Genomic DNA, 115,343 nt, shown 5'->3' with positions numbered 1-115,343 from the left:
TAGTGCTGGATACACAACTAAATCCGGGGCCAGATTCCTTCTGCATCCCAACCAGATGGCTGCTCTTGAAGCCATTGCGCAGGGCGGTAACATGCTCCTTAATATCGGGTGCGGTCAGGGAAAAACTGAGATAGGCATCCTTGCTGCCATGGAAAGGGCCGCGAGAGGGCAAAAGGTCCATGTTATAACCGCTAATGATGCGTTGGTCGAGGAATGGGTTGAAAGAGCCAAGAGATTTGGTCTGAGCATAGGGGTCATAAGGAGTGGGATGGGAATTGAAGAAAAAAGCGCGGCATACAGATGCAATATCGTTGTCGGAGCCGACCAGTTAGTGTTTGATACGATCTCAGGGGAATTTGCTCCGGGAGAAATAGAAAGACAAGTCCTGATCATTGATGAAGCAGACCAGAAACTCATAGAAATGGCGCTCACAAGCTACTACATATCAGGCGGTCTCAACGGCGCCGGCAACCCGATAGCCGCAAGGGCGGCGGATGCGCGCGCCCAGAAACAATGGCAGGATTCCCTTCTAAGACTGGGCCGGATGCAAAGCGGGACGCATTTTGACCCTGATACGCTGAGGCTGCTTCCGCAAGGCGAAGAGTTCATAAGGGGAGAAGTAGGCTCGGACGAGTACCCCGCGGAGCAGAGGAGAATAGAGCGGCTTATCCTGGCTGTTCAAATGCGGGCCGAAAGAGAGGCAATAACAGCAGATCCGAACCATCCAAGGAACCTCACGCTTCAGTACAATTTTGATATTGTAAACGGTGAGATAGTCATAATCAATTCCGAGGGCTTTTATATGAGAGGCCACAGATGGGAGGGAGGAATAGATGAAGCTATAAGGACCGTGTTCGGATTAAAAGTTCCCTCTTGCTCCGGGACGCTTGGCACGATCACCTTTTCCCAGTTCATGAGGTTGTATTCAAAGGCTGATCAAGGGCAGGTCATAGGATATTCCGGGACGATGCGCGAGGATTGGCAGCTTATTGCAAATCAGTATCTGGACTTTGGTTTTGGTCTCGTGATCGTGCCGAATCATATCCCCCAGGTTAACATTACTTACGACAATGTATCCCAAAGATTTGCTCTTGAAGCGGCAGGAAGACCCCAGTTGACGGTTGATCTTAATGATCCTGCTGGCATGAGGCAGGCGCTGGATTATGTTAGAGATTCTGCGCTTACAGAACCGGCGGAAAGAACAAAGATCAAACTGGTAGATCATGCCTGCGAAAGCCAGGAAGTCAGGGCGCTTGTCGAAGACCTGCTGGTTCAAATCACCGGCGAATTTGCGCCTTTTGGAGCGGAAGCCGTAGCTCTTGTAAGAAGACAGCCGCAGCTGCTCTATGCGAACAGGGACCAAAAGCTTGCGAGAATAGCTGTTGATGCGGTAGAAGAAGCTCTGGCCCTGCGCGGCGGAGGTGCGGGGCGTCCGGTTTTGGTACACGCGGCTTCAATTGAGGAGGTTGAGCTGCTTAGGGGGATGATCGAGGCGGAAGCCAGACGCAGACTGGCTTCCGCAACGGATCCGGGTGAGCGTATAAAACTTAACGATTTGCTTTCCAGAATAAGGACCCTTACTGCCGAAAATGTAGGGAAAGAAGGCCCGATGCTCGTCAGGGCAGCGGGAGAAGGGCTGTCCATCCTGCTTGCAACTACTGCTGGCAGAGGCACGGATATCCCCATACATGACAGGGCAAAAGTAGCTCTTCTTCTTGACAATATAGTGCTGACCGAAGAGGCGGTAAGAAGCGGCGGTTTGCATGTCATGGTCAGCGAACAGGACACGACAGAAAGGCTTACCACCCAGAAAGTTGAAAGAGCAGCAAGACAGGCAGATCCGGGTTCTTCACGGGTATATGCAAGCCTTGACGATCCTGTTTTCAGGCATCTGGACCCGGAGTACAGGGAAAATCTTAGAGCAGAGATCTCTAGGTTAGGCGGTGTTGTTGACGTCTCTGATGTGGAATTGAACTTTAGGCAGGCTATAAACGATGCTCTGGAAATTGCCCGTCGGGAAGCCCAGACAGAGATAGAGCGGACGAACTTTTTTGCTGATGCCGCAAGGCAGATCGAAACAGTATATCATCAGATGTTCGGGGAAATAACAAAAGGCAATGTGATGATAAACATCTTGCTTGAGAATACTTGCTCGGCCCTGCTTGATTCCGCCGGGATATTGAAAGGCCAGCAATTGGAGGAAGCACAGAGGAGATCCTTAGAAACTGCTCTTAAAAGACTTACCGGGGCGGATATTGTTGACCTTTCCGGCCTGGACGGCCTGACAAGGTCCCAGGCTCTGGAGCGGCTTTCTGAGCGGCTTTGCGATGTCTTTTCGGCAAGAAAAGGAAATGATGCCGGATTTTACGATGCCGCGGTAAAGGTTGGAGGAATGGGACTATGGAGCGCCAGGATGACGGAACTCTTTATGCGCAATTATTCTGCTCACAGAGAAAGGGTCTCTAGGATCCAAGCGGAGTTGGAAAATACCGCAATGCCGGAAGGCGCGGATGGAAGAGATATCTTCCGCGCCAGAGTGGCAGAATCCTTTGAACTGATGATGCAAAACCTTCGAATAGAAATATTTAACGCGGTCTTTCCGCAAGGGGCCTTTTCTAAGCCCTGGGAACGATTTTACAATCTTTCAAGGCTCAGAATAGAGATCCGTTCTGCAGCGGCAGATTCGCCTGCTTTACGGGCAGGAGGTAGCGAGAATGAGGCAGCTCTGGCCGCTTCGGAAAGAGCTGGAATAGATATCGATCCTGACAGAGGAGGTGCAGGACAGGCTGGTCCCGTGGCTCCGGAGCAAATGGCTGTCATATCGGACCATTCCAGGGATATGAACGCTGCAGAAAGAACGGCAGTAGAAAGGACCGTAGAAAATCTGCGCGACCGAGGCCTTGTTGATGCAGTTACTGCAAAAAAAATACTGGATGGCGAGATAACAATAAGGGTGGTAGAGCATCCCGTGTGGTGGAGAGCAGGAGGAGATGCTGTGTATCACCCGGAAAGCAATGTTATTTATGTCAGGCCGGGAACTGTGCCGGAAGGCCGGATGACGAGAACGCAGGCTGCATGGCAAAGTTTCATTTCACTATTCATTTCTTTCAAACCGGTTGAGGCCGCTCTTACTCACGAAGGGATCGAGATCGCGCTCAGGGCTGGTGCTGACGCGGCAAAACTGAGCGAAGCTGACATGCATGCTCTTGCGGCTCAGGTAGAAGAAGCGCAAAAAGTGTTGTCAAACAGGGGGATAATGCCAAGGACTCCCGTGCCGGCGGCGCCTTCTGTTGTGGCATCGGCCCCAGAAGCCGCTGCGGCAAGACCGGGGGAAGCCTCCGCTGCTTCTGCAGGCAGAGGATATCTTACTTCTCCTGACGGGGTGGTGTCTTTATTGTTCCTGCCAAACGGAATGCTTGGAAGAGTGGTGGAGTCTTCGGGAGAGTTGCCGGAGGTCGGATTTGAAGCTGTCAGGACCGAACTAAGGGCAAGTGAACTCGGGATAAAAATAGCCCAGGACGGGACCCAGAGAGAAGTATCCAACAACGATAATGTCAGTTTGTTCGAGAGCGGAGGCAGGATATACAAGCGCAACAGCCAGGGCCTTTTTGTTTACGATAGCATATCCAGGTCCTGGTCCAATGCTACCGGTGCTCCGGAACAGCTGGCCAGAATGTCGGCGGAATTTGCGGGGACTGCGATCACCTTTGTGGCTGTGGCAGGAGCCATTGACCTGCTCACCAGGCTGGTTACGGGCAATGTCGAACGGGAAGGTGTCTGGTCTTCAATTAAAATGGATGCCAAGCATAACATAACCGGAGTTTCGATCTTTACATTCCAGCAGAAAACGGCAGAGTTATTCGGATTGGGGCACCTTTCAGGAGATTTTGTTTTTGGAATGGGGGCTTTCAGGGGAATAACAGACGAAAGATCGGCCAACCAGTTCATTGCAGAGTTCGGGTTATTTAAGGCAGGTACGGGGGCATTGTCTACTGCGGCTGCCGCAAGGATGATACCGATCCCCTGGCTGCGCTCCGCGATAGGCTTGGGTTTGGGACTTGCCGCGGCCAAGGCGGGAAAAGAAGGCGCGGGATGGCTTTATGATTCCTTTGAGTTTTTGAGCCATATGCCCCAGGGCGAAATCCTTCTTACCCTTGCAGAAATGAAACGCGCCTGGGACCCGAGCGAGATAGCGGGAAGGGCTGTCGCAGACTTTCTTTTCCCTCTGGCTAACGTGGACCTTTCTGTTTATGAAGATGATCCCATACTTCTTGAGAGGGTACAGGCTGCAAACCTGTTCGTGGAAAGCACGGTTGCCCTGTCCGGTAATGCTGCCGCCATCTGGGCAGTAAGACAGGGGGCGTCGCTGCTGGGGCTTAAAGGATTGTTCGGGGCATCGGCCGGCGCTTCAACGGCGGCCGCCGCGGGGGCTTTGGCAGTTGGCACCCTTGCATGGGGAGTGGTAACGGCAGAACTGGCTTTAATATACCTGGGCGTTCAGCAGAACAGGATGCTTGACGGGTTTGCCAGGGAGGCAGCGGAAGAGCAAAATAACGCAAAAAGAAGGGCCGCCGGCCTTGTTTTTTCCGGGTGGATTACAGGGGGAAGTTATGGCCAAAAGGTTACTGCCGGATTGGATCAATTCTTTAATACCAGAAATGTGCCTGCAAGGCAGATCCAGATAGCCAACAGGCTTATGTTCTCCACGGCCCAGGACAGTTTTGCGGTGGACATTGACATGTCGGATGACGGACGCCTTCTGCCAATGTACGGTTCCAAGGGGTACATAAGGTTCCCAAGCGATCTGAGCATAATTGATGAGGCTTTTGAAAGGGCGAGGCTGAGCGGCAAATTCCCAAACCAGGCGGCTGTGGAAAAATGGCTGAACGAGCGCCTGCCGAACTGGCTGTATCTTTTAAAGAAACAGCACAGCGACCCCAGGAGGGACAATGGCCGGGGGGTTTTTAGGCGCTGTCTACCGCACATATATAAAACACAGACCATCCAGAGTTATACAGGGAAGATCGACCGTGGAGAGATCATCCCCATCAATCTTGCGGCTATTTACTTTAACGATCCCTCGCTTTTGAAGATAGAGAATGGCAAAGTTGCGGGCTTTACCATACCGCCGGAACGGTATTTTGCGCAAAAGGGCATGAGAAATTATACTACTCCCCAAGAGCAAAAAAGACGGGCCGAACAGAGAAGAATTATTAACGAGTTCATTTCTAAAAATCTTTCCACAAAGGACGAGCCCGAGTACTCATCCTGGGCGGCTTATCTGCAGACACCGGACGATGTCAAGTGGGCGGATGCGAAGCATCAGGCTTTGTTAAAGAGTATCCAAATAAAGGCTTGTGATAATGCGCTTGCTGTTACGGCTAAGAACATAACGGCTGCCGAACAAAACCTGGCAGCGATAGACCGCAATATCGAAGGGGTCAGAAGTTCGATGTCGTCCGTCAGTTCACTGCTCTTTAACGTTTCGCAATTAATGGCGGGAGCCAAATTGAACATAGTCAGGGAAAAGAAAAAAGGTCCGGACGGGAAAATTCATAGTGAAATAGTAGTTACCATGGGCGAAAAGGGAGAAGAGATCTTTAGGGGAGGAAAAGCCGCAGAAGGCTTTGGAGAAGAGATCTTTCTGCTGTACCGCAATGTCCTTGTCCCAATATTCCGCGTTCTTGAAGGCGCCGGGCTTGCCAAAAACCTTTCCCTGGGATGTGCAGAGGCAAAAACATACGAGGAATTTGTCAGGCTTGGAGGATTGGCGGAGGGTTCAAATGCCGGCAGGTTTGTTAGGGATGCGGGAGTTATTATGGACCTTCTTTCAAAACAGCTTTCTTCCTCATACCGCGGCACCTGGCCTGTCAACAGCATTAATGCCGTTTCTTTGACCGGATCTTTGATACCGCAGGTCCAGAGAGCGGCAGAGATGCTCAGGTCAGTCCCAGTTCCTTTGCCTTTGGCCCAGGTTTCCGTCAAATCTCTTGACGGCAGGCCGGCCTTGTTCATAGACGGGATTGAGATAAAACCTTCTGATCCCAACTATAATAGGAATGCCGCGCTTTTTTACGAAAAGACGCTTAAACCTTTTATGGTTAGGCTGATAAGCGAAGGTAAATTGCAGGGGCCGGTTCCGGGCTCTTTTTTGGAGGCGGCGGACCAGGTTTTGAGTGTTCTGGAAGAACATGAAATGACTTCCCCAATGTTTATTGATTGCGGTGTTCTGAGCGACGCCCCCGTGACCAGGGGCAGGGTGAACATAGTACGGGTAAAAACCCAGGCTGGGACAACTAAGTCGGTGGAATGGTGGATAAAGACGGATAATGGGCAAAGACTCCTTGACCCTACAAACCTTGCGGACAAAGACCTGATCGATTATATTCATGAAAATGTTATCTCGGTCCTTAAGCGTATTCTGGGAGCGGGGGGCAAAGGGTTGGATCCCTCCAGTGATGCAGGGATTTTGATGAATCATTTGTCAAAGATAAACGGGTTTGGGACATGTAATTCCCTTAATTCTGAAGTGGCCGAAAAAGCAGCTGCAACTATGGATATCCCACCAAGGGTCATTATGCATGCCAGCAGGGTTCTTGCGGAAAGGCAGCTTGAAACCATGTATGCCCAAAGAAAGCGCCTGTCCGGGCAGAGAGACGGTGCGCTGGCCGACAGACGCAATATCCAAGCGCTGCGGGCGCAATTTGGGCGCATGTAAAGCGCCAGCCGATCTTTTCCCGCTCAGACACAACCTGAAATTTCTTTTGCTTCCTGCCGATATAAAGCCAAACAATGCACGGTGTAAGACTGAAGTCCTTACTTGGGAGCAGGCGAGGCAAATTGGAAAAATTTTTACCTCGCTTTATGAGAACACCGATGGGCAGATTTGCAATGGAATTTGCCGTGTCCGGCTCTGGCGACAGAGAGTTGCGCTATATTCCTGGATTGAAAGATCTGACCACTCCGGAACTCATTGTGCAGAGGCTCATTACCAAATCGTTCCCAAGGTTTTTTGTGGGTTCAGTTGTTCACAATTCCATGTTCCCGGTTCTTAAAGAGGAAGACAGGGTGTGGTGCCTCGAGAGGATGTATCTGGGAGGCAGATTTGACCCGGAATATCCGCGCAGAGGCGATATTATTGCTTTTTGGAACCCCAACAGCCATTTAGCGGAGATAAAACGAGTTTGCGGCATAGCCGGAGATGAAACAGAACAAGGGATAGTTCCTTTTGGCAGCTATTTTGTGATGGGAGACAATCGGCACACTTCCAGCGACAGCCGCCACTGGGGGTTTCTGCCTGTCCAGAATATTTTTGGCATAGTGCTCGGTCTATGTGCAAAAGGATCTCGTGATGAATTTGTGGTGCCTTTTGGCCGGCCCGGACAAAGGGTCCCTCTCAGGGACGCTGTTAGATTTGGGCATACTATGCAGTGATCTTTATCTCTAATCTTTGTCTTATCCAATAAGAAATACAGGCCAATTTTTGTCGATATATGTATAGAGGGGGGTTGTATGGGGGAATACATCACCATAGTGTACGGGGGGCGCGAACTCAGGTTCAGGGACCCCAATCAGGACGGGAAGGTATCGGCGCGGGAACTTCCTCAAAGCCAACTAAGGGAAAGACTGCTGGCAGGGAAAGCGCCCAACTTTGATGTTGCAATAAGTGCGCAGGTGCTGGGGTCAATGTTGAACGAGGTTCCCTCAATAGATGTAGTTACTTCGGACGGAAATAGCCACACATTGTACAGGATAAACCTTAGCGATCACGAAAGCTCCTGCAAATATATGATAAGCCTGGAAGACGCGGCATTTGTGAGGCTGGTGGAAGAAGAGTTCAAGGGTTCTGGTAAAGGATGGGAGGAGTACGAGAAGCTGCTTGGGGAAAAAGACAGGGCAAGGCTGGAAAGGTTTTATGATATCCGGAAGCAGATAAGCAGGAACATGGCGATGACCCAGGAAAGAGAATTCTTTTTATTTGATGGAGTTCTGGAACTATTGACGCAGGGTAGGACAAGACTGGGGGAGAACAACGGTGAGTACATATATCAGGAAGGAGCGAATCAGAAGATGGCCGAGAGGCTGAGAGGGCTCAGCAGAGATGTGGATGGATATCTAAAGATCAATCTGGACAAAGCCCTGGAGGAGAAGATGAGAATGATGAGGACGGAGGACAGAAAGATCATAGGGCTTATCCGTTCTATGCTTCCGGAGGGGATAAGGGAAAAGATGCACACTAAGGAGCTGCTGGGCATCATAAATGATGAAGCATTTTTTGAGCGGGTGCAAAGGGGTCTTGTTGCGGCATTTCCTGGGAAGACGCCGGCGGCAAGGGATGCTATATATGCATTTTTGGACATAGTAATGGAGGCTAGGGCAAACGCGCTGGAGAGGAGCGAAAGCTACTGGGTTATCAATATAGAGTTAAGCAAGACGCCGCAATACCAGGTGTTTAGAGAAGAGTATTTAAAAGTAGTGCTGGCGGGATACCTTGAGGTGGAAGGGGTTGGAGGGGAAGATGCAAAGAGGATATGGGGATGGTTGAGGGACAGCGGGTACATAGATGACAGGGGCGTGCTCAGGCCAAAGTTTTATGATGAGATAAAAGAAGATAAAGAAGGATTTCTTCAAAAGCTTGCGGGGATACCGGGTTTGAACCTTACTGAGGCTCAAAAGAGCTTAATACTAGAAATACTATTGGATCCTACAGGACAAAGAACCCTTATTGATTCCCAAAACAGGTATCGTGCCGCCCTTGCCGCCTACAAGAAGGAGCATGTGGGGCCTATGGTGCAGAGGGCCGAGCAGGTGCTTAGGACGCACGGGCTTATCGGAAGCATGAACAGGGACACTTCCACCGTTGTTTCTTCTCTTAACGATCTCCTTGTCATGGCGAATGATAAACAGCGCGAAGGCAAAATACCGGGGATCCGGAGATTTTGTTTCTTGATAAAAGACAGGGCCGAGTTAAACCCAAAGCCGGACGGTTCAAAATCGGACATTGTCCAGATCGCCGAGGCATCCGCCTCGGCGCTGGGAGTTCCCGTTGATAGCGTGGAATATATAGTGGCGCCCGGTGTTATAGAGAGCAGTTGCGGCAGCTGCCACACGGCAGATGAGAAGGCCTCCGGGCATTATGTGGCGGTCGAGCTTGCCTGCGATGCCTCCGACCCGGATGATATTGTTGTGAATGCTGTCTGGAAAAATGTCGGCTTATCGCTGTATTCGGCCATGTTCCCGTGGAAAAACACAGAGGATCTTGACCCGTTAGAGCTCATGCTCGGAGGCGATTTTTCCAAGCTTATACTGGGGCAGAACGCTTCTGAAGGCCGCCCTCCCATGGCAGGTTATATTGACAGGGCCCCTGCCGAATTAGGCAGTCGGGTCACTCACCTGGTTGAGCACAAACTGTATTCCTTGACCAAACCGGAGTTCTCGTATATATTGGGACTCATATTTAACAGGACAAAAGGAAAGGTTGATCTGAGGGCAGAAACGGAACTGCTATGGGAATTGGCGGTAAAAGCCAGGGACAAGGCGGGGTCGGAAGAAATGCTTGGAGAGAGTCTTGCGGCCGTGCTTGCCGAAGCAGGGGCATCCGGCCATGTAAAGAGGGCTTTTGATGTGATCCTAGCCAATCTCAGCGAAGAACTTCCCTTATACGAGCAAACAAGGATCGGTATCCTGCCTTCAGTAATGGGGACCGAAAGATATAGAAGGTCCACACTTGATACCATTGTAGAAAGGGTCAGACAGCATAATTCAGTGGTCGTTAACGGAAGGCGCCTTACCGACCAGGATTTTGACAGGTTTGATAAACTAAAAGAAGAAGCCGAAAAGAGGTCATACCTTTCTGTTCTTTCGAGCGCAGAGCCGATAAGAACGGTCAAGATATCGGTGGGCCGCGACGGGAAGCCACTCCAGGAGGTAAGACAGTTTAGGGCTGCCGATGTCATGCGAAGGGCCTTTTATTCTTACTGGAGGGACAGGGTGTCTTCCCCAAGGTTCTTTTCCGGTGATCTGTGCAGGGTGATGAATGAATTGGACAAGGCGGGGCTTGAGCCAAGCGAGAAAGAAGTGTTTGATCTCAGCGAACAGGATTGGATCGGCAGGATAGAACAAATGCTTTTGAGATCGGCCCAGGAAGGCGGGCAAAGTCCTGATGAAGAAAGCCTTAAATTGATAAAAAGCAAGGCGGAAAGTATCGGCGGTTCCATATATAAAGCCATATTGGAGTCAAAGATCAACGCTCTTTTGAGATATGTGCCTCAGGATTCATTCGAAGAGCAGGCGCTTCAAAAGATCAGAGCGCTGGTGATAAGAGAAAAGACCGCTTGACGAAATTCTGCTCCGGGTTTTGCGATAATCGTATAAGAGGGGGATGGTAAAGGTTATGGCCGGCGAAACTTCAAATATACAAGGAAGCCAGGGAGCCGGGCTGCAAAGACTGCAGCGCACTCCCGGCGCTGATGCGCCGGCGGCCCCTGCCGATGCTGAGCGGCCTCTTGCCCCCGGTGGAAATACGGACCAATGTCCTGCCGAACCGTGCCAGGCGCCTTTAGGCATAGGTGGATCGCTTCAGGCCAAATATGAGGAAGTCTTAAAGGCAAGAGGCATCATCAGGCTGATAAATGAGAGGATAGCGTCCGGCGACAGGGAAAAAGCCTTTGAGCTTATGACGGAAGAGAACCTTGCCGCCCTGATCAATGCCGATTACAGCGAGGACGCCGTAAGAGACTGTATAAGAAGCTTAAGGCCCATCTCATATTCTTTGAACCTGAGGAACGATGCGCTTAGGATAACCCACGAAGGAAGGAAGTATCTTACCGCAAAAGGCATAGATCTTTTTTACGCTGCGCGATATCTTGATCTGTACAACGCCAGCAAAGAACAGGCCTCGATCGCGTACCTGCTGGGTGGAAGACAATACAAATACAGCGGCGAAACCGTTCCCCATGTCAGGAAGAGTTTTGCGGAAATGTGGAAGGACAGAGCGGAGGGGAGCCTTTCGCAGCAGGAGGCAAGAGACCTTTTTAAGGACTTTATTGACTCGGGCACCCTTTTTGATGACGCGGTGATCGATGTGTTTTTTGCCCTTCCTCTTGATGAGGACGCGGCGGTGGAGATGCTTGTCGGCATGGCGGCAAAGAGGCTGGGGCCGGAGGCTTCGCTGTCTTTGGCTTCGAGCGTCAGGCGGTCTGCCGCGGCTGTTTGGGGGCTTATGACCAAGATGAGGTATGAGGCTGCAAGGCAGGGGCTTGCAAGGATAAAAGAGCTCGACATCGAAGCCTACAAAGGAATGCTGACGGAAATACAGGGACTGGCTTCCGGCATCTGGGAGGCAAGGCTTAAAGCAATGGACGATCCCCAATTAAATTCCATTGCCGGCCGCATGAAGGCAGTGACCGATCAGGCGGAAAAGTTTGTAATGGGCCTGCAGGCGTACGGGACCAGCGACGCTGAAAAGGCAAAAGCCATCCAGGAAATAGAAGCAAATGCCGGCCTTCTGGAAGCTGCCGGCTACGATGTGGAATCACTAAAGTTCAACATCCGCAAGGGCAAGATCCTGGCCATCGACAGTCAGAGAGCGGCTGGCGTTATCATGAGCGAACAAGCCGAAGGCCTCTTTTCCCTGGACATAGATCCTTCGGAAAGCAGAACTATTCCGCCGCATGACTTTTTCAGGTACCGGACTTTTGATGATCCGCTTATTGCCGCCGCAATAAAAGAGACAAGAACAGAGCTGCTTTCGGGATTTACCCCCTTAAGCAGGGCCGAAGCGGAGCATGCGATATCAATGGTAGAAAAAGGCTTTTGGGCCTTTATCATCGATGTCTCGGAAGAAAAGGATGACAGCGGTAGAAGGAGCAGGCTGACAATAAGCTTATACCTTTCGAAAGGCAACAGAGAGATCGAGCAGCTGTGCTCAAGCGTTCACACCTTAAAGGATGGCAGTGAAGCGCAGTCGGCTTCGGAGCCAAACCCGTTCCTGATGTTCGTTCAAAAACTGATAAGCAGGATCAACCCCGCTTTTTCGGCCGTTACCGGAAGGATAGACAATTATACCTATGAAGCGTTAAGGAACCTGAGAAGCAATCCTTCTTATGAGGGATATTTCCCCGATTCTCAAGCACTGCAGGAGAGGCGTTCTTTGAAGCCTGACGATATGACGGGCGATTCTCTCACAAGGATCTCCGAAGGCGTAAAACCTCAGACCCCCAGGGACATAAGCGAACAGGCGGAAGCGGCGAGACTGGCATATCTTATTTCCACAGGTTCAGTGTTCGGCCAGGGATCGGCTTTACTGACCGGGCCCAACCGCAGAAGGATACTTGAGCTGGCGATGTCTTTCTTGAACACATCCCCGGCCAATCTTACCAGATCGACCCAGGACCTTAGCCAGGACCAGAAAGTGCAGTGGCGGAAAAGACTTGTTGCTCTCAGGGACAAACTTCTGGACGAAAAGGGTTTTGACCAGGATACGGCCAGCGGGAGGGCTCTGGCAAAGATCCAGCGGAAACTCATATTTTTCTGCGTTATAGCGGAAGGAGTGGCACGGGGCAGCATCACCAGGGAAGACGCGGTCGCAGAGGTAGAAAAATACCTGGAACAGGCAAGGCTTAACGAAGAAAATACCAGGATAACGGATGAAAGCGACCCTTCGAGGATACTTGAGCAGGCCGGATTCAGGGGGCCGGACGAGATCCTAAAGCTGGCGGCGCTGGGGATCGAGTTCAGAAGGTTCATTTCACAGGAAGAATTAACTCTTTTGAGAGAATATAACCTTTCTGTTGCCGATCCTTTGAATAGGACCACCGAGGACCTGTTCCGAAGCGCCGGGCTCAAGGACGGGGACATATATGACCTTAAGACCCTGGACCTTGATCCGGAATATTCCAGAAGGCTTAACGAAACCGCTTCTATTGTGGGCAGGATCGCCGGCACAGGATTGACGGTTGACGAAGTTATCCTGGCGCAAAACCTTGCCGTTATGGTCCCCGATGGGGTGCAGCAGGATTCTGCTCAGAGGGTCGTGGTGCAGGCCCTGGGAATGGCCTTTGCGGGAATAGACGCAGATGAAACCCGCAAGGGTCGGTATGTTGAAGCCCGGACTGCCGCTGCCGAAACGGCGGAAAGGTATACCTCTCTTATAAGAAGGCAGCATGACGACTTTGTTTTTGGCAGCGACTTTTCCAACCGCCTGGTCGACAGGATCATAATTGACGGCGAGGCTCTGCGGGCTTATGAAAAAATGGAATTTTTCAAGAACTCCCCCGTTGCTTACGAAATGGTGGCAGGACCGTCGGGACAGGGCGTCCGGATAAAACCGGGGAATCTGCCTGATCCGTCCGCGGATGGGTACCGTCCGGATGAGCGGACCCACACTGTAGAACGGTACGCTAAAGAAGCTCCATTGTCCGCGATCGTGTCGGCGATCTCCGGAACAGGATATCCGCTTGCGGGGCTGCCCGGGGTCCAGAGCGCCGGGGTCTCTTCTTACGGCAGGGAAGAGGTCGATCCTCCCGTCAATGAAATGTGCGGCGCCCACATAAGAGCGGCGGCAAGGGTGTTCGGCGGGTCTAATTATCTGATAAACGGAGTGCTTGCCGACGACGAAGAGATAAACCTGATAAGAAGATTGACCGAAAAAGACTTGACCGCGATCTTAAGCCGCGGGACCGGTACCGGGGCTTTAACTGCGGAAGAGAGATCCCTGTTAATAAAGGTCAGACAGTGGTGCGCCGGTTATCAAACCCTGCTTAGCGAAGAGGATGTCAAGGCTTTATCGTCCCTTAGCGGGGGGTCAAAGATAAACGACCTCGGCAGGATGATCCTTGCCAGGGTCAGCGGTTTTTTGAAGCCGTTCAAACAGGGGCTTTCCGAAAAGGAGATAAATGATCTCAACAAATTTGCCGACCTCCTGGAGAAGAAGGGTTCTTACATCCTGTCGCTTGGCCCCGAAGAAAGGGTCGAAGCTCTTTTTTCCGGGGATCCCGAGCTCTCCAAGCTCTATTACAGTGTTCTAAACATACTTAAAAAGATCGCCTACGGGCTTCAGACAAGCCTTGTCATGAGGGACCTTGTCAAGAAAAGGGACGCAAGCCAGGGGTTTGGAGCGACACTGCTCTATGCCATTTCCTCCGGCAACCGCGAGGCGGGAATAGATGCCTCGAACCTGGTCCAGCAGATGGGGGCTCAGTCCTGGCTCATCTCTTTGCTGAAGATGCATTTCTTTACGGATGAGACCGTTTCGAGGTTAAAAGAGATCCAGACGGCCATAGATTCCTTAAGGGGCGGGATAAAACAGCTGGAAGGGCAGATAATCGCTCTTATACGCAAACAGATCAGGGAAGGACGGATAAAGCCGAAAAATGAAGAAGAGATAAAGAGGCTGTTGTCCCATCTTTTGTATGACACAAAAGAAGAGATCTTTTTGAGCGAGGATTTTTCGGCCCTTAAGGAAGAGATAAAAAACCTTAAACAGCGCCTTGTGGACGCCAAAAAAGAGATGGTCCGCCTAGAAATAGAGGCCAATAAGGTCTACACATATATATTTGACGGAAGCATAGACAAAAAGCTCTGGGACAGGCTGAGGACTCTGCCGGGGATCTATAACTACAGCAGCTATTTTAGAGAACTGTTCAGGGTCAGCGACAGAACAAGGCTTGTCGATATTGACGGTCATATTATATGGGACGATCTTGTTCAGGTAGTTGAAGAAGGCATGGAAGCATCGGGCGGGTTCAACTCTTTCGAGGTTTGTGTCGGAGAAGAGCATGAAGTGACCCGCGCAAAACTTGCCTTTCAGATACTGTTGAACGGGCTTGACCAGGACTGGAAGAACATTAACTGGCTAAGGACCATTGCCGCGGCTCCGGGCGCCCTGTCGGGCGGGATCTGGACAGCCGTTCAATTCCTTGTGGGAGGAGCCCTTACCGGCGTAAGGCCGGAAGCCGGCAGGCGCGAAACAGGGCCTTCTTCGTATCCCCAGGTGATAGATTCCCTTTTTGCCGAAAGAGGCTTTTGGTCTCAGGCGGGAAGCGCTTTTACCAGGAGGCTTTCGCAAAGAGGAGGTTATTCCCAGCCTGTGGGGTCTTATCTTAAACAGGTGGTCGGCTACCACGACCCGGCAAGATATTTTATCGGCCAGCTCAGCGGATCGGCAGGGGATTATTTTAAGGCTCAGAATTCCGTAAGCGGGGACGACATACTCGCTTTTATAGGATTAGCAGAAAATGAGCTTATACAGATAGATAGATACGGGCTTGGCGGAAAAGCCGATGAACTGACAAAACCCACGGAGCCGGGATTAAGATACAGGCAGTGGCATCAATATTTTGAACAACTGAGAAGGTTTGCCGGAGAACTGAAGGAAAAGGGCCAGAGCCTTGTACTGTTCAATCCCGAACACTACGAGGGCGTGTCCAAAATGTCGGGAGGAGGTTTTGACAGCAGGTATGTCCTTTCGGTAATGCTTCTGGACTATCTGGCAATAAGGGGAACGCTGCCTCAGCCCGCCCCACCGATAGAGTTATTTGACTGCCCGTACCAGGGCTTTGACCCTCAGACCTTTGTCAAGGATGACGGCAACAGCAGCTTCAGGGTAACTCATTTTGTAAAAGGCTCCATACCGGGAGCCGCGCTGGCCGCCAAAACCTGGGACGATGTGACAAACCTTTTCCGAAGCGGATTTTTGAAGGACGGGCTGCAGTTAAGCGATCTGGACGACATAGGGAAAAGCCTGGGCAGAGGCTATTTAGATACGCTTGTTGATTGGTATTATCTTATTCCTTTGGACATAGCGGCAATGTTCGCGGATTATTCTTCCAAGGCCGTCAACTGCCTTTTGAACGGGGATTACGATGGTTTCAAGAAATTTTCCATAGAGGCACTAAAAACGGTATGGCATTTCCTAAGATGGGAATCAGGTCTTGAACTGTTCAGATTGATAAAAGATACCGCAAGAGAATCCCAGGACCCCGCGGAAGCTTTTGCCAGACTTTTTACGATGCTTCCCATCCTTATCGGCTCAGCCCAGATCTCAAGGGCCACTTTTGGCGTTGGGCTGACAAGCGTCATAGATCTGATAAGAGTATCCGCAAGGGCCTCAAGGGCGGGAGTGGAGTTGTTAAGGAACGGCCAGTTGAACAGAGCGGGGCTGCGGGGGCTTCCCGAAGGAACGCTGCGCTATATATTTGAACCTCTCACCGAGCCTTTTCTTAACAGTTATCTTTGGAGAAAGATAACCGGACAGAACCCGGAAAGGGCGAGCCTTGTAGGCTCGAGGGTCGTAGATATTGCCGATCTTACGCTTGGGAATTTATTTAGAGGCGTTAGGCGTCTTTTTGGCGGCAGTACCGGACCTCAGTTGACCGTTACGGACATCTATGGAGCAGAGGCTTCACTCGGGGAAGTTTTGATAGAAGGAGGCTTAAGGGACCTTTCTCCGCTTGAAAGACTGGGCCAGGGAATGAGGAGCGCCGCAAGAAGACTTTTCCATGAGCCTCTGGGGTCCCCGCGCCAGCTTGGTTTGGACGCTTTTTTTGATAGTGTCGATACTTTTGCAAGAGAGGGTTTAAGCCGGATCTCGGGAGGGCGCGTGCTCAGGGCAAATCATGTTACCTTGGCCGGACCCCAGGGCGCCCCCTCAGATGTGTTAAGAACGGTAACAAGAGGTTTAAGGACAAATACTTTTGACTTTGTGGTTCAAATGAGCGATCCCTGGCCAAGACAATTTTCGGGCAATGACCTTGTGGTTTTTGACCCTGCCGCTGATAATCTCGGCGGCCAATATACGGCGGAGCGCAATTACAGGATAAGGTTTAGTGACGGCAAGTCGGTGGAAATAAGAGGAGAGTATCTTACCAGGCTGATGTTGGCTGATACCCCCGAGGGATTGAGAGCGGTAAGAGAGGCTATCAGGACGGGCCAGCACGGAGGCGTGCTTCCTTCTCTTGCACAGCTCGAACTGATCAGGCAGGGGATGGGCGTGCATTTGTCAGATCTTAGATTTTCCCTGACGGAATACGGGGTAGTATCCATGTTCAACGTCAGGAATGCGGGAGGCTTTGTTGACAGAACACCCATGTATCAACTTGATCTTGCGCTAAGAAGAGCCGTTGATCTTGCCGGGGACCAGTTCATGACAATGGATGAGGCGGTAAGAATACTGAGGGAAAGTTCCCCTGCGCTGGACCTTGACATGATCGAAAGGTTAAGAAATCTTCCCGATGTTGTAAGACAAAATATAGTCAACGAGTTCCTCGGGGTTTTTCAGAGGATGAGGGAGCACATTTCAAATCATACTGATCAAAGGATGATGCAAAGATTTGTCATGTTTGAATGTCCGAGGCTTGAAGCGCTTGCCAGAGCGCAGAGGCCCGCGGCAGCTGCCGCGGGAGCCGGGGAAGCGGCGGCTCCTGTTGCCGGCGGGCAGCCTGCCTTAAGACAGCCTTTGCTTGGCCTGCCGGACGCTCCTTTTGCCGCTGCAGAGGAACTGCCTCTTGCGGCTGATGTTCCTCCGGAGGAAGGAGGCGCAAGGTCCGGAAAGCTTTCGAGAGGCCAGGCGGCAACCATTAGCCTGCACGGGGCTGCTGTTGACGCCGCCGCCAATGCAAAGATACAAACGGCGCTGGACAATCTTGCGCAGGAACAGTGGTTTTCTGAAGAAACAAGAGCAAAAGCGGCCGCTTCGGGAGAGCGGGCGATAAGGTTCAAAACGGTTCCGGATGCTAAATGGCCTTCATCACTGGAAGGCGGCATGGTCTGGAAAGCGGACGGCAAGGGCGGATATGATGTATACATAAGGGCTTCGGAATTCGGTTCCCGGAATTTTGAGAGCGATCTTCTTCATGAAATGGTTGAGATACACCTGAGAGAAAGAGGGAATGCTGAAGGCATTCACGATGTTGCCAGTGAAGCCGGCGACCTGTTCGAGAGGAACGGCAGGCCCGACGCTCGCAGACCTGTTAGTGGTGTTCCGTCAGAAGAGCCCTTAAGAGTTACGAATATAGAGGAAGTTGGCAGAGGCGGAGCTGCCGTCCAGGGGTCTGCTGAACCGGCAAGACCTGCGTCTGAACCCGCGGCAAGGCCGGCGCCTGGGACTGCAACAGCGCCAGAACCCGCTCCAAGGCCAACTGCTGAAGCTGGGACGGGTGCGCCCGCAAGGCCTGCCGAATCCGCGCCTGCCACAGCTGAAGCCGCAAGACCAGCTGGCCAGGTGTCTGCTGAACCGGCAAGGCCTGCGTCTGAACCTGCGGCAAGGCCGTCTCCCGAAGCTCCAAGGACGGCGGCGCCTGCAAGTTCTGCCGAATCCGGGAATGCGGCAGCTGAAGTTAGAGCTGAAAGGGCTTTGCCAGGAGTCCCAGAAGCTCCAAACTATAGAGTGAGAGTTCTTGGAGAATTGAACACTTGGGGGCATATCGGTAGAGATGTGGCTCTTTTGGAATTGCTTAATGTGATCGGGGAAGGACATTTGCCTGTTATTAACGAGGAATTCTGGGTTAGACAGAGGAACAATCTGTTATTCGTTGCAGGACTGCACTATGGGCCAAAACTTTCTATGTCTCTGATCAAGTTTTTGTTCCCGGGTCTGGCGGCAAGGCTTGGGGCCAATCCTGCCATGTCTGCGGCATGGAGCAGAGGGCTAGGCTTAGGAATGGGGGTCCTGTTTTCCGCCCTGCATGGATTTAACGCTGGGCTGGAACCCGGTAACAACATGGGAGATTCCCTAAGGAAAGTACTTGCAGCAGAAGCCGCGGGCTTTATCCTTGGAGGCGGCGGACATCTGTTGCTTGCCGCTATTACGGGAGGCGCAGAAGGAGCATCTGCTGCTGCGGGTCTTGGAGCAGGAGGTGTAATAACCGGGGGGTCAATAATAGCAACCGGAGGTATATGTGCCATCGTTGCCGGAGCGGCTTTTGTAGGAGGAGAGATCGCCGGGACAATACACTATTACAATGTGAACAAGGACAACATACAAGTGCTGACTCAACTGGAGATTGAGAGACTTAATGGGGTCGGGATAAAAGCCGCGGCCAACGGCTGGATAGCCCCTACCTTGAGAAGAGGGCTTGATGAGTCCAACATTCAGGCAACATTAAGATTGCAGGCCTCGACCGTGGTGCTGAGAAGGCTCGAGAACAGACTAAGACAAGAGGAGGCCGGTCTAGGACTAGAAGAATTTGTCGCCGGGTTCAAGGCCAATCACCTTACAGGCAGCTGGTTTTTTGGTGTTGGAGGCAATAGAGGAAAAGCAGCAAGGCTTCTCGAACTTGCATCGCCAAGGACAGAACAGGAAAAGGAGGAAAAGGCCCGATTGGAAACCGAATTGAGAGAGGTCATACTTAAAGTGCTTGAGGAGCACCCCGAAAAGGTCTATGGCATACTATCGCCTCAGGTAATACAGGAAACAATTAATTTTTCCAACGACCAGTCAAGACTTCAGCAAATTAGCTATGGCTGTTTTCAAAGAAGGTATCGGTATTATGACCCAGGTTTTTGGAACTCAACGGGGGCCGATTCAAAAATTGCCAATTATGGTTTTATGGCCCAGTTGAATTCTCTTTTCGCTTTTAAAGCTGCGACGCCCGATAAACGGCAGGGTTTAAGAGTTCAGGTAAGCAAAATGTTCGGCAATGAAGAAAACAGCAGCTCCCCCCGGTTTAGAGGGGACCAGGACATAATCGCTTTCCTCGATCATAACCTTCCAAACTGGAGATGGCTGCTTCTGCCAAAGTCCCAGGGAGGAGACAGGGAAGCTTTTGCCAAACTGCTCCCGGACATATACAGGAGCGAATTTGTCACGCGCTATATGAACAGAATAGACAGGCATGAGGTTATTCCCAGGAATCTTGCGCAGATCTATATAGACAATCCAGGCATTACCTGCCACCCGAGAGATTACTGGAAAACATATCAAGTGTCGCCTTCTTTATCATGGGAAGAAACGGCAAGGGCCGGCGGTCAGGCCGGAGAAGTGCTGCTTGGAGCGGTCGAGTACTGTGATGCTTTTTTGCGGAGAAATCTAAGTGCGGAGGACTATACTGCTTATCAGAACGCTGATCCGTATAAAAAACCGGCGTATGTAGAAAGGGCCAAAAAGAAATACGCGGCAGATTGTTCCGCGGAGATCAAAAAGATCAAAGACATCTATTATGGGGACGGAGGCTATTTTGCAAAATTGGGACTTATGAAAGATACTTTTTTAAACAGAGGGTTAGAAGTTTCACCGCAGGGAAAGATCTCTATGTTGAGGACGATAAACAGATCTGCTTTCAGACAAAGGCTGGGCGACATTAGCGATGATAATTTTGAGAAACTGTTAAGCCACCTTTTCCTGAACGCGGGGGAAGATTATTTGATGCCCAATGTTTCCCTCATAGGAGCTCTTGATGCTAAATTGAACGGGCTTAAAGGACAGAGTGTTATTACAGAAGCTCAAAGGGCAACGCTTGCAGTGCTTATGAGGGACCTCTTACTTAATAAAACAGAGATCAGTTGGGAAGAACTAAAAACCACAAATAATGAGTTCGCTCTCTATATTTCCGGATGTGTCAAATATCTGCTTTCTCTTTATGTGGCAAGGGGAACCCAGGTTAATATTTCCGACGACTTTGTGGCAAATATGAAGGCGCTCAACGGCCTGACAAGTAATGCGGTTCTCAATGGCGGATTTATTTCCGGTCTCCTTGATGAAAGCACAAAACAGGTCAATGCCGAACTGGCCCAACTTAGGAAAGGCGGAGGCAGTTAAAAAAGAATTGCGAAAATAACTGCCCGCTGTGAAATCCCCGCTTTTTGAACTCGATATAACTTTCAGCAATGCCAAGCGTCAGATTCGCTTCCATACTGGATTCCAAAAGAGGCAGGATAGAAAGACATCTTCCCCAGTGTCTAAGGACGCCGGTGTTCAGATTTGCTGAGCAGCTGGAAAGGGACAGCGTTTATCCCGGCGAAAAGGTCCACCTTAAAGTCTTTCAGGACCTTTCTCCCGTAGAGCTCTTTGTCCAGCGTTTGGCGGTCAACCTTTTTCCCAGGGTTTTTGTCGGGTCCATCATAAGAAATTCCATGTCCCCGGCATTAACGATCAGCGACAGGGTTGTTTGCCTGGAAAAGATGTATCTGGGGGGAGTTCTTGATCCGGACCTGCCGTGGACAGAAGACATCGTGGCTTTTTGGTCCCCAAGGGATCTGGGAGCAAGTATCAAGCGCATCGCCGGGATATCCGGGGATAAAACCGAGATGGGAACAATACCGAGAGACCACTGTTTTGTGGTCGGGGATAACAGGGAAAACTCCTTTGACAGCAGAAGCTGGGGTTTTCTGGCTCTGCAAAACATTTTTGCTGTAGTACTTGGCAAATGTCCGGATGATAATTCTTATGGACAGGTAGTCCCTTTTAACGATCCCGGCCAAAAAATCCCTATTCGCAATGCCATAAGATTTGGGCACACACTGCAATAAGAATCTTATGGTTTTTTGATTTTACCCCCCTTATTATGCTATATTTACCTCTATAATGAACCTGCTTTCAATTAATGAGCTGTCTTCTTCCTTTATAGAAGAAATATATAACCTTACGGCAGAGCTAAAGAAAGAGCCGCTAAAGCCTCTGCTTAAAGGCAAGACCGCGGCGATGATCTTTGAAAAGCCCTCCAACAGGACGCGGGTCTCTTTTGAAGTGGGGATGTTCCAGCTTGGCGGGCATGCAGTTTCACTTTCCGAGTCGATGCTCCAGATAGGCAGCCGGGAGTCCGAGGCCGATGTGGCCCGCACGCTTTCCCGGTATGTGGACTGCATAATCTACCGCACCTTTGAACATTCCAAAGTTGAAGAAATGGCAAAATATGCCACAGTCCCTGTTATCAATGCCCTGTCGGACAAGGCGCATCCGTGCCAGGCGCTGGCGGATGTATATACGATACGGGAAAGGGTCAAGGGTCAAGGGGCAAGGGGCAAGGAGAATGATCTTAGGGTTGTATTTGTCGGGGACGGGAATAATGTGGCGCGCTCGCTCAATGAATTGTGCAAGAAAACAGGGATAAAGTTCCTTCTTTGCTGTCCCAAGGGGTATGAGATGGAGGGTTGCGAGATCTCGCATGATCCAAAAGAAGCCGTCAAAGACGCGGATGTTATCTACACCGATGTCTGGGCGTCGATGGGGCAGGAAAAGGAAACAAAAAAGAGAAAAAAGGATTTTGCAAAATTTCAGGTAAATATGGATTTGATAAGGGCAAACGGCCGTTCGCCCCAACGCAATTTACCGTTGGTCATGCATTGCCTTCCGGCCCATCGCGGGGATGAGATCACAAATGAGGTCATCGAAAGCCCAAATTCCATCGTATTTGACCAGGCCGAGAACAGGCTGCATGTGCAAAAAGCTGTGCTCGTGAAATTATTGGCGGACAGACGCCCCGGCGGGGCGTCTGTACAAGATTAGGAGATCTATTATGGGAGATAAAATAAATAAAGTAGTCCTTGCCTATTCAGGCGGCCTGGATACCTCGATAATGATAAAGTGGCTCAAGGATAATTACGGCTGCGAGGTGGTCTGCTTTGCGGCGGATGTGGGTCAGGCGGAAGAACTAAAAGGATTGAAGCAAAAAGCTCTGAAGACAGGGGCTTCGAAGATCTATATAGAGGACCTGCGCTCCGAATTTGCAAGTGAATACATCTTTAAGATGCTCAAGGCCGGAGCGGTTTATGAAGGCGAGTACCTGATGGGCACCTCTATAGCGCGTCCTTTGATAGCCAAAAAGCAGGTGGAGATAGCCAAAAAGGAAAAGGCCGAGGCAGTTGTACACGGGGCTACCGGCAAAGGCAACGACCAGGTAAGGTTTGAACTCACATTCATGGCGCTGGCCCCGGAACTAAGGATAATAGCCCCCTGGAGGGAGTGGGAACTAAAGTCCCGGGAAGAAGAGCTGCAGTATGCCAAAGACAACGGCATTCCGCTCAAATTTGCCAAGGGAAAACCTTATTCCATGGACAGGAACCTGTGGCACATAAGCTACGAGGGCGGGATACTGGAAGATCCCTACAATGAACCGGACGAGGGCATGTTCATTCTTACGGCTTCTCCGGAAAAAGCCCCCAACAGGCCGTCATATGTTGAGATAGGCTTTAGCAAAGGAGAGCCTGTCAGCGTTAACGGCAAAAAGATGGCTCCCGCGGCGCTGATAGAACACCTTAATAGGATCGGCGGATGCAACGGTATAGGCAGGGTCGATATTGTCGAGAACCGACTTGTGGGCATAAAGTCGCGCGGGGTTTATGAAACTCCCGGAGGAACCATCCTGTATGCCGCGCACAGGGCGCTGGAATCCATAACCCTTGACAAAGAAACCTCTCACTATAAGGAAATAGTGTCCAAGAAATACGCGGAACTGGTCTACAACGGCCAGTGGTTCTGCCCGCTCAAAAAGGCCCTTGATGCCTTTGTCGAAAAGACCCAGCAGCGCGTGACCGGGACAGTCAGGCTCAAGCTGTATAAGGGCAGCTGTTCTGTTGCGGGACGAAAATCGCCTTATTCGCTTTACAAAAAAGACCTGGCAACCTTTGAAGAAGACAAGATATACGACCAGAAGGACGCGGAGGGCTTTATCAAGCTCTTTGGGCTTCAGATGAGGGGGCAAAGCAAATGAAGGACAAGCAATGGGCCGGGAGGTTTTCGGGGCAGATGGACCTGGCGATGGAGGATTTTAATTCGTCCGTTCACTTTGACAAAAGGCTGTTCAAGCACGACATAGATGTGAATATAGCCTGGGCAGGCGCCCTTTTGTCGGCAAAGGTCCTGACAAAGACCGAGCACTCGCAAATAACCTCGGCCCTTAAAAAGATAAAAGAGGATATAGCCTCCGGGAAAGCGGCGATAAAAAAAGAACACGAAGACATCCACATGAACATCGAAGTGCTCCTGACCCAGAAGACAGGCGAGGCAGGGAAAAAGATACATACCGGAAAGAGCAGGAACGACCAGGTGGTGACGGACATTCGCCTGTACATGAAAGAGGAGATCTCTTTTATCCTTGAACTCGTCAAGTCCTTCCAGAAAACGCTTTTACATCTTGCGGACAAGAACCTCGATGTCATAATGCCGGGCTACACCCACACCCAGAGAGCGCAGCCGGTATTGTTTTCCCACTACCTGATGGCGCACTTTGAGATGCTTGGCAGGGACAGGCAAAGATTAAAGCAATGTCTTGAGAGATCGGACATCATGTCCCTTGGATCTGCAGCGCTTGGAGGCTCCTCTTACCCAATAGACAGGTGGGCGCTGGCTAAAGAGCTGGGCTTCAAGGACATTTCCAGAAACAGTATTGACGCTGTTTCTGACAGGGACTTTGTTGCTGAATTTTTGGCGGATGCCGCAATACTTATGATGCATATTTCGCGGCTTGCCGAAGAGATGGTCCTGTGGTCCTCAAGCGAGTTCAAGTTCATCGAACTGGCAGATGCTTATTCTACCGGCTCATCCATAATGCCTCAAAAAAAGAACCCGGATGTGGCGGAGCTGTCGCGCGGCAAGACCGGGCGCGTCTACGGGGATCTTTTTTCCGTGCTTACCATGCTGAAAGGCCTTCCGCTTTCCTATAACCGGGACATGCAGGAGGACAAAGAGCCTCTGTTCGATTCGATAGATACGGTAAAAACAGTGCTGTTGATAATGCAGAAAATGGTCTCGACCATGAAGATAAACGAGGACAACATGAAAGCCGCGGTGGAGACCGGCTGGCTTACCGCAACCGACCTTGCCGACTATATAGTGGAAAAAGGCGTCCCTTTTAGAAAAGCGCACGAGATCGTCGGAAAGATAGTGCGCTACTGCGTGGACAACAACAAGGAGCTTTACGCGCTTTCCAAAAAGGAATTTGCTCTCTACTGCGACAGAATAGGGCAGGATGTGTATGATTTTATCACTCCCGAGTCCAGCATAAACGACAAGGACATCGAGGGCGGGACAGCGCGGTCGCGGGTCAGGTCTGCCATCCGTCTTGCCAAGAAAGAACTAAAATAGTCAATGTGTAGCAATGACCCGAACCTAAAGGTTCGGCTCCGGTTTTGTTCAAACAGGAGCCGGCACTTCAGTGTCGGGATTTTTCTTTTTCTTGTTCTATTTACCGGAACATGTCTTTCCGCAGAGATTAAATTTCCTTCCCCTGTTGGTCATGTTAACGACTTTGCGGGGATAATAGATCCCGCCTCTAAAGAAAAGCTCTCTTCCATGGCCGCCCTGCTCAAAAAGAAAACCGGCTGCGAACTGGCCGTGGCCACGGTAAAGAGCACTGAGCCTCTTGACCCCAAAACTTATGCGGTAAAACTCTTCGAAAAATGGAAACTTGGTGAAAAAGGCAAGGATAACGGCTATCTTATACTTGTGGCGGAAAAAGAAAGAAGGACGGAGATAGAGGTTGGCTACGGACTTGAATACCTCTTGACCGACTCTTTTTGCGGAAGGGTGCTTGACGAGGAAGTTGTTCCCCACTTCAAGAAGGGACATTATGGAGAAGGGCTGGTCTCAGGTGTTGCTGCTCTCAACAAAAGGATATCCGGCAATATCAAGGATATTGGAAAGCCTCCGGCAAAGAAGGGCTCTTTGATAGGCCTCCTGCTTTTGGCGGCGTTGTTCGTTGTGTTTGCCGCCCTGATGGGGCTTTTTGACAGGACCAAAAAAGTCTCCAAAGCTGTCTTTTCTGCTCTTACAGGAGCCTTTATCGGGTATTTTATTGCTGCCGCGGTTGGCGCTGCCATCGGTGCTATAATTGGTCTGGCCGCTTCTTTTGGAGGAGGCGGAGGCGCCATCGGAAGGGGCATGTGGATGGGCGGCGGGTTTGGCGGAGGCTCCTTTGGAGGAGGTTTTGGCGGCGGAGGCGGGTTCGGAGGCTTTGGAGGCGGATCATCGGGCGGGGGCGGGGCCGGAAGATCTTGGTAGGAAAGGAGATTCTGATGTCGAAAAAATGGATCTGGATAATAGGGATAATAGCCGCGGCAGTCATAATAGGGGGCTGGGTGATAGGTGTATATAATAATCTTGTCGGAATGGATGTGTCGGTAAAGGCCTCCTGGGCCCAGGTAGAGAACCAGTACCAGAGAAGGCTGGACCTTATCCCAAACCTGGTGGAAACGGTCAAAGGGTACAAAATACACGAGACAGAAGCCATCAAGAATGTGTCTGACGCAAGGGCAAGGCTGGCAGGGGCTGCTTCTACAAGCGACAAAGTTAGCGCTGCCAACGGGCTCGAAGGAGCTCTTTCGAGGCTTTTGATGATCGTGGAAAATTATCCAAATCTTAAAGCGGATGCCAACTTCAGGCAGCTGAGCGATTCACTAGAAGGGACCGAGAACAGGATAGCCGTTGAGAGGATGAGGTATAACGAGACCGTTAAGAACTACAACATCGCAGTAAGAAGGTTCCCTACAAGCATTTTTGCGGGCATGTTCGGGTTTGACAGAGAAAAAACCCTGTTCAAGGCCGCGGAAGGTGCAAATGAAGTCCCAAAGGTAAAATTCTAATACATAACAATGAAGATCTTGTTTGACAGCGGGGAGATCACAAAAATAAAATGCGGCGCTCTGGCCGTGGGCGTTTTTGAGGGCGCAGTTAAGCCGTCGGCAGCGGCGGCGGGCCTGGATAAGGCGATCGGGGGCTTGATAGAGAGCCTTATCGCAAAGAAAGAGATCTCCGGCAAAGAAAAAACGCTTACCGTAATACATACCCATGACAGGATCGCTCCAGAAAGGGTGATCGTCGCAGGGCTTGGCAAAAGGGACGGCTTTGACGCTGACAAGGCAAGGGCGGCTGCGGCTCAGCTAGTTCAAGAGGCGAAAAAATTAAAGGTTGAAGAGCTTGCAGTGTCGCTGGCAGGCTTTTGCCCTTCCTCTCCTTCCGAGGCGGTTCTGAAGGCCCTTGTAGAAGGGTTTTACATAGGACAGTACGAATTTGAAGGGTATAAGAGCAGCAGGGAAGAGGAGAAGACCGAACTTGGTCAAGTTACGATAGCCGTTGCCGACGCAAAAGATATCAAAAAATATGCCGCGGCAGCTCAAACAACCGCAGTAATATGTGAGGCAGTTAACAAGGCCCGCGAACTGGCAGATCATCCCTCCAACAAGCTCACCCCTTCTATTTTTGAAAAGACAGCAAAAAAAGCGGCTGAGTCCGCCGGTCTGGAAATAGAAGTCCTGGGCAAAAAAGAGATGCAGCAGCTTAAAATGGGCGGCCTCCTTGCCGTGGCCAGGGGCAGTACAGAAGAGCCCAAAATGATAACTCTTAAATACTTTGGGAACAAGAATTCAAAAGAGGTCATTGCTCTAATAGGCAAGGGGATCACTTTTGATTCGGGAGGCATTTCCCTTAAGCCTTCGAACAAGATGGAAGAGATGAAGCACGATATGGCCGGGGCGGCGGCGGTATTGTATGCAATAGAGGCGGCAGCTTTGCTCAGGCTCAAGAAGAATGTGATAGCGGTAATGCCTTTGACGGAGAACATGCCGGACGGAGGGGCGCTAAAGCCCGGGGATGTAATAAATACGATGGACGGCAAGACCCTTGAGATAATCTCTACCGATGCCGAAGGCAGGATGATACTGGCGGACGGCATAACCTATGCAAAAAAACTGGGCGCGACAAAACTTATAGACATTGCCACTTTAACGGGAGCCTGTGTCTCTGCCCTGGGGGATGTGGCGACCGGGGTCCTTGGGAACGATCAGAGATTTGTTGATGAAGTGATCGAAGCAGGAAAGGCATCCGGCGAAAAACTCTGGCAGCTGCCTCTTTATCCGGAGTACAAGGAATACCTCAAAAGTTCTGTTGCAGACATAAAGAACTGCTCAAATATGGGCAAAGCCGGGACCAGCACCGCTGCGGTCTTTCTTAAAGAATTTGTGGGGGAGACCCCATGGGTCCATATGGATATTGCAGGTACCGTGGTCCTTGACAGGCAGATAGGGCCATATTCGAAGGGGGCTACCGGAGCCGGAGTCTTTTCTATGGTAAACTACCTCGCAAAGTCATAAAAATAGCATAAATTAGCCAAATATCTTTATTAATTTTCACAAGTTATCCTTTTCTGGAAACGATATATAGTTGTCATGCACATAAAGCGCTATACAATAGTAATTCTTGCTCTCATTTTGTGTCTTCAGGCGGGTTTTTATGCTGCGGAAGAACCCGTTCAGTACAAAAGAGCACAGATAAGAGGAAAACCGGTTGATGTTGTAAGCGCTGACCTGAAGGATCCAAAGGTCTTTATCACCCCCGTGGTCGCAGGCGATTTTCCTAACCGGCCGGAAAACTTTCAGAGCATGGTAGAAAGATCACAGGCTGTTGCGGCCATCAACGGTAATTTTTTCTGTAAAGCAACCTATAAGCCTATAGGGGACATTGTGATAGACGGGCAGCTGGTCTACTTTGGCGGGATGGGAACTGCCATGGCCATCACAAAGGACAACAAGGTCAAATTTATCCAGGTGCCTAAGTGGCGCCACATGAACTGGGACAATTACCGGGCGGTCATTTCCTGCGGGCCTTTGCTTTTGTCAAACGGCAGAGTGGTCCTGGATGCAAAAGGGGAGGGCTTTAGGGACCCCAATCTGTTCATCCCCCGGAACAGGAGCGCTGTGGGCATTACCTATGACGAAAAAGTGCTCTTTGTTTCGATAAGCAAGCCCATCCTTTTTGAAGAACTGGCCGTGGTGATGAAAGACCTTGGCTGCCGCGATGCCATGAACCTGGACGGGGGCTCTTCCAGCGGGCTTTACTATAAGGGACAGATGATAGCAAATCCCAGGACCCCGCTCCCCGACATATTGATCGTGCAGGAGCGAGAGCTTGCGCCTAGTTTTCTGGTGGATCTGCGGGAAAAAATGACAAAAGGACAGACCAGGATAGAGGTCCTTTCCTCAATAGCGATGATAATAAACAAAGATCAGTTTATCGTAAAGGGGGTAAAGGACGACAAGGTATTTCTGATAATGAGGTTTGAGAACCCGGAGATCTTTGAAGCCCCGCAACTGGGAGCAAAGATCACTACCTCGCATAATAAACTGACGATAAAGATACCCGTGGACAAACTCTTTGGCCTGGACAAACAATAGAGCAGAAAAGACACACCCTCCCAAAAAGATATTGAGCCAGACACATACTTTTCCATGAAATCGTGCCCGATTACATCCGATAAGACCGTAAGAAAGACCGTCAACTCTTATCAAAATAGGAAAGGGAGCAAAATGATAGAACCAGTAAGGTCGGCAGCCCAAAATCAAAAGAGAGAGATGCCCCAGGTAAGAAGTTGCGAGCCGGTCGATGCTTCAAGGATAAGCAGGCCTTTTTTGGAAGAGGCCGGTGATAACGGAGCACATCTTAGGATGGCTCAGCTGCCGGCGGCATCAGTTCCTGCTTCAGCAAAAAACGCGGCAGAGGCCAGGGAAGCCGAATTTCTTGGATGGGCAAAGGCGCTGGAAGGGGGCACAGAGGCAGAAAAAACCAGGGCAATATGGCTGCTTTCTAACTCACAAGACAAAAGGGCCCCCGGTATCCTGCTGGCTTTTCTGGAGCGCAACATGAAGGACCCTCACTATGCCGCCAACTCCGAAGAAGCGATCCTGGCCTATGAAAAAGTTGCGGGCAAAGAACAGTTTTTGGATTTTATTCTTAGAGCGCTTGAGTGCAAAAATTCTACTATTCTGCATGTTGTCTTTGAAAAACTTGACAAATATAAAGATATGCGCGCTATACCACCGCTGAAATTGATACTTCAAAACTGCGATCAATATTTTTATATTCATGCCGATCAAACGGGTTGGGACTGGCGCAAAGAAGAGAACGGTTTGGGCTACTCTCCTTTAGAGGCTGCTATGGCCCTTTATAAGCTTGGAGACATCTCAGGAATGGATTTTCTTATAGAAAACATACACTTTGTTTCAAAGAAAGAAGGAGGCCCAATTGCGACGAGCGAGTGGATTCGAAGGTATTCGATCCAGTTGCTTTCCGAGATCAAAGAGAAGAAAGCTTTGTTTGCCATAGTATCAGCTTTTGACGACAAAGAGCTTGTTAAGGGCCTTGGTGATTTTAGCGCAGAATTATTTAGAGGATTTGTCATAGAGTGTTTGGGAAGGACAGGGGATGAGGATGCGGTCGATACAATAATCAATGCATACAGGCAGGGCAACTATAGGATGAGGGCGACCGCGATCGGAGCCCTTGGGAAAATCCATTCGGAAAAAGCCGGGAATTTTATACTGGAGGAATTTGGAACGGCGCAGCAGCTTTTTTCATGCAAAGACTCTGAGTATTACGGATGGGATAAGGGGGACACGCTTCCGGCGGCTGTTGCAACAGGCAATTTCAGGGACAAAAAAGGCGCTTCTGTACTGATGGAGGCGTTCAATTCTTACAATGAAAAAGAGCTGCGCGGATATCTGGATATCGCCGAAGCACTGGCTAAAATAGGTGCGAAGGAATGCATAGACTTTTTGAAAGAGAGACTGACAGATGAAAACCTCACAAGAAGGTTTGCAGCGGCATACGCCCTTGTAAAAGAAAGCGGCGATATGGAGGCTTTTAAGGCTGTCTCTTCGGTATTTAGAGAGATGGAAGAGGATCTCAGGGTTGGGTTTGTGGCCGCTGTTATAAGCATCAAAAACCCGCCGCAAGAGGTGATCTCTTTCCTGATCTCGATCATGAACAGCGACACATCTTATGCCGTCTCACTGTCGTCGGCTAAGCGTTTATTGGAGATAATGAATGAAGACGGGCAGAGAGCATTTGATAAAAATACAAAGGACGCTGTCAACGCCTATTTGCTGATCGAACATAAATGCTGGGATAAAGCGCTAGCGCTGGGGGATGCGGGCGCGGAGGCGTTGATCAAGTACTGGTATAAAGAACAACTTTACGGCCCAGGGTACAGACAGAACAGTTTTGACTTTATTAGCCTTTCTAAAACAGATGAGGAATTCCAAAAGCTTTTGGCAGATTCAGGAATAAGCAAAGCGAATTCGGACATAATGATGTTGATATATAAAACACGTCAGGGAGTTCCTTTGGGTTTAACTGATGCAGGGCTCGGATCTTATGCAAGATCATGGGAATTTCAGGATGAAAGCGCGCTGATCTTGGGGTCCTCGGAAAGTGCTGAGGCCCTTTCTGTTTTGAATAATACGGACCCAAAAAATGTTTTGGTTCTGGTGCAGGCGCTTGTGCGGCCGTTTGTCCGGCAAACAGGAGTGCCTCAAGGCGCACACGGCAGGACTTACGCTTCCTGTTCGGCCGAGGACCTTATAGTTGCATTTCGACAGGTGCAGTTGTCAAAACAATCTCTAGCGGTAAAACTTTTGATCCAAAGCGGCCGGATAAAAATGCCCAGTTCGGTACGCGCGGAATTTGACTGGAGCAATGCTCCGTCAATAATTATTCCCCTTCCGGATCAGATCTTCTGGTGCAATAAAGACATCCCTGTGTTAACGGAAATGCTGAACAGCCCTTACCAGTTATACAGGGAAGAGGCGGCCAAAGCGTTGAAATACATTGAGCAAAACGGAGCGGAAGATGAGGGGCTTGAAAAAGGAGTCCTGCCGGGAAAGGAAAAGACGCAGGACCTGAGAAAGAGACTTAATGATCCAAACTGGCAGATCCGGTACAGGGCGCTTGAGGCGCTGAGAATATCCGGGGCGGACGCAGAGGCATTTATTCCTGAACTGAAGGCTGCCTTTACATCCGATAATTATTACCTCAGTGAACAGGCAAGCGCGATTCTTACAGCTATGGGAAATGGTGCTTTGCCGGCCTTTGTTGAGAGCATTAGGACCGGGGCAGACTTTTATAAGACCAGAGCCATTGCCTCTATTGTAAAGATCGGAGGAAAAGAGGCCATAGCAGTTCTTAAAGCTTTGTCGAAAGAAAGAATAGTTATAACCGAAGATCTGGCTGCCATAATAATGAATGCGGTAACGCAGTTGGAGAGCGGCGCCAAATAGAGGAAAAGTTGTTTTAATGATCAAGCCTTACATGCTATAATCCATTATCATGTTCGTTGCTTTTGCCCTTCTTTTGATCTTTGTATTTTTTGCGGCCCTGATGTACCTTAACAGGCTTCCCGCTCTTATTGCCCTTCCCGTCATGGCCGTCCTAATCGGCTTTTTTGCAGGCGTGCCGACAAAAGATATCGCTTCCTATATTATTTCGGACGGGGCTATGAGGCTTAATGCCGCCATAATTACCGTGCTATTCGGCTCTATGCTGTCGCAGTTCGTGGCCAACTCGGGGATAGCCGCTGACCTGATAAAAAAGGTGGCCGAACTGGCGGGCGACAATCCTTTCCGCGTCTGTCTTGTAATGTCGCTGGCAGTGGCGCTGCTTTTTACCGTGCTTGGAGGCCTGGGCTCCGTCATCATGGTAGCGTCCATAGTATTTCCTATCCTGCTCTCGATAGGAGTGGCGCCGATAACCGCCGGCAGCCTGTTCCTTCTGGGGCTCAGCTTTGGGGGTCTTTTCAATCTTGCCAACTGGCAGCTTTATATCAGCGTTCTGGGTCTTTCCCAGCCGCAGATAATGGGGTTTGCCGTTGTGCTTGCCGCAGGTTTTTTTGCGATCCTGCTGATCTTTCTTCTTAAAGAGGTCGGTGTCAGATTTGAAGCAAAAAAAACCATTCTGTATCTTACCGCAGCCGCGGTCCTTTGCGCCTTGATCTACCTGCTTTTTGTTGGCGGACAGCTCCAGGCTGCCCTGAGGGTTGTAAAGTCCGCCCTGATGACGGACTGGGCAAAGTATGCCGCTTTGTTTTTCGCTTTTGTTTTTGTTCTGGCCTTTGTTGCGGACATGCTAAAAACCTCCTTAAAGCTGGTCAAAGGGCAGGAATTTTCCCCAAAGATCTCGGTTTTTGCCGTTCTTACGCCGGTAGTGCCGATAGTCCTTATACTTTGCTTTGCTATATATAACCTCATCTTTAAACCGGTCCGCGCCTTTGATTTTCCCATTATCGCTGCGATAGCTCTCGGCCTTGTGTGGGGCTTTTTTGCCACGCTTAGAAAAGACAGTATCAAGCTGCTGAGCCGCTCTATCCTCGAAGGGGTGGGGCTGGTCGGCCCGGCGATAGCGCTTATCATGGGGATAGGGATGGTCCTAAATGCCGTTACGCATCCCCTGGTTACAGGAGCCGTTTCTCCTCTGCTCCTAAATGTAGTTCCGTCCAGTCCGGTCCCGTATGTGATCTTTTTTGCCTCTCTGGCCCCGCTGGCCCTTTACAGGGGCCCGCTCAACATCTGGGGAATGGGGGCCGGGCTCATTGGTCTTCTGCTCTCATCCAAAGTGCTGTCACCGGCGGCAATAATGGCCGCGCTCATGTCGGTGGGCCAGCTGCAGGGGGTCTGCGATCCCACCAATACCCACAATGTCTGGATAGCTAACAACCTTAACATAAATGTGCAGGATATACTTAAAAAGACGATAGTGTACATGTGGCTGCTGGCCCTGGCGGGGCTGATAGCGGCGGGAAAGATGTATTTCTAATGGCAAATTTCCAATTTCCAATTTCCAATTTCCAATTTCCAATGTCCAATGTTAAAAGATTTGGTATAGGGATCTTATTGTTTTTTTTAATGGGGATGAATTGTTTTGCCATGGACGAGGGCCGCAGCGTAGAACTGTTGAGGATAGAGATAGAAAATTCAAGGGACGGGCTGATAAGCGTCAGCCATGACGGAGGGGTGTCAAAAGAGGCGGTCGGAAGGGTCCTCTATCCTTGTGCAAGGACAAATAGCAGGGGATATACCGCCAGCAAATGGGCAAAGACGGGAAGAGTGGCGGCCACCGCGGTCAATGCCATACACATCAAGACCGGGACCAACACGAGGGAAGGCAGAGGGATCATTTTTTCAATAGTCCCAAAAGAGGCGCTTGACCTTCCCGGCAATTACAACTCGTATGTAAGCCCAAATTCCTCTCTATATACCGCTATCCAGGGAGGAACTTCGATATTTGGCGGCAGCTATTCTCCGATGGTGGGCAACAGGGTGTTATTTGCCCGTGCCGGAAGTACAGAAAGTGAAGTTGAAGAAGGCTATGTCCCGCAGCTTGGCGACAGGATAATAATTCCGGTAGAAAGGCCGCTTAAGTATCCGAGGGAAATAATCTTTGAGAACAGGTTTGGCGGAGCAGTCAGCGTGGACTACACAGGGTCCCAGGATATTGTAATAGCCGAAGTCCTCAAGCCGGTTCAGGGGATAGGAAGGTTCGGGGGAGGGCTGTACTCTTCGACCGGAAGGATAAGGGCCAATCATACCGGGGTTATAGATATTTCTACTTCCCCCAAGGGAAAGGTCGGAGGTTTTCAGATAATCCCTTCGGATCACGGCATGAGCCCCGAAATGGGAAATGCCAGGCTGCTGACCCAGTGGATGGTAGTAGGTCCTACTTCGATAAAAGGAAAACCTCTGGAAGGACTGATGCCGCTGTTCTCTTCTTATCTTAGGCCGGTGTACAGACCCCTGAATATCGATTCGGATACCATTGCTCAGGACCTGCTGGAGAGGTTCATAGTGCAGGTAAAGTATGCCGGAAAGAATAGCTGGGAGCCAATGCCAAGGCTCTGGCTGGACAGCGACATGAGCAAACCCCTTCCAAAATGGGCAAACTCCGCCCTCAAGAATGTTTCCCACATAAGGATACTTTTCCCCGTCGATTGACGGTGAGAAGAAGACGGGCCTGAAATCGCACATGTTCCCGAACGATATATGGTCGTGCATATGAAAGCAAAAATACTGGCTGCAAGCATCATTCTCTTATCTGCAGTGTCATTGTGCAGTGCAACGGACCTTTATGGAACGATCGGAGCAGACATCGATGGCTGTTATATTGGTGCGTTCGTGGATTATGAGCCGGCCAATTCTTCAAAACCCCCGCTGGTCCTGAGCTATCTCCCGTCTTACGAGACGAATATGGGCCGTCATCTGGGTTCGGTGATGTGGTTCCAATCCTGGGGAAGCTCTGCCAACGGATTTATGACGGCGGAGTGTAATGCCCTGATCGATAGAGACAGTATCCCACATATAACCTGGGAACCCTGGAAGTATTTAGCAAGTGACCCGGTCTACAGCCTCCAGAATATCATTAACGGCGACTTTGATCCGTATATCACAAGCTGGGCGCAGTCCATTAAAGCTTTCAATAAACCGGTATTTCTCAGGTTTGCTCATGAGATGAACGGCAACTGGTATCCGTGGAGCGGAGAACAGAATGGGGGAGGTTTGGAGTCAACTCTAAAGTATATCGCGGCGTGGAGACATGTTCATGATATCTTTTCCAGCGCCGGAGCTGACAATGTCACATGGGTCTGGTGCGTGTATGGGGGCAGCGTTCCCGATGAGCCCTGGAATAATGCGGACAATTACTATCCGGGGGACGACTATGTAGACTGGATAGCTATAGATAACTATAACTGGGGAGGTACAAGGCCTTGGGGATGGAACTCGTTTGATGCGCTTTTTCGGCAGCCTTATGATCTGCTGACATCTTCCCATCCTGGAAAACCCGTAATGATAGCCGAGTTTGCCTGTTCCGAGGTCTATGACTGGGCCACCTGGGATAAGAAAGGGCCATGGATAATCGACGCGTTTGCCAAAATGAAGACGCAGTACCCTGCGGTCAAATCGTACAACTGGTTCAATATAGATAAATCCGGGCTGGGAGAGACGAACTGGTTCATCGAGTCAAGCGAGAGCAGCAAAGCCGGAATGTTTTCTGCGATGTCGGATACTGCCAAGTATCTTGACCGGATCTATTTTCCGGAAATAGAGCTCTCTTCTCCTCTCGGGGGGGAAAGATGGAAGTGCGGCGAACAGCATCTGATAACCTGGAACGCGTCTTCGGAAGGTTTTCCTGTGCGGGGTGACGGCATTTCAATTTATTATTCACGGAGCGAAGGTTCTGTCTATCTGCCGATCGCTGCCGGTATCTCCAACACGGGGAATTATGAATGGACAACTCCCCAGATGGATTCCAGCGCCGTTAGGATAAAGATCATTGCAAAGAATACGGCAGGAAATACAGCTGTCTCGGAAAGCGCGCCTTTTACGATATCCGATTCCACCGGGACCGGGGATATTCCTATAGGTTATCCCGTATTCAGCCTGGGTTATACTGATCCCGGGTGGAAATTTTCCACATTTGAATCAACGCCTCTGCTCTTTCATTTGGGGCTTGAGAATGTGTCGCCTGCTGACAGGCCCCAGACCGTTGTTGCTTATAACCTGAACGGGAGCCCTAGCGTGACAAAAGCAGATGTCACGGACAAGAAAATGGCGGTATTGAACCATGTGGCAGGATTTTTGCTGACTCCAGGGCGGACGACCAGCCCTTTTCCTTCGATCTGGATAAAAGGCGATAGTATTAATCCTATTGCCGGAAGTGAAGCCCCCGGCAACTATCTTACCGGTGACGGAGCCTCAAGGTTTTACCAGACCGGACTGACTTTACAGGCCCCTTATTATGACCAGCCGAACCTGCAGTGGAGTGTTTATGTATATAGCGATAAAGACATATTGAGACAGGTCCCGGGACCGATCGAGGGAAGGATCCTTGATCCCAGGACATCAACCATGAGATGGTTTGCATGGGCCAATGATATGAATGGTATAGCAAGAAAACAATGGATCTATAAAGAAGGCGGGAACCCGATCTCATACAATACCGTGCCTATCATATCTACAAGCGCGACCCCGCAGCAGACAAAAAGTTTTTTGACAGGAACTTCGGGAACATCGGTGCCCGAGGCGGAGCCGGGTTTTGATAGTATCCTGTCAAGTCCGGAAATCTTGGTTCCGGATAACGGAAAGCTGTACTATAACTCGGATAGGAATATCATTGCCGGAGATAATGCCAACGGGACATCAATAGTGAACAGAAGCCAGACAGGTCTTGTATATGTTTCTCCAAGCGGAGCACAGTGCCATAGGACCGAATATCTCCATATTCAGTTCATGGTTTTATGGCCGCCTAATGTTGGAGGTATTGTTCCTGGCGGAAAGAACTGTAATATCGGTTTTTATCAAAGGACCACCCCGTAACTGACGAAGTGTTGGTTTTTTCAACAGTCCTGCTTTTCCTCGGTCCTCTTTTATGTTCGGAACTTGCCTCAAGATGCTATAATTCAATAAAATGAGCCCAAAATATTATATTACCAGTCCGATATATTATGTGAACGATGTGCCTCACATAGGGCACGGTTATACCCAGATCGCATGTGATGTTCTTGCAAGATGGAACAGGCTCAAAGGGCTTGATGTGAAGTTTTTAACGGGGACTGATGAGCATGGCATGAAAATTGCTAGAGCTGCAGATGAGGCGGGGACATCTTCCAAGGAGCATGTAGACTCAATGGTTCAAAAGTTCAAAGAAGCCTGGGGAAAACTGGACATATCGTACGATTTGTTCATAAGGACTACAGATAGGAAGCACGAGAAAGCTGTCCAAAGCATATTCCAGAAACTCTATGAAAAAGGTGATATCTATAAAGGCACCTATCAGGGCTGGTACTGCAGGCCCTGCGAAGCCTACTGGACCGAATTCCAACTGCAGGACAAAAAGGTCTGCCCCGATTGCGGAAGACCTGTGGAAAAGATAGAGGAAGAGGCCTACTTTTTTGCCCTGTCCAGGTATCAGGACAGGCTTCTTTCATATATCAATTCCCATCCAGACTTTATCAGGCCGGCTTCAAGAAGGAACGAGGTCGTGAATTTTATCCAGAGCGGGCTAAAGGACCTAAATGTGAGCAGGACCAATTTTTCCTGGGGCATACAGGTCCCGTTCGATCCCGGTCATGTCATCTATGTCTGGTTCGATGCTCTTGTCAACTACATTTCTGCCATCGGATATCCGCAGGACATGGAAGAATTCTCAAAGTGGTGGCCGGCCGATGTCCACCTTATGGGCAAGGAGATAGTCAGGTTCCACGCGGTGATCTGGCCGGCTATACTGATGGCCCTTGACCTTCCTCTTCCGGGCATAGTTTTTGGCCACGGCTGGTGGACGGTAGAAGGGCAAAAGATGAGCAAGTCGGTGGGTAATGCGGTAGACCCTGTTGTGCTTTCCGAAGAGTTCGGGCTTGATGTGGTAAGGTATTTCCTGATGAGGGAGGTGCCTTTTGGCTCGGACGGGGATTTTTCGCGCCAGGCGCTGATATCAAGGTATAACAGCGACCTTGCCAACGACCTCGGGAACCTGCTCAGCAGGACCCTGACGATGATAGACAAATACTTTGGCGGCACGGTCCCCAAAGCTCAAAAGCTTACTGCCTCAAGCCAGGATGCCGTTTTTTTAGAATTGATAATAGATACTCCCAAAAAGTATGAGCAGGCCATGGATGAAATCCTTCCTTCCGAGGCCCTTGCCGGAGTTTGGGGGCTGATAAGTTTTGCCAACAGCTACATAGAACAGAAAGCACCCTGGTCGCTGGCCAAACAGGGTAAAACGCAGGAACTTGCCGCTGTTATGGCCAACCTTTTTGAGTCCCTCAGGGTGGTCTCCATACTGATAGAGCCTTTTATGCCCGAAACTTCGGTCCGGATGAGGCAGCAAATGGGACTTGACTGGGCAGGCGGCAGTTGCAGAGAAAAAGACGCAGATATCAAGGTCCAAAAAGGGTCCCCACTGTTCCCCCGGCTTGCAAAATAAAATGCTGATAGACACTCACGCCCACCTTACCATGAGCCAGTTCGGCGACCTTGAGGAAGTTCTTAAAAGGGCCAAGGAAGCCGGAGTCGAGTATATAATAAACGCCGCGTTTGACCTAGAGTCTTCAAAAAAAAGCCTGGAACTTGCCGGGCGGTATCCCAACATTTTTGCCTGCGCGGGCATCCATCCCCATAATGCCGGGGAGCTGGACGAAAGCTCTCTGAGCGAATTATCAGCTCTTCTTAAGAACAAGAAAACACTGGCGGTAGGAGAGACAGGACTGGATTTTTATAACAATGAGGTCCCCGAAGCAGTGCAGACAAAGGCCTTTGTCAAGCAGATAGAGATTTCCAGGGACAGCGGCCTTCCCCTGGTCCTTCACGGCCGCAGCGCTCCTGATAAAATGCTGGAGGTCTTAAACAGCGAGGCAAAAGGGCAAAAGGCGGTGTTTCACTGCTTTTCGCAGGACAGCGCCTACGCAAAAAAGGTCCTTGATCTGGGTTATTACATCTCTTTTACTGGAGTAATAACCTTTAAGAACGCGCATAGCATGAGAGAGGTCGTAAAGACCGTTCCGCTTGAAAGGATGATGATAGAGACGGACTGCCCTTATCTTGCCCCTCAAAAGTTCCGCGGACAGAGGAATGAACCTGCATATGTCAGGTATGTGGCGGAAATGATAGCGGAAGTAAAAAAGATAAATAAAGAAGAGGTGGAGGCAAAGACAGCGGAGACAGCAATAGAATTCTTTGGGATAGGAAAGCAGGCAGTAAAAATTCTATGAAAAAGCTGTCAAATAAAGAGCAGGTCGCGGTTATAAAAAGGCTGGCGCATTTGCTGTCTTACGGCGTGCCGCTGGTCAAGGCGCTTAAGGCGGCCAAGGTTAGAGGGGATGTGGAAAAGGCTGTTAGCTGCGGAGCAACGCTGGCTTCTTCTATGGAGCCGTATTTCAACCTGGAGGCGGTTTCCATAATAGGCGCCTGCGAAGCCGGCGGCAGCACTCAACAGGGGCTGGTTATTGCGGCGGAATATCTTGAAAAGACGGCGGAGATACGCAAAAAGATCAGAGCTTCTCTTGCCTATCCGGCGGCGGTGATGACGGCCTCTATCGCCTGTCTTGTCTTTTTTCTTTTTAATGTGTTCCCGCAGATGATAGGATTTTCTATCCAGATGGGGATAGAGCCGCCGGCACAAGTCGTTGTGCTGTATTCCTTTGTAAAACTGCTCCCTTATCTTTTGACCTTTCTGGCGGCTGCAGCTGTGCTTGCCGTCTATTTTTCAACATCCAAAAAGTTCGGTCCCGCGTTAGAGGCCTGCAGGCTGCGCGTCCCGCTGATGGGAAAAACAATAAAAAAGCTCAACTGCTCCAGGATAGCCGGAATGCTGTACTATATGCTGAGCTCCGGACTGCCTCTTTGCGAAGCCCTAAGCAACACCTCAAAAGCCTTGAGCAGCCCGGCCTTTAGAAAAAGCGTCGAAGGTGTTCTTGACAATGTCAGGCAGGGGCAAAGCCTTGCCGGCGCATTTGAGACCGATAATAACTTTGATGAGGAACTGGTCTTTGCAGCAAGACTGGGGCAGGAGAGCGGCAGAACAGAGGACATGATGAAAGGCTCCAGTAAAGCCCTCGAAGACGAAGCGTACGAACTGATTAAAAGGGCTGTTTCTTTTGTGGAGCCGGCGGCCACGATAGCTTCGGGAGCGGCGGTGGCCTTTATCGCGCTTTCGGTGCTTTCTCCCATAACCAAGATACTCGGGTCCCTTCAATAAAGGAGGTGAGAAGATTGAAGAATGGCAGCAGCGGATTTACACTGATCGAGATCCTCATAGTGATAGGCATCATAGGAATTCTGGCGGCATTTCTGGTCCCTTCGTTCATGGGAGTTCAGGACAAGGCAAAAGAAGCGGCGGTAAGATCGGTGATGAGGTCGGTACAATACGGGGTAGAATCCTACAACATGGAGAACGAGACTTATCCCATAGCAAAGGACATAACACTTAAAAATCTTTACGATAACTATCTTGCCGCGGGAGAATACATGGCTTCTCTTCCCAAGAACCCTTTTACGGGCAAGACTTATTCGGAAGGAGACAGCGCCGGCAAGATCATGTACACATATGATGATGCAACCGGGAGATACACGATAACCGGCTATAAGAGGAGCGGGATAGGCAAAGTGCTTGAATTGACGAATATGTGAGCGTAAAAGTGAAGAATATCTTAACGATCTGGCTCACGATCATACTACTGTCCGCCGCAGTCTGCGGAAGGACCGCAGATCTCGAAGGCGATCTTGTCTTTGCCCTCGGAGGCGAGATCTCGATACTTAATCCGATACTGTCGGCGGACTCGGCCTCTTCCTCGGTTGAGGGGCCGATCTTTAACGGGCTTACAAAGATCAATGAAAAACTCGAGATCGTGCCGGACCTGGCAGAAAGATGGACGGTTTCAAAGGACGGAAAGGTCTTTACCTTTTTTCTGAGGAGGGGCGTTAAATGGCACGACGGGGCTTCCTTTACCGCGCGCGATGTAAAGTTCACTTTTGATTCCATTCTTGATCCCAAAGTGAATTCTGTCAGAAGAAGCGATTATATAATTGAAGGTAGACCGATAAGGTTCAAAGTGATAGACGCTTATACTGTACAGGCGGTCCTTCCAAGACCCTTTGCCCCTTTTCTCGCATCCTCCGGGATGTCAATACTGCCGGCACATCTGTTAAAGGGAAAGGACCTTAACACTTCGTCCTTTAACCAGAAGCCGGTCGGCACCGGGCCTTTCAAGTTCAAGGAATGGAAGGCCTCCGACCACGCCACTCTTGTCAGGAACGAGAAATACCATCTGGGGGCTCCGCTCCTTTCTTCCATTATCTACAGGATGATCCCGGACGAAAATTCCAGGCTGATAGCTCTTGAGTCGGGACAGATAGATGAAAGCGATGTGCCGCCCAGAGAGGTGGGCAGGATAAAGCGACTGAAGAGGGTAAAGGTCTATGAGTATGAGGCTCTAACCTACACATACCTGGGATTCAATCTTGCCAACCCGATCTTTTCTGACAAGAGGGTGAGGCAGGCGCTGGCTTATGCAACAGATAAACAGCAGTTGATAAACCTGATCTTTCTGGGCGCCGGCGCTGCCGCCTACAGCCCGTCCTCTCCGGTCTCCTGGGCGTACGAAAGCAGTGTGGAAAAGTATCCCCTTAACAGAAAAATAGCGGAAATTCTTTTGGATGGGGCCGGCTGGAAAAAGGGCCCGGACGGGATAAGAAAAAAAGGCTCAAAACCGCTGGAGTTCACCATCCTGGTCAACCAGGGCAACAAGGAAAGAGAAAAAGCGGCCGTCATCCTCCAATGGCAGTACAAAAAGATAGGTGTAAAGGTGAACATCCGCGTTATGGAGTGGAGCGCGATGTTGAGGATACTCAACGCAAACAAGGATCCCAAGGATTTTGACGCCGTCATAATAGGCTGGTCGCTCGGAATAGATCCGGACCAGTACAGCATCTGGCACTCATCGCAGTACCCGTCGGGGCTCAACTTTGTGAAATACAAGAATCCGAAAATTGACCGCCTTCTGGAAAAAGGCCGCACCACCATGGACAGGGAAAGCCGCAAAAAGATCTACTCTCAATTGCAGAAGATAATAGCCGAGGACCAGCCGTATCTCTTTCTTTGGTACCCTAAGGCCGTTGTTGCGGTATCAGAAAGAGTGGGAGGGCTTTCAAAACCCGGGCCGGCGGGATTGTTCCTTAACATAGAGAAGGTGTTCGTCACCAAATGAGAAGATATATTGTCAAGCGCCTGATCAGCCTCATCCCTCTTTTGCTGGGTGTTTCGCTGGTCTCTTTTTTGATAATGCACCTTGCTCCGGGAGATCCTACCGCGATGCTGACGGATCCTTCTGTCAAGCCCGAGGAACTCCTGCGGCTTAGACAGAACTGGGGACTGGACAGGCCTTTGATAGTGCAGTATTTTTACTGGCTCTGGCACGCGATAAGATTTGACTTTGGCACGGCATACATGCTCAACAGGCCTGTGTCGGCGGTGATAGCCGAGAGACTGCCGGCGACTCTTCTGCTCATGGGGACTTCTTTTGCGGTAACGCTTTTAATAGCCGTGCCTCTGGGGGTCCTTTCCGCGGCGAAGAAGAAGGGCTGGTTCGATAACCTTGTGACCGTTATTTCTTTTGCTGGAATGTCTATCCCGTCCTTTTGGCTGGCGCTGATGCTGATGCTGCTTTTTTCGGTCAAACTCAACCTGCTTCCGGCGGGAGGAATGTATGATCCCTCGCTTCAAACCCCTTCATTTTTAAAAAGCGCCATAGATGTTGCCTTGCACATGGCGCTTCCTGTTGCAACAATGGTGATCGTCGCTCTTGCCGGGATAACCAGGTATGTGCGCTCCAGCATGCTGGAGGCTCTTTCACAAAACTATATAAAAGCTGCAAGGGCAAGAGGGCTTTTTGAAAGGACAGTTATATTTAAACATGCCCTCAGGAACGCTCTGCTTCCTCTGATAACTTTGATAGGACTAAGCCTGCCGGAACTCTTTGGGGGGGCTTTTATAGTTGAAACCATCTTTGCCTGGCCGGGGATGGGCCGGCTTGGTGTGGCCGCTGTCTTTTCGCGCAATTACCCCGTGATTATGGGGGTTGTCATGTTCTCGGCTTTTTTGATAGTGATAGGAAATCTTTTGGCGGATGTCTGCTATGCCCTGGCTGATCCAAGGATAAGATATGAAAAAGTTCAAAAAAAATAAACTGGCCCTGTTTGGCGCCGCCATACTTTTGTTCATGGCCCTGGCGGCTGCTTTTGCCCCGGCGCTGTCCCCTTATGATCCAAACGAACTCGGAAATACGGCGCTGGAGGCGCCATCCGCCGCGCATTTGCTGGGTACGGATGATTACGGAAGGGACATATTTAGCCGTATCCTGTTCGGCGCCAGGGTTTCACTTACCATTGGATTTGTCGCGGTATCGATCTCTGTCCTTATCGGGTCCCTGCTGGGCGCATTGGCGGGCTATTACGGAGGGGCGGCGGATTCTGTGATAATGAGATCTGTGGATGTGATGCTGGCTTTTCCTTCCATCTTTCTCATCCTTGCCGTTCAGGCCGTTCTCTCGCCTAATATCTATAATGTAATGATAGTAATAGGACTTACATCCTGGATGGGTGTGGCAAGGCTGGTAAGGGGCGAGTTCCTTTCGGTCAAGGAAAGGCCTTTTGTGGAGGCCCTGCGCTGTCTTGGCTCATCCGACATAAGGATCATCTTCAAACATATTCTTCCGAACTCATTTGCTCCGGTTACTGTGGCGGCAACTCTGGGCATGGCGGGGGCCATCCTTACCGAATCAGCCCTGAGCTTTCTCGGGATGGGGGTCCAGCCGCCGTATGCTTCCTGGGGCAACATGCTCCAGGATTCGCAGGCCTACCTGCGCCTTGCACCATGGATGGCGCTGGTGCCGGGTCTCTTCATCTTTATGACAGTATTGTCGATCTATTTTGTCGGAGAAGGGATAAGAGGGGCCTCGGACCCCAAGGAAAACTAAGGGATGCTGGAAATAAGAGGACTTGCAACTTACTATTATTCCGACAATGAGACAGTAAAAGCCCTAGACGGGGCCAGCCTTTCTTTAGGAAAAGGGCAGATGGTCGGCCTATCGGGAGCCTCGGGCTGCGGCAAAAGTACTCTGGGTCTTTCCCTTATGCAGCTTATAGAGCCTCCCGGAAAGATAGTAAAGGGAAGCATAAAACTGGACGGCAGGCAACTGCTTGGCCTTCCAAAAGAGGAGATCAGGCAGCTTAGGGGAAAAAGCATCTCGATGGTCTTTCAGGACCCGTTCACAACTCTTAATCCGGTCTTGACCATCGGGGACCAGCTTTCCGAATGCCTCAGGCATCATTTTTCCATGGGAAGAAAAGAGGCAAAAGAAAGGGCGGTTGAGGCGCTGGCAAAGGTAAAGATAAATGATCCGGCAAAGAGGTACGCAAGCTATGCCCACGAGCTTTCCGGAGGAATGAGGCAAAGAGTGATGATAGCCATGGCAGTGCTTTGCGGCGCGCGCTATCTGATAGCCGACGAGATAACCAGCGCGCTGGATGTTATTAGCCAGCGCCATATTATGCTGCTGCTGGAAGAATTAAGGACAAAAGAAGGTTTGTCCGTTCTTTTGATCTCCCATAACAGGCCTCTGCTTGCCAGGCATTGCAGCCGCATTTACGAAATGAAGGACGGGAAATGCTTGAACTAAGGAATATAACAAAGGAATTTAAAGGCAGCAGAGCCCTTGATGGCATCAGCCTTAAGGTTGAAGAAGGTGAAGTCCTGGGGATAATAGGGGAGTCGGGGAGCGGGAAAACCACCCTTGCAAGAGCAGCCTGCCGCCTCATTGAAGTTGACAAAGGCGAAGTTCTTTTTGAAGGGGCAAGGGATATAAGGCGTTTCAGGGATAATATACAGATGATCTTTCAGGAGCCTGTCTCCAGCCTTGACCCGAGGATAAAGATAGGGGACTCCCTTATGGAAGCCCTAATTATTCACAACAAAGCATCCTCTGCATCCCATAGACGGGCGGTCGCAAATAAACTGACGGAGGTAGGGCTTGACACAGGGTTGTATCACAGATATCCGCATGAGCTTTCCGGCGGCCAGTGCCAGAGGGCCTGCATAGCCAGAGCACTGCTGACAGAGCCCCGTCTGCTGGTTCTGGACGAGCCGGTATCATCTCTTGATCTTGAAGTGCAGAAGACCGTGATAGATCTGCTGCTGGACCTTAAGAAAAAGAACAGCCTGACATACCTGTTCATCACTCATGATATTGCCCTTGCAAAGGACTTCTGCACAAGGATAGCCGTCATGAAGAGCGGAAAACTGATAGAAGAAGGAAGAACTGCAGATCTGCTCAATTGTCCCAAAGACCCCTATACCAGCTCGCTGATAGAATACTCGCTCTAGAAGGAATTACTTAAGCCACCACCAGACATCCGGTTCCTCGCCAGTCCTGGCTTCGGTCTGCTGGCGCGACATGCGCTCGACCTCGGCCCCCATTTCTTTCATCTTTTTCGGGGTTATGAGGTGAGGCGTCAGCATGGCGATGATCTCTTTCTTTTCCCAAAGAAGTTCTTTCTTCTTGAAGAAGTTCCCTATAAAGGGGATGTCCATTAAAATGGGGACCCCGCTGGAAGTTTCTTTGCTCTTGTTTTTGATAAGCCCGCCGATTATAATAGTTTCCCCATCCCTAACTATCACGGTAGTTGTGGCCTCGGTCGTGTTCTTTTGCGGAAGGCCGTCGGTGGTGATAGAGCCCTCGCTTACCTCGGGATGGATCTCCATCTTTATTGAGCCGTCGCTTGAAATGTAGGGGGTAAACTCCAGTTTGGTTCCCACCTCAAGGTAATCGACGTTCTGGATGGTGCCGGTCTGTGTGGTTATCGAGGTCTTATATCCCAGCTTTGATCCGCTTATTATGCTGGCGGGCTTTTCGTTGACCGCTATCACCTTGGGATTGGCCAGCATGTTAAAGCCTTCTTTGTTCTCTAGTGCCTGCAGGTAGGCCTCGGCATTTCCCCTGACCACATGCGCGTAAAACCCGGGGACCCCGACTGCGGCAGGGTTGGCGGTGCCTTCGGTTTGGACGGTATAAGTGGAGCCGGTGTATTTTCCTTTTATTCCCAGAGTGGAAGGAGTGGCCGCGTTGCCGGCTGTTATCTCCATTATGCGGGATTCTACCAGCACCTGGTTAGGAGTGGCCGTCAGCTTCTTTATGATGCCCGAGACCTTGGCTATATTCTTTGCTGAACTTTCCACGACAATGATGTTGGAGCCTTTGGTGGAGATAACCTTTGTGTCTTCATATCCGAGTTTGTTGAGCGTTTCCCTTACATCGTCAGCCGAAAGAAAATTAGATACAAAGGTCTTGGTTATCACTCCCTTTTCTTTGGCTATTACATCTCCCAAGGAAGGCTCATAGGGAGCATTTATCCTGATGATGTCGCCTTCTTTTTTTGCAATGAGCCCGGAAGCTTTTATTATGGAAAAGAGGGCTTCGGAGGCGGTCACATCCTTTAAGGAGATCGTGACCTTGCCCGTTATATTTTTTCCAGTGACTATATTGAGCCCGGCCTCCTGTCCCAGGGCCGAAAGCACCGAGCTGATCGGGGCATCCTTGAGGTTAAGGGAGAGCTTTGTCCCGTTTATCGGAAGAAGCGGCTGCGCCACAGGTTCCTGACAGACGGAGGGAGTAAATATGCCGAGAGCAACTAGCATAACGGCTGCCAGGTACCCGGACAGGAGCTTGTTTGCCACTTAGCAGTTACCTCCCTAAAAACAAAGTATATATCTTTCCGGATTTCTTTACAATGACTTTTTTGGGCTCAATGCTTTGGACCTCATAACCTTTTACGGAGCCTCCCACGCCAACGAGTTCCCCGTCGACAAAGGCTTTTAGAGAGCCGGCGTCAAATACTCCGGCAAATACAGGGAGCTTTGGGGCTCTTTTTGCCGGCTGTTTTCTGGATGCTGACACGGTCCTCTTTTTAACGGAAGGGGCCTTTATGCCTCCGGCAAAGAAGGGGTCGGTCAAATGCACCTTGTAGGGGCTAAGGGTATCGGTCCCGGCTTTTGCCGGGCCTCCTGATGAAACAAAAGCAGAAAGGTCCATTTTAATGTTCAGCATAGGAGGGGAGGGGGCTTTGCTTATGTCAAGAGTATCTGTCCTTATGGTTATGGGCAGGTTTTCGATGTTCATTATGTAGGAATTGAGGCTGTCAAAATCGCAGGTAAAAGAGACCTTGATCGGTACCCTTTTATATTTCTGCTCCTGGACAGGGGCCATGGGCTGGATAAGGTCGTAATGAATGTTAAGGCCTTTTGCGCTGTTGGCAATAAAGCCCTGAAGAAGATAGGGGATCTCCAGTTCATTGGGTATCTTTTCGCTTATCTGGGCAAGCTGCTTTTCGATCATTTCATGTACGGGTAGTTTTCCCTTCTGAAGAATATCGGCCGGTTTTATCAGCTCTATTTCCCGGTCGGTGGTTAAAAGCGCCAGTTTAAGGTCGGAGATCTTTTTTGCCTTGGCTTTGTAATAGAAGTTATAATATCCCCAGAAAAGCGCACAGAGAACAACGACTGCCACGGCCGCTTTTTGCCAGAAAGGTCTCTCGGTCCCCATTTACAGGTCCACCGCAAAGGTCATATTAAACAGGCTTTCCGCCCCGCTGGGGCTTTTTTTTGCCTCTATCAGTATAGTTTTACTGAACATTGAAGAGCCTTCTATGTTTTTAAGCAGAGTTCCTATCGATTGTACCGAGGGTGCCGAACCTGATATTACAAGGTATTTTGAGGCGTTCACATAAGAAACACCGCTGAGCGTTACGGAAGGAGGCAGTATGTTGGTGAGTTCAGTAAGTATCCCCCTCAAAGGAGCTTGTTCTTTTTCTATTTTTGAGAGTATAGCCCGTCTTTCCGAGAGCAGTTTCAGGTCGGTCAGGAGGATCTTTTTTTCTTCGAGCTGTTTTGAATAGAAACTGATGGTCTTGTCCAGGTTGTAGCCGGTAAACAGAGCCGCCGCAATGAACACCGCAAGGACGGCGGAGGCGATGATCGCAGGGACTTTGGCGGAAGGGGACGGCAGCGACAAAGCCGGGATAAACCTTTCAAGGTCAAACGGGAGCGAAAGGGACAGGGCTTCTTTTTTTCTGGAGTAAAGGTTGATCTCCTTTGCCCGGGACAGCGCCAGCCCTATGGAGGTAGTGAGATGGGACAGGTCCTGCTCCAGCTGTTTCGCATCTATACTATCCGAGACTTTTATGCTGACAAGTTTATTCAGCGTTTCGACCTTAATTCCGAGGCCCGAGGACAGGTATTCCGCAAGGTTAAGCAGTTTGGAAGAGCCCCCCGATATTATGACCCGGTCTATCCTGGTCTTGTTGTACTGTTCCTTGTAATAGTCAAAGGACCTTAAGATGTCGTTCATCAACCTCTTTAGCACCGGCTTCATTATCTGGAGGATATTGGACAAAGGCACTCCGTCAGAAGTCTTTTCTTCGGTGCCTTCTTTGGGAATGCCGTACTGCCTTTTTATCTTTTCCGCCTGTTCGTAATTGATGTTCATCTGCCAGTTGTCGGAAACAAAAAGGCCTACCATGGCGTTGGTGATATTATTGCCGGCTATCGACAGTTCCCTGTAAAAATCAAGTTTTTGTCCGTCAAAAAAACTGATCCCTGTTATTTCTGCTCCCATGTTGATAAAGACCGTCACAGTTGAGTCCTTTAACTGTCCCTCTGTCCTCAAAAGGTTCCAGGCGGCAAAGGGCGGCACCGAGATGCCTTTTATTGGAAGGCCGGCTTTTTCTGTAAGGCCCCAGCTTTTTTCAAGAAGTTCTTTTTGCGCGGCCACTAACCAGGTGTCAAGCTTATCAATGCCTTTGTCTTGGGCAGGCCCCATCACATACTTGTCGATGACCACCTTGTCCACAGGGAACGGGAAATGTGTTTTGGTCTCCCATTTGATGGCCTCTGCAAGCTCTTTGCCGGAGAGTTTTGGCAAAAGGACCCTTCTGATGCTGACATCGGGCCCCGAGGTCATGGCAAAGACCTCTCTGTTCTTGTCTTTTGAAAACCCGGCGGCGGCTTCTTTTATTGCGGAAGAAAGAACGGAGATCCGGTCCTGCCCCTCTTTGGCCTGGGGCACTTCGACCACCGCGTAGTTCTCAAGAAGGGTATCTTTTTCGGAGATCTTAAGCTGGGCCATGCGGACATAGCCGCCGCTTATATCAAGGCCTATAAGGATTTTTGACTTGTTGCTTAACAAGCCCATATCAGTCAAGCTCCATAAAAGAACCTTTGATAACGGATAAGCCTCCGCTGGACAGTCCCGGCGGAGGAGCCGGCAGATAAGAGGGATCATATTCGATCGATATCAGGCCGAGATATAAAGAAGTAGCAGGATTAACAACAGCCCCGTAAATGTTTGCCACGCCTATAACGGTTACTGCAACATCCCACGAATACAAAATGCCGTAGATCGTATCATCGCCGATAAGAGTGATCTTTGGGGCGATAACAGAACCTTTGATGCGGTTGCTGCCGTAATCAGATATGCTGGTTGCTGAGTATAGAACGGTATCCTCCTGGAAATTAGTTGTTTTAAACAGACTCCCTATTGTCATTTTGCCGTTGCTGATGATCTTTGTGTCCGGGGAGACATTAGCCCCTCCCAGCATATTAACCTTTCCGGTTGCGGCAATAACTCCTCCGCCGGTAATATTGCCGTTAATTGAAAGGTCTCCATTAACATATAGTGTTCCCCCGTTGAGGTTGTAGTCTTTGTAGCTCTTGTTGCCTGAGGGCACTTTGCCGGCCTCTACGATCTGTTCGTCATAATAAGAGGTGTCAAGCGAAGGGAGCCCGGGCGCCGGATCGAGTATCTCTGTCGGAGGGGTTGGTGTTCCGTTGACCGTAAGAGTGTGCCCCGGGGATAGATACACGCCTCCCACGGGATGATGGTTTAAGGTCAGAATGTTGACATTGCCGTCGGCAAAGATCGGTCCGGTAACTTTGGCCAGTCCCGCCAGAGTAAAATTCCCGTTATTGTATATGGCGTAGTTAAATGCGACCGGAAGCGCGACAGAAGACATCCTCTGTTGAAGAGACCTGGCCTGGCCGGCGGCCTCTCCCGTGGATGTAATGATCACCGAACCCGAAGCGCCGTCGATCACGGATACGGTGTACTGCCCTCCGGAAAAAGACTCGGTTATGCCGGTTGTTCTCCAGGTGCTTCCCTGGCCTCCAAGACCTGTGGGGGTGGTAAGGTTCCATATGGCTTTTTGAATGCCGGCTTCGGCAATATAGAAAGCCCTGACGCGGTTTTTTTCTAGCGGAAGGTTTTGTATCCTCCCGATCAGTATATAAAAGAACGACATGAAGATCGCCGCAATGGCCACCAGCAGGATGAATGTCAGAAAAAGACTGCCGTTGTTGTTACGCGAAAAAGTTCTCATAAATTCCTCGGTGTTACGGTGGATTCTTTTGTGGAGAGCTGATCCCCGCTGCCGGTGACCACTTTAATGTCTATTTTTTTTATGGACGGCAGAAGAACGCTGTCATAAGTGATCTCGAAAGCGTTCACGTTGCGTGCGATAGGATGCTGCTGTCCGGAAACTGTCCTAAGCAGTTCTCCTTTGGGTGTCCCATCCCAAGAGTAGGTGATTATCTCATTTGCTTCTTTTGTCCCGTTCGTGTTGAGGTCTTTGCCCCAAAACGTTATGGAAGTTCCTGTGGCAGACTGGATCTCATTAAGTCCCCTCATTTCTTTTGACATTATCTCCATTGCGCGTGAAGACTCGATCTCGATCCCGCTGGTATCCACTTCCCCTCTGAACACATCAACAACAGCGATGTAGGAATACACAAGCACCCCCATAACCAGAACTGTTATTGAGAGCGCGATTATCAACTCTATCATTGTTGTTCCTTTTTTGTTCATTGTCAATAGTTCGCGAAATATGTTTCCAGGCTTACCGAATCAGACAATGCGCCTGTATGCCATGCAACCTCGACCACAACATTCTTCAGGTTTACATAAGGTTCCGTTACGGCTACGGTTCTGCTAAAAGACGGATAACCGCTAATGGTCCCGGCGGCTTCTGAGGAATTTATGATATTAGACCAGGAGATATTTTTTAACTGTTCCATAGTCTGTTGCGCCAGAAAAAGGCCTTGGGATGCCTTTGTGGTATTGGAGCTTGTCACTACCCCGTTCGAAAAAAGCAGCATCAGCGGGAGGAATCCTGCGATCACCAATGCCAGCACCAAAATCATTTCCATCAAAGAAAAGCCTTTTGTGCTCATTTTACGGAATTATATCAAAGGCGTTATATATTGTAAAGAATTTCATTCCCAGAACTTGTTCGGACAGGCCCCGTTGGTAAGTCCTATATCATCCTCGTCAGTATCACTAACCAGCCCGCCATAGCTAATGGATACAACGCCGCTTTTTCCGTTAAAACCGACAGACCAGACCGCGAAATAACCTCGGCTGATAAAATAACCGTAATCTTCGTTCTCAGAAAAAGGATCTTTAGGCAGTTTTTTCAGCGCAGGTCCGTCTTCCAGTTCGTAAAGGGCTAAAGGATATCTCATGCGGGAAGAAGAGAAATTCTCTATCGCAAGCTTGAGGACCCTGAGGTCGCTTTTGGCTTTTGCATCCCGGGCCTCGGCGTTCAGAGAAGCAAAATTGACCACTCCTATGCTTATAAGGACCGACATTATCGCTATCACGATGAGCAGTTCGATAACGGTAAAGCCGGAGGTTCTTCTCATGAAATGGATTATACCAGATAGCGCTTGTATTATCAAAAAAACAAAGGGCCCCGCAGAAGCGGGGCCCAATTTTAGCTAAAAAACCGGCTTATTGCCAGTTGCTGTTTGGAGGCGTACCGTTGGTAGTCCCTATCTGGGTATCTCCTCCTACCGTAACAACCCCTGCCGTGCTGATGGTGCAGGCGGTGGTTGTGTTGTCCGGACCCACTGACCAAATCGCGTAGTAGTTGGCCGGCGATGCGTCAACCGCGTATCCGTAAGTAGTTCCGAACGGATCGGACGGAAGTTTTTGGATAACGGTTGCTTCTGACTCTAGGGTTGCCAAGGCCGTCGGATAAGCGCTGTGCTTGGCGTTATAAGCCTCTATTGCCAGCTTGATGACCCTGAGATCACCCTGGGCTTTTGCTCTCTTGGCTTCGTTCTGCATTCCCCTGAAACTGGGTATAGCTATACCTATAAGAACTGCGATCACTGCCATTACGATCAAAAGCTCTATAAGAGTAAAACCTTTTTTTCCTTTGAACATTATCTCACCCCCTTCCGTTTTCTTAAATTCCTTTTTGGAAGTATATAACACAAGCTATTGCTTTGCAAGCATTTTTTCCAAATTGTCCTGGTTTATCGCCCTTGCTATAGCATCCTCGTATTTAATGAGCCCGTCCCGGTAAAGGTCTCTCAATGCCATATCCATGGTCTGCATGCCCTGTTTTACCCCTATCTCCATCATCGAGTATATCTCCTGGGTAGAGCCCTTGCGTATGATGTTCCTGACAGCAGGGTTCACTTTTAGCACTTCCGCGGCCACGACAAGCCCCATGCCGTCGGATCTGGGTATTAACTGCTGACAGATAACCCCTTGGAGAGTCATAGAGAGCTGGATCCTGATCTGGTTCTGCTGGTGGGGGGGGAACACATCGACGATCCTGTCTATGGTCTGAACCGCGTCGTTAGTGTGAAGGGTTGAGATGACAAGATGTCCGGTCTCTGCAGCCGTGACCGCGGTAGAAATAGTGTCCAGTTCCCTCATTTCCCCGATAAGGATGACATCAGGGTTCTGCCTAAGGACCCGGTTGAGAGCGTTCGTGAACGAATCCGTATCAAATCCGACTTCCCTCTGTTCTATGACACTCCTGTCGTTGTTGTGGATGAACTCGATGGGGTCCTCTATTGTGATAATATGGCAGCTCCGGCTGTGGTTTATCACATCTATCATCGCGGCCTGAGTGGTGCTTTTTCCTGAACCGGTAGCTCCTGTAACCAGCACAAGACCTCTAGGCTCTTTTATAAAATCAGTGGCTGCGGCAGGCAGGCGAAGGCTTTCGAGAGAGGGGATCTGTTCCGGGATGGTGCGCAGCGAAGCCGCTACGCTGCCTCTTTGATAGTGCGCATTGACCCTGAAGCGGGAAACCCCCTGGAGATGATAGGAGCTGTCAAGCTCCTTTTCTTTTTCAAAGCGGGTTTGCTGGTCTTTGGTAAGAAGAGAATAGATGAGATTTTTGCTTTCTTCAGCGGACAGAGGCCTTTCCTCGAGGGGGGATAGCTTTCCTCCGCGTCTGATCATCAAGGGCGAGTCAGCTATTATTAAAAGGTCCGATGCCGCCTTTTCTATACATTCCCTGAGTATAGAGTCTATCTCCATTTGGGCTCCTTAAATTTTTATTATACCCCAATCGTCCAAAAAATCAACAAAATCAGCGGCGGAGCGTTTTAACCATTCCGAATATCGGCAGCAGTATTGACGCGAAGATAAGACCGACAAGGCCGCCGATGACCACAAGGAAGATCGGTTCCAGCAAAGAGGTCACTTTTTTTATGGTAATTTCAGTGGAAAGATCATAAAAGTCGCTTATCTTGCCGAGCATAACTTCAAGAGTGCCGGTTTCTTCCCCGACAGCTACCATATGTACCACCATTGGAGGGAACTGCCGGCTTGATTCCAGCGGCTTACTGATGTTCTCGCCCTTGCCGACGGAGCCTCCCACGTTCTTTATGGATTCAGCCATTGGAGCAAGCTCTACAGTTTTTTCCGTTACTTCAAGCGCCTGGATGAGAGGTATGCCGCTGGATAAAAGCGCGGAGAGTGTTTTTGTAAGACGCGCGATCTCAACTTTTCTTAAAAGGTCACCCCAGAGGGGGAGCCTCAATTTTAGCGAGTCTATCATCATTTTTCCCTTAGGGGTCTTGCTCCACCATTTAAGGGCGACCCACAAAGCAAGCAGCAGAGCGGCTGCCGGCAGCCAGAACGCCCTGATCAGGAGATTGAGGCTGTAGAGCATAAGCGTGGGAAGAGGCAGAGGCATTCCTGAATCGGCAAAGATCTTGACAAAGGGCGGGATAACGGTCGTTACGACAAAACTTACGACAAGGATCCCGGCAAACATCAGTATCATAGGGTACATCATGGCCGAAGATATTTTTTGTTTGAGCGCGGCTTCGTGCTCTATGAACGACGAGATCCTGGTAAGTATTTCGTCCAGGTTGCCGCCTGCTTCCCCGGCCGCGATCATGTTTATGAAAAGGTTGGAAAAAATGCCTTTGTGCTGGGCAAGGGATTCGGACAAAGTTTTTCCCTGATTTATGTTCTCGGCGATCTTTTTTGTTGCAGCTTTGAGTTTGGGGTTTTGTGTCTGTTTTTCTATCGTGGTAAGGGCAATGGGAAGTGAAATGCCGGCGCCCAGCATGTTGGACAACTGCAGGGAGAACATTACCAGCTCTTCTATCTTGACCTTTGTAAGGTCCATCAAAAAATCGTCGACCGCCTTGAGATTAAGAGCGTCCTTTTTTTCCGATATTGATATGACCGTATGGCCTGAGGAAGAAAGCCTGTCAAACACTGCATCGGAGCTTATGGCCTCAAAAGCGCCGTTAACCTTTTTTCCCGAGCTGTCCAGCGCCTTGTAGGTGAATTGGGGCATTAATCTATTCTGGTGACTCTGGCGACTTCTTCCAGAGTGGTCTTTCCGTCAAGCACTTTGCGGAGTCCGTCCTCCCTCAGGGACTTCATGCCGGCCGCCTGGGCCGCTTTTCTGATGGTGTCCGCCGAAGCTTTTTGAAGTATCAGTTCTCTTATTTTTTCGTCTATAAGCAGAAGTTCATAGATCCCCACGCGTTTCTTGTAACCTGTATTATTGCAGCTCTTGCAGCCTTTGCCTTTGTAAAAGGCCGCGCCGGACTTGGAAAGCCCGAGTTCCGAGAGCAATTTGGGACTGGGAGCGATCTTTTCTTTGCAGTCCGGGCAGATGGTCCGTACCAGCCTCTGCGCCAGTATGCCGATAGCAGAAGAGGAAACAAGGAAAGGCTCTACCCCCATGTCCACCAGCCTGGTCAGAGCTCCCGGAGCGTCGTTCGTGTGGAGCGTTGAAAAGACCAGATGCCCCGTAAGCGCCGACTGGATGGATATCTCGGCCGTTTCCATGTCCCTGATCTCTCCGACCATTATCACATCCGGGTCCTGTCTTAATATGGACCGAAGGCCCGAGGCAAAGGTAAGTCCCGCCTTGACATTGATCTGTGCCTGTCTGATCATCTGGAGCTGATACTCGACTGGGTCTTCAAGAGTGATGATGTTCTTGTCAGGGGAGTTTATCGTGGACAGGGCTGAGTAAAGGGTGGTGGTTTTTCCCGAGCCGGTCGGTCCGGTAACGAGTATGATGCCGTAGGGCTTGTCTATCAGGCTTTTGAACTGCTCCAGATTTTCGGGATAAAACCCCAGGTCCTCCAGTCCGATAAGCACGCTTCCCGGGTCCAGTATCCTTAAAACGATGTTCTCCCCGTGAATGGTAGGGAAAGATGATACGCGCAGGTCCACGAGGTTCTTTTCTATATTGATCCTGAACCTTCCGTCCTGAGGGCTCCTTTTTACCGCTATGTTCATGTCGGACATGATCTTGATCCTGGAAAGAACGGCGGCCTGCAGGTTCTTTGGCAGCTGCGAGGCCTCGTGCATTATGCCGTCCACCCTGTATCTTACCCTCAGGAATTTTTCTTCCGGTTCTATGTGGATGTCGGAGGCCCCGCCCCTGATCGCTTCCATCACGATGAGGTTCACCAGTTTAACTATGGGTGCCTTTTCCGCGGCCAGCCTCATTTCTTCCGGGGATATCTCTTCTTCCGAAGAAGTCTTTTGTATCTCCAGTTTTTCGGAGCTTATGGTTTTTACGACGTCGTCTATCGAGGTGCCCACGCCAAAATACTGGTTAAGCGCTTTTTTGATCTCGGATTCACCCGCCACTACGGGCTCGACGATGCACCCTGTTTTTGCCCGGACCTCGTCCAGCACCATGACATTGAGAGGGTCCACCATGGCTACGGTGACAATATTTCCGGTCTTAAATAAAGGTATTATCTGCCTTTCTTTGGCGAACTCCTCCGGGACCAGGGACAGGATCTTGGGGTCTATTATGTAGTTGGCCAGATCAATGTAGGGTATGTTCAACTGCTGCTCAAAAAAGGATATTATGTCCTGTTCTTTTACAAGATTAAGCCTGACCAGTGCCTTTCTGAGGGTCTCTCCGGTTTTCAGCGCCTCTTTCTGTGCCTGCTCCAGCTGATGGGCGCTGATCACCTTTTTTTCTACCAGTATCTCCCCGAGGGATTTTCTTTCTGCCGGCATTAATGCACCTTCCTTTATTCTGCATTATATAATAACCCGATTAAAAAGCAAATGACAAATAACTAATGCCACTAGCGACTAATTAATGCGACGCTTCGCGTCATCACTATAATGTTCTTCCTTAATTAGTCATTAGTCATTTCTTTGAAGTGTTGTGCTATCATTTATCCAATGGAATACCTGATAATGGGCGTGTTCGGGCTTTTGGTCGGGAGTTTTTTGAACGTATGCATTTACAGGCTGCCCAGGGGCGGATCTGTGGTGTTTCCTCCTTCATCGTGCGTAAAATGCGGCAGGCGCCTTGGTCCTCTGGAGCTGGTTCCGGTCCTTAGCTGGCTGCTGCTGCGCGGAAAGTGCGCCGGGTGCGGAGTTAAGATCTCCCCAAGATATCCGGTGGTAGAGGGCCTGACCGCTTTGCTTTTTTGCCTCTGTCTTTGGAGGTTCGGTTTGGGAATAGAATTTGGGTTCTCTATCATCTTTGTTTGTCTTCTCACCGCGGCTGCCTTTATCGACCTTGATACCATGGAACTGCCTGACTCCGTCAGCCTTGCGTGCGCGGTGCTGGGGTTGTTTTACGGCCTCGCGGTCAAAAACAGCCTTTTGTTCTCTGTTTACGGGGCCGCAGCGGGCTTCCTGATGATGTATGCAATATACCGGATAGGCAGCCTTATCTACAGGAAAGAAGCGATGGGGGGAGGGGACGTAAAACTTTCTGCCGCGGCCGGAGCTTTGCTGGGATGGCAGGGGATCGTCCTTGCCGTCTATCTGGCTTTTTTTTCTGCGCTCCTGTTCCTTATTCCTGCTCTTATTTCGGGCGTCAAAAAAAGACAGGACAAGGTGCCGTTCGGCCCCGCTATTGCGGCGGGAGCCTGCGCGGCCCTGCTGTTTGGAAGTACTATTTGGAATTGGTATTTCGGGATGTTATAATCTAAAAAATGCCCCATAAACATTCAAAGCACATCGCGTTGGCCATAGAACTCCTGTTCTTTGCACTGCTTTTTTGCGCTCCGCTCTTCTTTGACAGGAGCATCGGCATAGTCTTTTCCCTGAGCAAGGCCACTTTGATCCGCTCCTTTACGGCCGTAATTCTTGCTTTGTGGGCCACCAGGCTGTTGCTTGACAACGGCGGAAGGTTCACAAGGACCTTAAGCGATATCCCGGCGCTTACATATTTCCTTGCCTGCACAGCGGCTACGCTGCTTTCCATTAATGTCTATGTCAGTTTTTTCGGGTCCTATGGCAGGTATGAAGGCCTTATAACCATAGGAAATTATGTAGTGCTGTTTTTCCTGGCGTCAAATCTGGTTAATGCCGAGGGAATGCTCAAAAAACTGATCGTGTGCGCCGTGTCATCGGGAGCCCTCATGTCGGTTTACGGCATGATACAGAGGATGGGGCTGGACCCCTTTGTCTGGGGCGGAGTAATTACCAATGAAAGGGTTATCTCGACCATAGGCCAACCCAACTTTCTTGCGGCTTACCTTGACATGTCATTTATGCTGGGGATGGGCATACTCCTTTTTGCGCAGCGCCGGCATGCTCCGTTCTTTAAAGAAGAGAATGTCCCCTTAAAGAAAGCAGGCAAGAACCAAAAGCGCAAAAAACCGGCGCTTATAATAAACTGGGAAGAGATCCTGTTCCAGGCAAGGATATTCCTTTCTTTTCCGGCGGCGCTGCTCCTGTTCGTCTACATGATCTTTAGTGTTGACGGGATCACGGCTCCGGTCATGTGGGTGTTGGCCTTTGCCTGCGTGTTCAGTCTTCTTATCTATTTCGTTTTTAGGAGCCCTGAGCTTGACAGCAGGCTCCTTAAGGCGGCTGTCGCCTTTTCGATGGTGCTAGCCTTTATCTCGGTGCTGTTCACCCAAAGCAGGGGCGGGCTTCTGGGGCTTTTGTGCGGAGGTATTCTTGTCCTGGTATTTGCGGGCAGGCAGCTGCTTTTTTCCAAATGGAAGGAACTTTCAGTAATATCTGCAGTGATGCTGATCGTGCTTGTCTCAATGTTCACCTTTTCCAGGTTCTCTCCGATGAACAGGATAAGGCAGGAGGTAAGCCTGAGCGCGGCAGAGGGAGGCCCTTCAAGAATAGAGTTCAGGTCTGCCGCGGGTTCCAGGCTGGAGACTTGGAAGAGCGCGTTTGCCGTAATGGCGGAGCGGCCCGTCCTTGGGCTCGGGCCTGAGGTCATAAAGATGATGTTCCCGCAATACGAGACCTCTCAGTTCAGGTTCAAGGAAGGCTTTCATGTGAAGCAGGACCGTTGCCATAACGAGATCCTTGATACAGCCATAACAAAAGGGATGCTTTCTCTTTTCATATATGCCTGGTTCCTGGGGGGCGTCTTTTATGCAGGCTTAAAAAAACTGGAACAAAGGGATGAGACATCCCTTCTGGTCGGCGCCTGCCTGGCTGCTATCCTCTCTTATATAGTGCAGAACCAGTTCAGCTTCGGCGTTGTTGCCATTGGCTCGCTTTTTTGGGTGCTCCTTGGCGCGGTAGCCGGTGTTTCTTCCGGAAATCCCCGCAATTTGGATATTAAGATAAAAGACAGCGCTCTTAAAACAGTTCTTCTGCTGTCTATCTGGGCCGTTGCGGTCTTTCTTGCGCTGGCTTCGTTCATTCCTTATATAGCGGACTATCATTTTAAAGCCGCAAAGATAATTTCGGGGTCCGATTATCAAAGAGCCGTAAGGGAGCACCAAAAGTCCATAGCGCTTTCTCCCTTTGAAGGCGGCTATTACACCAATTATGGGATAACCATACTGAACACGGCAGGAGGCTCCGGAGATCCTGAGGCGATGAAAGAGGCCATAGCAGTGCTGGAAAGAGGTTCGAGAGTGGACCCTTACAATGCAGACAACTTTTATATGATGGGAAGGGCGCGGCTTTTCCTGGCTCAAACCGGACAAAAGGAACAGGCAGAAATAGCAAAAAACCTGAGCCGCAGGGCTTTGAAAGTAGACCCTTACTATGCAGAGGCTTTCCAGAACCTAGCGGTCCTTGCCCAGATAGAGGGGAAAGAGGAAGAGGCGATGGGGTTCCTTGAAAAAGCTTTTGAGGCCAATCCGACCATGGAAGATGTAAGCAAGGCGGTCAGCTCTTATTATCTAAAGAAGGGCGATGTTAAAGGGCTTCTGGCTGTTTATGACAGGCTTCTTAGTCTTAATCCCGATAATGCGTCTATGCTTACCCTTGCAGGAAATATCCACTTGAGGGCCGGGGACAATGCCAGGGCAGCTGAATTGTTCAATACGGCGCTGGCAAAGGATCCGTCATTCGTACAGGCGCTTGTGGGAAAGGCCGAAGTTTTGTTCCGGACAGGCAGGAGCCAGGAATCCCTTTCTGTGCTGCAGAGCGGCCTTATGATAGACCCTTCGAATCCGGTCCTTCATACAGGGCTGGGGGATTACTACCTTAAAGCAGGGGACAGAAACAGGGCCATAGAGGAATTTGAACAGGCGCTTTATCTGGACGGCAACAGCCAGTATGCCCGTCAGATGCTTGACAGACTGAAATGAAATGGAAAAAAAGAAAGCCGGAGCTTTTTTTTGTCCTTCTGCTGGTGCTGATCTCCTATTTTGTTTTTGTTCTGCTCAGGGACACGAGAACTCTTTCCGGCCTGGAAAGGGAGAACCTTCTTATAGAAAAGAACCTTGATAAGGAAAAGGCCCTGTCAAAGCAGTTGAGGCAAAAAGCGCAGGAGCTAAGTAGCAGCGCCTGTATCGAGCTGGCAGCGAGAAAGAAACTGGGCTTAGTTAAAAAAGGGGAAACCCCTTACAGGGTCATAGGCTTAAAATGAAAACGCCTGGATGGCGGAATTGGTATACGCGACGGACTTAAAATTCGTTGGGAGCAATCCCGTGCCGGTTCGACTCCGGCTCCAGGCAGTTGATTTTCTTTACGAACTAATGTTCCGCAAAGTTTTCCTTCCGCAGTTTTTAACTTTCCTTTTTCATTTTCAAAAGTGTTATCACGGCGGCTTGGGGCTGGGTGGCGGCAGACCCAAGCCGCCGATTGATGGTCTTCCGTGCTCAATTCTTTTTTCTTAGGGCCATTTTCGAATGCGGGCGAGTCATTTGCGCTGTACAACAGGGATACTTCTATTTCCTCTTTTGAATAAATTAATGCCTTGATGTGCCTTTTTATGACAGCCCTCTTTTCAACATTGCCTTGAAGTTTTGAGGCGGAAACGATCTTTCCTATGATCTCGCGCACTCTTTCGGAGGTATAAAAAGAGCCGTCCCCGTTTGGTTCGACCCCAATTTGCCTACCCTTGGCCTGATTATTGAGCATAAAGATCAAACTATCCAGGTATTGCTGATTTTTGGCTATTTTATCGAGATTATCAACGATATAGGAGTCTAATCTGTCGGAGCTTACCTGCTTAATGTCGCAGAATGATCTGTCTCTTTTAACTATTGATGTGCAGCGATAATAAAAATACCTTACCCGTCTACCGTTGCTGAATTTGTTTGTAAAAACTGATGTCATAATCGAGCCGCATTCTTTACACTTGACCAATCCCGGGAATAATGTGTAGTTAAAAACTTTGCTTTTTTTATTGAGCGGCTTAAAAAGCAATTGAGCTTCCTGAAAAAGCTCTTCTGAAATGAGCGGCTCATGCAAGCCCTTATAAAAGATCCCGTTATGCCTGACTTTTCCCATATACACTGTGGATCTCAAGATGTAAGAAATGCAGGTTTTAAGTATAGGCAGTCCATTCCTGCCAAACATCTTTTTACGTTTTAATAGCTCATATACTTCAGCCAAAACCCCTGTTGAAACAAAAGTTTCAAATATGGTCCGAATAATATCCGCTTCCCTCGGTTCAATTACCAGCCTTTTGTTTTCTCTCCTATAGCCGAAAGGTGTAACCCCGCTGCACCAAAAGCCTTTTTTGGCGCGTTCAAACATTTTGTCTTTTATTCTTTCGCTGATGAGTTCACGCTCAAATTGGGCAAAAGTAAGCATTATATTCCTCAAAAGCCTTCCGGATGGGGTAGATGTGTCAAATCTTTCTGTAACAGATATGAAGCTAACATTATATTGCTCAAAGATCTCAATAAGCTGATAAAAATCTTTAGGCGACCTTGTTAAGCGGTCGATTTTATACGCTATAACAAGGTTGATCTTCCCATTCTGTATATCGCCGATCATCTCCTGGAGGGCAGGCCGGTCAGTATTGGCTCCTGTATAGCCTTGATCTGAATAGACTTTATAGACATCAAGATCATTCTGGCTTGATATGAACGACCTGATCTTGATCTCCTGCGTCTCACAAGAATTAAACTCGACCTCGGCCTGCCCGTCGGTTGAAACTCTCGTATAGATAGCGGCTTTCATACACTTATTCTCCTTTCGCAGGAATATTTTGATCCCTTGGTTAATAAATTCTTAAGCTCTGTAATTAACTTCCGGTGAGCATTGGACAAGTGTAGGGAACCGATGTAGCTTAGAAAACTTGGGCATTCTGCTTTTTTCTGGCTATTACAATGTAAAGGGTATAAACAATGCTCACAACATTGTGAAACCTTTATTTCTGACATGATTATACCTCCCCGTTGAAAATATGACAACAACTAACCAGATCAGGCGGCAAACAGGCCCCGCCGCCGCAAAGAAAGACAATGACAGGAACGCCCCGGGAAACAGCCTGACGAACTGTGTAAAGAGAACCGCGCGAAGGACCGTGGAGGAAAGCAACAACGACAGAGGACACGGAAACCAAACGCCTATTGCGGCCAAGAAGAGCAGAAACGGCAACAGAGCGTGGAGAACCGGCAGAAGCAGAGCCCCAAACCACGCGACCCCCGGCCGCAATGAACTGAACCACATCAGCGCGGACCTGGGAGGGGAAGCCCGAAATAGAAGACCAGGCCGAATGAATAACGCCGCGATAGGAAGCGCCGCAACCAAGGAGAGCTGACAAAGCAAACTGATCAGCGCCCACGGCGCCGCCAGAAGCCACATCAAACCCGCGAGCCAGAAGCAAAGACACAACCTGATCAATGAGCGGAGCAAAGCGAGCCGGAAGAGAACGGGACCCAACAACCCCGGCCAAATGATGAATAGACATGAATGATACCTCCTTGAGAATCAAGGATCATTTCCCCGCCGCTGTCACCCGAAGGGGCGGAAGGAGGCTGAGCGAGCCGGAGCTATATGTTTCATTGTTGTGAAGGCGAGTCGAAGCTGACTGGAGCAGTTGGGACCGAGCAGATCGGTCCCAACTTGACAGCGAAAAGCGGGGAAATGATAAACTGGAAAAACAGGGAGAGGACAATATTTTTCAGCACAAAAGGCACATCTTTTAATTTATTCTAAAGAGGCAATAGAAGTAGCACTGTTGGACAGCGCCAATTACGAGCCCGCCTTCTTAAATGGCGATAAGAAAAAAGAATTGCGCTAGGAAGAGCAGCTTTCTGCGGCTTGGGGCTGCCGCCACCCAGCCCCAAGCCGCCTTGATAACACTTTTGAAAATAGGAAAGAAAAGGTAAAAACTGCGGAAGGAAAACTTTGCGGAACATTAGTTCGTAAAGAAAATCAACTGCGCCTCGACGATAATTCTAAAACTACCGGTCTGATTGCTCTGATTATACCTAATGCCAAGCACAGCAAATATTAAAGAAATATTGGGCGGTTTCGTTATATGGCGGGCGCTACCTTATGACCGCCCACTCTAATGTGCGCCCGACAAAGAGAAGTCAAAATAATACTTGATTTTGTCTGCATAATGTTGCTATTATTTATCCGACAAGATAAAGGATGTGAATTATGCAGCCTCTTTCAAAAGCACTATTTGTTATTGTAATGATCCTGTTTGTCCCGATATGGCTGCCTTTAATGGTCGTTTATGGGATGATAATAGGACCGATAGGGTATGCGATCCTCTTTTATCAAAAATTCTACGAAGACTATTTGCTGGAGAAAAAGCTTTACAAACATTACCTTGTTTTGAAAAAAGTTGGCAGATGGGAAGAAGAGACAAGAGATCCTGATACCGGAGAACGAAAAAAGAATACACCCCCTTCTTCTCCGAGAAGGGCCGCTTTTGATGTTGCTATCTTAACGGCATTGATGTTTGTGGTTATGTTTCTATTCGGCATTATTGCCGGGCCAATAAAGGCGATCATACTATTTTGCAGACGCATGTATTTCTACGCTTTTCCTGATGAGATACTTGTAAGGAGAAATAAGAATGTTTAAGCCCTTGATACTGATGGTTGATGATGAAAAAGACTTTGCGGACATGATCGTTAATAAGATCAGGTTGTCAGGAAAGTATGATGCAAAAGCAGTATATAGGGCAAAAGACGCGTTTCTTGAGATTGAAAAGAATAAATGGTTTTTGGATATTCCCAAAAACCGAATAGCATGTATTCTTCTTGATATTAAAATGCCGGAAATGGATGGCATGCAATTTTTGGAAAAACTATGGGAGATAAGGAAAGAAGAATATGAAAAGAGCAGTTCAGAATTGAATCTGGATAAGATGAAGTCTTTCATCCCTGTCATAATCCTAAGCGCCTGGGAAGATGATGAGAAGTGGAAGAGAACACCCCGTAAGCTCGCTTATCTAAGAAAGCCTGTTAAAGAAGAAGAATTATTTGCAACTCTCGATAGAATAATTATCGGTGGTGAGCAGGAAATAGAAAAGATGAAGATCGAAGTCCATGATAAGGGCAAAGAACGGGGCTTTTTGAAATAGTTTAATTAAACCGCGGGCAGAATTATCTTGAATGTTGAACCCTTGCCGACCTGGCTCTGGACCTCGATCCTTCCTTTTAATTCTTCAATGATCTTATAAGAAATGCTTAATCCTAAACCTGTTCCGTTCTCCCAGGTGCTGAAGAACGGATCGAATATCTTTTCAAGGTTTTCCTGCTGTATGCCGGTCCCTGTATCTGAAACCTCAATAACAACCTTTCTGGATTCGTTTTCTTTTGTTTCATAAGTCTTAATTGTTAAATTTCCGCCGTTAGGCATTGCTTTTATCGCATTGCTAGTCAGATTGATCAGTACTTGATGAAGATCGTCTTCAATAGCCAAAACATTTGGGACAGGATTAAGTTGGGTCAGAAGTTCCGTATTCTTTGAAGAAACCAATCCGACAATATACTGTTCTATAAATTTATTAATATCAATCTCTTTATTAACGGCTGCCTTGGATTTTGACAGATAAAGCATTTTGTCCACAATTCCGGCGATCCTGTCAACATGCTTTAAGACAAGGGTTTGAAATGTTTTAATGCTGTCTTTGTTTTGATCTACTTTTGAAATATCCTCGGTCGATGACCTTATGACAGCCAGAGGGTTTCTTATTTCATGAGTAACTCCCGCGGTTAATGTTCCGAGTGAGGCTAAGCGAGCGGAGCGGGACAACATTTTCTCCGTTTCAAATAGCTTTTTCTGTGTAGAACCGAATTCATGTTTGATTTGCTCATAAGGCTTTATTCTGTCGAATATGAGGACCGCTTGGTTCATAAGTATTCTGAACAGCGTGAGATCTCTATCGTCATATGGATCTTCGGATATTTTTGGTCCAAGGATCATAAGCGCTTCAAGTCCTGAAGAAGATGAAAGAGGAATCACAAGACCTTCTTTTGTTTGCGCCAAATCGTCATATGTTTGTCCGCTTTCTCCTTTCTTTACATCGATCTTGCTTATTCTTATTGTGGATTTTAATTCATCGGAGATAAGATCGAAAACTTCAGTTCTTTCAACAACCGGCACCAGCTTTTGAGATATTCTGTTCAATAGCTTGCCTGAATCATACCAACCGGTTATCCATTTTTCCTGGAGGGGCGTTTGAATCAAAGATCTCAGCTTGTCCGCAAAGAAAAGCCACAAGAAACAGGTAATCGCATTCGCTATTATCGACAGTCGGTCAGGAAAAGGAATGAAATTGATAGCTATAAATGAAAGAATGATCACAAAAAATACAGAGCCGTAGGCCATTGCTCTTGTTATAACAAGCTTAATATCCATTAACTCATGTTTCATCATTGAATAGACCAACACAATGACGAATAAGAAAGTTCCAAAATTGCCAAGAGGGAAGATATTGATATTGTACATCGGTATTATTGTTGAAGCAGCACACGGAAAGCCAATCAAAGTGCTTATCAATATGTAGAGATTCCTTTGCTTTACTATGTTGTTTTTCTGCCCTATTATCGCAAATGCCAAATATACAGATGCGATCAGTATTGAAAGAGCAAACTGCCAGACATAAAGGCTATATAAAATGCCTGCCCTCGGAAAGAATTGAAATAAAGACATGCTCGAAACATAGGATACTATTGATGATGGATAAAGAAATGACAAATATTCCAGCAACAATAAGATCAATATATTTATATAGATCAAAACTCTAAAGATCAGGCTTTTGGAATTAATAAAGAAATAGACAAAAATGAAATAGAAAACGGGAATAAAAAATGCAAATCGATGTAAATACAGCGACCACGAATACGCACTGATGTAACCGATGGACAGCGCATGCCCGAATATCCCAAAGCACCAGGCAGATATTGACAAAAGCATGAAAACAAAAAATGTTTTATCCTGTGTCAAAGGACGCGATTTAACAAGAACGAATATGGCCAAAATAATCGACAGAGCGGCGCTAAATAGATTTGTATATGCGTAAGCCGATAACATTATTATTTCTCAATAACCAGGAAATTGTAACATTTCCCGTTTTTTGGGTAATCAAAACGATGTTTTTTTACGTGGGCGTCAGAAATAATATCAATCAAGTCATCCTCATCGCGGTATATCATTTCCCATTTCCCCAATACTTCATAATACGAATGAAGCTTCTTGTTCTTTTTTGAGCAATTGCAGATCAGCATAGTTCCGCCATCTTTTAAGAGCGAATAGAAAGTGGTAAACACCTTTTTAGCTATCCTGTCCGGCAGGTAATCGAATATTCCGGAAAAATAGATCAGGTCTTGGGGCTTGAGCAATGATCCAATATCCCTCGTTTTAATCATTTTAATGATGTCTTTTAGGATGAAATTCATCTTTATTTTGTTATTGAACGAATCACGCTTCAGTTCATTCTTTATGTATTCGAATGCCTTCGGCTCGAAATCAATGCAGTTAAATTCATTAATGTGGGGGTGTTCCCCTGAAATATCCAATAATTCTCTGATCGATCCGCTGGCCACACTTGTTATGCCGGGCGATTTATATCTTGAAATCGTGCTAATTATTATCGACTTAAGGTATTCTTTTCTGGCAACATTTGATAAACAAAAAGGCGACTTTACCGAATAATAGTTGATCAGCTTTTCGAACGACGATTCGCCGATAAACTTATCCTGATAATCAATAATGTAGTTCATCAGGACGAAATCGCCAGGATACCCAAAGGGCTTATCATAAATATGTTTATTGATTTTCGGAAAATACAAGTAATCCCACAATGTTTTTATATAATAATCCTGATTGTCCTTGTATTCAGTTTTATCTTTTATGTTGTCAAATATTGACGATGTTTTTGAAAAGTGTTCATCCATTGTTTTTTTGAATCCGGGAAAAATGGTCAACAGATAAGCCTCGGCATCTTTTTGAACATCGGCCTTATCCATGGCATCTAATTTGTCTTTGTATTCTTTTAAGAATGCCAATATTAGTTTTGTTTCTTTGATAAGTGTAATGTTTAGGTTGTTTGTCATTACTTTTTTGTAATCTCAAAGAAGATAATAACTTTACTATCATCTCTTGAAAGTGAGATATCAATATCCTGGATATTAGCTTTCTTTATCAGGCGTACGATATCATCCTCTGTTCTGGGCACAAACTTCCAATCGGTAAGCCAGTCTTCCTGAATCGGCTTATATTGATCCACATCTTTGATCGTTAATACGCATTTGCTGCCGGATTTCATTCCAGATAGTATCAAGGTGATGAGTTTTAACAACATACGGTCCGGAAAGTAATCTATTAATCCTATGCTATAGATCAGATCACTATTCTCTATCAACGATCTGTCACCTTTTTTTACCATGTCAACAAGGTCTTTTTGTAAGAAAGATGCATTAATACCTTTTAATTTACTTTTTGAATACTCAAGGGCTTCACTGTCAAAATCAACGCAAGTCAAATTCGAAATATTATTCAGAAGATCCGGGCTTAATTCTCTTATCTCCCTGATTGAACCGCTGGCAAGATTCAATATGTTCAATTTGTCCCGTTTTTTTATAATGTTTTGCAGAACAACTCTCATCATGTCTTTTCTGTCCCTAACGGCCATTGTGAGACGGCTTCTTAGAAATCCCAAGTCAAAATACATTCCAAGACCGGAAGAGACAGCTTTATCATCATAAATGTATTCGAGCATCATATAATCCCCAGGATAGCCCCTTGGCTTATCAAGAGCTCTTTTCATAATAATGCTTTGCGACATATACGGATAAATTAGTTTTCGGAACAGCTCTTTGATCTCGATGATGGTTTGCTTGTGGACTATAGATTGTTCAAGTTCATGGCCTGTTTTTACAATATTAAAGGTAGCTTTATTTAAGGTATCTTGTGATGATGAACTGTAGTTTGGGCTGTTTTCAACCTTGATCTTGAAGTCGCTTACAAAATTTATGTAGTTTTGAACATTGTTGGCAAAAAACTCCTCAATTAATCTCATTTTATCGGAGGTTACTTGAAAACCGCTTATTTTTGAAATAATATCCTTATTCATCTTTAATTCTTTTATATTATACTCACATATATTGCCATTGTCATTAATTTTATCTTTTTGATTACCTCCTTTCTTAATCAATTGTTAGATAGTATAATCATATCAAACATGAGCGCGCCAAAAGAGATATTGGAGTTGGTTGAGCGATTTAAGCGGAATCTTGAGGAATACAAACAATTAAATTATAAGGAAGCCCGAGTACGTCAGGATTTTATTAATCCTTTCTTTAAGCTTTTAGGCTGGGATATCAATAATAAAGAAGGCCTGCCGGAAGATGCCAGAGAAGTTGTTGTAGAGGATTCCATAGAAATTCAGGGAAAACAAAAAGCTCCGGATTATTGCTTCAGGGTAAAGGGTGACAGAATATTCTTTGTTGAAGCCAAGAAACCCGGAGTAAATATTAAAGAATCCATTGACCCCGCATATCAGATAAGAAGATACGGCTATACAGCCAAACTCCCTGTATCGATACTAACGGATTTTGAAGAGTTCGCGATATATGACACAAGAATTAAACCAAACAAGAAAGACGGTTCGCGCAAGGCGCTTCTCTTTTACTGTAGATATGAGGAGTATGCTGAGAAATTCGATGATATCTATAAATTATTCGCGAAAGAAAATGTGCAGAAGGGCAGTCTAAAGGATTATCTGGGTACAAAGCTTCCCAAAGGCGCTTATGAGGTTGACAAAGAATTCCTAAAAATGATCGAAGACTGGCGGAGCCTGCTTGCCAAGAATATCGCGATCAACAACCTTAAACTAGAGATAGACCAATTAAATCTTGCGGTACAGAAAATCATCGACAGGATCTTGTTCTTGAGGATAGCGGAAGATAGGGGCATTGAAAACTCCGAGACACTTCTCAAGGTCACAAAGGAAAAGCGCATTTATCCGGCTTTGGTTTTGTGTTTTGAGCGGGCAAACAGGAAATACAACAGCGAGTTGTTTAAAAGTGATATTGCGATCGACTCGCTCGCAATAGAAAATAAGGTTTTGGAAGAGATCATCACCGGGATATATTATCCTGATTGTCCGTATGCTTTAGCAGTGCTCCCTATTGAAATGCTGGGCAATATTTACGAGCAATTCTTGGGAAAGACCATACGGCTTACGGAAGGGCACCAGGCCAAGGTTGAAGAAAAACCGGAAGTAAGGAAAGCAGGCGGAGTCTACTATACACCAAAATATATAGTCGATTACATTGTCAAGAATACTGTTGGTGAAAAGATAAAGGGTGCTACGCCAAAGGAAATAGAAAGGCTGAAAATACTTGACCCCGCGTGCGGTTCCGGATCTTTTCTTCTCGGAGCCTATAACTGTCTAATGACTCATCATCTTGCTTATTATACAAAGCCAGCTAACCGCGCCAAGGCGTTAAAAGACGGGCGGGTATGGCAGGCCGCAAACGGTTCATTCCGCCTTACTATAAAAGAAAAACAGGATATACTTTTGAACAATATTTTTGGTGTTGATATTGACGCCCAGGCTGTTGAGGTGACAAAACTGTCTCTGATGCTTAAACTGCTTGAAGGCGAAGGAGATGAAAGCGCGGGCAGGCTGTTTAAATACAGCCAGGAGAAATTGCTCCCTAATTTGTCCGGCAATATTAAATGTGGAAACTCCTTGATAGGTCCGGACTTTTACAAGGACAAGAACCTTTCTCTTTTTGACAGTGAGGAAATGAAAAAGATCAATACATTTGATTGGAACGATAAGATTAAGGGGTTTGGAGAGATAATGGACAAAGGCGGATTTGATTGTGTGATAGGGAATCCGCCGTATGTCCGGCAAGAATCACTTTCGGAATTTAAAAAATATTTTGAAGCTCATTATCAAGTTTATCAAGGAGCTGCGGACCTTTATTCATACTTCATAGAAAAAGGTGTTGGACTGCTAAAAAATGCTGGTCTTTTCTCGTATATTGTGGCAAATAAATGGATGCGTGCTAATTACGGTTCTTTGTTAAGAAATTTTTTAAAGAATAGTGGGTTGTCGGAAATTGTTGACTTTGGAGATCTTCGAGTATTTGAAAATGCGACAACATATCCTTGTGTTGTAAAAGTAAAGAAAGGAGCTGTGCATAAAACTATTGCGGCAGTAAATGTCACAAGCTTAGAATTCTCCGATCTTTCAGAATATGCTAAAGATAATTGCTTTGTTGTTGATTTGTCTGACCTATCTACTGACGGGTGGGCTTTGGTTGATAAAAAAACGAGTCAATTGCTTGATAAATTAAGAAAATCCGGAGTTTCTCTTGGTGAATATGTTAACAATAAAATATATAGGGGCGTCTTAACAGGACTTAATGAAGCCTTTGTTATTAATGAGGACACAAAAAACCGGCTTATTAAGGAAGACCCGAAAAGTGCGGAAATTATTAAGCCCTTGTTGGCAGGGAGAGATATAAAACGATATGAGAATTTAGAAACAGACAAATATTTGATCCTTATACCTAACGGATGGACAAATAGAAATCGTGGTGCTAAAAATGCGGAGAACTATTTTTGCAGCACATATCCATCCGTGTCAAGGCACCTTAAAGAATATGAAAATCAGGCTAAAGCCAGGTATGATAAAGGAGATTATTGGTGGGAGCTTCGTAAATGCGCCTATTATAATGAATTTAAAAAACCGAAATTCTTATTGCCAGATATTTCTTTGAGGGGCAATTTTGCCTACGATCCAACAGGGGAAATCTATTGTGTTAATACCGCTTATATTATTGTGTCTGATGATAAAAGGCTGTTGGGAATATTAAATTCCAAATTGATGACTTTCTTCTATAAGCACTTATCTGCAGTATTTCGCGGAGGATATTTGAGGTTTATATACCAATATCTTGTACAGTTGCCAATAGCATCCTCTTTAAAAACAGACAGGTTTGAGAAGAAAATGGATGCTTTAGTTGTCCAGATGCTCGAAACGCAAAAAAAGTGTAAATCTGCCAAATCAGAAAACGACAAGAAGCACTATCAGCAGAAAATGGAGATTATTGATAATCAGATAGATAGGCTGGTTTATGAATTGTATGGGCTGACGGAGGAGGAGATAAGGGTGGTGGAGGAAAACAAGTGACAGAGGAGCCCAAATTTAAAAACACAGAGGAAATTAAATTGTTGCTGAATGGGATGAAAGATATTGTCCTTAATATTTTGCAAAAAGACAGCAATTGTTATTTTCATACATTATTGCTCATCGGAATGCTAAATCGAACATATGAGCTCACAGAATCAGCTATTTGGGCTATTGATAATAGCCGGCCTATAACAGCCTTTAATATGCTAAGAGGTTTATTTGAGACTTTGGGATATATGTATTATTCTATGGAAAAATTGAAACAATCATCTTCACTCATCAAATATAACGAGGAAACATCCCATCTCCTTTTAGGGTCAAAAAAGAGCAATAGTCAATATCAAGCAACAAATATATTAACTTGTATTGATCGAGCAACGAAGACATTTACGAAACTGAGAGAGCAATATGATAATATTTCCGAAATAGTGCATCCTAATGCATCGAGCCATGCTTATTGTGCGCGACCAGATGATGAGGAGGTTAAATCTGTTGTGTTTCGAATACCAGCTTATGAGTTTAAGAATCAGGATAAATTAATGGTGACAAATATGGTTGGCGAATGTTGTTGCAACATCCAGTCGTTGTGCAAAGAAATTCTTTCTGATTATGACTCTATACAATGTAAGGACAAAAGGTAAAGGTGGAAGAAAAGAGATGATTACTTCGAGGGAGCTGTTCATTGGTGTTATTTTTCTTTTCATTCCCAAGCCATGGGGATTATCATTGTTTTATTTGCTGCTGTTGTGGGTTGCATTTAAAATAGTCGTGGCCGGATTATTTTCTATGTATATTTTAAATACAAAATTACCTGGTTTTATTTGTTATAAGTTGCAGGATGCAGGACACCCTTCATATCAAGATGAGCAATGTCTTAGCGCGGGCGGCGCCCCATATATACAGGCACTAAAAAGAAGGCCTTCAAGAATGGATTTGTTTCGTGCGTTAATGAAGGTGTCTGTTAGAGGTAGATATAGTATATTCTTGACCGATACATAATGTAAAACAAATTGATTGTTAGGTTTTAAGAAGTCACAAAATAAAGGGACAATGGAAAAAGAAGACATTTTTAAAAAGCTAAATGATTTTAATAAGAATGCCGAAGAACTCTTTGCTCACAGCTTTATCAAAAAACTTCAAAATACGGGAGTGTCTATTAATTGGGAGAGAGACAAAGGGACATCTGTGCAGCTGAGATCTCCTGATGAGGAGTCGATAAAAGCAGTTGTTAACGACATTCGAAAGTTTTTGCAGAAGAATGATTCTTTGAAAATAGATAAATTGCAAAATGTTTATAAATCCAAGAACGTTGATAAATCTGAAAAAGATGAATACGTGAATATATTAAAAGAAAGAGAAGAATTTGAGAATAGTTTTGCAATGCTTACCGTAAACAGTATCAGTTTAAAGGTTATAGATGTTTTTAATGTTTTTCTTTACGGAAAGTATGCTCATCGTTCCGAAGGAACAAAGGATATTCATGATGAATGGGAAAGTATCCCAGTGTTATACGAACTTATGAAGAACGAGTTTATTAGGGCCCTTCATGTTTACATACAACTCATCTCTAATATTGTATGTATAAATAAAATAGTGATTGCAAAATTAGAAAATGATGCGCAAGTATGACCAACCCCCAGACAAGACAAGCAAGATGAATGTTGAGACAAACACATTCTTTTTACCAATTGATCTGCTTAACGGTATTGACAATAAAATTGACAGCGCATCCGAAAAAGTATTTTTTAGTTCGCCAAAAACCGAATATCAGAAAATGAGAGAAGCATGGGCCGCTTCCGTATTCTGTTCTGCGTTATCAAGAAGTCATCCGGGATCTAAAGTTGGAATTCTCGAGGAATTTCCTGATTTTGAAATTAAAATTGGTTCTGATACATTAAAATATGAGTTTACTGAAGTTATGAAGCCTAATCGAAAGCGAAGTGAAGAGTATAGAGACAAAACGGAAATCTTAAGAGAATATAGGCCTGCCAAATGTAGTCAGGAAGGGCCTGATTGGATTATTGAAGCGGTAGAGAAAAAGATTAGAAAAAACTACAGACCTATACCGCATTTGCTCGTGTATGCAAACTTCGAAGGAAGGCCGGACATAGTTGCAATTAGGGCAAAATGTCCGAATGAGTTTTTGTCCACTTGGATTCTTTGTGGCACAGATATTATTCAGCTATTTCCAAGCAAATATTTTGGCGAAGAATATATGGATTGGGCTCCTTCGGGGATAGATTCTTTTCATCCTCGTCAAACGCAATAGGGCTTTGCGGAGGGTGTGGGAGGAGCAAAGCCCGTTCATTATTTCTTGCGACCAAGCCGCCCAATATTTCGCTTCTTGCAGCCGTGTATGGCATTAGGTATAATCAGAGCAATCAGACCGGTAGTTTTAGAATTATCGTCGAGGCGCAAACTACTTAATTTCCAGCGTCTCGATCTTTGAAGAAAGCGAGGCTTTGGTCATCCCCAGAAGGTCCGAGGCGCTGTCAAGATCAAAATCCGACCTCTTAAGGACCCTGAAAATGAAATCCTTCTCGAACTTTTCCGTCAGTGAGTCGAAAGACAAAGATGCTTTATCCTTTTGTCCGTGTAAAGAAGTCCCCTGGCACAGGACCGAAAGAGGCAGGTCCAGAGTGGCGAGCTCTCCGGAGGCGGACCTGAGCAGGGCGCCGCAGAGAACGTTCCTTAACTGGATGTAATTGCCTGGCCATCCGTAATTCTGAAGACAGGATATAGCGTTTTCGGAAATAGCTTTATTGTCCAGGCAGGACAAAGCGGCGCACTCCTCGATCAACTGGGACGAGAGAGCGGATATGTCAGAGGGCCTTTCGTTGAGGTCTGCGAGCGATATTATTTCTTCAGTGGCAAAGATATCAAGGCCCGGGATAAGGATACCTTCGCCTATAAAGGCCTTAAGGTCTCTGCTGCAGGCAAATATTATCCTTGTGTCGTGGCCGGATACCGCTGCTGCTCCCAGCTTGCGGGATTTTTTTCCCTTGATGGTCGAAAGAAGGTCTTCCTGAACGCTTTTTGGCAAGTTCTGCAGGTTGTTTATGAAAAGAGTGCCTCCCGAGGCTTTTTCGAAAAGACCCTTGCCGCTGCTGAGAGCATCAACAAAGGCTCCCTTTGAAGACCCGAACAAAATGGTGTAGAGATGCGAAGCATCTGCGCCCGACGGGACATCGAACTTGATAAAAGGGAAGGTCTTTCTTGAGCTTTTTGCGTGTATAAGACGGGCGGCGAGCTCTTTTTCTGTACCGCTGCTGCCGACTATCAGAACAGGTCCGTCGCTTAAGGCAAGGGACTCGACCACCTGAGAAGCTTTTTTTGCCCGTAAGCTTGTCCCGACAAGCCCGCTGACTTCAAGGCTCTTGGATCGGGCCATGATCTGCCTAAACTCCTCTTTGTTCCTTCTTTTCTTGATCAGGCCTTTGGTCATCCTTATTATCTGATCCACATCAAAAGGCTTTACTATATAATTATTTGCTCCCAGCAGCATCGCCTGGCTTGCCTGCGCCACATCGTTTACGGCTGTCACCATGACCACTTCCATGGAGGAGTTGATATCTTTTAGCCTTTTTAGGGTTTCTATCCCGTCCATTCCTGGCATTCTTATGTCCAGGAACACGATGTCGATGTTCTGATCGGCGGCCTTTTTTACGGCAGCCTCTCCGGTTGCCGCAAGAAAGACCGAATAGTCGTCAGATAGTATCAGCGAAAAGGATTCCCTGATGCTGGATTCGTCGTCCACAACTAGAACAGCAGGCTTTGTCTGTGTCATGCATTCAGCTCCGGTGATCTTGCGAACCTGTCTATTACTATAAGGGCCTGTCTGCGAAGTTCCGGGTCTTGAAGAATGCCGCAGGAAATAGTTCCAAGCATGTTCCTGTAGTGTTTTCCCTTGCTTATCGCGCTGCCGAACTCCGCCTCAAGCGCGGAAGAGACCATTTTTTCCACAGCCTCTTTGAGCAGGTCCGTGGTAAAGATGCAGGAAGAAAGTTTTTTCTCAAAAGCTTCAAGCTTGTCGGGGTCCTGGATGCCAAAAAGCAGCGAGGTGCTGTCCGTGCCCTTATCCTGCTCAAGCCCCGCGCGGTTGAGGTTCATGTCCTGCATATCTGTGCCCTCCTTGCTTTTATATAAGCAATTCCTGCGCCGCACCTCGATCGGCCATAAATGCGCTTTTTGCACCTGATAGTGTGCAGAAGAAGCCCTGCTATGTGTGCGCTTAAATTCTACTTCTTTTTCAGTTTTTGTTCAAGCTTGGAAAGGGTGTTGCGGTGGATGCCGAGTTTTTGCGCGGCAAGCGCTTTTTTGCCGCCGCTTTGCCGTATGGCTTTTTCTATGAGTTCGCTCTCAAATCTGGCCGTGGCTTCCTTAAAAGACAGGTTCTCCATCTGGCCCAGCGACATGGAAGTAGTGTCCTTTGAGATCTCGAACGGCAGGTCCCGCTCTTCTATCAAGGGGCCTTTTCCCAGTACTACAAGCCTTTCCATGAGGTTTTCCAGTTCCCTTATGTTGCCGGGCCAGTCGTGCGACTTGAGAAGCTGGAGCGCTTTGGGGCTCAGTCCTTTTAAGTTCTTTTTAAAAACGCGGTTGAATTTTTTTATGAAATGGAGACAGAGCTCTTCAATATCCCCTTCTCTTTCTTTAAGAGGGGGGACCGATACCGGTATCACATTGAGCCGGTAGTAGAGGTCCTCCCTGAAGGACCCGGCTTCGACCGCTTTTTTCAGGTCCGAATTGGTGGCGGCGATCAGGCGCAGGTCCACTTGTATCTGTTTTTCCCCTCCGACCCTTTCGATCGATCTTTCCTGTATCGAGCGCAGCAATTTGCCCTGCATCATCATCGGAAGGCTAGAGACCTCGTCCAGGAAAAGCGTTCCTCCGGAAGCAAGTTCGAATTTTCCGGTGTGCCTCTCCAGGGCTCCGGTAAAAGCGCCCCGTTCGTGCCCGAAGAGCTCGGATTCGAGAAGATTTTCCGGTATCCCCGCGCAGTTTACAGGGACAAAAGGCATTTTTGCCCTTTTTGAGCTCTGATGAACGGCTCTTGCCACCAGCTCTTTGCCTGTGCCGGTTTGGCCGCTTATAAGGACGGTTGAATCGCTTTTTGCAACCTGTTCTATGAGTTCAAGAAGACCTCTCATCTGTTTGCTGCTGCCCAGCAGTTTCCTGCTTTCCCTGAAGGACTGAGGCGACAGGTCTGTTCGCGCGCCGTCGAGCAGCTTTTTTTCGAGCGCCTTGCTGATGGCAAAATTAAGGTCTTCCATGTCAAAGGGCTTGGTAAGATAGTCGTAGGCTCCCAGTTTCATGGTCTTTACCGCTGTCCTTACGGTGTTGTCAGCGGTAAGCATTATTATGTTCGCGTCTTTATTGAGCGATCTGATCTTTTCTATCAGTTCGATACCGGTCGTGTCCGGCAGCCTTATGTCCAGCAGCACCACATCTATCTCTTCCTTAAGCACTTTTTCAAGCGCCAGAGAGCCGCTTGAGGCTTCGAAGACGCGGTACTTTTTGTCAAGCCCCATTTTTATGGCGCTCCTTAGGCTGTTCTCGTCATCCACTATCAGGACCCCGGCCTTATTCACTGCAAGTCCCCCTTTGTTTTGCGCTTCCAATACCGAGCTCCAGCCTGTAATCGGCCACAGTTCTCCTGTCTATTTCTATCCCTTTGCCGAGCAGCGCTTTCCTTATCTGCATGTCGGTCAGGGGATACTCTTTTTCTTCTTCACTGATCAGGCTCCGTATCACTTCTTTTATCTTTTCTGCGGTAAAAAGAGGCGCAACTTCTTTTGGGAAAAGGGACTTGAGCTTAAGCACGCCTTTCGGGGTCTCTATGAATTTTTCCGCCACCGAGCGGCTGATGGTAGAAGGATGCAGCCCCAATAATGACGCCAGCTCTTTCTGGGAAAGGGGGCAAGGGGCCTTGTCCTTTCCGCACAGATAGCCGAATTGTTTTTGCACAACGGTTTCTACTACCTTTTCCAGCGTGTTGCCTCTTTTTTCAAGGTTTTCCAGCAGTTCTTTTGCTTTTTGAAGTTTGGCCTTGATGAATTCGGCCGTTTTTTCATCGGTCTTAGGGTCGTCAAGCATTTTAAGATATTTTTGGTTGATGCTGATGCGCGGTCCCAGCGTCTTTTCCAGGTTCTCAATTTTTGGGGAGCCTTTTACCGCCTTGACGCAAAAGGACGGCACTGCCGGAGCGCTTGTCCTTGCAAAGCAGGCGCCGGGATACGGGGTCAGATTGTTCTTTATGAATTCCGCTATGCTTTGCACTCCCGAGACAGGGATCCCAAGCGCCTTTGAAACGGAAGAGTGATCCTTGCCTGCCAGGGCTTCAAGATGTCCCTCTATAGCGTCCACGATCACCTTTTCCAGCTGTTCGTCCTCAAAACTGTAGCGCCTTGCCTGGATGGACAGGCATTCCTTAAGGTCTCTGGCGGCTATCCCTTCGGGCTCAAGGGACTGCACAATTTCAAGGACCTGCTCGATCTCTTTATCGTCCGCTTCAAGGTCCGCTTTAATGAGCTCTTTCTTTTTTTCGTAGTCCGAAAGATAGCCGTTGTCATCCAGAGAGGCGATCAGGCTTTTTGCGATCTCTTCCTGCTTTGCGGTAAGGTTCTCAACAGAAAGTTGGGACAATAAGTATTCGTCCATGTTCTTGTACCTGGAAAAGTATTCCTCGAGGTCCTTTTTTTCTGCCCCTCCTTTTTCAAAAGCGTCGCGGTAGGGAGATTTAGAAGAATATCTGAGATAATCCAGAAGCCGGTCGTTCTTTTCCACCTCAATGAGAGGGTTTTCTTCGGCTTCCGTGCGGATGTTTTCGATGAGCTGCGTGTAAGAAGAGTTGAGGACCTTGAGCATCTGCATCATGCGCGGGCTCAGCATCATCGATATCGAAAGCTGCAGATCCTGTCCAAGACTCTGGCCGAGCATAGGCCCCATGGCGCCCTCCCTGTGATACATCCGTCCCGTAAATAGTTATCAAATGCGGAAAAGAAAAATTTCACGCATCTTTATCTGTGCTGAAATTTAATTATAGAACATCCGGCAGGCTTAATACAGCTCAATATATTTGACAAATCGCACAAAGGGGCTATAATTAGTCCTGTTATGTCTGTAATACTTCCTAACAGGATTTTTTTGACGAAGGGCGTGGGACGCCACAAAGAAAAACTCGCGAGTTTTGAGATGGCGCTCCGCGACGCGGGCATACAGGCGGTCAACTATGTGCAGGTTTCAAGCATTTTCCCCCCGGGATGCAAACTGATCTCAAAGGAGCACGGGCTCAAGATGATCAAGCCGGGGCAGATCACTTTTATCGTCATGTCCAGGAACCAGACTGATGAACCTCACCGCCTTATTTCGGCTTCTGTCGGGCTTTCCCTTCCTTCCGATACCGCCTCATACGGATACCTAAGCGAACATCACGGGCACGGCCTGACTGATGAGGAATGCGGGGATTATGCCGAAGATATTGCAGCGCAGATGCTTGCCACTACTTTAGGTGTGTCTTTTGACGAGAATTCCAGCTGGGACGAGAGGCAGGAGCAGTGGAAGGTGTCGGATAAGATAGTTAAGACCACCCATATCACTCAGAGCGCCATCGGCCAGCGCGACGGCTGGACCACAGTGCTTGCCGCCGCAGTGCTGCTTGAGAACGGAGAATCCTAAAAGAACCTTTCCCCCGTGGTCTTGTTAACCCGCGCTTTTGAGATTTCCAGGTCGTAAATGCTGTTCCACAAAGAGTTTTCTGCCCTAAAATTGGCAAGGAGAGCCTCAAGATAGGACAGGTTGGATGTTGTATTGGCCTTGTAGCCGAGTTCCGAGAGCCGAAGGGCTTTTTTTGCCAGGTCCCTTGCTATCTCGGCCGCTTTTACCCTTTCCCTGTTCCCCGTCAGGGTAAGCAGAGAGGTTTTTACCTCAAGAGTGATGACATCCTTGAGGGTTTGTTCCTGGGCCTTGGCGGTATTGAGCGCGGCATAGGCTTCCCTTATCACATTCGCCGTCCTAAAACCGTCGAACGGGCTCCAGGAGGCAACTATCATGGACCTCCAGTTGTCCAGGTCAAAATTCAATCCTGCCTGCTTGTACTTTGTGGAATTCATGCCGGCGGAATACTGGTACATGACAACGGGAAGATAACTTCCGTAAGAATATATTATGGCATCGCTGGCTACCTTAAGCCCCATCTTAAAGGACAGCCACTCCGGCCGGTTCTTAAAAGCGCTGTCCAGGATCTCTTTGGAGGTAAGCTCCCTGTCTCTATAATACGGGCCCTCAAGTTCTGCGACATCAAAATCCGAGCCCTGGTCCGTCCCCAGATTGGCCGCCAGGACAAGTTTTGCCGCCTCAAGCCCGGTTTGTGCGGAGATCTTAGATACCATAGAATTTGCAAGCTCTGCGCGTGCTCTGAGAACATCCGCGCTTGATGCCAGGCCGGACCTGTTAAAAAGCTCCGTCTGCCGCACATACCTGGCAAGATAATTCTTCGTTTCTTCTACGATCGAAACCGTTTTTTTTGCCTTAAGAACATCAAAATAAGAGGAAATAACATTGTATTCCACATCGTTCTTTGTCTTTTTGTATTCCTGCAGAGAGATGTCATAGCCTACTTTTGCTGCGCTGACGGCCTGCATTATCTGCCCGCCGGAGAACAGCAGCTGGGATACGGTTCCGCTGTAGGACATCACATCCGAGGGTTCGTTGGGGGTCGTGGAAAAGGTGCCGCCTCCCATGGAAGGAGGCAGGGTGACCGTCATGGGTTTGGTGAAGTTCTTTCCTGAAGACAGGTTCCCCGTGATCTGAGGTAAAAGCGCAGATCCCGCCTGGCCCATCTTGGCGGAAGCAATGCCGATCTTTTCCTTTGCCGTGATTATCTGCGGATTGTATTTTCCTGCTATTTCAAGGCACTTCTCAAGCGTAAGAGGCGCCGCTTGGCAGGGAGCTAAAAATAGAACTAGTGCCAGTATGGAGCAGAGCTTTTTCATATTATCTCCTCCACCGGAAAGGCAAAGACCTTAAGCCCTTCCTCCAGCTCCTGTTGTTTCAGGGGCTTTAGCAGGTTGGCGAGTTTGTCGCAGGATGCGTTTTCTGATACCACCAGAAGAGCGCTGTTGGAGCCCGGCCAGACCTGGGTGTCCAGGCGGGGTTCGGAGTGTCCTCCCACGCCCTGCAGATAGGGCAGCCTGGTATATTTTTTTACTTGTGCCTTTTCAAGGCACCCCATCACTTCGCACTCGATAGCAGGGGCAAAGATTATCAAAAGGGCTTTCATCTTTCTTCCTTTCCGCAGAGGGACCGCTCTGCCCTTCCTTTTTCTGACATATAATAAAGTGTCGGGACAAATATAAGGCTTATGACAAGGGACACCGATAATCCTCCTACGACTGATATTGCCATGGTCTTCCAGAACCCGGAGCCCTCGCCGGTGCCGAAAATGATCGGCATAAGCCCAAGAGCGGTGGTTAAGGAGGTCATTAGTATAGGCCGCAGCCTGGTCCTTCCGGCTTCAAGCACGGCCTCTTTTATTTCCTTTCCGCGTTCCTGGAGTATATTTATATAATCCACCAGCACTATGGTGTTCTTTACTGATATGCCGGTTACAAGGATCAAGCCTATGAACGGCATCACGCCAAAGGGATTCCCCGTGAGGAACAGGGCCCACACCACCCCTATGATGGCAAAAGGTATTGAGAACATGATGAAGAACGGCTTCAGAAAGGACTCGAACTGGGCCACCATCACAAGATAGATGAGGCAGATGCCCAGAAGAAGGGCGGTGAAAAGGCTTTTGAAGCTGTCGCTTATGTCCTGCGAACTGCCGGCTATCTTGACGCTGATGCCCTGCGGCGCGGGAAGCCTTTGCAGGAGCCTGTTTATATCTCCCGTTATATCCCCGAGCGACCTGCCGAAGTTGTCGGCTCCCACCTTCACTATCCTTTGCTGGTTCTTTCTCTGTATGACCTGGGGACCGCTTTTGAGCTCTATCTTTGCCAGATTCCCCAAAGTTACCTTTTTGCCCAGCCGGGTGGTTATCGGGACGTTCTTAATGTCCGAAAGAAATTTGCGGTCCTTTTCCCTGAAGCGCGAGAAGATATCGTATTCGTCCGAGCCTTCTCTGTACTTTGTGGCAATGGTTCCGTACAAATAGCTTCTTGCGTAAGAGCCGATCTCTGCAACGCTTAGCCCCAGGTCCGAGGCCTTGTCCCTGTCCACGACCACAGAATACTCCGGATTAGACTTTTCTCTTGAAACGGAAGGATCTACCACCCCCGGAATAAGCGACACTTTTTCCAACAGGGTCTCGGCAAAAGGATCAAGGGCTTCGAAATCGGATCCGTACAGTTCGACAGTTATCGGCTTTGTGCTCCCAGAAAGGGAATTTGCTCCGGTGGAATCAAAATCCACGGACTTAACTCCCGGGATGGAAAGCCCGATGTCAACCACCTGCCTCTGCAGCTGCTTCTCGTTCCTTTTCCTTTTGTTAAGCGGGATAACTTTTACGAAGACCCTTCCGTAATTAGGCCCCGATTTTGTGCCGAAGGCCATCGACTGGCTGGAACCGGCACTGACAAGGACATACTGCATCTCGGGCATTTCTTTTTTGATCCTGTCCTCGATCTTTTTCATGGCCTTATAGGTCTGTTCCAGTTTTACCCCGGGAGGCAGGGAAACCGTGGCGGAAAAGAACCCGTCGTCCTCGTCAGGAAAGAATTCCACTCCGGTAAAATAAAACAGCGGCAGGCTGAGGAAAAAGATGGCGGCGCAGGCAGCGATGATCTTGCCCTTTTTATTAAGCGCCCAGCCAAGCAGCCTCTTGTAATTATCTTCTATGGCAAGGAAAGTCTTTTCGCTCTTGTTGAAAAGGTCTTCAAAAAACCCGCCGGAGGACTTTTTGTCCTTTTTTACCTCCAGAAGCCTGGAGCAGAGCATCGGGGTTAGGGAGACCGCTGTCACATACGACATTGAGATTATAACAATGCTTATCATTGCCAACTGTCTGAAGAAAATGCCGATAAAGCCCGATACAAGAAGGAGCGGCAAGAAGATGACAAGGTTAGTGGTAGTTGCCGCAAGTACGGCTCCCGCCACCTCGCCTGTTCCATAGATAGAGGCTTCTTTAGGAGCCTCTCTTTTTTTGTCCCTGTGGCGGTAGATGTTCTCAAGCACCACTATCGCGTCGTCCACGACAACGCCGATGGAGATGATTATAGAAGCCAGCGAAATGATGTTGATGGTGTTCCCAACCACAAACATGTAAATAACCGCGGCTATCAGAGAGAACGGTATGGAGGCCGAGATTATCAGGGAACCCCTGGTATTGCGCAGGAACAGAAGGACCGTCAGCATCACAAAAAGGAACGCCCAGACCAGGGTCATTCCCAGCTCGCTTAATTGCTGGACTATGGACTCAGCGTTGTCCCTTATATAGACTATCTCAACATCCTCCGGAAGCTCATTTTTCAGGTTCTCGAACTCTTTTTTACAGGCCTCCACTACTTGCACCGTGTTAGCCCCTGATTGCTTCTGTATCTGGAGCATTATGCCCGGCCTGCCGTTGACCTCGGTTGAACTCTCTGGCTCGGCAAAGGAATCGGATACTGCTGCGATGTCGGAAAGATAGATGTCCCGTCCGTTGTAAGAGCCTGCCACGATCTTTTCTATCTGGGATACTTTAGTGAATTCGTTAGGCAGCCTTATGCCGTACTGTATCTGCTCGGTCTTGATATTGCCCGCGGGTATGGAGAGGTTGGCGCCTGCAAGAGCGGCGTTAACCTGCGGCATTGACAGCTTGTAGGCTTCCAGGCGCGCCCTGTCAACCTCAACATTGATCTGTCTCTTTAACCCGCCAAGGATGTTGACGGTGCCCACTCCCTGTATCTTTTTAAGGGCGGGGGAGATCTTTTTGTCCGCTATCTCGTAAAGCGATGTGTAGGACTCCTCGGCGGAGATCCCCATTACCAGGACAGGGATCTGCGACAGGTCAAATTTGAAGATCGTGGACGGCTGGACATCCCTGGGCAGTTTGGACCTGGCCAGGTCCATCTTGTCCCTGACATCGGCGGAGGCGCTGTCAAGGTCCGAACCCCATTTGAAAGAAATGGTCACGGTAGAGAGGTTTTCAATGCTGTCAGAAGTGATCTTGTCTATATTGGGCACAGTTGCGACCGCGTCCTCGATGACCTTTGACACGGTCGTTTCTATGTCGGCCGGCCCGGCGCCGGGGTAGGGGGTTATCACGGTCAGTGTCGGTATAGAAATATCCGGCAGGAGGTCAAGAGGCAGCCTTGAATAGCTGAACAGCCCAAGTATCGCCACTATGACAAAAATGGACAGCGTAAAAAGCGGCTTTGTTACAAAGTTCTTAATCATCCGATGCCTCTACTATCGAAGAGCCTTCCTTTACTACTCTTTGGCCCGACACTATCACCTTGTCGGAAGGCGAGAGCCCCGATACTATCTCTACAAGGCCGTTGTCCTCATAGCCTGTCTTAACAGGCATCCTAACGGCTTTTCCTTCTTTGGCAAGATAGATATATTTGTCGGTCCCGGAAAGAACGCTGTCGGAAGGAAGCAGCAGGGCAGAAGACTTTCTGCCCAGTACCAGGTCAACTCTGGCGAACATGCCAGGTCTTATCCTGTGGGAGGCGTTTGCAATGTCTATTTCGGCCTGGGCCGTCCTGCTGTAAGGGTCTATTACGGGCCGTATATTAGAAACCGAGGCGTTAACCGGCGCATCAGGATAGGCATCCAGAGTTATCCTTGCGGGGGTACCTCTTTTTACCATGGAGTAATCTTTTTCCGGCACATCCACATAGATCTTTACCCTGTCGATAGTATAAATGTTGAACACTGTGGTCAGTCCCGCAGTGGCCTGGTCGCCTAACCTAATGTTCTGCATGCCTATATAACCCGAAATGGGAGCAAAGGTCACCACATCCTCGAACATCTCGTCGGTTTCGCTTATGCCGGCAACATAGGACATCAGCTTATCCCCGCGGCTGACCAGGTCCCCCTCTCTTACATATATCTCTTCGATCCTGCCGCTGTTGGTGGGTTTTACGGCCAGTTCCGAGCTTCCCTTTATGTCCCCGGTAAGCGTAAGTTTGCTCTCTATAGGCCCCACAGAAGGCGGTTTGGCCATGACGGCAATAGGTCTTTCTTTTACCTTTGCGGTCTGAGACCTTACCCTGTTGATCACCCTGAACCCGATCAATAATAAAACCAGAGCTACCGCGATCCAAAAGATCTTTCTTTTATTCATCTTTCCTCCTTATTAAAGCTCTTCCGCGATCTTTTCCATAATATTGAGCAGGACCTCCTTGTCGCTTTCTTTGACCTTCTTAAAGATACCTGCAAGGGTCTTTTTCCTGTTCGCCAGCACGGTGCTCACCGTGCTTTTTCCTTTTGAGGTCAGTTCCACCCTTACTATCCTTCTGTCGCTGTCATCCTCTACCCGTTTTACAAGGCCCTCTTTGGCCAGCCTGTCTATCAACGAAGTGACATTGCCGAGGGTAACTTCAAGCCCTTCGCTTAAGTCCGACATTTTGCAGCCGGGAAGCGAATGTATAAGGAGCAGGGTCTGCATTTGGGTGACGGTGATCTCCACCCCGAGCAATTCCTTAGAAAAACACTTCTTGGAAAAAGTATGCATCGCTTTCTCGAGCCTGTCTATATAATCGCTTTCGCCCATAATAGTTTATCTGTTAAATAGTTTACAGCATAAATTAAATCGGGTCAACCCTCTGCCATGTTATAATCACCCCAGGTCATGAAACAGCCTCGCTGAACCCCGCAGGCACCCAGACCCCGCAATACCCTAAATGCAAATATTAATTGAATTCGAGAACAAGCCGCTCCTGTTTGACCAACCTTTGGATGTAATAAGCTGCTTAAGGCTTTCTGAGATCCGTGCATGCTTTGAAAAAATGGAGAATGCGCTTGGCAGAGGGCATTATTTGGCAGGCTTTTTGTCCTATGAAGCTGGATACGGGTTCGAAGACAGGTTCAGGTCCTCAAAAACCTTTGGCTTTCCCCTGGTGCATATGGGGGTTTATGGCCCTCCTTTAAGTCTGCCATTCAGAAAGGGAGAAATTTGCTCTTTACATGTGAAGGGAATGAACATTTCTAAGGATGATTATTTTAAGAGTATCGAAAAGATCCGGGAATATATTGCGGCAGGAGATGTGTACCAGATAACTTATTGCGTAAAGTTCAACTTTGAGCTTGAAGGAGATGACTTTGGTCTGTACAGAAAACTGAAGAGACAGCAGCCGGTCCCTTATCCCGCCTACATTAAAGAGAAGGACTTTTCCATACTGTCGCTTTCGCCCGAACTCTTCATTAAAAAGAAGGGCTCCCATATGACCGCAAAGCCGATGAAAGGGACCTGGCCTAGAGGGAAGAACTTATTGGCGGACCTTTGGAGCGCGCGCTGCCTTCACAAAGACCCAAAGAACAGGGCTGAGAACATAATGATCTGCGACCTTTTAAGGAACGATCTCGGCAGAATAGGCTGCGGCATAAAAGCGCCAAAGCTGTTCGAAGTCGCAAGATATACAACGCTGTGCCAGATGACCTCTACCGTTACCGCCATGGTCGCGGATGACCTGCCGCTGCAAAGGGTTTTTGAGAGTCTCCACCCCTCCGGTTCGGTAACGGGGGCCCCAAAGGTGCGCGCTATGGAAATAATAAGAGAAATTGAAAGCGAAGAAAGGCGGATCTATACAGGCGCCATCGGCTATATTACCCCTCAAAGGGACCTGTGCTTCAATGTCCCCATAAGGACTTTGCTTATCAAGGACGGGAAAGGGGAAATGGGAGTAGGGGGAGGTATAGTGTGGGATTCCACTCCGCAGGGCGAATTTGACGAGTGCATCTTAAAATCAAAATTTCTGGTATAATGAGAACACCGCGGGGTGGAGCCTTTCGACTCGCTCCGCTCGCTCAAGACCTGATTATAAATGTATAATGGCAATATCGCGGGGTGGAGCAGCCTGGTAGCTCGTCAGGCTCATAACCTGAAGGCCGTGGGTTCAAATCCCACCCCCGCTATACTTCGACTCACTGCGTTCGCTCAGTATAGGAAAGAGGATTCAAGCAGTAACCAGTAATGAGTGAGGAGCAAGGATCCCTGAATGCCTCATAAAAATAGAACCGTCGCCTCCGCAAAGAATTTTTCTTTTGTCAGCAAACCCTTAACACTTCCAAACGGACACAGGGGAACTTATTTATGCGTGGAGCATAACGGTGCGGCCGCAGTGGTCCCTCTGCTTTCAAAAGACAAAGCCATCCTGATAAGGCAATTTAGAATTGCGCTTGAAGAGTACATTTGGGAAATACCAGCGGGAACGCTCGAAAAAAATGAAAAGCCTGAAAAATGCGCAAAGAGGGAGTTGATAGAGGAGATCGGCTACAAAGCCGGGATCATGAAAAAACTCGGGACTATTTATCCTGCTGTGGGATATTCTGACGAGGCGCTACATCTTTATAAAGCCACAGGTCTTAAGAAGGCCAAACTCATGCGGGAAAAAGATGAGATCATCGAGCCGAAAGTATTCACAAAGGTGCAGGTAAGAAAAATGATCAGAAGTGGTAGAATAATGGACAGCAAGACAATAAGCGCGTTTGCGATGATGGGGTGGGTGTAGAGGTGGCAATATCGAAAGGAGCTTTTTATGCCAACGATCGATGATTTCAGGAAATTTGAGTTCAAGATCGCAAAGATCATTGAGGTCTTAGACCATCCCAACGCGGACAAATTGTATGTGATAAAGATCGACAACGGCGGCACCGAAAAACGGATCGTTGCGGGGATCAAATTGGCATATGCAAAAGAGGAATTGATCGGGAAATCGATCGTTCTGATAGACAATCTGGAGCCCGCTGTCCTGCGCGGTGTAGAAAGCCAGGGAATGCTGTTGGCGGCAACGGGAACTGATGGAGTTCCTGTCCTGGTGGTGCCGGAAAAGGCGGTTGAACCGGGGGCAAAAGTAAAATAACACGGGGGATCAAAAGATGCCGTCCCAGAACAAAGACTATTACAAGATCCTGGGGGTGGGAGAGACTTCCTCGATAGACGAGATCAAAACGGCTTACCGCAAACTGGCCAAAAAATACCACCCCGACATGAACCCCAATGACAGAAAAACAGCGGAAGCAAAGTTCAAGGAGGTTTCCGAGGCTTATTATGTCCTGGGGGATAAGAAAAGAAAAGAAGAATACGACCTTTTCAGAAAGGGCGGCTTTGCAAGGGGAGCAAGGGGCGGCCAGTCCTACACCTATACCCAGGGCTTTGATATCGAGGATCTATTATCCCACCTCGGTTTTGCCACAGGCGCCGGGCGCAGAAGTTCTTCTGCGGGCATGGACTATGAGATGTTCGATGATATTTTCGGGGATTCCTTTTCGGGAGGGGAAAGAAGGGGTTTTAACAGGGTTTACTCAACGCCTCCCCGCACCCAAAAGGTATCTACAGATGTTAACGCAGGCATCTCCATTCCGCAGGCGCTGGCTGTAAGCGGAGGCAAGATAGAACTCTCGATCCCCGGGCGAAAGCCCATCACCGTCATGGTGCCAAAGGGCATAACCTCAGGGACCAAGCTACGGCTTGCCGGGCTGGGCGAGAGCTGCCCGTGCTGTTCCAAAAAAGGAGATCTTCTGGTAAAAGTGACAGTGGGATAATAAGCTAAAAGATGGTTAAGCCCAAAAAAAGAGGGAGATCGTGATGGAGTTTCTGTTTGTACAGCTTGACTATATATACTTCTTCTCCTGCCTTTCCTTTATTCTGGCAGGGGTTGCAGCTCTCATACTGAGAAGAACAAGGCCGGGCGAAGCAGACTGGGGCACTCTTTCTCTTTTCTGGTTTTTTCAGTCCGCCAATAAGCTTTTTCTGCTTATTTCTGCTTTTCTTTATCATTCGGAGGTTGTTTATTATTTGGGGCTGGCGTTCCTTGCCGGTTCTTTCCTTTTTCTTCTAGGCTTTTCGCAAAGAACCGCAAAAAAGTCGGGAACAGAGTTTTTTTCCAGCCGCTTTTACTATTTTCTGGTCCTTTCCGCTGTTTTGGGCGTCCTTTTGAGCGGCCGGGATGCCGAAATGCTGATCCGATATTTCTTCGGGATCCCGTCAGTGCTGATCGCCTCTTATGTCCTCTGGAATCTTAACTCTTCCCGGCCTGCCGCTCTAAAATACCTTTCGATCATTTTCGCGGCTTTTTTTGTTGTCCAAGGATTGGTAGTGCCTGATTCCGAGAATATAAGGTTTTTTGTTCTTAATGAATCACTGTTCCTTGCCCTGGTCGGTATGCCTATACAGTTGGTAAGGGCGCTGCTTGCTATTGCGTCGGCCTGGCTCACCTTGAACTATTGCCAAAAGACCATCGAGGACAACAGCAGGGAACGCGGGCATCCTTATCCGGCAAAGGCCTGGGGTTTTTACAGATCGCTGGCGGTTTTTGTTCTCATTTTGTTCATAGGATGGTTTGCAACGGAGCATTTTGGACAACGGCAGAAAAGACTGATCGAGGACAGGGCCGCTTCCGATGCCAAACTGGTGGTCGATCTGCTCAGCGAGAGCATGCAAACGGCGGACCGCGCGGTCAAAGCCATGGCCGGCTCGCCGTGGATAGGGCCGCTGCTGGAAAAAATGACAGGGCCGCGGAATGACGAGGCCAACAGCGTTCTGGACAGATATAACAGCTCATTCGGCCTGTCAGTCTGCTATCTTATGGACGACAAAGGGGTCGTTATAGCCGCCTCCAATAGGAAGCAGCCCGACTCATTTATGGGGCGGGACTTTTCCTTTAGGCCCTATTTCAAAAATGCCATTGCAGGAGAGCCCTCTTCCTACCTTGCTGTTGGGATCGTTTCCGGCAAAAGAGGATACTATTCAAGTGCTCCGGTTCTATCAGAAGGAAGGCCTGCCGGTGTTGTGACAGCGAAAAAAGATATTGAAGAACTTGAGGCTGTTCTAAATCCCTCTTCCGCTGTTCTGCTTGTGGACAGCGACGGCATAATCTTTCTATCGGACGAAAAGGACCTTATCTTTAGACCGCTTTGGCCCATAGAGTCCTTTGCCGCTGGTTCCAAGGTAAAGGACCTGCAGTACAGGCATGTGCTCACGGAACCTGTCCTTGAAAAAAAGCCATCCAGCGGTGATCTGACCGAATTCAAAGGGTCCCCGGTCCTGGTAAATTCTTCTGCAGCATCAGTGCCCGGATGGATGCTTTATACTCTTTATCCTGCCGGATCGATACAGACTTCGCGCTCCACTGCCATGCTTATTACTGCGGCATGTGCTGTTCTGGCAATGGGTCTTCTTTATTTTATCAACGACAGGGAGCTGCGGCTGCTTGAGATGATGTTGGACAAGGAGCAGCTGGCCATTACACTTCAGAGCGTAGGCGACGGGCTGATAACAACGGATCACTCCGGCAGAATATTGATCGCCAATGAATCCGCTCTGCGTATGCTCGGGCTCAGGTTGGAAGAGGCCAGGGGCAGACTTATTGAAGATGTCATGAAAATAGTGGAGGAATTATCAAGAAATCCCATAGAAAATCCTGTTCTTGAGGTTCTTCGCACAAGAGATCAGGTCAAGCTTAAGAACCACGCATTGCTTATAAGTGCTGACGGAAGAGAGTTTAACATCTCGGACAGCGCATCTCCCATAATAATAAAAACCTCGGGAGTTTTTCTTGGGGTTGTTCTTGTGTTCAGGGATGTTTCCCAGAGGATACAGGACGAAAACAGGCTCCGCCTTGCCGCACAGGAATGGGAAAAGACCTTTGACAATATGGCTGAAGGAATAACCGTGCAGAATTCCGAATATATGATCACTAATGCTAACAGTACGGCCTGCCGTCTGTTGGGGATCAAAAAAGAAGACCTACTAGGCAGAAAATGCTACGAAGTATTCCACAAAACCGATAGCCCTCTTGCATCCTGTCCGATGGCCCGCTCGCTTTCTTCAAAGAGGCCGGAAGAAGCAGAAGTATTTGAAAAGAGCCTGGGCAAATGGTTCAGGATCTCCACGACGCCAGTTTTTGACGCTTCTGGCAGGATCGAAAAAGTGGTCCATATAATGCAGGACATAACCGAAAGGAAGATCGCTGAAGAAAAACTAAGAGAATATGCTGAGCTGCAGAAGACCGTAATATCCAATCTTCAGGGGGTCATCTTTTCCCTGGATCGAAACGGCGTGTTCACCCTTTCTGACGGCAAAGGGCTGTCATCTCTGGGGCTTGAGCCGGGGCAGGTGGTCGGAAGGTCTGTTTTCGATGTCTATAAGGATGTTCCCGGGATAGCGGAGGGGGTTCGTGCAGCTATTGGAGGTCATCCGTGGGCCGGTATTGTGCGAGTTCAGAAAATAGTATTTGACACTTTCGTATCTCCGGTCTTTGGCAGCGATGGCATGGTGGAAGGTGTGACCGGGATAGCCACGGATATAACGGACAGGATAACGAGCGAAGAACTGATAAGCGAACTTAACGAACAGCAAAAGACCATTCTGGACGCTACTCCTGCGATGATATTTTACAAGGACAGGGAGAACCGTTTTGTCAGGGTCAACGAAGCCATGGCTAGGGCCAGCGGCTATTCAAAACAGGATATGGAAGGCAGGTCTTTGTGGGAGCTTTTTACAAAAGAGGACGCGGACCGCTACTGGAAGGACGATAAAGAGGTAATGGATTCGGGTATGCCAAAGTATGGCATAGTTGAAAAGATGAACACCAGACAGGGCACACTATGGGTGCAGACGGACAAGATCCCCTATAAGGACCCAAAAGGAAATATCATAGGGGTCATAGGCTTTACTCTTGACATAACTCAGCGCAAACTTCAGGAAGAAAAGATCAGAGAAGCACAAGACAGCCTCGAAGCCACGCTCGATGCCATACCAGATCCTCTTTTTGAAGCCGGGCTTGACGGGACATATTATGCCGCTCATTCTCCAAGACAGGAACTTCTTGCCGCTCCGGTCCAGGACCTCGTCGGGAAAAAAGTGTTTGATGTCATGCCTCAGGAGGCCGCCGAGGTGTGTATCGCAGCACTGAAAGAAGCAAACGAAAAAGGGTTTTCCCATGGCAGGGAGTTTGAGCTTACACTTCCTCAAGGCAGCAGATGGTTTGAACTGTCCGTTTCCAGGAAAGCCTCCGCCGCAGGAGAGGCGCCGCATTTCGTAGTCCTTTCCAGGGACATTACGGAACGCAAGCATGTTGAGAGCGAGTTAAAGCAGTTAAGCGACCTCAAGACCGAATTTGTCGCGACCGTATCGCATGAATTAAGGACCCCTCTTACCATAATCAAGGAAGGCGCCGATCTTATCAGCGACCAGGTTTACGGGAAATTGGAGGAAAAACAGGCAAAGATATTAAATATGGTCAGGGAGAATATCAAGAACCTGGAAAAACTTATCTCCGACCTTCTCGACATATCCAAGATAGAGGCAAAAAAGCAGGAGCTTAATCCGGTCGAGTTTGATATCTGTTCCGTTATGCAGGACCTTCTGGAACAGCTTTCCGCAAAAGCGAGCGAAAAGAAGATAGGGATTGAATCCGAGTGCCCTTTTGAAGGAGGATTAAAGGTTTTTGCCGATAAGGACAAATTCAGGCAGATAGTGACCAACCTTATTGCGAATGCCATCAATTACAACAGGGAGGGCGGCAAAGTGCATGTGTCGGGGAAAGACGAAGGTCAATTCCTTAGGATAGAAATCTCCGATACCGGGGTGGGAATAAAAGAAGAGGATATGGAGCACCTGTTCGAAAAATTCAGACAGTTCGGCAGGGTTCCGGGTTCAGGGCCTAAGGGAACGGGGCTTGGACTGTCCATAACAAAAGCGCTTGTTGAGTTGCATGGAGGCAGGATTTGGGCGCAGTCAAAATATGGAGAGGGAACAAAATTTGTATTTACTTTTCCAAAACACTATAATAAAAAACAGACGATAAATTCCTGAAAGAGACGCAGTTGAAAAAAATACTCATAGTTGATGACGAAAAAGACCTTGTAGAGATAATCAGGCTTGGCCTTGAGCCTCTGGGTTATCAGGTGTTCGAGGCCTACGACGGGCAGGAGGGGCTTGAAAAGGCAAGGCAGATCAAGCCGGACCTCCTCATTCTTGACCTGATGCTGCCTAAACTGGACGGCTATCAAGTTTGCAGGATGCTTAAGTTTGACGTTAATTACAAGGAAATACCGGTGATACTGCTTACAGCCAGAGCCGCAGAAAAGGATATTGCAATGGGGCAGGAGGCCGGAGCGGACGCTTTTATTACCAAACCCTTTAAACATGAAGTGCTTAAAGAAAAGATCGTGGAGTTACTAAGAGAGAACTGAATAGTGCAGAAAAAAAACGTTTCCGATGTTCCTGAGATCGATCTTTCCACTTACACGATAGACCAGGCCGCGGTGGACCTGGTACCCGCTCTTGTATCGCAGAAATACGGGTTGATACCGCTGTTCAAGGTGGGATCTGCCCTTACGGTGGCAATGGCCCAGCCCAATAACATCCTTGCCCTTGATGAACTCCGCACTATAACAGGGCTGGATGTTTCGGTGGTGCGCAGCGATCTAAAACAGATAGAAGAGGCCATTGCCGAATACTACGGCATCTCCGGAGTGGTGGAAGAGGTGGTTAAAGAATACAAGACCACTGTGGGGGAAGCCAAGCCAAAAAAGACACAGGAAGAGACGGCCCCCATTGTTAAACTTGTTAATGTGATCCTTAATTCCGCTGTGTCTCAGGGCGCCTCGGACATACATATAGAGCCCGAAGCAAAGCATGTCAGGGTCCGGCTCAGGATAGACGGGGTATTACACGAAGAAACCACAATGCCTTCTTACATGATCGGCCCCATAGCTTCAAGGGTCAAGGTCCTGTCGGGAATGGATATAGCAGAGAGCCGGATCCCGCAGGACGGCAGATTTGAATTCTCATCCATGGGAAGGAATATCGACCTCCGTGTGTCCTCCTTTCCTTCAGCCTACGGTGAAAAAATAGTGCTTAGGATACTGGACAAGTCGGCAATGGTCTACAAACTGCCTCAGATAGGTTTTACGGACGATAATCTGGAAAAGTTTAGAAAAACTATCCAAAAACCTCACGGCATAATCCTGGTTACGGGCCCGACGGGCTCCGGCAAAACCACAACGCTTTATTCCATGCTGACGGAGTTGAACAGCAGGGAGCTCAACATCATGACGGTGGAAGATCCTATCGAATACGAGATGGACGGGATCACCCAGGCGCAGGTCAATGTAAAGGCCGGCCTTACCTTTGCCTCGGCCCTGCGCTCCATACTGCGCCAGGACCCTGATGTCATATTGATAGGGGAGATAAGGGACCTTGAGACAGCAGAGATAGCCATACAGTCCTCCCTTACCGGCCATCTGGTCTTTTCCACACTGCACACAAATGATGCTGCCGGCGCTTTGACCAGGCTGCTGGATATGGGGCTGGAGCCGTTCCTAATTTCTTCGTCTGTCGAGGCCATCCTTGCCCAGAGGCTGGTCCGGCTCATCTGCAAAAAGTGCAAAAAAGAACTGCCTGCTCCGGAAACGCTGGCCGAAAGATTTCCGGAGATCAAAAAGATCTACAAGGGCGAGGGCTGCAAAGTGTGCAGGAACACAGGCTACAAAGGCAGGACCGGAGTGTTCGAGCTGCTTTTGGTCGATGAAGAGATAAGGAAAATGATAACAGACAAAAAAAGCGCGCAGGACATAAAAAAATACGCCGTTTCAAAAGGGATGAGGACGCTGTACGAGGACGGCATGATAAAAGTGGCGCAGGGCCTTACAAGCCTGGACGAAGTAATGAGGGTCACCGAGCTTGAGCAGGTATAAATACAGGGCCAGAAATCGGGACGGCGCTCCGGTAGAGGGGGAGATAGAGGCTTCTTCAAGCCATCAGGTCTCATCTCTTCTTGATCTGAAAGGCCTTATCCTGGTAAGTGCGGAAGAAAAACCCGCGCTCCTTGACCTTTCCTCTATTCTGCTGGAACTCAACAAGGTGAAACTGAGGGACCTTTCCATCGTATTCCGCCAACTGTCCGTGGTCGTGGCTGCAGGGGTGCCGTTGTTCGAATCGCTTTCCGTGCTCGAAGAGCAGACGGCCGGCTCCAGCATGAAACGGATAATCTCAATGATAAAGTCGGATATCGAGTCCGGCAGCAGTTTTTCCGCCTCTCTGAAAAAACATCCTTCGGTGTTTTCTTCGACAGTTGTCGCAATGGTCGAGGCAGGGGAAAAAAGCGGAACGCTGGGCGAGGTCCTTATGAGGATATCTTCTGCCCTGGAAAGGGAGAACCAGTTCGAAACCAAGGTCAAATCCGCGCTGCGCTATCCGGTCATAGTGCTTACCGTTCTTGTTATTGCTTTTATTCTTGCCGTGTTCTTTATTATTCCCAGGTTCAGTTCCGTTTTTGCCGGTCTCAAGACCGAGCTGCCGCTTCCCACAAAGATACTGCTGTTGATCAGTTCCTTTGCCTCCAAATACTGGTTCATTGTCCTGGTGGGCATATTTATTACCGCCCTGATCCTGGGGAGATATCTTAAGACGAAGAAAGGGAAAAAGTTTTTCGATTCTATGGTGCTTAAACTGCCGGTAATAGGCGACCTTGCGGCCAAACTGTCCCTTGCCAGGTTCTTTAGGATGCTCTCGGACCTTTTGCAGAGCGGCATACCCGCCTCCCTGGCGCTTGAGCTCACGGCAGAAACTACCGGGAATGCGGCCATTTCGGAAAAGATATCAACGGTAAAGGAAGAAGTTCTTAGCGGCAGTCCGATCAACCTTGCGATGAAAAAATCCGGTGTTTTTCCTGCGGTGGCCGTTCACATGACAGCCCTGGGGGAGAGGTCCGGCAACCTGCCGGAAATGCTGGGCAAGGTCTCGTCCTATTTTGACGAAGAAACGGACTATGTGGTTTCCAATCTCATGACGCTGATAGAGCCGCTGTTCATCTTTGTGCTTGCGGGTTTTGTGCTGGTGCTTGCTCTTGGGGTCTTTATGCCGTCCTGGAACATGATGCAGCTGTATTTTAATTAGGGCCCCGTGCTATAATCTTTCCGAGACTGAAGAATTGATCAAAGGGGGGGGTGAATATTTTGTCGAAAAAAGGTTTTACTCTGATAGAATTGATAATGGTTATCGTTATCCTCGGTATCATTGCCGCGATATCGATACCGAAGTATGTTGACCTTTCCACACAGGCCAAGGTGGCGGCTGCCAAAGGCGCGATGGGCTCAGTGCGGTCTGCGATAGCAATCAAATACGCCGAGAATGCGGTCAACGGCTCGCCGGCATATCCTGCGGCGCTTGACGGAACACTGTTTGCGGAAGGAGTGGTCCCGACCAATCCGCTGACCCCGGCTTCGAACGCGGTTGCGGCTTCGTATACCGGAGCGGGAGGATGGGTCTATAACAGTTCCAACGGCTCATCGGAATCCAACGACGCGGCTCACACGCCGATGTAGTTTCAAAACTGTTTTATCATAACACCGGTGTTCAGCAGGTATTTGGCTTCGAGTTTCTTAATATCTGCTGACCCGGTGTAAATTATCCAGTTCATTTCTATCCTTGCAATATTGCCCGTGCTCACCACCGGCGAACTTATTATGCTTCCTGAAGCGTCATAATACCTGAAGATCACTCCCGGGGTCTGTCCGTCCAGGCTCATTTCATTTCCGGGATACTGCCTTGGCAGTACAAAGCTGCCCGAAGTATCGGTCTTGGTCAGCTTTTTTGTGGCATTGCTCCAGGAAAGCGTTACGCTGGAGGAATCCGGAAGAAGATAAGAAATCGAGGTATCGCTTGCCGCCGTGATGCTTTTCATCCTCCTGAGTCCTTCGGAAGAGGGCCCGCCCTCGATACACTCATCCGCTGTCAGGTTGCCTATCTGCTGCCCCCTGATCTGGGACGGCACCGCAAAAAAAGTGTTAAGCACCGGAAAAAAAAAGGATGCCCCGGCCGCTCCTATTATGCCCAGCAGCACCACCACCATAATAAGCTCTATAAGAGTAAAGCCTTTTACCCTTGCAGGGCTACCAGCCCTCACCCCGGCCTGTATCCTAAGGTCCGTACGACACATTTTTTGCCCTCAGTGTTACTGTCGACAATATGGGGGAAGCAGAGCCGCCCCTGTAGACCGTAATTGTTATCCTTTTTAGGCTCTGCGCAGTTGCATCTGTTCCAAGATCATAAGAGACCTGCCTGCGCATATCATAGCCCGACCCCTTGTAGTTTGATGTCAGAGCGTTGTAGCCGTTAGAAAGGCTAGGGTCGGTATAACTGATGCTGTTAATAATGGAAAACTCCAGCTGCGAAAGCGCGATGGCCTTAGAAAGGTCGCTGTCATAGATAAGTCCTGCTATCATCTGCCTGTACGAGGCGGCAAAGGACAGCAGGATCATTCCTGCCACCACCACAGACAGTATCAGCTCTATTAAAGTGAAGCCTTTTCTTCTCATGGCAGCAGATGCTCCGAAGTTTCGCTGTACTCGGTTATTTTTAAAGAGCCGCCGCTTGCAGAAAAAGTTGCGACCATGGTCTGACGCATTTTGACGTTCATGCTCGAGTCGACGAATTTTCCTGTGGATCTAATAACGGTGGGGCTGCCTCCCGAGGGCGGGGTCGGAGTATTTGGCGGATATAGCTGGGACTGCACAAAAGAGCCGTCGCTAAAGTGGAATATGGCAGAAACAACATAGTTTTGCATGGGTTGATTGAATCGGAAATAATTGCCGGTCACGGTTGAAGCAGAAGGTATTATATGGTCCGTTATGTTAGTCATTATGCCTGAAGTGTTCTGCGATCCGTTCCACCTTTGCGTGCTGCCAAGCCATATTTGGTTGAGCGTCCTCCCGGAAGGGGAATCCCATATGACGGTTATGTGCGTTATAGTATAGTTTGCCGAGGTGCTCTTATTTATAATATTCCAGTTGAAGACATTCCTGTTGCCGGAAGTTACTCCGCTTCCCGAAGCGTCAATATAGACAAAATCCTTTGCCTGCGAACCTCCTCCGCCCCCGAGGTAATCGTAAGTGTAATATTGAGCGCCCGATAGCAAAGCGCTTGCCGGTGCGCCGGAGTTATTTTCCAGCTTTTCGTAGGCTGCTTTCATCAGACCGGCCTGCGCGGCAGCAAGGGCCTGGAATTTTTGCGCCCTTAAGGCGTTGTGGCGCAGGCTTTGAAAGATCAAGGAGGATGTCGGATAAGCAATGATCCCGATAAGAACCACAAGGATGATGAGCGCTATAAGAGCAAAACCCCTCTTTTGCATACAATGTGGATTCTAGCATCAGAAGCAGGGATTTAAAAGCGGGCGATAATTTCCTTGCATAGTATCGGGCCGTATTGTAGAATTCTAACTATGAACGAGGGGAATAAACCGGGGCTTGGCTCGGAGCTTCGGGGATGGGTTTTGGTGTCCGGTTGGGCCTTTCTGGTGGCGGCGGCCGTGATACTTACCCTATACATAGCCAGCATCTGAGGAACAAATGCCGACAAAAAGACTAGTGGCGCTTGATGTGCGCCCCAATGCCGTAAAACTGGCTGAAGTCCTGTCCGGGGACGGGGATTGCCGCGTCCTTAGCTACTCCATAGATTACTTTGAGAACGCCGACTCTGTTGAGCACCTTTACGAAACCGTTAAAGCCTCTCTGCAAAAGAACAAAGTGCGCTCGAGGGACGCGGTTGCGGCGCTTTCCGGGGAAGATGTTTCTTTTGCCCTTATAGACCTGCCGCAACTGCCGGAAAAAGAACTGGACGAGGCAATAGAGCATAAGATAGAGAACCTGGCATCCGTTGCAGGAGATCAGCTTGTCATAGATTATTACCCGATAGCCCGTGTGGAAGGTTCCGATAAGAGGTTCTATTTTTGTGCTTATATCACCAAAGAATATGCCGGAAAGATAGCCTCGGCGCTTCAGAGAGCAGGGCTAAAAATAAAGGTTCTGGTGCCTTCCGTGTGCGCGCTCAGCGGCCAATACCCTCAACAGGAAAAGGACCCGGTCTGCCTCATAAATCTGGGAAAATTTTCTTCCCTTATCCTGTTGATGAAAGCGGGCAAAGCGGTGTTCGCAAGAGAGGTAAAGGTTGGCTCGGATACTATAGCCCGCTCAATGACAGGTACTGTGGTGGCCGGCAGCGAAAGGATAGATTTGGACCTTAACCGCGCGGAAGAGCTCAAGAACAAATTCGGCATACCCATGGACTTTGATTCTTATACCAAAGCCTCAGGACTGCCGGCATCAGAAATAATGGCAATGATGCGGCCGGCGCTCGAAAAAATAGGCGCGGAGATCCTGAGGACCTTTGAATATTACAGGCAGGAGACCGGGGATACTGCCGAGTTCGCAAAGGTTTTTGTGACCGGAGGAGGCTCAAGGCTGACAGGTCTTGCGCAGTACCTGTCCGAAGAGCTTGGGATAGAAGTTAAAGAGATGGCGGTAAAGGCTTCTGCCAAGGAACCGGCCCTTAAGGAGAGCCTGCCCCATCTAAGCCTTGCCGTGGGAGCGGCTCTGCTGGATAGATGCCGTCTGGAGCTCCTCCCATTTGAGCTCCGCTTTCCTTTTATAAGTGCGCTGCAAAGATCGGTCAACCTTTACTCCGTTTCGGCCGTCTATGGGCTGACCCTTTTGCTGCTTTACTGTTGGCTAAACTTTATCGTTGTCCCGTCCGCGCAGAAGGAGCACAAAGCGCTAGAGGCAGCCTATAAAAGCCTTAGCGTGGAAACATCAGGTCAGGAACTTTCTTCCGATATGGAAAGGCTTATCTCCTCCTTTTCGGACAAAAGAAAAGGCGAGCGCTTTGCCGTGGTAATGAAAGAACTTTATGCTCTGACCCCAAAGGGCATCTATTTCAGGTCCCTTGATTACAGCAATCCTTTGGACCGGCTCATAATCAGAGGCGTGATAGTGGAAGGCCGGACCAGCGGCATATCCAAATTCGTTAAAGAACTAAAAAAAGGCAAGATCTTTAAAAGTGTGGACATCTCTTATATGCAGAGCTCTTCCGAGTTTACCGTTCCGACGGTTGATTTTGAGATACACTGCGGCCTTAAGGAGCAGAGCTGATAATGAACATCTCTCAGAGAGAAAAGTATTGGGCTCTGGCTGCTGCAGCCTGCCTGGTGTTCTTTGTTTATTGGACCTTTCTTCTTGATCCGCTGCTGGGGCGCGTTTCTGTCCTGCACTTTGACAGCGGACTGCTTAAGGCAAAGGTCCAGAGGCTTTCCCAGCCTCAGAGCGGATCGCCCCAGCAGGACAAAAAGGTCATGATCCATCCCAAAGAAGAGCAGCTGGCCATGGTGGTTGGATTTATCGAAAGCAGGATCAAAGAGAGCAAACTGGCTCTCCTTTCGCTAAAGCAGGTATCTTCGGACAACAAAATATCCATTGAGATAGAAACGGAAGGCTCCTATCAGAATTCCGTGGTGTTCTTTGAAGAAATGAGCGAGTTGGACACCGTTTTTGAGATAGATTCTGTTAATATGTCAAATGACAATAAAAAGATAATTTCCAGGATCAAGATCTTGACGCCGTTCCTATAACATAAAGAGAAGGGGAGAGAAATGAAAAAAACCGTTTGGGCCTTAGTTTTGCTGGTCCTGATGAGCCCCGCGTCCCTGTGGGGGAGAGACTTGTTCCTGCAGGTGAGGCAGGAAGCCGCGCAGGAAAGCTCTCCTGCTCCGGCAGCCGCTCCAAAGCCGTCGGATGCCAATTACTCTATGAAGACAATACCGGTTTACTATATGAACGCGGAGGAACTAAAGAACACCCTCTCGAGTTTGCTCGCGCAGGGTGAGGGCGTTTCTGTCAATAAAGGCACCAATTCTATAGTGGTGAGAGCTTCGGGAAAAAATATAGAACGGATAGAGAATGTCGTCAAAGCAATGGATAAACTACCCCTGCAGGTGCATGTGCAGGCCAAGATAATAGAGGTCCAGACCGGCAGCGGCGACAACTTTAATCCTTCGACCTTCGGTTTCAGCTGGCAGTACTTCAGCTCGCCGGGCAGCCAGAACTTCGGCCAGTTCATGGGGGCGCAGCCGCCCACAGCGGATGCTATCGCTCCGGGCATGTATGCGCAGGTGATGAGGGACAATCTCAAGGCTTATTTTACGGCGTTGGAGAAGAAAGGCAACTATGATATAGTTGCTTCTCCTTCTATCACGGCTCTTAACCACCAGGAAGCGGAAATATTTATCGGGGGCAAACTTGGATACAGGAACCTTTTGACCACGCAGACCGGCACTTTGCAGGATGTGCAGTACCTTGAAACAGGCACCAAGCTTAAATTCACGCCGCACATAACCAATGACGGGCACATAAAAATGAGCATCTATCCGTCCGTGAGCGAGGGCGGCATCTCTAACGACGGAATGCCCAATGAGACCACCACAGAAACAAGGAACCAACTGGTGGTTCGCAATGGGGAGACGGTTGTCATAGCCGGGCTTACAAAGAACTACAAGACCAAGGCGGAGATCGGCGTCCCTTATCTGTCCGCAATACCTCTGCTGGGCAATTTTTTTAAAAGGACCGAACTTGTACAGCAAAAGAGGGAGATCCTGGTGCTTATCACTCCCACTATCGTTGACCAGGCGTTCAACACCAAAATGAGGGAAAAGGCTCAGGGTATAGAGGAAAAGCAGAACAAAACGATAGACGACATTAAACTGATCAACTGATAAGACAAGGAGGCGCGGATGGAAATAATAGAAAAGAAGAGGATACTGGCGGTGGACGATGAAGAGAGCCTGATAGCTGCTTTAACCTGCAGGCTTGAGGCATCCAATTACGAGGTTATACATGCCTTTGACGGAAGGGAGGCGTTAAGCAAAGCAAAAGGTGAAAAGCCCGACCTCATAATACTTGATATCATGCTCCCCTTTCTTGACGGGTTCGAGATCTGCCGGCTGCTCAAGTTCGACTCCAAATACAAAGATATTCCAATTGTAATGCTGACATCAAAGGTCTCTGATAGCGACCGCAAGACCGGATTTGAGGTGGGAGCGGACGCATACCTTACCAAGCCGTATGAGGCCAGGCAGCTTCTGGAAAAGATCGGCGAATTGTTGAATTAGAAAAAATACTTGACATTTTGGGGAAGGTATGGAAAAATTTAAAATAGCTGTAATTTTGAAGAGGGGAAAGCATTTGTTGAAAGCGTGTAAGATCATCTTCTGCGGGATACTGGCTTCACTTGTGTTTGCCGCGCTGGCGCAATATGCCGGTGCTTTTTCTATCCAGACCGGGTACTATGTGGGCACCGGCTTCCCGAGGTCCATAACAGGAGTGGGATTTAGGCCGGACTTTATCATCATTAAGTCGGATACTACGGCAGGGCGCGCCATCTGGACAAGCTCGGCCATGCCGGCGGGACAATCGGCCAATTTTGAAACAGCGGCGCAAAATTTTTATGGAGCGGTCACTTCCATCGATATTGACGGATTCTCGATAGGCACTGATGTCACGGTCAATACCGCCAATGTCCGCTATACCTGGACGGCTTTTGGAGGCAGCGGCAGTTCGGACTTCAAGGTCGGCTCATACACGGGGGACGGCACAGACAGCCGCGACCTGAATATAGGAATTAACCAGCCGGATTTTGTGATCGTCAAGAGGGACGGGGCTTCTCTGGCGGTATGGAACTCTTCGGCGGTAGAAGCCGCAGATTCAACATATTACTTTACCACCGCTGTGCCTGCTGCCGACAGGATACAGGCCTTTACCTCAACGGGTTTTCAGCTCGGGAGCAATGTTGAAGTTAATGTGGCCGGGGATACTTATTACTATGTCGCTTTCAAAGCCTCCGCAGGTTCTATGAAGGTGGGAAGATATACAGGGACCGGGGTAGGGCACTCGGAGGGCGGGATCGGTTTTAAGCCCGATTTTGTTTTTGTCAGGCATGCTACGAATGTTGTGCCGGTATTCAGCACCAATGTCAATTACGGGGACGAGTCCAATTATTTTAACGCCGCGGCAAATCCCAGGGCCTGTATCTCCACTCTTGAGACGGACGGGTTCTTTGTGGGAAGCGCTGCCAATGTAAATACGAACGCCGTGGTATATCATTATGCGGCTTTTACGGGGGTCCCGGCGCCGTCGCCCACGGGCAGTTTTAAGATGGTGACGGGTTCTTATACGGGCAACGGTACAAGCCAGTCGATAACCGGTCTCGGGTTTTCCCCGTCCCTGCTAATGATAAAGAACGATTCCACGGGTGTGGCCGCGTTCACCCATACCTCGATGGGCGTCAACTCTACGGCCTATTTTTCTACTGCAACTGCCAATTTTGCTGAGGGAGTGACCGCTCTCAACAGCGATGGGTTCTCTGTGGGGTCAAGCACTGTAGTGAATGCTCTGGGCGTGGTCAACAGATATACTGCGTTTTACGGAGCCCCCTCCTCCAATTTTTATGTGGGGGCCTATACCGGGAACGGCCAGGATGACCGCTCGATAACGGGCCTCGGCTTTGAGCCGGACCTTGTGGTGGTAAAGAGTTCCGGGGCAGGTTTCGGGGTCTTAAGGACATCGTCAGCCACCGATGAATATTCCTCCTATTTTTCGGCTACAGCCGATACCAACACCAGGATAAAGGCGCTTGAAAGCGACGGCTTCCGTATAGGGACACATGCGGAGGTCAATACTGCCGCAACACTGTATTTCTTCTTTGCCTTTAAGAATACGGCCGGGGAATTCAAAGTAGGGGAGTACGATGGCGACGGGGAAAGCACCCGCTCTATAACAGGTCTTGGCTTCAGGCCCGGGATGGCCTGGATCAAACGGCGCGAAGCAAGCGCGGGAGTACTAAGGAACTCTACCGTTATGCCGGCGCCCGAACAATCGCAGTATTTTACCGCGGCTGCAAACGCTCTGGATAGGATCAAATCTCTTCAGGGCGATGGTTTTCAGGTCGGCAATGCCAACGAGGTAAACTCCGCTGCGCCCTCTGTCTATAGATATGCTGCCTGGAAGGCAACATCAAAGAGCCTGGGCTTTCATGTAGAGCCTGTTTCCAGCGAGGCGGGAGCTTCTATAGCGCCTTCTGTTACCGTGAAAGTGCTTGATGACCTTGGCAATATCGACCTTTCCGACAATTCCACTTCTGTAACTCTGGCGATAGGCTCTAACCCCGGAGGAGGAACACTTTCGGGTACCACTGTCCGAACGGTTTCGTCCGGGCTGGCGACATTTGCTGCGATAAGCATAGATAAGACAGGTTCAGGATACACTCTGGCCGCTTCAGCGTCAAGCCTTACGGGAGCAGCCTCCAATTCTTTTGCAATAACACCTTCTTCTCCTGCGGCGCTGAATTTTGTGACCAGGATACCGACTACTGCCGCGGGTGCGCTTATTACCCCGGAAGTTACAGTAAAAGACGCGCAGGGTAACCTTGTCACAACAGCCACTAATGAGGTAACGGTGTCAATAGCAAGCAATCCGGGCTCCTCAACGCTGTCCGGCACAGCGGTTAAAAGCGCTGCGGCTGGGATAGCCACTTTTGAAAGCCTGTCTTTGAATAAGACTGGAGCCGGCTATACCTTACAGGTCTCTTCTTCCGGTCTGACTTCTGCCACATCAGAGGCTTTTGACATAACCAACTCTTCGGCTTCTAAACTGGTCTTCTCTTCCCAGCCGCAGACATCGGAAGCAGGAGCTCTTATGACAGCGCCTGTGGTGCAAGTTCAGGACCCGTACGGCAACATTGTTGCCTCGGACAATACCACCACTGTTACGATCGCTATCCAGGACAATCCCTCTTCCGGAACACTGTCCGGTACTTTGACCAGGACTGCCACGGCGGGCGCGGCTTCTTTTACTGAGCTTTCGGTAGACAGGATGGGTTCGGGGTACAGCCTGGCAGCCTCGGCGCCTTATCTTACAGGAACAGTATCCTCGGCCTTTGATGTTACGACGGAGAGCACAGCTCCTTATGTGAGCGCGGTATCTCCGTCGGACGAGGCAAAGGGAGTTGAGCTTGACAGCAAGATCAATATTAGGTTCTCCAAACCGATGGACCGTACAACTGTTGAAAATTCTTATGTCCTTAAAGCGGTAAAGGATTACAGGGGAGAAACCATCGACACGACTTTGCCTGCTGCTTTTTCCTGGACTTCTGACAGCGCCCTTGAGGTGACCCCGGGCAGCGCTCTTAACAACAATTACACTTACCGGTCCACTATCTCCAAAGAGGCAAAGAGCAAGACAGGACTGAACTTTGCCGAAGATGTATCTTACAGCTTTTCGGCTGTTTCCAGCAAGACAAGGACCAACGTTTTTCTTGCCACGGACGATAAGACCAAGCTCACTATTCCGGCGGATGCTTTGGACCAGGATTTTTACGCAAGAATAAGCATGGATCCCCAGACCAGCCCGATCTATACCAATACCTCCAAGATAACTGCTGCGTCGGCAAAGTTGAGCGCGGAGCAGGGGGCTCCCAAGACCCTGGTGGACAATTCCCTTAGAGAATTCGTGCTTTTTGATTCTCTCAACAGGAGGATAACGGCAGGGCTGAGTTCCGAAGCAACTGTACAGATACCATATGTTGATTCAAACGACGACGGGATAGTGGATGGGACGGGCATCAGGGCTTCCACGCTGCGCCTGTCCAGGCTGGACGAGACCAACGGCCTCTGGGTCCTTTATCCGGGGTCCGTGGTGGATACAACGAATAAAACGGTTGCAGCTCCCGTAAATTCGCTGTCAACTTTTTCGCTTGTGGCTTTAACTTCGGACCTGAGCGGGGTATTTACCTTCCCCAATCCATTTAAGACCGGTTCGGGCCACACTCAGATCACTTTCAGCAGCATTGCCACAGATTGCACCATAAGGATCTTTACTATCAAAGGAGAACTGGTAAAGACCATAACGGTGTCCGGCGGCAACGGCCAGTATGTTTGGGATGTCAAGAACGATGCGGGAGAGAATGTAATGTCAGGGCTTTATGTCTATCTTGTCAACAGCTCGACCGATTCTAAGACCGGGAAGCTGGTGATCATAAGATGAGAAAATACACCGCGCCCATAACAAGAATAGCAGCCTTTGCTCTAGCGGCTCTGTTCACAGCGTCTTTATTTCCTGCGCCTTCCCTTGCAGGGGTAGGCGGCTCTTATGGACTGGAATTTTTGAAGTTGTACGGCGGCAGCAGGCCTCTTGCAATGGGCGAGGCTTATACTGCGGTGGCTGACGATACCTCCTCCATCATATTTAACCCGGCGGGCCTTAATTTTGTGAACGCCTTTCAAATCCAGGCGATGTCAAACCAGTGGTTTTCGGGCATCAGCCAGAGAATGGCTCTTGCCGCATTTCCGATAGGCTTTGGGGTACTGGGAATCGGCTATACCGATCTTAATTCCGGGGATATACAGGGCTACAGCAATACGGGTACGGCAGAGGCGGTCTTTTCGACGGCGTCAAATGCGATAATAGTTTCATACGCGTCAAAATTCAGGGAAGACCTGTTTTACGGCGTTTCAATAAAAGGGATCTCGGAAAAGCTGGAAAGCTTTACCGGCTCATCCTTTGGCGCCGACCTGGGCATCAAGTATATAATGAATAGCGACCTGCATCTTGGGGCTTCGGTACTGAACCTTGGTCCGGGGCTCAAGTTTGATCAGGAAACGACCCCTTTGCCCATCACGATAAGGGGCGGCGCTTCTTACAACGCTAAAATATTTGAAAAGGATCTCAAACTGGCAGCGGACGTTGTCCTGTATTCCGACAGCAATAAGTTCAATCTTGGTGCAGAATATAAACCTCACGAGATCCTTGCGCTGCGGGCCGGCCTTTACGGCAGCAATCTGCGTGCCGGCGCAGGCCTGACCACTAAACCTGTAGTGATAGATTACTCTTTTGCCCCGGATGCGAATTTGGGAGCGACCCATCAGATCAGCCTTACCTTTTTCCTGCAGGGGGAGGATCCCATCAAAAAGTCCATTGTCGAGAACCTGGCGCAGGCAAAAGCATATTACAAGGCCAGCGATTATTCCAATGCCATTGTCAAATATGAAAGGGTCCTTCAACTGGAACCTCTTAACGAAGAAGCAAAGAGCGGCCTCGTAAAATCGCAGCAGGAACTAAACCTTACCACATACAGGTTCATTGCCCTTCGCCAGAAAACAGAAATGGAAGAGTTCACAAAAGAAATGCTCCAGAAGGGCAAGGCTTTTATGGGCCAGGGCAGATATTCTGATGCAGTTATCGTATATTCTGAGATATTGAAGGTTGATCCTACAAATATGGAGGTTCTGCGGCAGCAGGACCAGGCAAGGGCCAGACTCCAGGAAAGGCTGAATGCCAAGAACAAACTGGAATCAAAGGAAGATGTGGCTGAGGCCATGAAGCATATCTCCCTGTCGCAATTTGAGGCTGCGAGGGAACGGCTGGCCAGCGCCCTGTCAAAGGACCCCGAGAACAGGCAGGCGATAGACCTTATGTCCAAGATCAAGTTCCTGGAAAAAAACTAAGGAAAGGCAGTTATGGACACTTTGCTTTACAAGCTGAGGATAGGGGCCGCGGGGATGATCGTGCTTTTGGCTCTGTCATCTTTTTGCCTGGCCTCGAGCGTTGACGACCTGTATGATGAAGCAACCAGCAGATATCTGCTCGGGGATGTAAGCGGAGCCCTTTCTACCCTGCAAAAAATGCTGGTGGTAGAGCCGGGCAATTCAAAGGCTCTCGGACTTATGAGGCAGATAAAAAAGGAAACATCCGGTACTGCCGAAGAACCGGCTCCTAAAGCAGAAGCTCCCGCCGCAACAGCCCCTCCTGTAACGAGGGAGCGTCCTGCAAGAGAAATTCCGGCGGCAAGGCCTGTTGACAGACCTTCGGCAAAAACCGCGGAGCAGAACGAGATAACTTTGGCGGCGCAGTCCGCTCTTGCGGCAGCCAGAGGATATATCTCTGCCGGACAGTATGAGGAGGCAAGGGGCGAACTGAACACGGTCCTAAGGCTTATGCCGGGTCACAAAGAGGCAACATTAAAGCTGCAGGAAATAGATGCTGTAATAAAACAGAAGCTGAGCACAAGGACAGCCCGATGGAACATGCTTTTTTATCTGGCCATAGCCTTTGGCGTTTTGTCTTTATCGGGTTTTATCTTCTACTATCTGGCATCCAGCACCGACTTCTTGTCCGGTTTTGCCAAAAAGTTCAAGAAAAAAGCCCATATGTGCCCGGAATGCGGCAAAAAGAACCCGTCCAGGGCAGAGTTCTGCATCTATTGCGGTACCAGGATGAAGGTAACTCTGCTGACAGGAAAGCAGGCGGAGTGGTTTGCCAAGTTCAACTGGAAAAAGAACCCTTTCAGCCTCAGCGTGATACCAGATACATTTTCGGGCCATAAGGCAGAGATAGCGATGATAATGCAGAAAATAAATTCTAAAGCAGGCCATGTGCTGATAGTCGGCGGCCTTGGCACAGGGAAAAGCACGCTTCTCAGATACATAGAGACCAACCTTCAGGACCCGTTCAATCCAATATATATAATGAGGCCGCCCGAGCAGAACGGCGACGCTATCAATCTGATAGCCTCAACTCTGGCGGGGAAAACCAACAGGACCCATAAGTATTCGCTTATGGACCTGCAGGCGCTTTGCGAAAAGCACAAGGACAAAGTGCTCATAATACTTGTTGACGAGGCTCACGAATGCAACGAGGATTTTGAACAGTTCCTCAGGTCGCTGGGGGATTTCCAGAATGTGTATCTTGTTTTTGCCGGCATCTCGCAGACAAGAGAAAAATTCAAGAGGGACATGCCCGCCCTGTTTGACAGGATAGTGGAAACTATCTGGCTGGGTTCTCTTAACCATGAGGAAGTCAAAGAGCTTATTCAAAAGAGGATCGTCGATGCCGGAGGTGCCGGCATCACGCCGTTCACAGGGGCCGCGATAGACGAAATATACAGTTTGAGTTCGGGCATACCAAGGGGAGTTCTCAAGATCTGTGACTGGATCATTACTGAGGCAGTGGAAAAGAATTACACCATGATAGACAAAGACCAGGTGGCGCTGTACAAGGCTTTCCTTGCATCAGGAGGAGTGGAAAAGGAGATCGAAGCCCAAAAGATAGCAGATCCGGAACCTAAGCAGGAGCCGGGCAAGCCTGCGCTTGCTGTTGCGCCTTCTGTTGCGGAACAGGGGGGAGCCAAATGACGGATATACTTGTCGTTGATGATGATAAAAATTTGTCCTGTCTTTTGCAGGAATACCTGAAGTCCGTCAATTACTCCAGCGAGGTGGTCAACAGCGGAGAAGATGCGCTTTCGTTCTTGAGCAAAACGATGCCCCGCATGGTACTGCTTGACATAATGCTACCAATTGTGGACGGATACGAAGTTTGCAGAAAAATAAGGGCGGACGAAAAGACCAGATCGCTTCCCGTTGTTTTTATGACGGCGCTCGATGTGCCCAGGCTAATAGAAAAGTGCTATAAAGCGGGGGGAAATGATGTTGTCATGAAACCCCTGGACCACGCTGACCTGCTCGGCAAGATAAAAAAACACATCTCTGCCAACAACTAGACCTTTCCAAAAAACACCATTCCAAGATATACTGCCGCTACTATTATGATGCCTGATACCGAGATAAGGGCGATTATGTTCAAAATAGGGCCGTTTGCGTACTTTCCCATCAGCCCTTTCTTGTTGGCCAGAAGCAGTATGAAGACCAGCAGTACCGGCGTGATGAGCCCTGCCACGACCTGAGCGGTAATGATGAGAGGGAATATCGGGATGCCGGGGATCAATATGAATAAGGCTCCCAGCACTATGAGGGAGGTAAAGATCCTGTAAAATGCCGGCGCATCTTCGGGGCTTTTGTTAAGCCCGTTCTCAAAACCAAAAGCCTCGCACACCGCATAAGCCGTTGTCAGCGGCAGAAGAAAGGATGCAAGGATCGCCGAGGCAAGAAGCCCGACGGCAAACAGTATAAAGGCGAACTCTCCCGCCAGAGGGCGCAGCGCCATGGCGGCGTCCGAAATGTCGTTTATGATAATGCCGTTCTTAAATAGAGTTGCCGCGCAGGCGGTAATTATGAAGAACGATATTACATAACCGGACAGGAAAGAACTGAGCCAGACCTCCCAGCGCACAAAGGAAAGGTTCTTTTTTGTAAGCCCCTTGTCCACTATCATCGATTGTATAAAGAACAGCATCCACGGGGCAATAGTGGTTCCTACAAAAGCGACCATCAGCATAAGGTAGGCTCCGTCCATTTGGACGGAAGGGATAAAGGTCTGTTTTATGACCTGTCCCCAGTCGGGCCCCGCCAGTATGGCCGCTCCGATATAGCTTAGAACGACCAGGGAAATGATGAGAAGACCTCTTTCGACTATCTTATAGGTGCCTTTGCTGACAAGATACCAGATCACAAAGCACACAAGCGGTACAAAGATGTATCTTGAGATGCCGAACATTTCGATCCCGCCTGCAAGCCCGCCAAAATTGGACACAATGGTCGCTATGTTGGCTATGCACAGGCAAAGAGCAGAAAAAGCCGCCCACCTTAGCCCGAAATTCTCCCTTATAAGGTCCATCAGCCCTTTGCCTGTAACGAGCCCCATTCTCGCGCAGATGTCGAGTATCACAGTAAGGCCCACGGTTATTATGAGCAGCACCCACAGAAAGCTGTACCCGAAATGGGCCCCTGCGGCAGAATTGCTTGCTATTCCGCCGACATCGTTATTGCCGATGGCCGTTAAAAGGCCGGGCCCTATAAGCGAAAAGAATAAAAATATCCTTGCTAGTTTCAATAAAATCCTCCCAAAAGACCGCAAAAAGCCTATGTCAATTATATCGGCTTTAAAGGGCGAACACAACGCAAACTTTCGGGTGTTTTTGGAGGCAGTTTGTTTTGACCGTGCTCTGCGCTACAATTGAATGGATGGAACACTATTTTATAAAAACCTTCGGTTGTCAAATGAACGAGAACGATTCCGAAATAATGGCGGGGACCCTGGAAGGCCTCGGGCTTTTGCCGACCTCTGATTACCGCCAGGCGGATGTCATCCTTGTCAACACCTGCTCCGTCAGGGATACCGCCGAAAGAAAAGCCGCAGGCTTTATACAGTTGTTAACGCATCTTAAGTCCAAAAAACCCGGCATTTTGATCGGGATAGTGGGCTGCATGGCGCAGCGGCTGGGGGATGATCTTCTAAAGAAATACCGTTTTGTGGATTTTGTGCTGGGGCCGGGGGAGGAGACAGGATTGGGTGCGGTCATATCGGGTAGGTGCGGGTCGCGACCCGAACCTACGCACACATCTATTATAAAACGCAAGCCATCCGTCCGCGCGTGGATAAAGGTGATGGAAGGCTGCGACAATTTTTGTTCGTTCTGCATCGTTCCCTATGTGAGAGGAAGAGAAAAAAGCAGGCCTGTTGAGGATGTGATAGGGGAGATGGAGGCTCTTGATAAAAGCATCTACAAAGAGGTCATGCTTCTGGGGCAGAATGTTAATTCTTATCAGTACGGCTTTAACGATCTGCTAAAAAAATCAGCACAAGTAAAAGGACTTTTAAAAATAAGGTTCATGACCTCCCATCCAAAGGATATGAGCCCGGAAATAATAGAGACCGTGGCACAGAATAAAAAGCTCTGCAAGTCTTTTCATCTTCCCCTTCAAAGCGGAGATGACGAGGTTCTCAAAAGAATGAACAGAGGATACACACGGGAAGATTACAGGCGGCTTGTTGCAGCGGTGCGAAAAACTATCCCCGAAGCGAGTGTAACCTCGGACATTATAGCGGGCTTTCCAGGAGAAACAGAAGAACAGTTCCGCAACACCCTTGATCTTATCGAAGAGCTTGAGCTGGATTCGGTCATTACAGCCGCCTACGATCTGCGTCCGGGAACCGCGGCCCAAAAGATGGATGGGCAGGTCCCTGCGCAGGAAAAGGGTAAAAGGCTTTCAAGGCTTATTGAAACAGTTGAAAGAACAGCTCTAAAAAAGAATAAGACGCTGGAAGGCAAAACGCTCGAAGTTCTTGTTGAAGAAAAAGGCTTTGGAAGGACCGATACGAACAAGATCGTGCGGTTTAAAGCCAGCGTTCCCAGGATTGGGGAGCTTGTCCGGGTCAGGATAGAGCGGGCTGCCTCGTGGGTGTTGAATGGATCGCTTGATAACTGATATAATGAGACCGCCAAGGAGGGAATAATGACAAGCGCTAAGAACGACATGATGATGCTCTTTTCCGGGACCTCGACACCGCAGCTGGCCGGCGACATTGCGGATTACCTTGGGATCCACCTCGGAGAGCTGCTTATTTCCAAGTTCGCCTGCGGCGAAATATACTGCAGGATCAAGGACAATGTTAGGGGAAGATCTGTCTTTATCGTTCAGACTGCCACCCAGCAGGTGAACGAGGACATGATGGAACTATTTGTCCTGATAGACGCCTTTAAGAGGGCTTCTGCCAGGAGCATAACTGCTGTGGTGCCTCATCTTCCGTATGCAAGGCAGGACAGAAAAGCGGCTTCCAGAGAACCGATCTCTGCCAAACTGATGGCCGACCTGCTTACAACGGCCGGAGTCGACAGAGTGATAACGCTGGACCTTCACTCGGACCAGATACAGGGATTCTTCAATATTCCAGTGGACAATCTGACATCCCTGCCGCTTTTTGCCAGTTATATTAAGAACAAGAACCTGAAAGACCCTGTCATTGTGGCCCCCGATACAGGCAGGGCCAAGACCTCAAAAAAACTGGCGGACAGGATAGGCGCTCCGCTTGCAATAATCCACAAACAGCGTCCCGAGCACAACAAGGCCGAGGTGGTGCATGTGGTGGGAGATGTCAAAGGCAAAACGGCCGTAATAGTTGATGACATGATAGATACCGCCGGGACCGCAACCATGGGAGTTAAGGCCCTTCTTGCTATGGGAGCGGAAAAAGATGTCTATATGATGGCAACGCATCCTTTGCTTTCGGGCCCTGCGGTGGAAAGGCTTAGCAAAGCCGGGCTTAAAGAGGTGGTTGTAAGCGATTCTATCCCCGTGCCAAAAGAAAAGCAGTTTGCAGCCCTAAAAACGCTCTCTATCGCGCCGCTTTTTGGCGAGACCATCAAGCGCGCCTACGACAATCTGTCTATAAGCAGTTTGTTCGACTAAGAATAATGAATAAACCGGTCAAAATAGGCCTGCTGGGATTTGGCACCGTCGGCTGTGGGATTGCCGAGGTCCTGGCGGATAACGCAGATATTATCAGCGGGAAGGCAGGCTGCCGTATTGAGATCGGCAAAATTGCTGACCCGGACCTTGAGAGGCAGCGCAGCGTCAAAGTTGATAAAAAACTTCTCACCGCTAACGCCCAGGATGTTATCAGCGATACCTCAATAAGCATAATTGCCGAAGCCATAGGCGGGGTAGATCCGGCGCTCAAGTACATACTGTCTTCCATCGAAGCCGGAAAGCATGTGGTAACCTCAAACAAAGAAGTAGTAGCCAAACACCTGAGGCAGATCAACGAGGCCGCGCGCAATAAAGGCGTCAAGGTGCTTTTTGAGGCCTCGGTCGGCGGGGCTATCCCGATACTGGCGGCACTGAGAAGATCCCTTGCCGCAAATGAGATAACCGATGTCTACGGCATTGTGAACGGCACCACCAACTTTATCCTTTCAAAAATGACCGGCGAAAAACGCGAGTTTGGCGATGTGTTAAAAGAAGCGCAGAAGAAAGGATTTGCAGAATCCGATCCCAAGAACGATATTGAGGGATATGACGCATCCTACAAGGCTGCCATTCTGGCAAGCCTGGCCTTTGGCGTTGAGGTGAACTGGCAGGAAGTTAAATTTGAAGGCATCTCAAAGATCTCGCTGGAAGATATTAAATATGCTTCCGAGATAGGCTATGTGATAAAACTGCTTGCCATTGCAAAAAAGACCGGGGACTCTGTTGATGTCAGGGTGCACCCGGCTCTTGTCCCTGCTGAGCACCCGCTGGCTTCGGTCAGAGACCAGTTCAATGCCATATATGTTAAAGGCAATGCCATGGGAGCCTCCATGTTCTACGGAGAAGGGGCGGGGGCAAGGCCCACGGCATCCGCTATGATCTCGGATATGATCGAAATTTGCGACAGCGGCTCAAGGGCGTATTACCCGGCGCTCAAAAAAACGCGCATTAAAAGCCTTGACGAAGCCTCTTCAAGATACTACATTAGATTAAAGGCAAAGGACATGCCGGGGGTCTTGGCAGCGGTCTCGGGCATCTTTGCCGAAAAAAAGGTCAGTATACAGGCGGCGCTGCAAAAGGAGACCGTGGGCAGCGTGGCGACCGTTGTGATAATAGTCCATACGGTAGCGGAAAGGGACTTCAAAAAATCGATGGAGCTGATAGCCGGGCTGCCCCATGTTATAGAGGTCTGCAATACAATAAGAGTGGGAATGGAGCAATAAAATGATGGGAATAATGTCTCCGCTTATGAAAAAGGTCGTGGAGGAGGGATCCTCATATCCGTCGCCGTCCGAAAAGGTCAAGGTGAGCAAGGCGATAGGAAGATACAAACTGATGGAGGCCGTTGACAAATGGAAGAGCAATCTTGATGATATCAGGTTCGCCATAGCGGACCTGCTTTTGTCAAAGGCAACGGAACAGGACTACAGGGAGGCTCTGGGCTATTACAATCTCATCATCAAGCGCACAAAGAACAAGGTCCTTAAGGCAAGGGCCGAGATAGGCAGGGCGGAACTGGCCCTCATGGGCATAGACAGGATCGGCCTTGATGCGGCGATCAAGCTTTGTAAGGACGGGGCAAAACTGCTCAGACAGAACCTCTCTGATTTTTTTGTGAGCAAGGCGGTAGCGGTTGAGGCGGAACTGCTGGTCAAAAAAGGCGGAAAGGCGGCGATCCGCCAGGCTTCAAAACTGTTTTCCAAGATAATCGGGAAAAGGAACGCGAGCTCATATTTCCGCGCAAGGTCCATGGTCGGTAAAGCTGAGCTTATATTGTATTTTGGCACCGATGTTCTGAGCAAGGGGATCAAGCTTTGCGACGAAGCGATAAAACTGCTTATGCAGAGGCCTTCCGATTATTTTAACCTCAAGGCCAGGCTGATAAAGGCCGAACTGCTTCTTAGGCGCGGCAGTTCTTCCGACCTCCTAAAAGCGGAGGACCTTTGCGAATCCGTGATCTCTTCTTCCCTGTCCCACAAAGACCTGATCGCCAGGGCCAAGCTGGTTTTGGCGGAGCTTTCCAAAAAGGAAAGGGCCAAGGTCCTGTTCGAGGATGTCTTAAGCGAAGAGAATGTGGACCCTTACATCATAGAAAAAGCAAAACAGATACAGAAGGCCGTCAAAGAGAGGTTCAACTAGGCTACAGGGCGGCTTTTTTAAGTTCGGGCAGCATGGCCAGGGCGGCTTCTTCTCCAAGGCGGAGCAGTTTTTCGGATTTGTCCAGCTCAAGAGAGGTTATCTTTTCTTTAACCGGCCTTATCAGGACATCGCAGGACTGCTTTTGCCCCAGGATAAAAAGGTCAAGCGCTCTGTCAAAGATCTCCAGCACATTATTAATATTGTCCCCGTAATTGATGTCCGGTATCACATTTACTCCGATCACAATGTCGGCTCCCATCTTCTTGACCACATCGCAGGGGAGATTGTTCTTTAGGCAGCCGTCCACCAGAAGGTCATCCTCGTGCTTTACGGGGATATACATCCAGGGGAAGGTGCAGCTGGCCCGCACCGCTTTTTCCACGGGGCCCTTGTTCAAAATAAGCTCCTTTCCGGTCTTAAGGTCTGTTGTCACGGCGGCAAACGGGATCTCGAGGTCCGCAAAGGTCTTTTTCCCTATCTGGCTTACCACAAAGGATTCTATCTCCTCGCTTGAGACCAGGCCGGATTTTGAAAGCACTATCCTGAAAAAATGCTTCCATTTGATCTTGGTGGCTATCTCCAGCAAGGTCGTTATATTGACCCCGCCGGCGTAAAGAGAACCTATAAGGGCCCCCGCGCTGGTGCCGGCTA

At 48.8% G+C, this 115,343-nt stretch carries 85 protein-coding genes and 2 tRNA genes (1 of these 87 running past the window's edge); 59 read left to right on the top strand and 28 right to left on the bottom strand.

All coding sequences use genetic code 11. The features are described from left to right. The 25 genes from WC490_00435 to WC490_00315 form a co-directional block, all read left to right on the top strand. On the top strand, nucleotides 1-6,718 hold the 3' portion of the coding sequence (locus tag WC490_00435; GenBank protein ID MFA5097083.1) for a DEAD/DEAH box helicase. Its footprint begins 5,156 nt before the window's first position; 6,718 of the gene's 11,874 nt are visible here — the last part of the coding sequence; the start codon falls outside the window, past its left edge; its stop codon occupies nucleotides 6,716-6,718. 158 nt (nucleotides 6,719-6,876) lie between these two features. Continuing rightward, a complete protein-coding gene (locus WC490_00430; protein MFA5097082.1) occupies nucleotides 6,877-7,434 on the top strand; it encodes a S26 family signal peptidase in 558 nt (185 codons plus the stop codon). A gap of 78 nt (nucleotides 7,435-7,512) precedes the next feature. Further along, nucleotides 7,513-10,338, top strand: a complete 2,826-nt coding sequence (locus WC490_00425) for a hypothetical protein (GenBank protein ID MFA5097081.1) — start codon at nucleotides 7,513-7,515, stop codon at nucleotides 10,336-10,338. A gap of 43 nt (nucleotides 10,339-10,381) precedes the next feature. Continuing rightward, nucleotides 10,382-20,755 carry a hypothetical protein gene (locus WC490_00420; GenBank protein MFA5097080.1) on the top strand — a complete coding sequence of 3,458 codons (10,374 nt, stop codon included), beginning with the start codon at nucleotides 10,382-10,384 and terminating at the stop codon, nucleotides 20,753-20,755. A 68-nt stretch (nucleotides 20,756-20,823) separates the two neighbouring features. After that, nucleotides 20,824-21,465, top strand: a complete 642-nt coding sequence (locus tag WC490_00415) for a S26 family signal peptidase (GenBank protein MFA5097079.1) — start codon at nucleotides 20,824-20,826, stop codon at nucleotides 21,463-21,465. A 55-nt stretch (nucleotides 21,466-21,520) separates the two neighbouring features. After that, a complete protein-coding gene (gene argF / locus WC490_00410; GenBank protein ID MFA5097078.1) occupies nucleotides 21,521-22,441 on the top strand; it encodes an ornithine carbamoyltransferase in 921 nt (306 codons plus the stop codon). A 10-nt stretch (nucleotides 22,442-22,451) separates the two neighbouring features. Beyond that, nucleotides 22,452-23,645, top strand: coding sequence for an argininosuccinate synthase (locus WC490_00405; GenBank protein MFA5097077.1), 1,194 nt, complete (start codon nucleotides 22,452-22,454; stop codon nucleotides 23,643-23,645). Next, nucleotides 23,642-25,018: an argininosuccinate lyase gene (gene argH / locus WC490_00400; protein ID MFA5097076.1), complete on the top strand. Its 1,377-nt coding sequence runs from the start codon at nucleotides 23,642-23,644 to the stop codon at nucleotides 25,016-25,018. Before WC490_00405 ends, argH begins: the two co-directional genes overlap by 4 nt. Before the next feature lie 3 nt (nucleotides 25,019-25,021). After that, nucleotides 25,022-25,933, top strand: coding sequence for a TPM domain-containing protein (locus WC490_00395; protein ID MFA5097075.1), 912 nt, complete (start codon nucleotides 25,022-25,024; stop codon nucleotides 25,931-25,933). Between the two features lie 14 nt (nucleotides 25,934-25,947). Continuing rightward, nucleotides 25,948-26,514, top strand: coding sequence for a LemA family protein (locus WC490_00390; protein MFA5097074.1), 567 nt, complete (start codon nucleotides 25,948-25,950; stop codon nucleotides 26,512-26,514). 9 nt (nucleotides 26,515-26,523) lie between these two features. Next, on the top strand, nucleotides 26,524-28,020 hold the full coding sequence (locus WC490_00385) for a leucyl aminopeptidase (protein MFA5097073.1): 1,497 nt from the start codon (nucleotides 26,524-26,526) through the stop codon (nucleotides 28,018-28,020). 75 nt (nucleotides 28,021-28,095) lie between these two features. Then, the gene (locus WC490_00380; protein MFA5097072.1) at nucleotides 28,096-29,100 is read left to right on the top strand and encodes a phosphodiester glycosidase family protein; all 1,005 of its coding nucleotides are present in this window, start codon (nucleotides 28,096-28,098) and stop codon (nucleotides 29,098-29,100) included. A gap of 132 nt (nucleotides 29,101-29,232) precedes the next feature. Next, complete coding sequence (locus tag WC490_00375; GenBank protein ID MFA5097071.1) at nucleotides 29,233-31,980, top strand: HEAT repeat domain-containing protein; 2,748 nt, start codon at nucleotides 29,233-29,235, stop codon at nucleotides 31,978-31,980. A gap of 49 nt (nucleotides 31,981-32,029) precedes the next feature. Then, nucleotides 32,030-33,511 (top strand): hypothetical protein, encoded by a 1,482-nt coding sequence (locus tag WC490_00370; protein ID MFA5097070.1) that lies wholly within the window; start codon nucleotides 32,030-32,032, stop codon nucleotides 33,509-33,511. A 110-nt stretch (nucleotides 33,512-33,621) separates the two neighbouring features. Further along, nucleotides 33,622-34,686: a hypothetical protein gene (locus WC490_00365; protein MFA5097069.1), complete on the top strand. Its 1,065-nt coding sequence runs from the start codon at nucleotides 33,622-33,624 to the stop codon at nucleotides 34,684-34,686. A 60-nt stretch (nucleotides 34,687-34,746) separates the two neighbouring features. Beyond that, nucleotides 34,747-37,065, top strand: a complete 2,319-nt coding sequence (locus tag WC490_00360; GenBank protein MFA5097068.1) for a glycosyl hydrolase — start codon at nucleotides 34,747-34,749, stop codon at nucleotides 37,063-37,065. A 91-nt stretch (nucleotides 37,066-37,156) separates the two neighbouring features. Next, complete coding sequence (gene metG / locus WC490_00355) at nucleotides 37,157-38,671, top strand: methionine--tRNA ligase (GenBank protein ID MFA5097067.1); 1,515 nt, start codon at nucleotides 37,157-37,159, stop codon at nucleotides 38,669-38,671. 1 nt (nucleotide 38,672) lies between these two features. Then, a complete protein-coding gene (locus WC490_00350) occupies nucleotides 38,673-39,455 on the top strand; it encodes a TatD family hydrolase (GenBank protein ID MFA5097066.1) in 783 nt (260 codons plus the stop codon). Beyond that, complete coding sequence (locus tag WC490_00345; GenBank protein MFA5097065.1) at nucleotides 39,452-40,441, top strand: type II secretion system F family protein; 990 nt, start codon at nucleotides 39,452-39,454, stop codon at nucleotides 40,439-40,441. Before WC490_00350 ends, WC490_00345 begins: the two co-directional genes overlap by 4 nt. Before the next feature lie 14 nt (nucleotides 40,442-40,455). Then, nucleotides 40,456-40,872, top strand: coding sequence for a prepilin-type N-terminal cleavage/methylation domain-containing protein (locus WC490_00340; GenBank protein ID MFA5097064.1), 417 nt, complete (start codon nucleotides 40,456-40,458; stop codon nucleotides 40,870-40,872). A gap of 8 nt (nucleotides 40,873-40,880) precedes the next feature. Further along, a complete protein-coding gene (locus tag WC490_00335) occupies nucleotides 40,881-42,449 on the top strand; it encodes a peptide-binding protein (GenBank protein ID MFA5097063.1) in 1,569 nt (522 codons plus the stop codon). After that, the gene (locus tag WC490_00330) at nucleotides 42,446-43,426 is read left to right on the top strand and encodes an ABC transporter permease (protein ID MFA5097062.1); all 981 of its coding nucleotides are present in this window, start codon (nucleotides 42,446-42,448) and stop codon (nucleotides 43,424-43,426) included. Before WC490_00335 ends, WC490_00330 begins: the two co-directional genes overlap by 4 nt. Continuing rightward, nucleotides 43,404-44,216, top strand: coding sequence for an ABC transporter permease (locus WC490_00325; GenBank protein MFA5097061.1), 813 nt, complete (start codon nucleotides 43,404-43,406; stop codon nucleotides 44,214-44,216). Before WC490_00330 ends, WC490_00325 begins: the two co-directional genes overlap by 23 nt. A gap of 3 nt (nucleotides 44,217-44,219) precedes the next feature. Then, the gene (locus tag WC490_00320; GenBank protein MFA5097060.1) at nucleotides 44,220-44,918 is read left to right on the top strand and encodes an ABC transporter ATP-binding protein; all 699 of its coding nucleotides are present in this window, start codon (nucleotides 44,220-44,222) and stop codon (nucleotides 44,916-44,918) included. Beyond that, nucleotides 44,906-45,622, top strand: coding sequence for a dipeptide/oligopeptide/nickel ABC transporter ATP-binding protein (locus WC490_00315; protein MFA5097059.1), 717 nt, complete (start codon nucleotides 44,906-44,908; stop codon nucleotides 45,620-45,622). The genes WC490_00320 and WC490_00315 overlap by 13 nt, the downstream gene beginning before the upstream one ends. 6 nt (nucleotides 45,623-45,628) lie before the next feature. Here the strand turns inward: WC490_00315 and WC490_00310 are convergent, their stop codons facing one another. The 11 genes from WC490_00310 to gspE all read right to left on the bottom strand — a co-directional run bounded on the left by WC490_00310 (nucleotide 45,629) and on the right by gspE (nucleotide 56,600). After that, nucleotides 45,629-46,972 carry a hypothetical protein gene (locus tag WC490_00310; protein MFA5097058.1) on the bottom strand — a complete coding sequence of 448 codons (1,344 nt, stop codon included), beginning with the start codon at nucleotides 46,970-46,972 and terminating at the stop codon, nucleotides 45,629-45,631. 7 nt (nucleotides 46,973-46,979) lie between these two features. Then, entirely contained in the window at nucleotides 46,980-47,837 is an 858-nt protein-coding gene (gene pilO, locus WC490_00305; GenBank protein ID MFA5097057.1) for a type 4a pilus biogenesis protein PilO, read from the bottom strand. Beyond that, nucleotides 47,838-49,484, bottom strand: a complete 1,647-nt coding sequence (gene pilM, locus WC490_00300; protein ID MFA5097056.1) for a type IV pilus assembly protein PilM — start codon at nucleotides 49,482-49,484, stop codon at nucleotides 47,838-47,840. 1 nt (nucleotide 49,485) lies between these two features. Further along, complete coding sequence (locus WC490_00295; GenBank protein ID MFA5097055.1) at nucleotides 49,486-50,667, bottom strand: hypothetical protein; 1,182 nt, start codon at nucleotides 50,665-50,667, stop codon at nucleotides 49,486-49,488. Next, on the bottom strand, nucleotides 50,664-51,152 hold the full coding sequence (locus WC490_00290; GenBank protein MFA5097054.1) for a hypothetical protein: 489 nt from the start codon (nucleotides 51,150-51,152) through the stop codon (nucleotides 50,664-50,666). Before WC490_00290 ends, WC490_00295 begins: the two co-directional genes overlap by 4 nt. A 2-nt stretch (nucleotides 51,153-51,154) precedes the next feature. Continuing rightward, entirely contained in the window at nucleotides 51,155-51,517 is a 363-nt protein-coding gene (locus WC490_00285; GenBank protein ID MFA5097053.1) for a prepilin-type N-terminal cleavage/methylation domain-containing protein, read from the bottom strand. 42 nt (nucleotides 51,518-51,559) lie between these two features. Next, complete coding sequence (locus tag WC490_00280) at nucleotides 51,560-51,988, bottom strand: prepilin-type N-terminal cleavage/methylation domain-containing protein (protein MFA5097052.1); 429 nt, start codon at nucleotides 51,986-51,988, stop codon at nucleotides 51,560-51,562. A gap of 88 nt (nucleotides 51,989-52,076) precedes the next feature. Continuing rightward, on the bottom strand, nucleotides 52,077-52,514 hold the full coding sequence (locus WC490_00275; protein MFA5097051.1) for a type II secretion system protein GspG: 438 nt from the start codon (nucleotides 52,512-52,514) through the stop codon (nucleotides 52,077-52,079). 54 nt (nucleotides 52,515-52,568) lie between these two features. Then, nucleotides 52,569-53,627 (bottom strand): type IV pilus twitching motility protein PilT, encoded by a 1,059-nt coding sequence (locus tag WC490_00270; GenBank protein ID MFA5097050.1) that lies wholly within the window; start codon nucleotides 53,625-53,627, stop codon nucleotides 52,569-52,571. 52 nt (nucleotides 53,628-53,679) lie between these two features. Continuing rightward, entirely contained in the window at nucleotides 53,680-54,903 is a 1,224-nt protein-coding gene (locus tag WC490_00265; protein MFA5097049.1) for a type II secretion system F family protein, read from the bottom strand. Next, on the bottom strand, nucleotides 54,903-56,600 hold the full coding sequence (gene gspE, locus WC490_00260) for a type II secretion system ATPase GspE (protein ID MFA5097048.1): 1,698 nt from the start codon (nucleotides 56,598-56,600) through the stop codon (nucleotides 54,903-54,905). The genes WC490_00265 and gspE overlap by 1 nt, the downstream gene beginning before the upstream one ends. Before the next feature lie 171 nt (nucleotides 56,601-56,771). Between gspE and WC490_00255 the strand changes: the two genes are divergently transcribed. From WC490_00255 to WC490_00225, 7 genes are all read left to right on the top strand, one after another. Next, nucleotides 56,772-57,527: a prepilin peptidase gene (locus WC490_00255; protein MFA5097047.1), complete on the top strand. Its 756-nt coding sequence runs from the start codon at nucleotides 56,772-56,774 to the stop codon at nucleotides 57,525-57,527. An 8-nt stretch (nucleotides 57,528-57,535) separates the two neighbouring features. Continuing rightward, complete coding sequence (locus tag WC490_00250; GenBank protein MFA5097046.1) at nucleotides 57,536-60,115, top strand: O-antigen ligase family protein; 2,580 nt, start codon at nucleotides 57,536-57,538, stop codon at nucleotides 60,113-60,115. Beyond that, a complete protein-coding gene (locus WC490_00245) occupies nucleotides 60,112-60,396 on the top strand; it encodes a septum formation initiator family protein (GenBank protein MFA5097045.1) in 285 nt (94 codons plus the stop codon). Before WC490_00250 ends, WC490_00245 begins: the two co-directional genes overlap by 4 nt. Nucleotides 60,397-60,400: 4 nt before the next feature. Continuing rightward, a tRNA-Leu gene (locus tag WC490_00240) sits at nucleotides 60,401-60,484 on the top strand. A gap of 1,682 nt (nucleotides 60,485-62,166) precedes the next feature. Further along, complete coding sequence (locus WC490_00235) at nucleotides 62,167-62,523, top strand: hypothetical protein (GenBank protein MFA5097044.1); 357 nt, start codon at nucleotides 62,167-62,169, stop codon at nucleotides 62,521-62,523. An 848-nt stretch (nucleotides 62,524-63,371) separates the two neighbouring features. Beyond that, a complete protein-coding gene (locus tag WC490_00230; GenBank protein MFA5097043.1) occupies nucleotides 63,372-63,803 on the top strand; it encodes a hypothetical protein in 432 nt (143 codons plus the stop codon). Next, nucleotides 63,796-64,305, top strand: a complete 510-nt coding sequence (locus WC490_00225) for a response regulator (GenBank protein MFA5097042.1) — start codon at nucleotides 63,796-63,798, stop codon at nucleotides 64,303-64,305. Before WC490_00230 ends, WC490_00225 begins: the two co-directional genes overlap by 8 nt. Nucleotides 64,306-64,310: 5 nt before the next feature. On the opposite strand, the gene WC490_00220 is transcribed toward WC490_00225, so the two are convergent. The 3 genes from WC490_00220 to WC490_00210 are packed head-to-tail and all read right to left on the bottom strand — an operon-like array spanning nucleotide 64,311 to nucleotide 68,382. Then, entirely contained in the window at nucleotides 64,311-66,260 is a 1,950-nt protein-coding gene (locus WC490_00220; GenBank protein ID MFA5097041.1) for an ATP-binding protein, read from the bottom strand. A 2-nt stretch (nucleotides 66,261-66,262) separates the two neighbouring features. Beyond that, on the bottom strand, nucleotides 66,263-67,282 hold the full coding sequence (locus WC490_00215; GenBank protein MFA5097040.1) for a class I SAM-dependent methyltransferase: 1,020 nt from the start codon (nucleotides 67,280-67,282) through the stop codon (nucleotides 66,263-66,265). Beyond that, on the bottom strand, nucleotides 67,282-68,382 hold the full coding sequence (locus WC490_00210; GenBank protein ID MFA5097039.1) for a class I SAM-dependent methyltransferase: 1,101 nt from the start codon (nucleotides 68,380-68,382) through the stop codon (nucleotides 67,282-67,284). The genes WC490_00215 and WC490_00210 overlap by 1 nt, the downstream gene beginning before the upstream one ends. Nucleotides 68,383-68,409: 27 nt before the next feature. Between WC490_00210 and WC490_00205 the strand changes: the two genes are divergently transcribed. From WC490_00205 to WC490_00190, 4 genes are all read left to right on the top strand, one after another. Beyond that, complete coding sequence (locus WC490_00205) at nucleotides 68,410-71,376, top strand: TaqI-like C-terminal specificity domain-containing protein (GenBank protein ID MFA5097038.1); 2,967 nt, start codon at nucleotides 68,410-68,412, stop codon at nucleotides 71,374-71,376. Continuing rightward, on the top strand, nucleotides 71,373-72,017 hold the full coding sequence (locus tag WC490_00200) for a hypothetical protein (GenBank protein ID MFA5097037.1): 645 nt from the start codon (nucleotides 71,373-71,375) through the stop codon (nucleotides 72,015-72,017). The genes WC490_00205 and WC490_00200 overlap by 4 nt, the downstream gene beginning before the upstream one ends. Nucleotides 72,018-72,426: 409 nt before the next feature. After that, nucleotides 72,427-73,005, top strand: a complete 579-nt coding sequence (locus tag WC490_00195) for a hypothetical protein (GenBank protein ID MFA5097036.1) — start codon at nucleotides 72,427-72,429, stop codon at nucleotides 73,003-73,005. Continuing rightward, on the top strand, nucleotides 72,989-73,645 hold the full coding sequence (locus tag WC490_00190) for a hypothetical protein (GenBank protein ID MFA5097035.1): 657 nt from the start codon (nucleotides 72,989-72,991) through the stop codon (nucleotides 73,643-73,645). Before WC490_00195 ends, WC490_00190 begins: the two co-directional genes overlap by 17 nt. A 150-nt stretch (nucleotides 73,646-73,795) precedes the next feature. Here WC490_00190 and WC490_00185 read toward each other — a convergent pair whose 3' ends face one another. From WC490_00185 to rpoN, 4 genes are all read right to left on the bottom strand, one after another. Then, nucleotides 73,796-75,163: a sigma 54-interacting transcriptional regulator gene (locus WC490_00185; protein ID MFA5097034.1), complete on the bottom strand. Its 1,368-nt coding sequence runs from the start codon at nucleotides 75,161-75,163 to the stop codon at nucleotides 73,796-73,798. Continuing rightward, nucleotides 75,160-75,495, bottom strand: coding sequence for a hypothetical protein (locus tag WC490_00180; protein ID MFA5097033.1), 336 nt, complete (start codon nucleotides 75,493-75,495; stop codon nucleotides 75,160-75,162). Before WC490_00180 ends, WC490_00185 begins: the two co-directional genes overlap by 4 nt. A gap of 119 nt (nucleotides 75,496-75,614) precedes the next feature. Continuing rightward, a complete protein-coding gene (locus WC490_00175; GenBank protein ID MFA5097032.1) occupies nucleotides 75,615-76,967 on the bottom strand; it encodes a sigma-54 dependent transcriptional regulator in 1,353 nt (450 codons plus the stop codon). Next, complete coding sequence (rpoN, locus tag WC490_00170) at nucleotides 76,960-78,324, bottom strand: RNA polymerase factor sigma-54 (protein ID MFA5097031.1); 1,365 nt, start codon at nucleotides 78,322-78,324, stop codon at nucleotides 76,960-76,962. The genes WC490_00175 and rpoN overlap by 8 nt, the downstream gene beginning before the upstream one ends. A gap of 168 nt (nucleotides 78,325-78,492) precedes the next feature. Here rpoN and WC490_00165 point away from each other — a divergent pair, with 168 nt between their 5' ends. Continuing rightward, complete coding sequence (locus WC490_00165) at nucleotides 78,493-79,053, top strand: arginine decarboxylase, pyruvoyl-dependent (protein MFA5097030.1); 561 nt, start codon at nucleotides 78,493-78,495, stop codon at nucleotides 79,051-79,053. On the opposite strand, the gene WC490_00160 is transcribed toward WC490_00165, so the two are convergent. From WC490_00160 to WC490_00140, 5 genes are read right to left on the bottom strand one after another with little or no spacing between them, the layout of a single operon-like run. Then, entirely contained in the window at nucleotides 79,050-80,369 is a 1,320-nt protein-coding gene (locus WC490_00160) for a TolC family protein (GenBank protein ID MFA5097029.1), read from the bottom strand. The two genes, WC490_00165 and WC490_00160, sit on opposite strands and share 4 nt — an antisense overlap. Beyond that, on the bottom strand, nucleotides 80,366-80,656 hold the full coding sequence (locus tag WC490_00155) for a PG0541 family transporter-associated protein (protein MFA5097028.1): 291 nt from the start codon (nucleotides 80,654-80,656) through the stop codon (nucleotides 80,366-80,368). The genes WC490_00160 and WC490_00155 overlap by 4 nt, the downstream gene beginning before the upstream one ends. Then, nucleotides 80,653-83,754: an efflux RND transporter permease subunit gene (locus WC490_00150; GenBank protein MFA5097027.1), complete on the bottom strand. Its 3,102-nt coding sequence runs from the start codon at nucleotides 83,752-83,754 to the stop codon at nucleotides 80,653-80,655. Before WC490_00150 ends, WC490_00155 begins: the two co-directional genes overlap by 4 nt. Further along, the gene (locus WC490_00145) at nucleotides 83,747-84,646 is read right to left on the bottom strand and encodes an efflux RND transporter periplasmic adaptor subunit (protein ID MFA5097026.1); all 900 of its coding nucleotides are present in this window, start codon (nucleotides 84,644-84,646) and stop codon (nucleotides 83,747-83,749) included. Before WC490_00145 ends, WC490_00150 begins: the two co-directional genes overlap by 8 nt. 12 nt (nucleotides 84,647-84,658) lie before the next feature. Next, nucleotides 84,659-85,075: a MarR family transcriptional regulator gene (locus WC490_00140; GenBank protein ID MFA5097025.1), complete on the bottom strand. Its 417-nt coding sequence runs from the start codon at nucleotides 85,073-85,075 to the stop codon at nucleotides 84,659-84,661. Nucleotides 85,076-85,205: 130 nt separating this feature from the next. Between WC490_00140 and WC490_00135 the strand changes: the two genes are divergently transcribed. From WC490_00135 to WC490_00090, 10 genes are all read left to right on the top strand, one after another. Further along, nucleotides 85,206-86,285 (top strand): chorismate-binding protein, encoded by a 1,080-nt coding sequence (locus tag WC490_00135; GenBank protein ID MFA5097024.1) that lies wholly within the window; start codon nucleotides 85,206-85,208, stop codon nucleotides 86,283-86,285. 77 nt (nucleotides 86,286-86,362) lie between these two features. Next, nucleotides 86,363-86,436 (top strand) — tRNA-Met (locus WC490_00130). Nucleotides 86,437-86,519: 83 nt separating this feature from the next. Next, nucleotides 86,520-87,032, top strand: coding sequence for an NUDIX hydrolase (locus WC490_00125; protein ID MFA5097023.1), 513 nt, complete (start codon nucleotides 86,520-86,522; stop codon nucleotides 87,030-87,032). Between the two features lie 27 nt (nucleotides 87,033-87,059). Further along, nucleotides 87,060-87,383 (top strand): hypothetical protein, encoded by a 324-nt coding sequence (locus WC490_00120; GenBank protein MFA5097022.1) that lies wholly within the window; start codon nucleotides 87,060-87,062, stop codon nucleotides 87,381-87,383. Nucleotides 87,384-87,399: 16 nt separating this feature from the next. Further along, on the top strand, nucleotides 87,400-88,065 hold the full coding sequence (locus WC490_00115; GenBank protein ID MFA5097021.1) for a DnaJ domain-containing protein: 666 nt from the start codon (nucleotides 87,400-87,402) through the stop codon (nucleotides 88,063-88,065). A 43-nt stretch (nucleotides 88,066-88,108) separates the two neighbouring features. Continuing rightward, nucleotides 88,109-92,338: a PAS domain-containing protein gene (locus tag WC490_00110; GenBank protein MFA5097020.1), complete on the top strand. Its 4,230-nt coding sequence runs from the start codon at nucleotides 88,109-88,111 to the stop codon at nucleotides 92,336-92,338. An 11-nt stretch (nucleotides 92,339-92,349) separates the two neighbouring features. Next, a complete protein-coding gene (locus tag WC490_00105; GenBank protein ID MFA5097019.1) occupies nucleotides 92,350-92,718 on the top strand; it encodes a response regulator in 369 nt (122 codons plus the stop codon). Nucleotides 92,719-92,721: 3 nt separating this feature from the next. Further along, entirely contained in the window at nucleotides 92,722-94,224 is a 1,503-nt protein-coding gene (locus WC490_00100) for a GspE/PulE family protein (GenBank protein MFA5097018.1), read from the top strand. Then, the gene (locus WC490_00095) at nucleotides 94,211-95,425 is read left to right on the top strand and encodes a type II secretion system F family protein (GenBank protein MFA5097017.1); all 1,215 of its coding nucleotides are present in this window, start codon (nucleotides 94,211-94,213) and stop codon (nucleotides 95,423-95,425) included. The genes WC490_00100 and WC490_00095 overlap by 14 nt, the downstream gene beginning before the upstream one ends. 59 nt (nucleotides 95,426-95,484) lie before the next feature. Next, nucleotides 95,485-95,853 (top strand): prepilin-type N-terminal cleavage/methylation domain-containing protein, encoded by a 369-nt coding sequence (locus WC490_00090; GenBank protein ID MFA5097016.1) that lies wholly within the window; start codon nucleotides 95,485-95,487, stop codon nucleotides 95,851-95,853. A gap of 2 nt (nucleotides 95,854-95,855) precedes the next feature. Here the strand turns inward: WC490_00090 and WC490_00085 are convergent, their stop codons facing one another. From WC490_00085 to WC490_00075, 3 genes are read right to left on the bottom strand one after another with little or no spacing between them, the layout of a single operon-like run. After that, complete coding sequence (locus WC490_00085) at nucleotides 95,856-96,467, bottom strand: type II secretion system protein (GenBank protein MFA5097015.1); 612 nt, start codon at nucleotides 96,465-96,467, stop codon at nucleotides 95,856-95,858. Next, entirely contained in the window at nucleotides 96,448-96,846 is a 399-nt protein-coding gene (locus tag WC490_00080) for a prepilin-type N-terminal cleavage/methylation domain-containing protein (GenBank protein ID MFA5097014.1), read from the bottom strand. The genes WC490_00085 and WC490_00080 overlap by 20 nt, the downstream gene beginning before the upstream one ends. Further along, nucleotides 96,843-97,658, bottom strand: coding sequence for a hypothetical protein (locus tag WC490_00075; protein ID MFA5097013.1), 816 nt, complete (start codon nucleotides 97,656-97,658; stop codon nucleotides 96,843-96,845). Before WC490_00075 ends, WC490_00080 begins: the two co-directional genes overlap by 4 nt. A gap of 217 nt (nucleotides 97,659-97,875) precedes the next feature. Between WC490_00075 and pilM (WC490_00070) the strand changes: the two genes are divergently transcribed. Genes pilM (WC490_00070) through WC490_00035 form a run of 8 tightly spaced genes read left to right on the top strand, consistent with a single transcriptional unit; the run spans nucleotide 97,876 to nucleotide 108,907 of the window. Next, nucleotides 97,876-99,453 carry a pilus assembly protein PilM gene (gene pilM, locus WC490_00070; protein MFA5097012.1) on the top strand — a complete coding sequence of 526 codons (1,578 nt, stop codon included), beginning with the start codon at nucleotides 97,876-97,878 and terminating at the stop codon, nucleotides 99,451-99,453. A 2-nt stretch (nucleotides 99,454-99,455) separates the two neighbouring features. Continuing rightward, nucleotides 99,456-99,929: a hypothetical protein gene (locus WC490_00065; protein ID MFA5097011.1), complete on the top strand. Its 474-nt coding sequence runs from the start codon at nucleotides 99,456-99,458 to the stop codon at nucleotides 99,927-99,929. 21 nt (nucleotides 99,930-99,950) lie between these two features. After that, on the top strand, nucleotides 99,951-101,069 hold the full coding sequence (locus WC490_00060) for a secretin N-terminal domain-containing protein (protein MFA5097010.1): 1,119 nt from the start codon (nucleotides 99,951-99,953) through the stop codon (nucleotides 101,067-101,069). 18 nt (nucleotides 101,070-101,087) lie between these two features. Next, entirely contained in the window at nucleotides 101,088-101,465 is a 378-nt protein-coding gene (locus tag WC490_00055) for a response regulator (protein MFA5097009.1), read from the top strand. 28 nt (nucleotides 101,466-101,493) lie between these two features. Then, complete coding sequence (locus tag WC490_00050; GenBank protein ID MFA5097008.1) at nucleotides 101,494-105,393, top strand: Ig-like domain-containing protein; 3,900 nt, start codon at nucleotides 101,494-101,496, stop codon at nucleotides 105,391-105,393. After that, nucleotides 105,390-106,853 carry a PorV/PorQ family protein gene (locus WC490_00045; protein MFA5097007.1) on the top strand — a complete coding sequence of 488 codons (1,464 nt, stop codon included), beginning with the start codon at nucleotides 105,390-105,392 and terminating at the stop codon, nucleotides 106,851-106,853. Before WC490_00050 ends, WC490_00045 begins: the two co-directional genes overlap by 4 nt. Before the next feature lie 12 nt (nucleotides 106,854-106,865). After that, nucleotides 106,866-108,539: an AAA family ATPase gene (locus WC490_00040; GenBank protein MFA5097006.1), complete on the top strand. Its 1,674-nt coding sequence runs from the start codon at nucleotides 106,866-106,868 to the stop codon at nucleotides 108,537-108,539. Then, a complete protein-coding gene (locus WC490_00035) occupies nucleotides 108,536-108,907 on the top strand; it encodes a response regulator (GenBank protein MFA5097005.1) in 372 nt (123 codons plus the stop codon). Before WC490_00040 ends, WC490_00035 begins: the two co-directional genes overlap by 4 nt. On the opposite strand, the gene WC490_00030 is transcribed toward WC490_00035, so the two are convergent. Continuing rightward, nucleotides 108,904-110,136, bottom strand: a complete 1,233-nt coding sequence (locus WC490_00030; GenBank protein ID MFA5097004.1) for an Nramp family divalent metal transporter — start codon at nucleotides 110,134-110,136, stop codon at nucleotides 108,904-108,906. The genes WC490_00035 and WC490_00030 overlap by 4 nt on opposite strands. 131 nt (nucleotides 110,137-110,267) lie before the next feature. Here WC490_00030 and miaB point away from each other — a divergent pair, with 131 nt between their 5' ends. The 4 genes from miaB to WC490_00010 are packed head-to-tail and all read left to right on the top strand — an operon-like array spanning nucleotide 110,268 to nucleotide 114,692. Further along, nucleotides 110,268-111,512: a tRNA (N6-isopentenyl adenosine(37)-C2)-methylthiotransferase MiaB gene (gene miaB / locus WC490_00025; GenBank protein ID MFA5097003.1), complete on the top strand. Its 1,245-nt coding sequence runs from the start codon at nucleotides 110,268-110,270 to the stop codon at nucleotides 111,510-111,512. Nucleotides 111,513-111,539: 27 nt separating this feature from the next. After that, nucleotides 111,540-112,493 (top strand): ribose-phosphate pyrophosphokinase, encoded by a 954-nt coding sequence (locus WC490_00020; GenBank protein ID MFA5097002.1) that lies wholly within the window; start codon nucleotides 111,540-111,542, stop codon nucleotides 112,491-112,493. Nucleotides 112,494-112,498: 5 nt separating this feature from the next. Then, a complete protein-coding gene (locus tag WC490_00015; protein ID MFA5097001.1) occupies nucleotides 112,499-113,776 on the top strand; it encodes a homoserine dehydrogenase in 1,278 nt (425 codons plus the stop codon). Nucleotide 113,777: 1 nt separating this feature from the next. Beyond that, nucleotides 113,778-114,692 (top strand): hypothetical protein, encoded by a 915-nt coding sequence (locus WC490_00010; GenBank protein MFA5097000.1) that lies wholly within the window; start codon nucleotides 113,778-113,780, stop codon nucleotides 114,690-114,692. 1 nt (nucleotide 114,693) lies between these two features. Here the strand turns inward: WC490_00010 and WC490_00005 are convergent. Next, nucleotides 114,694-115,343, bottom strand: a 650-nt coding sequence (locus WC490_00005; GenBank protein MFA5096999.1) for a patatin-like phospholipase family protein, incomplete at its 5' end; no start/stop codon positions are given.

Source organism: Candidatus Margulisiibacteriota bacterium, assembly GCA_041650635.1.
Classification (GTDB): domain Bacteria; phylum Margulisbacteria; class WOR-1; order JAKLHX01; family JBAZKV01; genus JBAZKV01.
Note: the sequence above shows the minus strand (reverse complement) of the source record. Positions and strands in the feature narration are given on the sequence as shown.

Coding starts and splice junctions, on each gene's coding strand:
- WC490_00125 (MFA5097023.1), top strand. CDS start 86,520: ATGCCTCATAAAAATAGAACCGTCGCCTCCGCAAAGAATTTTTCTTTT.
- WC490_00235 (MFA5097044.1), top strand. CDS start 62,167: ATGACAACAACTAACCAGATCAGGCGGCAAACAGGCCCCGCCGCCGCA.
- WC490_00370 (MFA5097070.1), top strand. CDS start 32,030: ATGTTCGTTGCTTTTGCCCTTCTTTTGATCTTTGTATTTTTTGCGGCC.
- WC490_00350 (MFA5097066.1), top strand. CDS start 38,673: ATGCTGATAGACACTCACGCCCACCTTACCATGAGCCAGTTCGGCGAC.
- WC490_00150 (MFA5097027.1), bottom strand. CDS start 83,754: ATGATTAAGAACTTTGTAACAAAGCCGCTTTTTACGCTGTCCATTTTT.
- argH (MFA5097076.1), top strand. CDS start 23,642: ATGAAGGACAAGCAATGGGCCGGGAGGTTTTCGGGGCAGATGGACCTG.
- pilM (MFA5097056.1), bottom strand. CDS start 49,484: ATGGGCTTGTTAAGCAACAAGTCAAAAATCCTTATAGGCCTTGATATA.
- argF (MFA5097078.1), top strand. CDS start 21,521: ATGAACCTGCTTTCAATTAATGAGCTGTCTTCTTCCTTTATAGAAGAA.
- WC490_00015 (MFA5097001.1), top strand. CDS start 112,499: ATGAATAAACCGGTCAAAATAGGCCTGCTGGGATTTGGCACCGTCGGC.
- WC490_00075 (MFA5097013.1), bottom strand. CDS start 97,658: ATGCAAAAGAGGGGTTTTGCTCTTATAGCGCTCATCATCCTTGTGGTT.
- WC490_00050 (MFA5097008.1), top strand. CDS start 101,494: ATGGAAAAATTTAAAATAGCTGTAATTTTGAAGAGGGGAAAGCATTTG.
- WC490_00140 (MFA5097025.1), bottom strand. CDS start 85,075: ATGGGCGAAAGCGATTATATAGACAGGCTCGAGAAAGCGATGCATACT.
- WC490_00040 (MFA5097006.1), top strand. CDS start 106,866: ATGGACACTTTGCTTTACAAGCTGAGGATAGGGGCCGCGGGGATGATC.
- rpoN (MFA5097031.1), bottom strand. CDS start 78,324: ATGGGGCCTATGCTCGGCCAGAGTCTTGGACAGGATCTGCAGCTTTCG.
- WC490_00415 (MFA5097079.1), top strand. CDS start 20,824: ATGCCAAGCGTCAGATTCGCTTCCATACTGGATTCCAAAAGAGGCAGG.
- WC490_00395 (MFA5097075.1), top strand. CDS start 25,022: ATGTGTAGCAATGACCCGAACCTAAAGGTTCGGCTCCGGTTTTGTTCA.
- WC490_00225 (MFA5097042.1), top strand. CDS start 63,796: ATGTTTAAGCCCTTGATACTGATGGTTGATGATGAAAAAGACTTTGCG.
- WC490_00085 (MFA5097015.1), bottom strand. CDS start 96,467: ATGTGTCGTACGGACCTTAGGATACAGGCCGGGGTGAGGGCTGGTAGC.
- WC490_00330 (MFA5097062.1), top strand. CDS start 42,446: ATGAGAAGATATATTGTCAAGCGCCTGATCAGCCTCATCCCTCTTTTG.
- WC490_00165 (MFA5097030.1), top strand. CDS start 78,493: ATGTCTGTAATACTTCCTAACAGGATTTTTTTGACGAAGGGCGTGGGA.
- WC490_00215 (MFA5097040.1), bottom strand. CDS start 67,282: ATGACAAACAACCTAAACATTACACTTATCAAAGAAACAAAACTAATA.
- WC490_00135 (MFA5097024.1), top strand. CDS start 85,206: ATGCAAATATTAATTGAATTCGAGAACAAGCCGCTCCTGTTTGACCAA.
- WC490_00020 (MFA5097002.1), top strand. CDS start 111,540: ATGACAAGCGCTAAGAACGACATGATGATGCTCTTTTCCGGGACCTCG.
- WC490_00285 (MFA5097053.1), bottom strand. CDS start 51,517: ATGAGCACAAAAGGCTTTTCTTTGATGGAAATGATTTTGGTGCTGGCA.
- WC490_00060 (MFA5097010.1), top strand. CDS start 99,951: ATGAAAAAAACCGTTTGGGCCTTAGTTTTGCTGGTCCTGATGAGCCCC.
- WC490_00185 (MFA5097034.1), bottom strand. CDS start 75,163: ATGACACAGACAAAGCCTGCTGTTCTAGTTGTGGACGACGAATCCAGC.
- WC490_00110 (MFA5097020.1), top strand. CDS start 88,109: ATGGAGTTTCTGTTTGTACAGCTTGACTATATATACTTCTTCTCCTGC.
- WC490_00290 (MFA5097054.1), bottom strand. CDS start 51,152: ATGAACAAAAAAGGAACAACAATGATAGAGTTGATAATCGCGCTCTCA.
- WC490_00220 (MFA5097041.1), bottom strand. CDS start 66,260: ATGTTATCGGCTTACGCATATACAAATCTATTTAGCGCCGCTCTGTCG.
- WC490_00275 (MFA5097051.1), bottom strand. CDS start 52,514: ATGTTCAAAGGAAAAAAAGGTTTTACTCTTATAGAGCTTTTGATCGTA.
- WC490_00375 (MFA5097071.1), top strand. CDS start 29,233: ATGATAGAACCAGTAAGGTCGGCAGCCCAAAATCAAAAGAGAGAGATG.
- WC490_00425 (MFA5097081.1), top strand. CDS start 7,513: ATGGGGGAATACATCACCATAGTGTACGGGGGGCGCGAACTCAGGTTC.
- WC490_00010 (MFA5097000.1), top strand. CDS start 113,778: ATGATGGGAATAATGTCTCCGCTTATGAAAAAGGTCGTGGAGGAGGGA.
- WC490_00390 (MFA5097074.1), top strand. CDS start 25,948: ATGTCGAAAAAATGGATCTGGATAATAGGGATAATAGCCGCGGCAGTC.
- WC490_00430 (MFA5097082.1), top strand. CDS start 6,877: ATGGGCAGATTTGCAATGGAATTTGCCGTGTCCGGCTCTGGCGACAGA.
- WC490_00325 (MFA5097061.1), top strand. CDS start 43,404: ATGAAAAAGTTCAAAAAAAATAAACTGGCCCTGTTTGGCGCCGCCATA.
- WC490_00255 (MFA5097047.1), top strand. CDS start 56,772: ATGGAATACCTGATAATGGGCGTGTTCGGGCTTTTGGTCGGGAGTTTT.
- WC490_00245 (MFA5097045.1), top strand. CDS start 60,112: ATGAAATGGAAAAAAAGAAAGCCGGAGCTTTTTTTTGTCCTTCTGCTG.
- pilO (MFA5097057.1), bottom strand. CDS start 47,837: ATGGGGACCGAGAGACCTTTCTGGCAAAAAGCGGCCGTGGCAGTCGTT.
- WC490_00195 (MFA5097036.1), top strand. CDS start 72,427: ATGGAAAAAGAAGACATTTTTAAAAAGCTAAATGATTTTAATAAGAAT.
- WC490_00205 (MFA5097038.1), top strand. CDS start 68,410: ATGAGCGCGCCAAAAGAGATATTGGAGTTGGTTGAGCGATTTAAGCGG.
- pilM (MFA5097012.1), top strand. CDS start 97,876: ATGCCGACAAAAAGACTAGTGGCGCTTGATGTGCGCCCCAATGCCGTA.
- WC490_00055 (MFA5097009.1), top strand. CDS start 101,088: ATGGAAATAATAGAAAAGAAGAGGATACTGGCGGTGGACGATGAAGAG.
- WC490_00230 (MFA5097043.1), top strand. CDS start 63,372: ATGCAGCCTCTTTCAAAAGCACTATTTGTTATTGTAATGATCCTGTTT.
- WC490_00295 (MFA5097055.1), bottom strand. CDS start 50,667: ATGAGAACTTTTTCGCGTAACAACAACGGCAGTCTTTTTCTGACATTC.
- WC490_00145 (MFA5097026.1), bottom strand. CDS start 84,646: ATGAATAAAAGAAAGATCTTTTGGATCGCGGTAGCTCTGGTTTTATTA.
- WC490_00035 (MFA5097005.1), top strand. CDS start 108,536: ATGACGGATATACTTGTCGTTGATGATGATAAAAATTTGTCCTGTCTT.
- WC490_00250 (MFA5097046.1), top strand. CDS start 57,536: ATGCCCCATAAACATTCAAAGCACATCGCGTTGGCCATAGAACTCCTG.
- WC490_00190 (MFA5097035.1), top strand. CDS start 72,989: ATGATGCGCAAGTATGACCAACCCCCAGACAAGACAAGCAAGATGAAT.
- WC490_00420 (MFA5097080.1), top strand. CDS start 10,382: ATGGTAAAGGTTATGGCCGGCGAAACTTCAAATATACAAGGAAGCCAG.
- WC490_00315 (MFA5097059.1), top strand. CDS start 44,906: ATGCTTGAACTAAGGAATATAACAAAGGAATTTAAAGGCAGCAGAGCC.
- WC490_00345 (MFA5097065.1), top strand. CDS start 39,452: ATGAAAAAGCTGTCAAATAAAGAGCAGGTCGCGGTTATAAAAAGGCTG.
- WC490_00270 (MFA5097050.1), bottom strand. CDS start 53,627: ATGGAGATAGACTCTATACTCAGGGAATGTATAGAAAAGGCGGCATCG.
- miaB (MFA5097003.1), top strand. CDS start 110,268: ATGGAACACTATTTTATAAAAACCTTCGGTTGTCAAATGAACGAGAAC.
- WC490_00360 (MFA5097068.1), top strand. CDS start 34,747: ATGAAAGCAAAAATACTGGCTGCAAGCATCATTCTCTTATCTGCAGTG.
- WC490_00065 (MFA5097011.1), top strand. CDS start 99,456: ATGAACATCTCTCAGAGAGAAAAGTATTGGGCTCTGGCTGCTGCAGCC.
- WC490_00180 (MFA5097033.1), bottom strand. CDS start 75,495: ATGCAGGACATGAACCTCAACCGCGCGGGGCTTGAGCAGGATAAGGGC.
- gspE (MFA5097048.1), bottom strand. CDS start 56,600: ATGCCGGCAGAAAGAAAATCCCTCGGGGAGATACTGGTAGAAAAAAAG.
- WC490_00280 (MFA5097052.1), bottom strand. CDS start 51,988: ATGAGAAGAACCTCCGGCTTTACCGTTATCGAACTGCTCATCGTGATA.
- WC490_00405 (MFA5097077.1), top strand. CDS start 22,452: ATGGGAGATAAAATAAATAAAGTAGTCCTTGCCTATTCAGGCGGCCTG.
- WC490_00160 (MFA5097029.1), bottom strand. CDS start 80,369: ATGAAAAAGCTCTGCTCCATACTGGCACTAGTTCTATTTTTAGCTCCC.
- WC490_00120 (MFA5097022.1), top strand. CDS start 87,060: ATGCCAACGATCGATGATTTCAGGAAATTTGAGTTCAAGATCGCAAAG.
- WC490_00045 (MFA5097007.1), top strand. CDS start 105,390: ATGAGAAAATACACCGCGCCCATAACAAGAATAGCAGCCTTTGCTCTA.
- WC490_00155 (MFA5097028.1), bottom strand. CDS start 80,656: ATGAAAGCCCTTTTGATAATCTTTGCCCCTGCTATCGAGTGCGAAGTG.
- metG (MFA5097067.1), top strand. CDS start 37,157: ATGAGCCCAAAATATTATATTACCAGTCCGATATATTATGTGAACGAT.
- WC490_00080 (MFA5097014.1), bottom strand. CDS start 96,846: ATGAGAAGAAAAGGCTTCACTTTAATAGAGCTGATACTGTCTGTGGTG.
- WC490_00115 (MFA5097021.1), top strand. CDS start 87,400: ATGCCGTCCCAGAACAAAGACTATTACAAGATCCTGGGGGTGGGAGAG.
- WC490_00365 (MFA5097069.1), top strand. CDS start 33,622: ATGGACGAGGGCCGCAGCGTAGAACTGTTGAGGATAGAGATAGAAAAT.
- WC490_00380 (MFA5097072.1), top strand. CDS start 28,096: ATGCACATAAAGCGCTATACAATAGTAATTCTTGCTCTCATTTTGTGT.
- WC490_00265 (MFA5097049.1), bottom strand. CDS start 54,903: ATGCCCCAATTCACCTACAAGGCGCTGGACAGCTCGGGAAAAAAGGTT.
- WC490_00320 (MFA5097060.1), top strand. CDS start 44,220: ATGCTGGAAATAAGAGGACTTGCAACTTACTATTATTCCGACAATGAG.
- WC490_00385 (MFA5097073.1), top strand. CDS start 26,524: ATGAAGATCTTGTTTGACAGCGGGGAGATCACAAAAATAAAATGCGGC.